We start from the raw sequence: 114,795 nt of genomic DNA on the forward strand, positions 1-114,795 counted from the left end.
AAGGTTCGCCTCGACATCACGCCGATGGAGAACCTGTCGCTGTTCATCATGGCTGGCTACGGCACCGACGACAACTATACGGACGACACTTGGGCCTTCCCCGCAGGCGGCCGTGGCATGTACAAGTTGTGGGACGGCAACTGGGCAGTCTGGGGCGGTGGTACCTACACCATCAACGAGAAGACCTCGTTCAACCTCCAGGCTTCGTATGACGAAGGCGAGAACCTCGGCATCGCTGCCAACATCGCCTACGACGTCGTCCCGGGCCTGACGATCACAGCCGAAGTCGATTACCTCCACGCCGGCAAGTTCGGCGAGGCCGACTTCTCCAACTGGACCGGTGCCGACGACGAAGACAGCATCGGCGGTATCCTCCGCTTCCAGCGCTCGTTCTAATCAGCAGCGTCAGACTGAAACAGAACCCGGCGGGTAACCGCCGGGTTTTTTTCATATCGGCGTGGCTGTGATGCATGGCGCCGCCGGCCACGGTTCTCTGCTAGAGCGGGATGCAGCCGCCAATCTTCAACGCTGGCGATTGGCCATCAGCCACTATGCCTTCGTCATCCTCGGGCGGAGCGACGCGAAGCGGAGCGCAGACCCTGGGATCCATGCCGTTACATCCGCCGAAGAATGCAGCAGTTCGGAATGGCGCTTGTTCGGCAACGGAGAAGACCAATCCAGAGTGGGTTCGAATTTTTCGCGGAACGGGGTGGTAGCGTTCGTTCTGGTCCGCTGGAGTACTGCCGCGAGGTAACGGCATGGGTCCCAGGGTCTCCGCGACGTCGCTTCGCTCCTGCTCCGCCCTGGGATGACGAAGGGAGGGATGCGGTCCAATGTGGACCGCATCCCTCAGTCAAATCTCTGCAAGATCGCCCAGCGACTGGATCAGCGGCTGAATTTCGTTCTCATAATTTTTCCAGCGCTTGACGGACGATTTGTAGATCGGTTGACGAACCTGCCAGCGACTGGGCGTGTTGACCGAACCATCCCTGTCGAAAAAGCGCAGGCAGGCGTCATCCCAGGGAAGCCCGAGATAATCTATGAGGCGGCGCGACTGCGCTTCCTGGTCTTCAACCAGCGTTTCGTAGCGATTCTCGAAGATAAGACCTGGAAAAACCTCGTTCCAATGCCGCATCAGGCGATCATATTCGCGATAGTACAGGCCTAGTGTATTCAGGTCGGTGTTGTAGCTGTGCCCCTCGTTGAAGTTCTGGACAAAGCAGGAGACGCAATTGTCAACGGCATCACGACGGCAATGAATGATGCGTGCGTTGGGAAAGAGAAGGCCGATAAGGCCGATCAGCTCGAAATTGTGCGGCATCTTGTCGACTACGCGAAGCGCGGCAGGCGCCCGCTCCCGCAAATAGGACAGATGCTCTTGGGCCAAGGTTCTGGACAGATCTTCTGTGATCGACATGATCGGCTGGGTCAAATCTCCGGCCGATGAGGTTTTGAGGCCGATCGCATTCGCAACCCGCCTTAATTTGTTAAGCTCCCCTGCCCCATGAATATCGGGATGGCTGGCGCAGATCTGTTCCGTAAGCGTCGTCCCCGAGCGAGGCATGCCAACTACGAACACAGGCACTTCGGAAGGGTTTCCATAGCCGGCCCTGGCAGCCAAGAAATCCGGCGTGAAGGTTTCGATCATCGAGTCGATCCAGCGACGATACACGTCGATATCGAACTTGTAGCCGGAGGCCTGTTTCGCCTTGTTGAAATGGTCGAATGCCTCATCATAGCGCTTGAGGTCGTTCAGCACCTTGCCGGCGGCGTAATGGAGTTGCTGTGCGCCTTCCGAACCAAGCTTCGGATCGCCGAGTTCACGAAGAATGGATTGGAGCTCCTCGGGTTCCTCGGTGAACTTTCGCGTCTGTACAAGCTCGTTGTAGGCGTCCGGCACCCCAATGCGACGTCCGATTGCTTCTTTCAGATAGACGGCTGCCTCATCCATGCGCCCCAGGCTGCTGAGCGCACGGGCCAGCCCGGCCCGTACCTTGGGATGATCGCGGTTGATTTTCAGCGCCTTCTCGTAAAGCGGCAAAGCCATATCGGGCTTGTCAAACGCTATGTAAGTGCGCCCCAATGCACAAAGTGCTTCGATAAGGCCGGGCTGCAGTTCCAAGGCGTACTGCATATGCTTGATTGCCGGCGAATATTCGCTGACCTTCACATAGGCCTCGCCAAGACTCAGGTGGTAGTAGGGGTTTTTAGGCTCCTCGCCGACCGCCCGTGCGAAATATCGCAAGGCCATCTCATCATCGTAACGCAGATATAGAGTCCCCAAGATATACAAGGCGAGCGGATGGTTTGGCGTGCGCGCCAGAACCCGAAGGCATAGATCCTGTGCCTCGTCGAGCCGCTTTGCCTGCTGATGGATATATGCCTGTTTCAGCAGCGCATCGTCGGCCTGCGCGCGCGATTGAGCGGTTCCTTGATTCACCGCCGGTTTCAGTATCGGCACCTTCGCTTTCGGCGTGGGACCGGGGTTGATGTGCTTTGACCAAGCAGGTGGGAGTCGATTGTTCATGATATCTCGCTAGCAAAAACAGCCGAAGGAATCCAGCATGCCGGTTGCAGCCAAGGCGGGAGCTTGCGCGGCCAACTGTGCCGCGCTAGCAAGAAGTCCCTTTCGAACGAGCCCCTTTTCGAACGAGCATTGCCATGCGCCAGCGCCCTGCCCTCACGCCAATCATCGGCGCGCTTCCCTCAACGGTGCCGTTTGTCGGCCCGGAAGCGCAGGAGCGGGACCGCGGCCGCGCGTTTCGCGCCCGCATCGGCGCCAATGAGAGCAGTTTCGGTCCCTCGCCGCGCGTCATCACCCGCATGGCCGGCATCGCCGGCGACATGTGGATGTATTGCGACCCCGACAATCACGATTTGAAGGTGGCTGTCGCCGCGCATCTCGGCGTCGGCGCCGAAAACGTGGTTGTCGGCGAAGGCATAGACGGGTTGCTCAGCCTGGTGGCGCGCATGTATGTGGCGCCTGATGACGCGGTGGCCACCTCGCTCGGCGCCTATCCGACTTTCAATTTCCACATAGCCGGCGTCGGCGGCCGGTTGATCGCGGTTCCTTACGAGGACGACCGGGAAAGCCTGGATGGCCTATTGGCTGCGGTCGTCAAGGAAAATGCGCCGCTGGTCTACCTCTCCAATCCGGACAATCCAATGGGAAGCTGGTGGGAGGCGGCCGAGCTCATCCACTTCATCGAAGCCCTGCCGGAGACCACCATGTTGGTGCTCGACGAGGCCTATGGCGAGTTGGGGCCCGCCTCGGCGCTGCCGCCGATCGATATCTCCAGGCCGAATGTCATCCGCATGCGCACCTTCTCGAAGGCCTACGGGCTGGCCGGCATACGCTGCGGCTATGCAGTGGCCGACGCCCAGGTGATCCGCGACTTCGAAAAAATCCGCAACCATTACGGCGTCAGCCGCATGGCGCAGATTGCCGGCGTCGAGGCGTTGGCCGATCAGAACTATCTCCAAAATGTGGTGACGCGGGTCGCGGCCGGCCGCCGGCGTATAGCTGAGATAGCCGAGGCGAATGGACTGAAGCCGCTGCCCTCGGCGACCAATTTCGTTACCATAGACTGCGGCCGCGACGGCGCCTTCGCGCTGAACGTGCTGCAGGCGCTTTTGTCGCGCGATGTGTTCATCCGCAAGCCAATGGTGCCGGTGCTCGACCGCTGCATCCGGGTCAGCGTCGGCCTCGACCATGAGCTCGACATCCTTGCCGAGGAATTGCCCGGCGCGTTGGCGGCGGCACGGGGGAACTGAAGATCGCTACGCCGTCGTTTTCGGCCTTGCCGCTATCTCCCCGTCACCGAGCAGGCACATGACCCGCTTCAAGCTGTTCGAAAGCTCGGCGGCTTCGTCGTCGGCCAGACCGGTCGTCAGCCGGGTGAGATCGCGATCCGCCGCCGCCTGAAGTGCTGCCAGTTCCGAGTTTCCCAGCGCGGTCAGGGACAGGATGCGCCGACGCCGGTCGTCCGGGACGGCCCGCAATTCGATCAGGCCCATGGCGGCGAATTTTCTGAGGATCCGCGTTACAAAGGCGGGGTCCATCCGGAGCTCGCCGGCAATCCCGGACGCAGCCGGCTCGAGACCGAGATGGAACGCTCGCGCAAGAAACCCTGCCTCGCCGCTCGGGTTGGCAGCGACGGCTCCCGCGCGGCGACCCAGCTCGAATAGCACCCGCGCCTCGGTCAGCGTATAGGTGCTCTGCATCAACGTCTCGTCGAGCAGCCCAATCAAGCTGGTGTAAAACCTGTTGAAATGACGGATCTCAGCGACCATAGCATTCCGCTCATCCGGCATGTCGGGGCTCCGTTTCTGGAGATTCCACACCGCAGGATCATCACTGTATTATTTGACTTAGTCAACTATTTAAAGGTCACAGTCATTCATCAGAAATGCAGCTCTTGAATTAATTAAACGTTCGTTTTATTATTGTCGCTTCACGATGAGGCGATGATGGCCCGCACGACCGGTTCCGACGGCGAAAAGACCGAGGCAGCGATCCGCGAAGCAGCGGTTAACCTGATCGCGCGTCTAGGCTACGAGGCGATGTCGATGCGTCAGCTCGCAGCGGAGGTCGGGGTCCAGGCCGCCGCGCTTTACCGCTATTTCCCGACCAAGGAAGACCTCTTGTCCACGCTGATGCGCGAGCACATGGAAGAGCTGATCGGGGCGTGGAATGCGGCGCGCCCCGCCGCGGCCGATCCGGCGACGCGGCTTGCCGCCTATGTCGAAAACCACATCGCCTTTCACATCGAGCGTCGCCACGCCACCCATGTCTCCAACATGGAGCTGCGCAGCCTGTCGCATGATCGCCTGACGCAGATCCTGCGCATGCGCACAATTTATGAAAAGGAGCTGCGCGCCATCCTGCGCGACGGCGCGGAAGCCGGCGTCTTCAGCGTCGAAGACACAGGGCTGACGGCGATGGCGTTGATCCAGATGATGACCGGCGTCATCGTCTGGTTCCGACCGGGCGAGCGGCTATCGATCTCGGAGGTAACCGCCACATATCTTTCAATGACGATGCGACTGGTGGGAGCAGAGGCCCACGGCGCGACTACGACCTACAGCGCCCGCGCGGCTTCGGCCGCGCAAAGGACGCTGTAGCACTTTGATTTTGCGCACATGATCCTTCCCGGGATCGAATTCGATTTCGGGACCATGCGCCGGGAGGAACGGCATGTACACGCACACACTCAACTTCGGGCTTGACGAAGACATAGAGGCGCTGCGCGACCTAGTGCGGCGCTTCGCCCAGGAAAAGATCGCACCGATCGCCGCCGAGATCGACCGCTCGAATGAATTTCCGGCGCATCTGTGGCGCGAATTCGGAGCCCTCGGCCTGCTCGGCATCACCGCCGACCCGGATTTCGGCGGCACCGGCATGGGCTATCTCGCCCATGTGGTCGCGATGGAGGAGATTTCGCGTGCCTCGGCCTCGGTCGGCCTCTCCTACGGCGCCCATTCCAATCTCTGCGTCAACCAGATCAATCGCTGGGCGACGCCGGCACAGAAGGAAAAATATCTGCCCGCGCTGTGCAGCGGCGAAAAGGTCGGCGCTCTGGCAATGTCGGAAACCGGCGCCGGCTCCGATGTTGTGTCGCTCAAGCTGCGTGCCGAAAAGCGCAACGACCGCTATATGCTCAACGGCACCAAGATGTGGATCACCAATGGCCCGGACGCCGAGACGCTGGTCGTCTATGCCAAGACCGATCCGGAGCTCCATTCGCGTGGCATCACCGCCTTCATCGTCGAGAAATCGATGGCCGGCTTTTCCGTCGCGCAAAAGCTCGACAAGCTCGGCATGCGCGGCTCGAATACCGGCGAGCTGGTCTTTTCGAATGTCGAGGTGCCGTTCGACAATGTGCTGCACGAGGAAGGGCGCGGCGTCGAAGTGCTGATGTCGGGCCTCGACTACGAGCGCACCGTGCTAGCCGGCGGCCCGATCGGGCTGATGGCGGCGTGCCTCGATGTGGCGGTCCCTTATGTGCATGGACGCAAGCAGTTCGGCCAGCCCATCGGCGAGTTCCAGCTGGTGCAAGGCAAGCTCGCCGATATGTACACGACGATGAACGCCGCGCGCGCCTACGTCTATGCTGTCGCCGCCGCCTGCGACCGCGGCCAGGCGAGCCGTAAGGACGCGGCCGCTTGTGTGCTGTTTGCCGCCGAAAAGGCGACACAGATGGCCCTCGACGCCATCCAGCTGCTGGGCGGCAACGGCTACATCAACGATTATCCGACAGGTCGGCTTTTGCGCGACGCCAAGCTCTACGAGATCGGCGCCGGCACCAGCGAAATCCGCCGCTGGTTGATTGGGCGCGAAATCATGGCGGAGAGCATTTAGTGGCGCTGTCTTGAAGTTTGCCATATATAGGAGACAGTGCCATATTTTAGTAATGTGCCATACTCTTGGAACGAGGCAAACCATGGCAGGCGAAACGGAAAAGGCAGGGTTGGGCGAAAATCAGCAAAAACAATTCGAGGCCGGAGCTCGGAAAACTCCGCTCCGGGTTCCAGCTAAACGAGAGCGCGTTAGACTTGGCGAGGGCGGACGCTTCGTTATCCCGGCTGCGATGCGCGAGGAAATGGGCGTCAGGCCTGGTGAAGATTTGATCCTTCATGTCGAGAACGGCGAGTTGCGGGTAAGGTCGTGGCTTCGGAACCTTCGGCGCGTCCAGGCGGAATTGTCGGCGCTGAAAAAGCCTGAGGAAAGTGTCGTCGACGAATTTCTGAAGGAGCGGCGGGAAGAACAGCGCCGAAGCGATAAGCGTTTGGACCGGCTTCATACCGAAGGAACGGCGAGGAAGAGAGCGAAGTGAAACCCTACGTCATGGATAGCTCGGCGGCGCTTGCGATCCTGCTCAACGAGAAAGGCACCGATATCGCCTTGGGTTTTGCGCCGGATGCGCAGTGCAGCTCCGTCAATGCGGCCGAAATCATCGCCAAGCTGATCGACAGGGGACGCAGCATGGAGGAGGCCGCCGACGACCTTGCGAGCCTCGGCATGCCGGTCGCTGCTTTCGACGAAACGATGGGCATCGCCGCCGGTCAGCTTCGCGAACTGACGCGGCATCGCGGCTTATCGCTGGGCGACCGGGCCTGCCTCGCACTAGCAATTCGCGAGAACGCCATTGCCGTCACCGCTGATCGCGATTGGGGTGATCTGGATGTCGGCTGCAAGATCGAATTGATCCGGTAACATCATGACCACCCTCACCTCACAGATCTCGCCCGCCTCCGACACCTTTCGCGCCAATGCCGAGCGTATGCGGGCGCTGGTCGCCGACATTGCGGAAAAGGCGGCAACCGTCGAGCGTGGCGGCTCGGAGGAAGCGCGGGAGCGCCACCAGAGCCGCGGCAAGCTCTTGCCGCGCGAGCGCCTCGCCCAATTGCTTGACGCCGGCTCGCCGTTCCTGGAAATCGGCCAGTTTGCCGCGTGGTCGATGTATGGCGAAGACATCTCGTCGGCCGGTCTCATCGCCGGCATCGGCCGCGTCGAAGGCACGGAAGTCATGGTCGTCGTCAACGACGCCACGGTGAAGGGCGGCACCTATTATCCACTGACGGTAAAGAAGCATCTGCGCGCCCAGGAGATCGCGATGCAGAACAGGCTGCCCTGCGTCTATCTGGTCGACAGCGGCGGCGCCAACCTGCCCAACCAGGACGAGGTGTTTCCCGACCGCGACCATTTCGGCCGCATCTTCTACAATCAAGCCAACATGTCGGCGGCAGGCATTCCGCAGATCGCCTGCGTCATGGGTTCGTGCACGGCTGGCGGCGCCTATGTGCCGGCGATGTCGGACGAGACGATCATGGTGCGCAATCAGGCGACCATCTTCCTCGGCGGCCCGCCGCTGGTGAAGGCCGCTACCGGCGAGGATGTCAGCGCGGAGGAGCTGGGTGGGGCCGATGTGCACACGCGGCTTTCCGGGGTCGCCGACCACTATGCGCTGGACGACGAGCACGCGCTGGCGATCGCCCGCCGCATCGTCAAGAACCTGAATCGAAAGAAAGAGATAGGGCTGGCACTTCGCGATCCGATTCCGCCGCTTCATGCAGCCGATGAGCTCTACGGCATCGTGCCGACGGATCTGCGCCAGCCCTATGACGTGCGCGAAGTGATCGCGCGTCTCGTCGACGGCTCCGAATTCGACGAGTTCAAGCAGAATTACGGCACCACGCTGGTCACCGGCTTTGCCCATCTTCAGGGCATGCCGGTCGGCATCATCGCCAACAACGGCGTGTTGTTTTCGGAAAGCGCGCTGAAGGGCGCGCATTTCATCGAACTGTGCTGCCAGCGCAAGATCCCGCTGATCTTCCTGCAGAATATCACCGGCTTCATGGTGGGACGAAAATACGAGGCCGGCGGCATTGCCAAGGACGGCGCCAAACTGGTGATGGCCGTCGCCACGGCCCGCGTGCCGAAGGTGACCATGATCATCGGTGGCTCGTTCGGCGCCGGCAATTACGGCATGTGCGGACGCGCCTATTCGCCGCGCTTCCTGTGGATGTGGCCGAACGCCCGCATTTCGGTGATGGGCGGCGAACAGGCGGCGACCGTGCTCGCCGTCGTCAAGCGCGAGGGGATCGAGCGCAAGGGCGGGGAATGGAGCGCGGAGGAGGAAGCTAAATTCAAGAAGCCGATCCTGATGAAATACGAGCATGAGGGCCACCCGCTCTATTCCTCCGCCCGGCTGTGGGACGACGGCATCATCGACCCGGCCAAGACGCGCGAGGTGCTGGCGCTCAGCCTTTCAGCCGCGCTGAACGCCGGGATCGAGGAGACAAAGTTCGGCGTGTTCAGGATGTGAAATGAGCGAGATCGACCAAAGAATTCGCGTTCATACCGGCGACATCACCAAGCTGGCGGTCGATGCCATAGTCAACGCCGCCAACAGCTCGCTGTTGGGTGGCGGCGGCGTCGACGGCGCCATTCACCGGACGGCCGGCCCCGAGCTTGAGTTCGAATGCCGGATGCTGAATGGCTGCAAGGTCGGGGACGCTAAGCTCACCAAGGGTTACAGGTTGCCGGCGCGCCACATCATCCACACCGTCGGCCCGGTCTGGCAAGGCGGCGGCAAAGGCGAGGCCGAGTTGCTCGCCTCCTGCTATCGTCGGTCGCTCGAACTCGCCGCCGCCAAGGATTGCCGGACGGTGGCATTTCCGGCGATCTCGACGGGTGTATACCGATATCCGAAGGACCAGGCGACGCAGATCGCCGTTGGCACCGTGGGTGCCTTCATCGGCCAGAATGCGGTTCCGGAAACTGTCATTTTCTGCTGCTTCGACCAGCAGACGGCGGAACTTTACCAGCAGGCGTTGCTGCGCTTGGCGGAGCGTGATCCGCACCGATGAGAAATTCCATGCACACCCTTCAGGCTCAACCATCGAACTGGCCACACGGAAAAATTGCGGCTATTGCTGGTTTGCAATTTCCATGGGGATGGGGCGAAGATGAGACTGCAGCTTTTTCAGAAGACTACTATGTCGATACTTGCAGGGATGCTTATATTTATGGCACCCGGGATCGGCGCGGCGGAATCACTGGCGGGGAACAAAGGCGACGTCCGTTTCTACCCGAGTTTGTCTGGAAACCCGAAGGATCCGTGTACCAAGACATACAACGCCTATGTAGCGGCCGGCGGCCATTCAGCCTATGCGACGACCTTCTATTCGCGCGTCGACGACCTCTATATCATTTGCGGCTCGCGGTTGAACGCACCGTCGCAAAAGGCGGCGGAAGATATGGCGCTACGGAACTGTCAGTCGGGCTTGAAAAAGTGGAAAGTCAGGCTCGGGAGCGGCGGCTGTCAGATCGCGCTTTCCAAATAGTCAGCCGCTTGGCTGACTGGCGTCGCCCGCGGAAAATCCGGGAGGCTCCATGTTCGCCAAGATCCTGATCGCCAATCGTGGTGAGATCGCTTGCCGGGTGATCCGCACCGCTCGCAGGATGGGCGTGCGCACGGTCGCAGTCTATTCCGACGCCGACGCCAGGGCTCTGCATGTCGAGATGGCTGACGAGGCGGTGCATATCGGTGCCTCGCCTGTCGGCGAAAGTTATCTGCGCGGCGACAAGATCGTCGCGGCGGCTTTGGCCACCGGCGCGGAAGCCATTCATCCCGGCTACGGTTTTCTGTCGGAAAACCCTGATTTCGTCGACCAGGTGACGGCGGTGGGGCTCGTCTTCATCGGCCCGTCGGCCGCCTCGATCCGCGCCATGGGGCTGAAAGACGCAGCCAAGCGGCTGATGGAGAAGGCCGGCGTGCCGGTTGTGCCCGGCTATCACGGCGAGGCGCAGGAGATCGTGCTGCTCGCCTCCAAGGCGCGCGAGATCGGTTATCCCGTCCTGATCAAGGCGCGCGCCGGTGGCGGTGGCAAGGGCATGCGGCGCGTGGAGCATCCTGACGACTTTTCCGAGGCGCTGTCGGGTGCGCGGCGCGAGGCCAAGGCCGCTTTCGGCGACGACCGCGTGCTGGTCGAGAAGTATGTCGAGAAGCCGCGCCACATCGAGGTTCAGGTGTTCGGGGATGTCTTCGGCAATGTCGTGCATCTCTACGAGCGCGACTGCTCGGCGCAGCGCCGCCACCAGAAGGTGATCGAGGAAGCCCCCGCCCCCGGCATGACGCCGGCCTTGCGCAAGGCGATGACGGAGGCGGCGGTGAAGGCCGCCAAGGCGATCAACTATTCCGGCGCCGGCACGATCGAGTTTATCGTCGATGCCTCGCAAGGGCTGAAGGCCGATCGCTTCTGGTTCATGGAAATGAACACCCGCCTGCAGGTCGAGCACCCTGTCACCGAAATGGTCACCGGCACCGATCTGGTCGAGTGGCAGTTGCGGGTGGCCTCCGGCGAAAAGCTGCCGAAGACGCAGAGCGAGATCACGCTCTCCGGTCACGCCTTCGAGGCGCGCATCTATGCCGAGGACGCGGCAAAGGGGTTTTTGCCGGCGACAGGCACGCTGCATCACCTGGGATTTCCGGATGCCGCGCCCGAGGGCACCAGCATGCGGATCGAGACCGGCGTGCGGGCCGGCGATACCATATCCCCGTTCTACGACCCAATGATCGCCAAGCTGGTCGTGCACGGCAAGGGCAGGCAGGCGGCGCTCGAAGCGCTGGGCACAGCCCTTTCGCAGACCGAGATCGCCGGCTCGACCGTCAACACAGCCTTCCTCGCTGCTCTTGCCGCTGACGCGGATTTTTCGGCAGGCGATGTCGATACCGGCCTGATCGGCAGGCACCAGCAGGCTCTGACCGCAGTCCCGCCGCCGAGCAGCGAGATCGTCGCCGCAGCCGCATTTGCCGCGTCCGGCGCAGGGGCTCAAGCGCCGTCCCATGACCCATGGTCGTCGCTCGCCGGCTATGCGCATTTCCACACTGTTCCGCGGCGCACGCGGCTGCGCTACGGCGAGGATGAGATCGTCGCACTTGTGTCGGTTCGGCCGGATGGACGGTTCGAAGTTGTTCTGGACCAATTTTCAACGGGCAGTGCTGCCCCTCATCCGCCTGCCGGCACCTTCTCCCCGTATAGTGACGGGGAGAAGGGAGAAGCTTCGCGACAGCGCCCTCGGCTCGCCCGTTGGCCCGGCCACGTCACCGTGTTCGAAGGCGCCCTCGGTTACAGCTTCGCGGTTCCAGACCCGCTGGCGAGAGCCGACGAAATCGCCGCCGGTTCAGACAGCCTGCGCGCGCCGATGCCCGGTCTGGTCAAGCTGGTGCGCGCGGCGAGGGGCGATACGGTCATCAAGGGTCAGCCGCTGTTGATCCTCGAGGCGATGAAGATGGAGCACACCATCGCTGCTACCCATGACGGGATAATCGCCGAAATCGCGGCCGAAGGCGCGCAGGTCACAGACGGGACGGTGCTGGTTCGCTTTGTTGAGGAAGCCCAAGGCTGACCGCTGGTTCCTTATCCGTAAGGCGTTGTTGACGACGCGCGCCACAAACGCATGCCCAAATGAAAATGGCCGGGTCAGACCCGGCCATCTCCGATTGTCGCTAGACGACGCTAGAGCGGTTCATCGTTTCACGGAAACGCCGAACCGCTCTATCTCTTTGTTTTTGCGCAATTCCGGACGGAAAACCGTTTCACACTTTTCCTGGAATTGCTCTAGCCATCACGGCTGGATCGGCGCGTATTTGCCGTCGTGCCACTGGTTGATGTCGTAGCTGGCGTTCTTGAGGTCGCCCTTTTCATCGAAAGTGACAGGGCCGACGACGGTGCTGATCGGCTCGCCGTTCTTCAACGCTTCGGCAACCTTGGCCGGATCGTCGCTGCCGGCGCGCTTGACGCCTTCGGCGAAGGCCTGGATCACGGCATAGGAGAACAGCGTGAACCCCTCGGGCACGAAGCCGCCCGCCTTGATCTTTTCGATGGCTTCCTTGGCTTCGGGCTTCGCCTGCGGATCCGACGGGAAGACAAACATGGTGCCCTCGCCGGCGGGGCCGGCAACCTGCCAGAATTCCGGCGAGGCGATCGAGTCCGGCATGATCAGCTGGAACTTGACGCTCTGCTCCGCCGATTGGCGCAGGATGAGGCCGGCTTCGGGGTGGTAGCCGCCGAAATAGACCACATCGGCTTTCAGCTCCTTGAGCTTGGTGACAAGCGCGGAGTAATCCTTTTCGCCGGCATTGATGCCCTCGTAGAGGATCTCGTTGAGGCCGCTCTGGTTCATCGTTGCCTTGACGGCATCGGCCACGCCCTGACCGTAGGCGCTCTTGTCGTGCATGATGACGACGTTCTTGCCGGCATATTTCTTGGCGATCCATGGACCAATGAAAGCGCCCTGCGCATCGTCGCGCGTATAGAGGCGCATGATCGTCGGCCAGCCGGCCTTCGCAGCCGCGTCGGTCAGCACCGGGTTTGACGAAGCCGGGCTCATCATAAGCGCGCCGGCTTCGGCGTAGACGGCGGAGGCCGGGATGCTCGAGCCCGAGCAGGCATGGCCGTCGATGAACTTGACCCCGTTGGCGACGATGCGGTTGGCGACCGAAACCGCCTGCTTCGGATCGCACTGATCATCCTCGATGTCGAGCTTGATCTGGCGGCCATCGACGCCGCCGGCCGCGTTGATCGCGTCGGCTGCGGCTTGCGCGCCATGCTTGAACTGATCGCCAATGGTGGCAAGCTGTCCGGTCATCGGCCCGACCACCGCAAAGGTGATGTCCTCGGCGAAGGCAATCGGCGCGCTCATCATCAGGCTCAACACGGCCGCGCTCAAAATACCTAACTTTTTCATGGTGATACAACTCCTCCACTCTCGCGCAGCCGCCCCGGCCGCGCCTCTTCCAGAGTGGCGGGAGAATTTCATTCTTCGGCAAGCCTGTCTAGGCGCATTGGCGGCACTCGATTAGGCCTGCAACGTTCTGTTTGACTATGATCTTTCCCAAAACGGTTCCACCTTTTGCGACCATAGCCCGAAAACGCAAAGCCGCGCCGGCCTTGTTTCGGCCGGTCGCGGCTTTGTCGGTCGAAGCATCTCCGGACACTCCCGTGCCCGAAACCGCTCGCCTTCCCTGTCGTGGCGCGGTTCGGCCGTGTCCGGCCTGCCGCATTCTTGTCATTGTTGATGCGACCGTCTTGCGCGGCCTTGCTCTCGCCGGGTCCGGCCGTCTGTGCGGCCTTGACCTAAAGCGTCCCTGTCGGTGATCTCAGTGTGTGATGAACTTAGTGCCTGATGAAATCGAGGGCTGACCTAGTGCATCGTCATCCATTCGCGAGCTTCGCGAAGCGCTCTGGCGATCTCGACCTTCGACATGGCGGCCGACAGTTCCGAGCGCAGTTCCGCGGCGCGGATCGAGCCTTTGATCGCGGCGATGTTGAACCATTTGTGGGCGGCGACAACATCGGTCTCGCAATCGCGGCCGGTCGCATACATCATGCCCAGTTCGAAAAGAATGTCGGCCTGGGCAGTTGCCCCTATGGCGCCGAAGCCGGCTTCAGGCATTTCAAAACGTGCCATTTCAATCCCCTGTTCTAGCCCCTGTCAGGCTCCCGAGAGCTGCCTTCTTCTGTCCCTTGGTATCTGTCGATAACCCTTGGGGTGGCCGCTCTTTCGATGCTTTCGAGAATGAAGCGAAGGCTTGAATCCGTCGTTAAACGGTGTGCTTAATTTGAGGAAAACAAAGCTAAAACAAGAGGTAAACGCGGGAATTCGTTAAGGATGCAAAACCAGCAATTTCGGCGGTTTGGGCTAAATTTGACGAAAATTTGTGAGGCGCAAATCAAGACTCCGCTAACCACGGGAGACAAAGCCGGCATGCCCATCGTTTCATTTCTCGCCGGCGAGACCGCTTCGGACCGCCAGAAAATCCTGAAGTCTTCCGCAGCGGCACCGCTTTTGTTTTGCTGGGAGGTGGATTAGCTTACGTTTGCGTAAACGGCAGACGGAGGCGGAATACCCGGCCGGATGCCTGCAGGGAGGAGAAACATGTTTCGTAAAATCGGCATGGCCCTTGCGGCCACACTGATCACGGCCGGCACGGCTTGGGCCGATCCGATCGAAGGCAACTGGAAAACGCAGGCCGGTGCGACCGCCGCTATCGCGGGCGGCGGCGGTGCATATTCCATTACGCTCAAATCGGGCAAGTTTGCCGGCAAGCGCATCGGTTCGTTCAAGGTGTCCGGCGCCAACAAATATACGGGCACCATAACCGATCCGGAAACCGACAAGACCTATTCGGGCAAGGCCTCGGTCTCGGGCGCCTCGCTCAAGATGAGCGGCTGCGTGCTCGGCGGACTGATCTGCAAGAGCCAGACCTGGCACAAGCTCTGATCGTTTCCGCTGTCACAAATTGAAAAACGGGGCCGCGATGCCCCGTTTTCTGTTACGGCATCTCTTCGCGACAACGGACCGATCGTCAGGCCGCGGCTTCCGCACTACCAGCAATTTTGCGCATCCTTCGTTCGTGTGAGCGACGTCGGGAGTCGGCAGAAAGACTGCTGCGACGCTCGTGACCGGCGACGGCGCCCTGCACGGCGGGCATTCAACACTCCGTTGATTAATTTGAACCGCAGATGAACGCCGGCATCAGAACCGGTTCAGTCGCATCAGGGCATTCTCATGCGTGTTGAAGGAGACGCCACGCAATGTTCGCCCGCCGCTTTACCATCGTCTGCCTGCTGGTGAGCCTGTTCGGCATGTTGTTCGCCATCCTCGTTGCCGAGGCTGGCCGTCCGGCGCGCTCCTGGGACCAGGCTAATTCCTGCCGGTTCGGTTGCCCGAGCCACCTTCGCCACTGACGCCGACAAAGACCTTTAGAGAGAACAACACGCCATGAACCGCATCGTCGCCAACGCCTTCAAGATCCTTCGACTTGTGCCGCGGGCGACGCTCATCCTGATGGTCCTTGCAGCGCCGGTTCTGGCCGTGCCGACGCTGCGCGCCGATGCCGGCTCGACGATCGAAGCGCCGGCGTTAAAGAAGAACGGCGTCGGCTTTGTGCTGTTGGTCAGCCTGCGGCGCGGCTAGGCCCGATCGACCTTCATCGAAACCATTCGAGCAAAAAACGACGCTTTGGCCACGCTCAGGCCGGCATACCCCCTCCCAACCGCCTGACCAAGCCTCTATATTGGGTCATGGAAAAGCGAATCTATCCCCAGGCCATAGACTCAGTCGTGATGCCGGAGCCGTTCGGCCGGCAGAGCTTCAATGATGCTGGAAAGGCCGTCGCGGCCTTGCAGGTGCTTTACGACCGCAACACCAAATTCCTGCGTGATTCGTTCACGGCGCTCGCCGCAGGCGGCGACAACAACAAGCGCTATCGGGCCTTCTATCCGGAAGTCGGCGTCACCACGACGTCGTTCACCCAGATCGACTCGCGGCAGGCCTACGGCCACATGCCGACGCCTGGCCATTTCTCGACGACCATAACCCAGCCTGTCCTTTTCGAACGCTATCTCATCGAACAGCTTCGCCTGATCATGCGCAATCACGGCGTTCCGGTCACGGTTTCGGAATCGACGACGCCCATCCCGCTGCATTTTGCGTTCCTGGAAGGCTCCCATGTCGATGGCGCGGCGGCCGAACGCATCAGGCGGCCGATCCGCGACCTGTTCGACGTGCCGGATCTCGACGGCACCGACGACCAGATCGCCAACGGCACGTTCGAAGTGGCGTTAGGCGAAGCCAGGCCGCTGGCGGCGTTCACGGCGCAACGCATCGACTATTCGCTGCACCGGATGTCGCACTACACGGCGACCAGTCCCCAGCATTTCCAGAATTTCGTGCTGTTCACCAACTACCAGTTCTACATCGACGAATTCGTTGCCCGTGCGCATGAGCTGATGGCGAAGGGCGGCGGCGGATACGTCGAATTCGTCGAACCGGGTAACGTCATCACCAAGGCTGGACAAAGCGCGCCTAGCGCAGGCGTGGCGCCGCCGCGCCTGCCGCAGATGCCGGCCTATCATCTGAAGAAGCCGAACCATGGCGGCATCACCATGGTCAATATCGGCGTCGGCCCCTCCAACGCCAAGACGATCACCGACCACATCGCAGTGCTCAGGCCGCATGCCTGGGTGATGCTCGGCCATTGCGCCGGGCTGCGCAACACCCAGGCGCTGGGCGACTATGTGCTGGCGCATGCCTACGTCAGGGAAGACCATGTCCTGGACGATGATCTTCCGGTCTGGGTGCCGATCCCGCCGCTGGCCGAGATCCAGGTGGCGCTGCAGGAGGCTGTCGCCGAAGTCACAGGCCTTTCCGGCTACGACCTCAAGCGCATCATGCGCACCGGCACCGTCGCCACCATCGACAATCGCAACTGGGAACTGCGCGACCAGCGCGGGCCGGTGCAGCGGCTGTCGCAGTCACGGGCGATCGCGCTCGACATGGAATCGGCGACGATCGCCGCCAATGGTTTCCGTTTCCGCGTGCCCTATGGCACGCTGCTTTGCGTCTCCGACAAGCCCTTGCATGGCGAACTGAAGCTGCCTGGCATGGCGACCGAATTCTACAAGCGGCAAGTGGCACAGCATTTGACCATCGGCATCAGGGCGATGGAAAAGCTGGCCGAGATGCCGATGGAACGGTTGCATTCGCGCAAGCTCAGAAGCTTTTCGGAGACGGCGTTCCAGTAGGACCGATCGGCCTTCATCGGCCGGAGCCTCGTAACAGCGCGCCAGGGCACTTCGTCATCTTGATTGAGCCGCAATTCTACCGAAAAGCAACGAGATGGCACGCGTTCGAAACTTGATAGTATCGGTGGCATTCGTCGCAATGCTCGGCTGCTCGGTCGCGCTGGTGGCCGGGTTCTTCGGAGCGCTGCATCCGGCCTTCGATTCCTTCGCTCATTTCCGCGTTCATCTTGCCGTGCTGATGGCGCTTTGCGCGCTGCCGTTGCTCGCGACCTCGTTTCGCCTGCAGGCAGCCACAGCGCTGCTCTTTGCCGTGGCCGCCTTTGCCACCACGTCGAACGCGTTGCCGCGCCTGTGGCAGGTGCAGGCGGCCTATGTCGCCAAGCCCGGTGACCAGCCGGTCTACCGCCTGCTGCAGATGAATTTGCGCTTCAACAATCCGACGCCGAAGAAAGTGCTGTCGCTGATCGGCCGGACCAATCCGGACGTGATCACTCTCGATGAAGTGTCGGAGATGTGGACGACCGAGCTTGGCTATATCACCAGCGCCTATCCCTACCGCATCCTCTGCCCCTACCCCAATGGCGTGTTCGGCGTCGCGCTGCTGTCCAGACGGCCGTTCACCGCCGGCACGCAACCGCGCTGCGACAGACGTGGAGCGATGGCCATCGCGACGGTCGATTTCGGCGGAACCGATGTCGACGTCGCCGCCCTGCATCTCACCTGGCCATGGCCGCGCAACCAATCACGGCAGATCGGCGGGTTGTCGGAGGAGTTCGCCTCGCTTGGCGAAACATCGATCATGGCTTGCGACTGCAATGCAGTGCCGTGGAGCGCCGCCATCCGGCGCGTCGCAGCTCTTGGCAAGCTGACCGTCGCGCCCTCGCCCGGGCCGACCTGGCTCTATATGAAGCTGCCGGATTTCCTGCGCTTCGCCGGACTGCCGATCGACCAGATTTTTAGCAAGGGCGCGGTTCTCATCCATTCGGTGTCGAGGCTGGAAAACAATGGCTCCGACCATCTTCCGGTGATGGTGGAATTCTCGCTTAGGCGGGAAGAGAAAAAGCCGGCCGACGAGGATGAAACCGCGACCGCATTCGTTACACAGAACCGCAAGACCCGAAGCTGAGAGCCGACTACTTGCGCACCAGAGCACGAACGAGGTGCTCGACATGGCCGCCGTCGCGATGCTCGCGCGCATCGAAGGCGTTCTGTTTCGCCTCGTATTCGGCATAGACGGCTTTGATCCGACGCCTCGCCTCGCGGTGTGTCTTGCTGCAAACCCAGTTGTCGGCGAATTCCAGTCCCGTGATCGATTTCTCGGTGGCCCGCATCATCACCTTGGCGATGCGGCCATGGTTATGCTCATGAGCACGAACGCCCTCGAAAAACCGCTTCCAGCGCTTCTGAAGCTCCGGCGTCGCGGCTGAGGTCATTCGGGGTAAGGTGTAGGTGAGATCGAGTGTCCCATTGGCCTGCCGCAGACGGCAGACACCGCCCTCCCTGCTGACCTCAAGGTCCCAATTTACAGTATAGGCGGTCAGCGCGATGGCGTGCGTCATGAAGCCATGCCTCTTCGGACCCTTACGGTCCATGGCTTCGATCAGTGCGGCGCCCGTGGTTCCTGATATGTCGTAGGTTCGGGTCTTGACCAGCACCTTCGTGTCAGCCGATGCCGACGGTGCGAAGCCGCACAAAGCGCCAATCGCTGCAAGGCACGTCAGAACCGCCAGGCGCATGTCTCATCTCTCCGGGTCAGGAAGGAAAGGAACCACAAGCGCCGCGCCGCTTCAACGTTTTTTAGAGGCCGCAAATATAGCGGCCATCATTTTTGGTCGCCGGTCCCGACGGACTTCACACGCTGACGTTGTGCTCCATTGATCCACGCATGGCGGCGACGTATTCGATCGCATATTGAACAGGCGAGATTCTTCGGCGCGGTCTGATTTGAATCTCAATACACCCGAGTTCCCGATCGTCCGCTTGCTGGAGCAAACGCGGCTTCCCTGAAAATCGAATGAATCCTGTGGGCGCCTTGAGCGCCTGCGGCGACGCGCCATGCGTTCGGCAGGGCGCCACGTTGCGCGCTGATCGCGATCCTTGTGGAATTCCTTAACGCGGCGGGGCCGTCGATCCGCGGACTACCAGTTCAACCGACATGATGATCTGCCTCGGCTGGCCGTTTTCAAACACCATCTGGGCAGCAAGGCGACCCTTCCCGGCGATGTCATGTGTGACAGTGGTGAGTGGGGGCGTGGTGCGTGCCGATTCCGCGGTGCCATCGAAGCCCACAACCGACACGTGATCGGGTATGTTTATGCCGCGACGAACCGCTTCGTCGAGGACAGTAATTGCCTGCCAGTCCGACATGGTCAGGATTGCCGTTGCTTCTGGAAATCGATCGAACACGACAGCCCCGGCCGAAGGCTCCCCAGGGATGGTTTCGATGATCGGGACATCATCGATCGACAGATTGACCTCCCCCAAGCCTTGGGCGAAGCCCTCGAGCCTTTCATAGTCGAGCTGAAAGCCCGCGGTGATCGCGCGCTTGCCCTTGCCCGGCATATGGACAATCGGCGGTCCGGAGGTGCGCCGGATGGAGAGGATCACAAAATGCCGATGCCCGAGAGCAGCCAGATGCCCGACAGCCATAAGTGCTCCGCTCCTGCCGTCTATCCGGATCGAATTGATATCCGGGCCGGCATCGCTTTCGAGGATGACAAAAGGCAGGCGCCGGCGCTGCGCCGAGGTGATCAGATCGATGTCTACGCTATGGCCCAAAATGAAGCCGTCAACCAACGCCTCCCGGATGGTGGAGGTGCGCGTTTCGTCCGTACCGTTGACTAGGCTCAGCGTCGCCCCGGCTTCGTCGCACGCAAGCGAAACGCCAAGCACCAGTTCTCGTCCATATGGGCTTCTGATCACGTCGGCAATGGCATAGGCGCCCGGCGGCATAAATCCGATGGCGTTGAACTTGCCGTCCCGCAGCACTCGTCCTCTGGGGTCGGGACCATCGTAACCAAGCTGCTGCGCCGCAGCCTCGACACGCTCGCGCACATCGGGCCGCACGAGGTCTGGGTGGTTGAAGACATTGGAGACTGTGCCGCGGGAGACCCCGGCGACTCTCCCGACATCCGCGAGGGTCGGCGTTTTGGAATGGTTCATTCCTTCAGTTAAACACTTTTTTGGAGCGCTCCAAGTTATTCTTGACTCGTCACTATAAAAGGCAAACCTTGCATTGGAGCGCTCCAATTAGCAGAAATAGCAGTTTTCAAGCATTCTGTCTCAACGAAGGCTCGTGTGCCCAACTCTGGGCGTGTGAGCGCCAAATCATCCAGGAGAATAAAATGGCTGCGACCAATGGTGGCCCGACATCGCTCGTCGGAAAGACTTTCGACTGTGCATTCGGCCCGTTCGTGCCTCGGCTGACGGTTCTGTCGCCGACAGAATTGCATGTGCGGGCGACGATCGGCGCTACTCAGATCGACGAGGTCGTGAAGAGCGATCTGACAGGCGTCCGCCCTGATCTCTTTATAATGAGCTGGACGGAGCAGAGCGGTAACTTCGTCGTGCAGGTTCAGGATCATGAGAACAAAGTCGTTCATAATTATGCGCGGCTGGCCGACGGGCAACTGTTCTGTGCGCAGGGGATCATTCAGCCGGTACCGGCGGCCTGACAGGCCATCACACCGCGCCGCGGAACTACGCGAACTGTTGTGCGGCCACTTGACGGATACAGGAGTATATTTCCCTCAAAATAGACCCGTTCCCCTTCAGGAGTGTCGTCATGAACACCCTTTCCGAACCAATCTTCGATGTCGCACAGCTGGCGCATGTCGAATTGTTGACGCCCGATCTCGATGGGACGTTACGCTTCTTCATGGATTTCATGGGCATGCAAGAGACCGAGCGGCGCGGCAAGTCGGCCTATCTGCGCGGCTATGAGGAGCAGTATCACCATTCGCTGAAGGTGAGCGAGGCACAGCACGCCGGACTGGGGCACGTCGCTTGGCGGACGCGCAGCCCGCAGGCGCTGGAGCGGCGGGTCGCAGCGATAGAGGCGACCGGCCTCGGGCGAGGCTGGATCGACGGTGACGCCGGCCATGGCCGAGCCTTCAGATTCGAAACGCCCGAGGGGCACCAGATGGAGCTGCTGTGGGACATCGACTATATCAGCATACCGCCGGGACAGGCTACGAAATTGCTTAATCGCCCGCAGAGGCGCCCGCTCAACGGCATTCCGGTTCGCCGCATCGACCACCTGAACCTGATGGCCGCCAACACCGGCGCCTGCCGCGATTTCATGGTTGACGTGCTGGGCTTTCGCGAGCGGGAGCGGGTCGTTGGTGACAACGGGTCGGCGATCGCGAGCTGGCTCAGCGTGACCAATCTTTCGCACGATATTGCGATCGTCCCGGAGCCGACGGAGATGCGTGGACGCTTCCACCACGTCTGTTTCCACTACACTTCGGTGCAGCATCTCTTCGATCTGGCGGAGCTGGCAAGGGAAGCCGGGATTTCGATCGAGCACGGCCCGGGCCGGCACGGCATCGGCGGGGCAACGTTCCTGTACATGCTGGAACCAGGGGGCAATCGCATCGAGGTGATGGGCGATCCCGGCTACATGATCTTCGATCCGGCCTGGAAAACCGTGGTATGGGAAGCGTCCCAGATCGCCGATGGCGTGGTCTGGAGCGGCTCTCCGGTTCCGGATTCCTTCTGGGTCTATGGAACGCCGGTGCCGCAGCCGGTGGAGGATAAGACTATCGCCGCCGTGGCGTAGAATCGGTATTTGCGCCGAGACCAGAACGGCAATTTTCTAGCATTCAATACGCTCGCCAGATCTGTTCTAGTTAGTAATAGCTAATATCTTGCGCTACATGTTCTGGTAAACTGGTCCCTCACCGCCTTGTGGCGGCACCCAGTTGATGTTCTGGTTGGGGTCCTTGATGTCGCACGTCTTGCAGTGGACGCAGTTCTGCGCGTTGATGACGAAGCGCACGTCCTTCGCGGTGGGATCGGCGGCGGCGTTGCCATCCTTATCGACCCATTCGTAGACGCTGGCCGGGCAGTAGCGTGTCGAGGGCCCGGCATAGACATCGTGTTCGGAACGCTGCTGCAGATCCATATCCGTGACGAGCAGGTGGACCGGCTCGTTTTCCTCGTGGTTGGTGTTGGAGAGAAACACCGAGGACAGGCGGTCGAAGGTGAGCACGCCGTCCGGCTTCGGATAGGCGATCTTCTTGTGCTTGGCGGCCGGTTCCAGCGTCGCATAATCGGCCTTGCCGTGCTTCAGCGTGCCGAAGGGCGAAAAGCCGAACAGCGAATTCAGCCACATGTCGAGGCCGCCAATGCCGACGCCGACGACGGTGCCGAAGCGCGACCACAATGGCTTGACGTTGCGCACCTTCTTCAAATCCTTGCCGATGTCGGTCGCCCGCCATGCCGCCTCGTAAGAAGCCAGTTCGTCATTGGCACGGCCGGCGGTAATCGCGTCGCTTACATGCTCGGCCGCCAGCATTCCGGAAAGCACGGCATTGTGCGAACCCTTGATGCGCGGCACGTTGACGAAGCCGGCAGCACACCCGATCAGCGCGCCACCGGGGAAGGACAGTTTCGGCACCGACTGCCAGCCGCCTTCGGTGATGGCGCGGGCGCCATAACCCAGCCGCTTGCCGCCCTCGAACGTGCCTTTGATCGCCGGATGGGTCTTGAAGCGCTGGAATTCATCGAACGGCGACAGATAGGGATTCTTGTAGTTGAGGTGGACGACGAAGCCGACTGCCACCTGGTTGTCCTCCAGATGATAGAGAAAGGAGCCGCCGCCGGTCTTCATGTCGAGCGGCCAGCCGAAGGAATGCTGCACCAGGCCCGGCCTGTGGTTCTCCGGCTTGACCTGCCAGAGCTCCTTGAGGCCGATGCCGTATTTGCCGGGCTCGCGGCCGTCGGAAAGATGGTATTTGGCGACCAGCTGCTTGGCCAATGAGCCGCGCGCGCCCTCTCCGATCAGGACGTATTTGCCCATCAGCGCCATGCCCGGCGCGAAGCCCGGGCCGTGCGTACCGTCCTTCTCGACCCCCATATCGCCGGTGACAACGCCGGTGACCGCGCCGTCGTCACCGTAAATGAGATCCACGGCGGCAAAGCCCGGATAGATCTCGACGCCCAGCGCCTCGGCCTTGGTCGCCAGCCAGCGGCAGACATTGCCGAGCGAAACGATGTAGTTGCCGTGATTGTTCATCAGCGGCGGCATCAGGATGTTGGGCAGCCGGAACGAACCGGCGGGGCCGAGGACCAGGAAATGGTCTGCCGTGACCGGCGTCTTGAACGGATGTCCCTCTTCGTCACGCCAGCCCGGCAACAGCCGGTCGATGCCGATCGGATCGACGACGGCGCCGGACAGGATGTGGGCGCCGACTTCGCCACCCTTTTCCAGGACGACGACGGAAAGCTCGGGATTGACCTGCTTGAGACGAATCGCGGCGGCGAGGCCCGCCGGACCGGCGCCGACGATGACCACGTCGAATTCCATGCTTTCGCGTTCGATATCGCTCATCAACCCCTCACTGCCCAGAGTGCCGCGCGCCCATTGGACGCGCAAAGGACACTCTGGCAACTTTTATTTTCGCATGATCCTTTCCAAAAAGTGATTTCACTTTTTGCGGTCATGCGAGCGCATTTGCGCATCTTGCTGGCTTATCCGCTGCATAGCGCATCAATTCGCGACGCGAAACCGGCGCTGACGTGACAATGGCGTTTTCGTCAAAAAGTCGCGCATTGTACTATAAGATCGCGGGTTGGGGTCCACCAGAACATCGATCCGGGCCCAGGCCATTCCAGCAACTCATTCCAGCAAGCCATTCCAGCAAGCCATTCCAGCAAGCCATTCCAAGCAGAGCCGCCGCCCTCACGTTTTTAATTGTTCGACGGCTTGCTTATCGTCCATACTTCGCGCCATGCGCATATACGGGCCGACCGGCTTTTCATCGACGCGCTTTTTTTCCTCGCCCGGACGGATTTGCCGGGCGCTCGCTTTGATCCTTTGGTCGCTGGCGCCCATTGAGGCCCGCGCCGATCCGCAAAAGGTCTGGGCGACCGGAGCCTACTCCTTTTCCGACGAACTCGGCGGCTTCCGCATCACCAGCGCCTCGGGCATCGGGACAAAGGAGGACCCACTTGTCATCACCGAAGAGCTGAATTCGGCAACACCGGTGACACTGACCATCCGCACGACAAAGCCGATCCAGCCGTTCGGCACCGCGGGCCAATTTGCCAACGGCCTCATGTATATGCGCATCGACGTGCTCAACAACAGCGGCCAGGCCTGGGTCGAGTTCCAGTTCGAACTTCAGGAGATGCTCCACCGGCCGAGTGTGTTCGGCGACGGCCTGTCCTTCGACCAGCGCAACAAGACGCCTGACAACATCTGGTCGAGCAGCTTTGCCGATTTCGATCGCGACTTCGAACCCTATGACCGGCTGCTGTTCAAAAGCGGCAAGATCGACCCACTGAGGACGGCAAGCTTCGATTACCTGATCACCGACTACACGCCGCGCTGGACGTTCTATCTCGTGCAGGATCCGCGTATACCGTCGAGCTGACATACTTCGTCATTCTAGGGCGAAGCAGGAGCGAAGCGACGTCGCGGAGACCCTGGAATCCATGCCGTGGCTGCCGCCGAAGAATGTGACGGCCCAGAATGAAGGCTGTTTTTGGCTCCGCCTCCGCTCACAGGGATCTGCACCGCTGCGGCGCTCCAATGTTACGGCATGGATCCTGGGGTCTTCGCAACGTCGCTTCGCTCCTGCTCCGCCCCAGGATGACGAAATCATGAAGCATCGCGCCAATCACGATGTTGCAAATTCCTGCCGCGCGGCCGAATGTGAAGCATGACTGCCGTTTCCCGAGACAACCGACCTGATATCGCGGACCTGCTGGCCTTCTACGCTAGCGCGGGCGTCGATGAAGCGCTCGAAGAGGAGCCGCTGAACCGGTTTGCCGAGGCTGCGTCAAAGCCGCCTGAGCGGGCGCCAGCGACAGTTAGGCAGCCAACTGGTGAAAACGCCGCACTGCCGCGCTCGACGAGCGTGGCACGCGCCGAAATGGGCGAAAGGCAAGTTGCGGCACCGGTAGCCCGCGCGCCGTCCGGGGCGGCGACCGTGCCCGACGAGCAGCAAGCCGCCTTAGCGCGCCAATTGGCGACGACCGCGGCAACCCTGGACGAGCTTCGCCAGCACATGGCGGCATTCGACGGCTGCAATCTCAAATTCACCGCCAAGAACCTGGTGTTCGCCGACGGCAATCCGAATGCCGCTGTCATGCTGGTCGGTGAGGCGCCCGGCCGCGACGAGGACATCGAGGGATTGCCGTTCGTCGGCCGCTCGGGCCGGCTGCTCGACCGAATGCTGGCCGCGATCGGCCTCGACCGGACGTCGGCCTACATCGCCAATGTCATCCCCTGGCGGCCGCCGGGCAACCGCACCCCGACACCGCACGAGACCGAGATCTGCCGGCCGTTCATCGAACGGCAGATCGAGCTGGTCAATCCGAAGGTGCTGGTCAACCTGGGCGGCCCCTCGGCAAAGACGCTTCTCAACACCAGCGAGGGCATCCTGCGGCTGCGCGGCAATTGGCGCGTCCACACGACCGCCTCCGGCATTGCCATTCCCGCCATGCCGACCCTTCACCCTGCCTATCTGTTGAGAACTCCCGCGCACAAGAAACTGGCCTGGCGGGATTTCCTTGAAGTGAAGGCGAAGTTGCGGGCGCTGGGTTGACGACCAGCGTTTCCTCGCCCCGCAAAGCCGGGAGAAGCGCTATAACCTGCCCGGTAATTGAAAAGCGTCCGCCGCCGACCTAGTCATATCGCCATGACAGCATCCCAGACTTCCGCCGGCAGCCTCATTCGCGAATGGCGCACGCGCCGGCGCATGAGCCAACTCGATCTCGCGATGGAAGCCGAAATCTCGCAGCGGCACCTGAGCTTCGTGGAAAGCGGCCGTGCGGCACCCTCTCGCGACATGGTGCTGCATTTGGCCGAGCAGCTATCGATCCCGCTCAGGCAGCGCAACCAGCTTCTACTGGCGGCGGGCTTTGCGCCTAGCTTCAGCGAGCGTTCGCTCACCGATGCCTCGCTGGCGCCGGCGATGGCGGCCGTCGAGATCGTGCTCAAGGGGCACGAACCCTTCCCGGCGCTGGCCGTCGACCGGCACTGGAACCTGGTATCGGCGAACGCTGCTATCGGCCCATTCTTGGCCAATGTCGCCGAGCCCTCGTTGCTGAAGTCCCCGGTCAACGTGCTGCGCCTCAGCCTGCACCCGGGTGGCGTCGCGCCGCGCATCGTCAACCTCGCCGAATGGCGCGCGCATCTCCTCGACCGGCTGAAACACCAGAACGACGCCTCAGGCGACCCGGTCCTGGTCGAATTGGAACGCGAGCTCCGGACCTATCCGTCCGGCCTGAGCGGCGCGCGGCCGGTGCCGGTCGAGCCTAACGCGATCGTGCACCCGCTGCGGCTTGCCCATGGCGATGCCGTGCTGTCGTTCATCAGCACGATCACCGTATTCGGCACACCTCTCGACGTGACGCTGTCAGAGCTGGCTATCGAGTCCTTTTTCCCCGCCGATGAACAGACAAGGACGGTGCTGGTGCGATTGGCGAAGGAGCGGGCGGAGCCGTCCTGACTATCCTTGCGGCGGGGTCGCCTGGCGGGTGCGGGCACGTTCGAGGCCAAGCTGGCGCTCACGCCAGATGATGAAGATGCCGGCGGCGACGACGATCAGGCCGCCAATGAGCATATGAACCGTCGGGACGTCGCCGAAGGCGAGATAGCCGACGACAATGCCAAGCAGCATCGAGGTATACTCGAACGGCGCTACGACCGAAGCCTCGGCATGGCGATATGCTGCCGTCATCAGAATCTGAGCGACCCCGCCGCAAAAACCTGAAAGAACCAGAAGACCCGCCTGCACCGGCGTCAGCGCCTGCCAGCCGAACGGCAGCGAAAGCAGCGCCAGGACGCTCGCCGTCACCGAAAACCACAGCACGATGGTTGCCGTCGGCTCGCTCTGGACGAGATTGCGCACCAGCAGCATGGCTACGGCCGAGATCGCTGCCGCGACCAGGGCGGCGATGACGCCGAGCACCTCCTGATCGCCGAGTGCTGCACCCGAACTCAGCAGGGTCAGTTCCGGCCATGAGATGACCAGCACGCCGACCAGTCCGACGGCAACCGCGCTCCAGCGATAAACCCGGATCGTTTCGCCCAGAAAGATCGAACTGAACACCACCACCAGCAGCGGCTGTGCGTAGTTCAGCGTGATCGCTTCCGGCAGCGGCAGCCGCGTCAGCGCGAAGAAGCCGAGGCCCATGGCGCAGACGCCGACAACGCCGCGCGCAATGTGGTTGAGCGGGCGTTTGGTCGAAAAGCCGGTGCGGAGCTTTCCCTGGAATGCCAGGAAGACGATGATCGGAAAGATGGCGAAAAAGGAGCGGAAGAAGACGATCTGGCCCGCCGGCACGGTGCCCGCCGCCTTGATGCAGGACGACATGCCGACAAAGACCGCCACCGACACGATCTTGAGCATGATCCCGGTGAGCGTGTTGTGCCCACCGGAGTGATCCGAAAGACTCACTTACCAGCTGCTTCTTCGATTGCTGCCCAGATGCGCGCCGGCGTCGCCGGCATGTCGATGTGTTTGATGCCGTAGGCGCGATAGAGCGCATCCGTCACCGCGTTGAGCGCGGCAGGCGTTGCGCCGATCGTGCCCGCCTCACCTGCCCCTTTGATGCCGAGTGCATTGGTGGTCGAGGGCACGTTGCGGGTTTCGAAATGGAAGAACGGAAAATCGTCGGCGCGCGGCATGGCATAGTCCATGAAGCTCGCTGTCAACAGCTGCCCGTCCTCACCGTAGATCGTGTTCTCGGTCAGCGCCTGGCCGATGCCCTGGACGACCCCGCCATGCACCTGTCCGGCCAGCAGGATCGGGTTCACGGTGACGCCGAAATCGTCGACGATCGTATAGCGGACAATCTCCGTCATACCGGTGTCGGGATCGATCTCGATCTCGCAGATGTGGGTGCCGTTCGGGTAGGTGCATTCGTCCTGGACGAATTCGCCAAAACCCTTGAGATCGTCCGGGTCCTTGGCGGCCTTGGCGATGCTCGAAAAATCGATGGTGCGGTCGGTGCCGACGATGCGGGCAACGCCCTTGGACAATTCGATGTCGCCGGCCGAGGTCTCCAGCTCATCCGCGGCGATGCGCTTGATCTTGTTGGCCAGATCCTCGCCTGCGCGAGACGCCGATACGCCGCCCAGGGGAATGGAGCGCGAGCCGCCTGTGCCGCCGCCGGCCTTCAGCTCGTCAGTGTCGCCTTGGCGGACATGTATCTTGTCGATGTCGAGATGGAGCTTTTCAGAGAGGAATTGCGCATAGGCGGTCGCGTGTCCCTGCCCGTTGGTCTGGGTGCCAATCTTCAGCGTCACCGTGCCGTCGCCGTTCAGTTCGACAAAGGCCGGTTCAGAGCCCGCAAAGGCACAGGCCTCGATATAGGTCGCCATGCCGATGCCGCGGATCTTGCCAGCCGCCTTCGACTGCGCCAGCCGCTCCGGAAACGCCTGCCACTCCGCCTGTTCGATGGCACGGTCCATATGACCTGCGAATTCACCAGTATCGTAGAGGCGGTCTGTCTGTGTGCGATAGGGGAACTGCTCAGGCCTGATAAAATTGCGCCGGCGGATCTCTTCGACGGGAAGGCTGAGATCGTGGGCGCAGGCATCGACGAGCTTTTCCAGCAGGAATGCCGCTTCCGGCCGGCCGGCGCCGCGATAGGCGTCGACCGGGCAGGTGTTGGTGTAGAGGCCGGTCACCGAAACGTCGAGCGCCTGGATGTCGTAGACGCCGGTCGACATTGTGACGCCGATATAGGGGATGAACGGGCCGTATTGAGAGACATAAGCGCCGATATTGGCGAGAAGGTCGACCCTCATGCCGAGAAAGCGGCCGTCCTTGTCCATCGCCATTTCAGCCCTCACGACATTGTCGCGGCCTTGTGCATCGGTGAGGAAGTGCTCGGTGCGGTCGCCGGCCCATTTGACCGGACGGCCAAGCCGCCTGGCTGCCTCGAGCACCAGCGGATACTCGCGATAGACGAAGGTTTTCGGCCCGAAGCCGCCACCGACATCCGGCGTGATGACGCGCAGCTGGTCCTTCTTGATCTTGAACACGCCGGCCAGAATGGATTGCATGGAATGCACGCCTTGCGAACCCGTCGTCAGCACGAAGCGGTTCTCTTGCGTGTTCCACTCGCCGATCGCCGAACGCGGCTCCATGTAATTGCAGACCAACCGGTTGTTGATGAATTCGATCCGGGTGACGTTGGCAGCCTTGGCGAATGCTGCTGCGGTCTTCGCCTTGTCGCCGATGTGATAGCTGAAGGCGCGATTGGAGCCGAGTTCCGGCCAGACCAGCGGCGTGCCTTTATCAAGCGCCGTGGCGGTAACGGACGCGGCATCTTCGCCACCGTAATCGACCTCGATCAGTTCGGCCGCGTCCTGCGCCAGCGCGCGGCTGTCGGCGACGACGAAGGCGACGGCATCGCCGACGTAATTGACGCGGTCGCGGCAAAGGATCGGAATGTCGCGGGTCGGCGCCTTGGTGCCGTCCGGCTGTCTCTGCATGGCGCCGGATTTCAGATTGCCAAGATGAGCAATATCCGCACCGGTCAGCACCAGGTGGACGCCAGGTGCGGCCCTGGCCGCCTCGGTCGAACCGACGGTGAAGCTTGCCTTGGCCGCCGGCGAGCGCAGGACGTAGCCGTGCAGGAGCCCGACGGGCTGGATGTCATCCGTATAACGGCCGAGACCCTTGATGAAGGCCTGGTCCTCGCGACGCAGCACAGAGGCGCCCATGCCGAATTTCGGTGTGACGACGGTCATCGGTACCTCGCGGTGATGATTGGAGAACGAGTGCCTGAAATAGGCATTGCGCCAGTTTTGTCGAGTGACGGTTTCGTGTAAAGAGCGCGGGCTTCAAATTACTTGGACCAGCGGACCCACTTGCCGCTTAGGGAATCGACAGGAAACCCACGGAATGCGCACGGACACCGGCCAGGTCTTCAAGCTCGAAGACTATCGCCCCACCGACTATCTCATTCCGGAAACCAGCCTGACTTTCCGCCTGTCGCCAGAGGCCACCCGCGTCGTTGCCGTGCTGACGGTCGAACGTCGCGGCGGCATAGCGGCGTCGGTGCCTCTGGTGCTGGATGGCGATGGCCTGACGCTCACCCGCGTCGCAATCGACGGCCGCACACTTGCGCCGCCGGATTTTTTTGCCACGCCCGATCAGCTGACGATCACCGCGCCGCCCGCAGCACCCCGCTTCCAGCTCCTGATCGAAACCGAGCTGGCGCCGGTACACAACGAAGCCCTGATGGGCCTCTATCGCTCCAGCAATGTCTATTGCACGCAATGCGAGGCCGAGGGCTTTCGACGCATCACCTATTTTCTCGACCGTCCTGACATCCTGTCCGTCTATACGGTGCGCATCGAGGCGCTGCGGCATGAGGCGCCACTGCTTCTTTCCAACGGCAACCCGGCGGGCAGTGGTGAACTTGCCGACGGCTGGCATTATGCTAGATGGCACGACCCCTTCCCCAAGCCGTCCTATCTGTTCGCGCTGGTGGCAGGCGCGCTCGGCAAGGTCGCTGACAGCTTCGTCACGCTGTCCGGCCGCGAGGTCGAGCTCGGCATTTATGTCGAGCCGGGCAAGGAAGGGCTCGCCGGCTATGCCATGGACGCCCTGAAACGGTCGATGAAATGGGACGAGGAGGCGTTCGGCCGCGAATACGACCTCGACGTCTTCAACATCGTTGCCGTATCCGACTTCAACATGGGCGCGATGGAGAACAAGGGCCTCAATATCTTCAACGACAAATATGTGCTGGCCGACCAGGAGACCGCGACGGACGCCGATTTCGCCAATATCGAGGCGATCATCGCGCATGAGTACTTTCACAATTGGACTGGCAACAGAATCACTTGCCGCGACTGGTTCCAGCTTTGCCTGAAGGAAGGACTGACGGTTTTTCGCGATCACGAGTTTTCCGCCGACCAGCGCTCGCGAGCGGTGAAACGCATTGCCGAAGTGCGCACGCTCAGGGCGCATCAGTTTCCCGAAGATCAGGGACCTCTGGCGCATCCGGTGCGGCCGCGACGCTACCGCGAGATCAACAATTTCTACACCGCGACGGTCTACGAAAAGGGCTCGGAAGTCGTGCGCATGATCCGCACCATTCTCGGCGCCGAGACGTTCCGGGCCGGCCTGGACCTCTATTTCGAGCGCCATGATGGCAAGGCTGCGACGATCGAGGACTTCATCAAAGTGTTCGAGGATGCGTCCGGCCGCGACCTGTCGCAATTTTCGCTTTGGTACCATCAGGCGGGCACGCCCAATCTGACGATCAGTTCGACGCACAATCCGGCAGCCCAGGAATTCACGCTGGAGATCGAGCAGTCGGTGCCGCCAACGCCGTCCGAAAGCCGCAAGCGGCTGATGCATATTCCGTTGGCCTTTAGCCTGGTCGGCGCCGATGGCAAGGCGATAACCTTCAGCAGTGTCGAGGGCGCCAGCGTCGAGGACGGTGTCATCCATATCCGCAAGCGCCGGCACATGGTGCGCTTTTCGGGCGTTGCCGAGCGCCCGGCATTGTCGCTCAACCGAGGCTTCTCGGCGCCGGTGACGCTTTCCGTCGAGCAGAAGCCCGACGATCAGTTCTTTCTTGCCGGCCACGACGACGATACCTTCTCACGCTGGCAGGCGTTCAACACGCTTTTGACCGACGCGCTGATATCAGCCTTCCGCCAGGTCCTCGGCGGCAAGCGGCCTGGTTTCGCATCACGGCTGACCAAGCTCGCCGGCAAAATAGCCGGCGACGGGACACTCGAGCCGGCCTATCGGGCGCTGGCTCTGGCGCTTCCGAGCGAAGCCGACATCGCCCGTGACATCGGCAAGAACATCGACCCCGATGCCATCTTCTCGGCTCGCGAGGCGCTGACGGCCGCGATCGCCGGAGCCAACCGAGAGATATTCTCCGATCTCTACGATCAGCTTGCCGACAAGGACACTTTCAGTCCGGATGCGGCAAGCGCCGGGCGCCGGGCCCTGCGCAACATCCTGCTCGACTATCTTTCGCTGCTGCCGGAAGGTGCTGCGCTTGCGGCTCGGCATTTCCAGTCCGCCACCAACATGACGGACCGCGCCGCTGCATTGACCGTGCTTGCGCTCCGTCACAGCGGTTCGCCCGAGGCGGTCAAGGCACTGGCCGACTTCGAAGTGAAATATGCGACCGATCCGCTGGTGATGGACAAATGGTTCCAGATCCAGGCCAGCGTGCCCGGCCCGAAAACCATCGATGCGGTGCGCGCTTTGACCGGCCATCCGGCGTTCTCGATGACCAATCCGAACCGGGTGCGTTCGCTCGTCGGCACGTTTTCCAGCGCCAACCAGACCGGCTTCCACCGCACCGACGGCGAAGGCTATCGGTTTTTCGTCGAAACGGTCCTGCAGGTCGAAAAGCGCAACCCGCAGTTGGCCGCCAGGCTGGCGACGGCCCTCAGATCATGGCGTTCGCTCGAACCTGCCCGTCAGGCCAAGGCAAGGGAAGCGCTGCTGTCGATTGGCAATGTCGAGAACCTGTCGGCCGATCTGCGGGATATCGTCGAGCGGACCTTGGCGTGAGGGTTCCCCTCCCCCTTGAGGGGAGGGTGGACAGCCGCCGAAGGCGGATGGACGGGTGGGGTCGCTGCGGCAGTGCGCGGCCTCGACCGACCCCACCTGCCTCGACCTTCGATTTAAAGACGGAGCGCTTCGCCGAGGACCCCTCTCGGCAACGGACCACACTCCCCTCAAGAGGGGCGGGATATCGGCGCTTTAGCCATTATTTTAGTCGATTTTTAATCTTTTTTCGCCGCGCCTCTGGACAAGGCGAATCACCTTTGATTCTTTAGCTGAAGATTCGGAAGTGCGGCGTCGCCGGATCGTCAAGCAGATTTGAAATCGGGGAGAGCCATTTATGGCGAAGGCGGACGCGTGGGGCGCGCCCGGAGGGACGGCTTTTGAGCGACGTGAGGCGAGACGAGACGGTCTCGCCGGTAACGCTCGGCTCATCGCCGAACCCGCCTACCGACGGCTCCTGGCAGCCGAGCCGTTGTTGCGCCGATCGATACCGGCCCTGATCATCGTTTTCCTGCTGGTCATCGCTGCGCTGCGGTTCTTGTCGCTGATGAACGAGCGCGACGACGTAGAACGCGACGCCAAGGCGATCCTCTCGCTCGCGGCGGGCCAACTGGCCAGTTCGATTACCGTCAATGCCAACCTGACCTCAACGCCTGGGGCGACGCAAGACCTGTTGGAGGGCATTAGCCGTCTGGGCGCCATGGGCCGCAGCCACGTGCTTGCGGTCACCGACGGCGCGTTCAAGATCGTTGCCGTGACACCGCAATCGACGGGCTGGAAGGGGCGGTCGCTCGACGCCATAGCCCAGGGCGGTCAACCGTTATTCATGTTCGGCGACCGCGCCGGGGTGATGGAGGTCAGCATCGGTGGCCAGGACTGGTATGCGGCGATGAGCCTGGCAAATGCCAGGAACGGTGCTGCCGCAGCGCTCGTTCCGCAGGAAGCGGTCTTCGAGGCGTGGCGAAAGACCGTTTCGCTCAACGTCACCCTGTTTGTGCTGACAGCCGGCGTGCTGATCATCGTCCTCTACGCCTATTTCGGCCAGGCGGCGCGCGCCCAGGCCGCCGACCGCATTTATCTCGAAGCGCACCAGCGCATCGATATGGCGCTGGTGCGCGGTCGCTGCGGCCTGTGGGACTGGGACATGGTGCGTGGCAAGATGTACTGGTCGCGCTCGATGTATGACATGCTGGGCTACGAGCCCTGCGACACGATGCTGTCGTTCGGCGAGGTCGACGAGATCATCCATCCCGAGGATGGCGACCTGTTCCAGCTCGCCAACAGAATCGTCGCACGCGAGATCGATCACATCGACCAGGTGTTCCGGATGCGCCATGCCGACGGACAATGGGTGTGGATGCGCGCAAGGGCGCAGGTCATCGACCCGGAAGCGCCGGAGATCCAGTTGATCGGCATTGCCGTCGACGTCACAGAGCAGCGGCACCTGGCGCTGCGCTCCGAGGCAGCGGATCTTCGCCTGCGAACGGCTATCGAAAACATCAACGAATCCTTCGTGCTCTGGGATTCGACCCAACGTCTGATCATGTGCAATTCCAAGTACCAACAGGACAATGGCCTGTCGGATCGCGATGTGATGCCGGGCGCCTCGCGCACCGTTCTGGAAGAACGCATGCTCGCCTTCGCGTCGGAGCGCCGGCTTGCCAATCTCAACGGGCAGCAAGGCGGCGTGACCTTCGAGCGGCAGCTTGCCGATGGGCGCTGGCTGCAGGTGAACGAGCTTCGGACCAGGGACGGCGGCACCGTCTCGGTCGGCTCGGACATCACCCAGATCAAACTGCACCAGGAGAAGCTGGTCGACAGCGAGCGCCGGCTGATGGCGACGATCCACGACCTCAGCCTTGCCCGCCGGGCGGAAGAAGAGCGGTCGCGCGAGCTGGTCGAGCTCAATCGCAAATACATGAAGGAAACCGAGCGCGCCGAGGCCGCGAACCGGGCCAAATCCGAATTCCTGGCCAACATGTCGCATGAGTTGCGCACGCCGCTCAACGCGATCATCGGCTTCTCGGAGCTGATGGAACAGGCGCTGTTCGGGCCCTTGGGTTCGCCGCGCTACGAGGAATATGCCACCGACATCAACGGCAGCGGCAAATATCTGCTGGGCGTCATCAACGACATCCTCGACATGTCGAAGATCGAGGCCGGCCAGTTTTCGATGGATCAGGAAGAAATCGACCTCTGTCCGCTGATGAGGGAAACGGTGCGCGTCATCTCGCTGCAGGCGGCGGAAAAGTCGATCACCGTCGAAACCCGCATCCCCGATTCACTGACGCTGTTCGCCGATCGCCGGGCGATCAAGCAGATCATCATCAACCTCCTGTCGAACGCGGTGAAATTCACCGGCCAGGGCGGCCGCATCGCGGTAAGGGCCCGCAACACATCCAGCGCGCTGGTGCTGACGATCGAAGACAATGGCTGCGGCATCCCGAAGGAGGCGCTGAGCAAGCTCGGGCGGCCGTTCGAACAGGTGCAGAACCAGTTTTCCAAGAGCCATGCCGGCTCCGGCCTTGGCCTTGCCATTTCACGCTCGCTGGCCGAGCTTCAAGGCGGCGCCCTGAAAATCCGATCCACCGAAGGCGTTGGCACGATCGTGTCGGTGCGCATTCCGATCAAGAGGTCGACGCAGCCGGTCAGGGCCGCCGCCTGACCCTCTGTTGTCGTGAAATGGTTGGAATTTTCGGGAGCACCGGAGGGCCAGCGCCCGGTGCTATTCGAAACAGCCGTTTGGCGTTGTGCCGTCAGGATCACTTCGCACGGAGCAGAAGATCGAAATCCTTTCTGACCTTTTGCGACGTCTCCTTGAGGTGCGCTTCCAGCACACCGAAATCCGGCAGGTCGGTGACCGCCAGAAGCAGATCCGAGAGCCCCGGCGGCACGTCGTCCCGTTCGAATACGCCGGTGAGGCAGAGCCGCGTCATCTGGGTCAGCGCCAGATAGAGCGCATAGGCATTGCAAAGCTCCTGCCTGACCTGGGCGTCGGCGAAATCCGGCGCCAGCCTCGACAGGACTTCCGCTGTCCCGGTAACACGGCGGCCGGCTTCAATCTTTCCCGTGATCGCCGCCACCTGGGCGATGAATTCGAGATCGATGAGACCGCCGGGGATCAGTTTGATGTCCCAGAGATCGCGCGGCGGCTTCTCCTTCTCGATCATCGCACGCATCTCGGACGCCTCGGCCATCACCTTGGCGCTGTCGCGCGGCAGGGCAAGTACCGCTGCCACCTCGGCCTCGACCTCGGCGCACAGCGCTTTATCGCCACCGATCGCGCGAGCCCTGGAGAGCGCCATATGCTCCCATGTCCAGGCGTCCTTGCGCTGGTACTTCTTGAAGGCATCGACATGAGTGGCCACCGGCCCCTTGTTGCCGGACGGCCGAAGACGAAGGTCGAGCTCGTAGAGAACGCCCTCGGCGGTCGGTGCGGACACGGCCGATATCAGCCGCTGCGTCATCCTGGAGTAATAGTGGGACGGGGCGAGCGGCTTGTCGCCGTCGGATTCTTCGGCATCGGTGTCGTGATCATAGAGCAGGATGAGGTCGACGTCGGAGCCGGCCGTCAATTCGCGGCTGCCGAGCTTGCCCATGCCGAGCAGCGCAACAGTGCCGCCGGCGATGCGACCGTGGCGGAGCGCGAACTCGGCGATCACTGCCCGCAGCGCCGCATCGATGGTGAGATCGGCCAGATCGGAAAAGGCGTGGCCGGCGCGGGCCGAATCGATCGAGCCGGCAAGCAGCCTGACGCCGATCAGGAATTTTTGCTCGGACGCAAAGATGCGCAAGCGGTCGAGCACGTCCTCATAGGCCCTGTCGCCTTCGAGGAAGGCAGCGAGACGCGCCGAGAGATAGGCGCGGTCCGGCAGTTCGGTCAAAAGGGCCGGATCCAGAAGACCATCGAACACATGCGGCCGGCGCGTGATGATAGCGGCCAGCCGAGGAGCCGCGCCCATGATCGTGGCCAGCAGCTTCAGCAGGGCTGGATTGGACTGCAGCAGCGAGAACAGCTGGATGCCGGCGGGCAGGCCGGCGAGGAATTCGTCGAAGCGTATCAACGCCTCGTCTGCCCGGCGCGTCTGGCCGAAGGACTGCAGCAGCGCCGGCGTCAGTTCGGTCAGCCGCTCGCGCGCTTCGGCCGACTGGGTGACGCGATAGCGGCCGAAATGCCAGCCGCGGATAACACGGCAGATGTCACTCGCCCGCTGGAATCCCAGGCTTTGCAACGTCCGCAAGGTGTCGGGATCGTCGACATCGCCAGTAAAGACCAGGTTGCCGATGCCCGCCGAAAGCTCGGGCGCGGTTTCAAAAAGTGCGGCGTAGTGGCGTTCAACCTGATGAAGTGCGGCACGGAACGCCTTGGCAAAGGCCGTGGCATCGGCAAAGCCGAGCATACGTGCTATGCGTTCAAGCCCTTCGTCATCTTCCGGCAGTATATGCGTCTGCTCGTCGGCGATCATCTGGATGGCATGCTCGACGCGGCGCAGGAACCAGTATTGCCCTGCGAGCGCGTCGCACGCCTCGGCCGTGATCCAGCCGCGTGCCGCAAGCTGGCCAAGCATCGGCACGGTTTCGCGGCCGCGCAGCTCGGGGAAGCGGCCGCCGGCGATGAGCTGCTGGGTCTGGACGAAGAATTCGATCTCGCGAATGCCACCGCGGCCGAGCTTGACGTTGTGGCCCTTCACCGCGATCTCGCCATGCCCCTTATGGGCGTGGATCTGGCGCTTGATCGAATGAACGTCGGCAATCGCCGCGTAGTCCATGTATTTGCGCCAGATATAGGGCTGGAGCTCCTTCAGGAACGCAGCACCGGCGGCGAGATCGCCGGCCACCGGACGCGCCTTGATCATGGCGGCGCGCTCCCAGTTCTGGCCGCGCGCTTCGTAGTAGCGCAGTGCGGCCTCGACCGGGATCGCCAGCGGCGTCGAACCAGGATCGGGACGAAGCCGGAGGTCGGTGCGGAAAACATAGCCGTGTTCGTTGCGGTCCTGGAGTATGCGGACCAGCCGGCGCGTCAGGCGCGAAAACAGCTCCGTCGCATCGAGCGGATCGATGACGGCAGGCGCCTGCGGGTCGAAGAAAACGACGAGATCGATGTCGGAGGAGAAGTTCAGCTCATGCGCGCCAAGCTTGCCCATGCCGAGCAGTATCCAGCCCGATTGGCGCGCCGGATCCTCGGGATCCGGCAGTTTGAGCTTGCCCTGTTCGTGCGCGTCGCGAAGCAGGAAGTCGACAGCGGCGCGGGTGCAGGCGTCGGCAAGATCGCTCAGCCGCCGCACTGTGATGGCGGTTTCAGCCTCGCCTGCAAGATCGGCCAGCGCGATCAAGACATGGGCTTCCGCTTTCCATTGGCGCAATTCCATCATCAGGCGGCTTTCGGAGATGGCTTCGCCTCGCGAGGCTTTGTCGATCGCTGCGCCGATCGCAATCAGCCGGGCCTCGACCGTCCCATCGAAAAGCGCATCGAGAATCTCAGGGCGGCGGCGCACTGTGTCGCGCAGAAACGGCGACAGGTCGAACACCGCGGCGAGGAAATCCTGGGCGGCGCCCCTGCCGGCCAGGAATTTCGCCAACCGGGTAAGCCCCTCCTCCTGCGCGGTGGAAGCGATCTCAGACAATTCCCGCCGGGCTTGGCTCTGATCCAGGGGCACAAGCTTTGCGACCGGCTTCAAGAGCCGGTTGGTCTGTTCCGCAGCCGCCTTCACTGGCATCAGCGATCCTCCCGTCCGGGAAAGCTCATGACTACCGACAATCCAGGATTGCCCGGCAGAAGATCGAGCCGCCCGTTGTGGAATGTCATAATAGCCTTGGCGAGACTGAGGCCCAGGCCGGAGCCCGGCTGCGAGCGACTTTTTTCCAGCCGCACAAAACGCTCGGTCACCCTGGCGCGATCGGCATCGTCGGGAATGCCCTGGCCATTGTCGGAGACGGAGAGCTTGATCTCGCTGCCGGCGCGTTCAAGCGCAACGCGAACGGTGGGCCTGGCGGTTGAGTCGGTCGAATATTTGATCGCGTTGTCGACAATATTCGACAGTGCCTGGCCGATCAGCTCACGATTGCCTTCGACGACGAAGGCGCCCTGCACCGAAGTATCGAGTGTTACCCCCGCCTCCTCCGCCACCGGCTCGTAAAGCTCGACGACATCGCGCACGGAGGCGGCCAGATCGACCCGGCTGATGCTTTCGGAGGAATAGCCCGCTTCCAGCCTGGAGATCATCAGGATGGCGTTGAAGGTCTTTATCAGCTGGTCGGATTCCGCAATGGTCGCTTCCAGCGCCTGCCGGAAGTCGGTGGTCTTGTGCTTGCCGGAAAGCGTCGCCTCGGCTCGGTTGCGCAGCCTGGTCAGCGGTGTCTTCAGATCGTGGGCGATGTTGTCGGAGACCTGCTTCAGCCCTTCGTTGAGCGTGGCGATCCTAGCCAGCATGGAATTGAGGTTTTCGGAGAGACGATCGAACTCGTCGCCCGCGCCGGTGACCGGCAGCCGGCCGGAGAGATCGCCGCCCATGATGCGGCGGCTCGCTTCCGACACCGAGTCGATACGCTTCAGCGCCGCGCGCCCGACAAAGAACCAGATCAAAAGCCCGCCGAGTCCCATCATGCCCAGCGCCAGCATCAGCGCGCGGCGGATGACGGCGCGGAATCGCTCCGGCTCGCCGAGGTCGCGGCCGACCAGCATGATCATCTGATTGGGCAGGCGCAGCACCAGCGCGATAGCGTTATGTCCCTTCTCGCCTTCCGCCTGGATTTCACTCTCGCCGGATTGCGTCTCATTCTCGTCGGCCACCGGGTTGCGTTGCCGCTCCAGCGCGCCCTCGCCGAAGCGCCGGTAGGAGAACGGACGAGTGGTCCAGCCCTCTGCCTCGAGAACGCCCGGCTCCAGGCTCTGCACGTTTCCGGTCAGGATCTGGCCGTTGGCATCGGCAATCAGGTAGAGATTGGCGCCGGGCTGGCGGGAACGCTGCTCGACCACACGCACCAGAACCGGCAGGCCGCCGCGCTGATAAGCCCGGGCGAGGCCGAGCACTTCGTCGTTGATGGTCTCCTGCGTCTGCGCGGTCAGCATGCGCGCCGACAGAGAGGTCATGTAGAAGACGAGCAGCACCGCGCAGATGGCGAACAAGAGGAGATAGAGCGCCGAAAGCCGCGCTGCCGTCGTCTTCATGATGGCAGGCATGGAAAGAGCCATGCTAGCCGCTCTTGAGCATATAGCCGGCGCCACGAACCGTATGTAGGATCGGCTTGTCGAAGCCCTTCTCGATCTTGCCGCGCAGCCGCGAGACGTGAACGTCGATGACGTTGGTCTGCGGATCGAAATGGTAGTCCCAGACATTTTCCAGCAGCATGGTGCGCGTCACCACCTGGCCGGCATGGCGCATCAGATATTCGAGCAGGCGGAACTCGCGCGGCTGCAGCGTGATCTCGCGCGTTGCGCGTCGCACCGAATGCGAGAGCCTGTCGAGCTCTAGATCGCCGACCCGATAGACAGTTTCGGCTTCCCTGGCGCTGGCCCGGCGGTTCAACACCTCGACCCGGGCCAGAAGCTCGGAAAAGGCATAGGGTTTGGTCAGGTAGTCGTCGCCGCCTGCACGCAAGCCGGTGACCCGGTCGTCGACTTCGCCGAGCGCCGACAGGATCAGCACCGGCGTCGTGTTACCTCTGGAGCGCAGGCCGGCGATGACCGACAGGCCGTCGCGGCGCGGCAACATGCGGTCGACGACCATCACGTCATAGTCGCCGGAATCAGCGAGCGCGAAGCCGGTTTCGCCGTCGCCGGCGACATGGGCGGTGTGTCCGGCCTCGGTGAAGGCTTTCTGGAGGTAATCGGCCGCTTCGCGATCGTCCTCTATGACGAGAATCTTCATGGGACCGTTATACGCGATTTCTCTGGAAGATTGAGTGGCCGGCATATGCATCGTGGCCTCACCTGAGCGTATCGCGAACAAAGTGATTCAAGGATACGCGGTAAGTCTTTGTTTTGGAACGCCGTCGCCGCAATGACACCGGCTCCCTCGGCGCAAGATCGAAGCAGGCTTTCGGGCGGCATGTTCTGTGGTTTGAGCGGCAGCGGGCGATGGGAGCCCGCTGCCGCTGGGGCGGAACACGATGACTGACTGACAAACTATCCGGCCCCGTACTTTCCCGTGCGGCGGCTCGGGATATTTGAAACCGCCGCACCGGAAACGTCTGGGGCGTCAGCCCTTGGCGACAGGCAGCGCGACGAAGCGGTTGCTGTCGTCGCGGCTGATCTGCATCAGCACCGCCTTGCGGCCCGACTTCACCGCATCGGCCATTGCCTTGGCGACGTCGTCGGTGCCATTCACCTCCGTGGAATTGACCGAGGTGATGACGTCGCCGGGCTGGATGCCACGATCGGCGGCATCGCTGTCGGGGTCGACATCGGTCACCACAAGCCCTTTGCCATCGTCGGATCTGGTGACGGTGAGGCCGAGATCGGCCAGCGTGTCGGCCTTTGGCGGAGCGGAAGGCTGCTGGTCGGACGAGGCCTGCTTGTCGCCCGAAGGCAGCGTGCCGAGATCGACCTTGACGGTTTCACTCTTGCCGTCACGCCACACGGTGACGTCGACCGATTTGCCGGGTTGGTAGGCGCCGATCAGACGGGCGAGTTCCTTCGGCGAAGCGACGTCCTTGCCGTCCACCTGAGTGATGACGTCACCGGCTGATATACCGGCCTTCTTGCCGGGACCATCGTTCTGGGCGCTGGAAACGAGCGCGCCCTTGTCGGACTTCAGCCCCAGCGATTCGGCGATTTCGGAGGTGACCGGCTGGATCTCGACGCCGAGCCAGCCGCGCTGGACGGTGCCGCCCTTCATCAGATCCTGCACGACCTGTTTGGCGGTCGAGGCGGGGATGTCGAAGGCGATGCCGACGCTGCCGCCGGACGGGGAGAAGATCGCGGTGTTGATGCCGATGACCTGGCCGTTGAGGTTGAAGGTCGGGCCGCCCGAATTGCCGCGGTTCACCGAGGCGTCGATCTGGATGAAATCGTCATAGGGGCCGGCGCCGATGTCGCGGCCACGGGCCGAGACGATGCCGGCGGTGACAGTGCCGCCGAGGCCGAACGGATTGCCGACGGCCACGACCCAGTCGCCAACGCGAACCTTGGAATCATCGGCGAAGTCGACATAAGTGAACTTGCCGTCGCCTTCGACCTTGAGCACTGCGAGATCGGTGCGCTGATCCGTGCCAACCAGCTTGGCGTCGAGTTCCTTGCCGTCATGCATCACCACCGTGAAGGACGATCCATCTCCGACGACATGGTTGTTGGTGACGAGGTAGCCATCCTCAGAGATGAAAAACCCGGACCCCTGGGCGATCGGCCGCGGCTGGCGGTTGTGGTCACGGCGTCCGAAACGCCGCATTCCATCCTGGCCATCCTGATCGCCAAAACCACGGAACTCCCTGAAGAAACGGCGCAATTGCGGATCGTCGGGAAGGTTGCCGAAACCGTCGAGTGGATCGGAGCCGTCGTCAGCGGTCGATTCGATCTTGGCCTTGACGCGGACACTGACGACCGCCGGCGAAACACGCTCGACGACATCGGCGAAGCTCGGGACCTGCGGCGCCTCGACTCGCACGGCTTCGGCCATAACCGGGGCTGTCCCAGTGGCAACCGCGCCGAAGCCGATCGCGCCGGCAACGGCTACTGAAGCGACGGCGGCGAGCAGGCGTTTGCGGGTGCGGGGATATGAATTGGGGGCAATATTCATGGGTGACGTATCCTCTTTCAAGGGATGCGCTTCGGTCGGCATCCTCAGGCAACAGAAATAGAGAGGCGCACATTACGGCGCCATTTCCGGTGCATGAAACTTTCGTAATGTATTGGCACGAATCCCTTGGTTGCGCCCGCCCGTTGCCTTATGTTGTACACAGTTCAGCACAAGGCTTTCACTATGACCGCAAGCGCCACCATGACGATCCGGGTTTCGTCCGAAACCAAGCTGAAGCTGGAGCGGATCGCTGCCGACACTCGGCGCAGCAAATCCTTCCTCGTGGCCGAGGCGATATCAGCCTATGTCGATCGCGAGCTTGAGATTATCGAAGGCATCAAACGTGGCATGGCCGACCTGGCAGCTGGCCGTGTCGTGCCCCACGACGAAGCTATGGCGGAAATCGACGCCATCATCGAAGCAGCGGAAGCCAAGCGCGCGGACAGGGCGTGAAGCGGTTCGTCACCTGGTCGCGAGAAGCGCTGGACGACATCAAACAGCAAATCGCCTTCATCGCGCGGGACAATCCAGCCGCTGCCAGACGCCTTGCGGGTTGCATTCGCGACACGGGTCGCGGTCTTGGCGACATGGCGACGGGCCGGCCTGGCCGGGTAACAGGCACTTATGAGAAGCCAATCAGCCACCTACCCTACGTCGTTGCCTATGAGCTGCGGCCGATCGCCGGACGTGAGAGCGTCGTTATCTTGCACGTCATTCACACGTCGCGAGACTGGCCGCCGGAGGAATGGCCGAGTTAGTTACCCAGCATCTTGTCCAACGCTGCCTTCTCCTCGGCGGTGAGCACGGCCGCAGGCGCTGAGCGGCGCGAGCGGGCGCCGAGCACGATGAAGGCGCTGCCGACAAGCAGCAGGAACACCGGCGTGCCCCACAACAGCGCATTGCGCAGGCTGAAGCGCGGCTTCAACAGCACGAACTCGCCATAGCGGGAAACGATGTAGTCCATCACCTGCTGGTCGGTATCGCCGACGACGAGGCGCTGGCGCACCAGCACGCGCAGGTCGCGGGCAAGGTCGGCATCGGATTCGTCGATCGACTGGTTCTGGCAAACCATGCAGCGCAGCTCCTCCGAAAGCGTCCGCGCCCGCGCCTCAAGTGCCGGGTCGCCCAGAACCTCGTCGGGCTTCACCGCAAGTGCGGCGCCGGCAAACAACAGCGTCAGCAGAAGGATCAGCGAGGCCAGCGAGAATCTTGCGGTCATGGCAGGCTCGCGGAAGGCACGGCGCCCGTCGACTTGCGGCGGCGCGCCGGTGCCCCGACACGCAGGCGCCGGTCCATGAGCGACATCGCAGCACCTGCCATCATGACAAGGCCGCCGCCCCAGATCAGCGTCACCAGCGGCTTCCACCACAGCCGCACCACAACGGAGCCATCGGCCCCCTCGTCGCCAAGCGAGAGGTAGAGTTGGCTGAACCCCATCGTCTTGATACCGGACTCGGTCGTCGTCATCTGTCGGACTGGATAGGAGCGCTTGGATGAGGTGATTACGGCTCTAGTGTTTCCATCAGCGCCGAGCAGGGCGAAGCGGCCGCGATCCTCGCTGTAATTAGGCCCCTGGGCTGGATAAAGCCCTTCGAAACGCAGCGTATGGCCGGACAATTGCACGGTCGCGCCCGCGTGCATCGACAGGATCTTCTCGGTGCCGAAGCAAAGTGTACCGACGATGCCCAGCGTCGTCAGCCCGAGGCCTAGATGGGCGAGCCCCGTCCCGAAGACCGAGCGCGGCAGGCCGGCGAAGCGCCTGAGCATAATGCCGGGCGCGACAGTGCCAAGGCCGGATTTGACGGCTATATCGGTGAGCGCGCCGCAGATCAGCCAGAAGGCCAGGCCGACGCCAAGCGCCGCGAACACCGAGGCGCCATCGATGAACAAGGCCGTCACCAGCGTGGCCAGAAGCGCTGCGGCGAAGGCCGCCATCAGGCGTTGAGCGACAGCGAAGACGTCGCCGCGCTTCCAGGCCAGAAGCGGCCCGAACGGGACCACGACCAGAAGCGGCACCATCAGCGGGCCGAACGTCAGGTTGAAGAACGGTGCGCCGACCGAAATCTTGTCGGCTGAAACGGCCTCGACCGCCAACGGATACAGCGTGCCGATCAGCACGGTGGCGGTGGCCGTAGTCAGGAACAGATTGTTAAGGACCAATGCCCCTTCGCGCGAGATCGGATGAAACAGGCCGCCGGCCGTCAACCGGGAGGCGCGAAAGGCGAACAACGCCAAAGATCCGCCGATGAACAGCATAAGGATGCAGAGAATGAACACGCCGCGCGTCGGATCGGTGGCGAAGGCGTGGACGGAAGTCAGCACACCCGAGCGCACCAGGAAAGTGCCGAGCAGCGACAGCGAGAAGGTCAGGATCGCCAGCAGCAGCGTCCAGATCTTCAGGGCCGAGCGCTTTTCCATGACAATCGCCGAATGGAGCAGCGCCGTGCCCGCCAGCCATGGCATGAAGGAGGCGTTCTCGACCGGATCCCAGAACCAGAAACCACCCCAGCCAAGTTCGTAATAGGCCCAGTAGGAGCCCATGGCGATGCCGCCGGTCAGGAACATCCAGGCGACCAGCGTCCATGGCCGCACCCAGCGTGCCCAGGACGCGTCGATGCGGCCTTCGATGAGAGCTGCTACCGAGAAGGAAAAGCAGATCGAGAAGCCGACATAGCCGAGATAGAGCAGCGGCGGATGGATGGCGAGGCCGAGATCCTGCAGGATCGGATTGAGATCGCGGCCCTCGATCGGCGCCGGATTCATCCTGGCGAACGGATTGGACGTCGCCAGGATGAACAGGAAGAAGGTGACGCCGATCGCCCCTTGCACGGCCAGCACGTTGGCCCGAAGCGTCGCGGGAAGATTGCTGCCGAAAACGGCGACGAGCGCGCCGAAGAAGGTCAGGATCAGCGCCCAGAGCAGCATCGAGCCCTCGTGATTGCCCCAGGTGCCGGTGATCTTGTAGATCAGCGGCTGCAGCGAATGCGAGTTGTCCCAGACGTTAGCTACCGAAAAATCGGACGTTGCATAGGCTATCGTCAGCGCCGCAAACGACAGCGCGGTCAAGGCAAAGCCCGTCACCGCGACCGGTCCGCCGACGGCCATCATCTTCTGATTGTTCATGCGCGCGCCGAACAACGGCACCAGCGTCTGTACCAAGGCCAGCGCGAACGCCAGGACCAGCGCGAAATGTCCGGTTTCAACCAAGGCCGTTACTCACTTTTGCTCTCCTGCCACACGCCCTTGGCCTTGAGGCCGTCGGCCACCTCCTTGGGCATGTAGTTCTCGTCATGCTTGGCCAGCACGCTGTCGGCGACGAAGACGCCATCCGAACGAAACGTGCCTTCGGTGATGACGCCCTGCTCCTCGCGGAAAAGGTCGGGAAGAATGCCGGTGTAGGTGACCTTGACCTGCTTCTGGTTGTCGGTCACCGAAAAGGCGACGGTGGCTCCCTGGCCGCGCTCGATCGTGCCTTTTTCGACGAGGCCGCCTAGCCTGATGCGCTGGCCGGGCTGCAGGCTGGCGGTGGTCAGATCGGCGGGCATGTAGAAATACGAGGCCTTCTGGCCGAGCGCATAGAAGGTCAGTCCCGTCGCGGCACCGAGAAAGGCCAACCCTCCAGCGATCACCGACACTCTTTTCTGCTTGCGCGTCATGTTCTACTCCGTCGCCGTCAGGCCAAGCGAGACGGCAAAGGCGGTGAATTTCTTCGCTTCGTCACTATCGGAACCAAAAACGGCGATACCGCGATTGAGCGCGTCACGTGCCTGATCGGCCTTGCCCAGCACGGCATATGAACGAATAAGCTGCATCCATCCTTCCGCATCGCGCGGGTTTTGCCGCAGTTTTTCATCAAGTCCCGCGACCATCGTGTTGATCATCGTTTCCCTGTCCTGCGGCGACATCGACGAGGCGGCATCGACATCCCCGGTGCTCGGGCCCTTTGCAGGCTCTCCTGAAGCGACGCTCCGCTTGGCGGATTCGGCAAGCGCCTGCTCGACGGCGCTGCGCCAGGTTGAGTCCTGCGGCAAGGCGCCAAGCATTTTCTGCCAGGCCGCCGTCGCCTCCACAATGCGGCCTTCCTGCGCCATGCCCATCGCGAGATAAAAGCTGGCCTTCGGATTTGCCGGATCGAGCTTCAACGCCGCCTCGAAAGCGGCCTGAGCGTCGGCCGAAACAATGCCGCCCGCCGCATTGGCGATCGCCTCGCCGAGACCGGCACGCCGAGCGGCGCTGTCGCCGTCGAGGCGAATGGCGTTGCGATATGCCGTCACCGCGTCGGAGAACCGCTGCATGCGCAGATAGATCGGCGCCAGAACGTCCCAACCCCTGCCATCGGACGGATTGGCGGCGAGATGGGCCTCGGCACGTGCCACCAGCTCCTCGACGGAACTGTCGGCGGGATTCTTGGCCAGCCGCTCGCTGAGCGGCTGCGAAGGCAGATCGGGCGAGCCAAGCTGGCTGTACAAGCCCCAACTGACCAGCGGAACCACCAGCACGGCTGCGGTCGCAACCAACCTGGTCGCCATCGACGGCTGCCGCGCCGCGGCCTTGTCGGCCGGATCGGAATTGTCCAGGCGCAGGATGCGGCGGGCGATTTCGGCACGCGCTTCTTCGGCCTCGGCCGGCTGGATCAAGCCACGCGCCACATCTCGGTCAAGCTCCGACAGCTGGTCGCGATAGACTTCAAGGTCGTGCTCGCTGCTCGCCGAACCACCCTTTGGGCCGCCGGCCAGCGGCAGCAGAACCGCCAGGCTTGCACCCAGGGTGAGAACGGCAGCTATGACCCAGAACAGCATGCTTCTTCCAATAGCGGCAGAGCCCCGCCCTGCCAACACAGGCATCCTGCGACGCTTTGACGGCAAGCGCGCCGCAAGTCCATGGTTGATATCAACCGAACTATCCGGCCGGTCGCTATGTCAGCGGCGTCCAACTGCCATCGGCGTTGCGGCATGCGGTCCCGCGCGCGGTGGCGCCGGCGGCACCGGTAAAGACCGTGTGGGTGTACTGCCGACAGTCCTGCGAGCCGACACGATAGGGCTGGGCGGGCACGACTTCACCATAATGCGTCGAACGATCGCTCTTCCACGTCACTTTCTGACCGCTCGTGGTGTACTCGAGCGCCTTGTATTCAGCCTCCAGCGCCTTGCGTTTTTCGGGGTCGGTCAAGCCGGTACCAACCGATCCGCTGACGAGGCCTCCCCCCATCGCGGAAATGATCGTCGTCGCGATCTTGCCGCTACTTGGCGGCGTCGCGGCAGGCTGTGGCGCGACCGTGGCGCCCGGGCCTTTGCCCAGCGTCGTGCAGCCGGAAACGGCCAGCAGTACGGAAACGAGCGCGACGCGAATCTTCATGCCAACAACCGGTTTTCTTGAGTTAGAGCTGAGAGCCGCGCAATCGGGGAGGTCGGCGTGGACATAGTGTTGATGTTTGTCGGAAATTTGGCCGCGACCGACGGCTCCGGGACCAATCGACAAGCCGCCATATCACGCATCGCCGATCAATTGTCGATTTGCCCCTGCAGGCATCACTGAAGGCTCCGCAATTGAACCACCGCCTTCAATCCGCCCATGCCCGACCGTTCCAGAGCCAGAACGCCTCCATACTCGTTGACGAGGTCGGCGACAATGGCAAGACCAAGCCCAGTCCCCGGCTTGGTCTCGTCGAGGCGGCGTCCGCGCTTCAGCGCCTCGCGGGCCTTGTCTTCGGGAATGCCTGGGCCGTCATCCTCGATGCTGATCTCGAACAGATTGGCAGCAGCGTCCTTGCCAGCGCCACTCTTCTTGCCTGAGACTGGTGTCACCGACACCGCGACCGCGCTCTTTGCCCATTTCATGGCGTTGTCGAGTAAATTGCCAAGCAATTCTTCCAGATCCTCACGTTCGCCGGCAAAGACGATGTCGACTGCCGGCAACGAAAGCGAGAGAGTGGTCTGCGGGTTGAGTTTTTGCAGCACGCGCACCATGCGCTCGACCAGCGGTGTCACCGGCGTACGATAGACGACGCTGTCGCGCTGCGCCGCGACGCGGGCGCGCTGAAGATAGTGGTCAACCTGCTTCTGCATGGAGGCGGCCTGCTCGGCTATCAGCTTGCCCTTGGCGCCGCCGAGCGCCCGCCCCTCGTTGATCAATACCGCCAGCGGCGTCTTCAGCGAATGGGCGAGGTTGCCGACCTGCGTGCGCGAGCGCTCGACGATACGCTTGTTGTTTTCGATCAGTGCGTTGGTCTCGTTGGCGAGCGGTTCGATCTCAGCCGGGAAGCTGCCGTCCAGCCTTTGCGCGGTTCCTTCGCGCACCATGGCGAGAGCGTTCCTGACCCGGCGCAATGGCTGCAGGCCGAGCAGGATGGCGATGGCGTTGATGGCGATCATGCCGACGCCGAACAGCGAGAGATAGGTCAGCAGGCGACGCTGGAAAGCGTCGATTTCCTGCTCTAGCTCGGTCTGGTTACCCATGACACGGAAGCGTGCTGCGCGATTTTTCGCATCGAGAACGAATTCGCTCTCGAACACCTCCAACTCCTCGCCATTGATGCCTTCGGTGGCATAGCTGCGTTGGAAGCTGGCATTGAAAGGGACCTCGGCAACGCTTGGCGACGGGATCGTCTTCGTCATCGAGGAGGAGTGCAGATCACCTCGCACGCCTTCCGACGCAGGTTCCACCGACCAGTACCAGCCGGAATTCGGCTCCGAGAACCGGAGATCGCCAAGGTCGGGAGCACCGGTCAGCGAACCGCCTTCCGACACGCCGACCGAGCCGATCAGATTGAACAGATGCGCCGACAACAAGCTGTCGAAACCGCGTTCGTTCGCCTGGCGATAGAGCGTCGTGATCAACGTGAAGATGACGATCAGGGTGAGTATGGCCCAGACCGTGGAAAACGCGATCACCCGAAACGCCAGCGAACGCGGCCAGAACCGCAGTGAAAGCGGCGTCCTAGCAGTCTGTTTGAGCGGTTCCGCCTTACGCCTCCGGCTCACGCATTCGATAGCCCATGCCGCGAACGGTTTCTATCATGTCGATGCCCATCTTCTTGCGAAGCCGTCCGACAAAGACCTCGATTGTGTTGGAATCGCGGTCGAAATCCTGATCGTAGAGATGCTCGACCAGTTCGGTCCGGGACACCACCTCGCCCATATGGTGCATCAAATAGGCAAGCAGGCGGAATTCGTGCGACGTCAGCTTCAGCGGCACGCCCTCGACATCGGCCTTGGAGGCCTTGGTGTCGAGCCGCAACGGACCGCAGGTCAACTCCGACGACGCATGGCCGGCCGCGCGCCGGATGAGCGCTCGGACCCTGGCCAGCACCTCTTCGATGTGGAACGGTTTGGTGACATAATCGTCGGCGCCGGCGTCGATGCCAGACACTTTGTCGCTCCAGCGATCGCGCGCCGTCAGGATCAGGACCGGCATCTTGCGGCCGCCGCGCCGCCAGCGCTCGACCACGCTGATGCCGTCCATCTGCGGTAAGCCGATATCGAGCACGACGGCGTCGTAGGGTTCGGTGTCGCCGAGGAAATGCCCCTCCTCGCCGTCAAAAGCGCGGTCGACGACATAGCCTGCGTCGAGCAGCGCGTCCGATATCTGCCGATTGAGATCCTTGTCATCTTCGACGACCAGTACGCGCATGCGGGGATCAACACCTGTTGAAGAATTGGTCAGATATAGGCCGATTCCGGCGCACTGGGAAACGGCGGGATCAATTCTGCGGAACGACGATCTCGGTGCGGCGCGGCCGCTGTCCGTCCTTGCCCGGAACCAGCACGACGATGACGCAGACCGGCTGACCACCGCGGGTCGATTGCGATGCCTTGGCCAGCGTGCCGCCATTCTGCTCGGCAACCTGCTGACCGATCGCGTAGCAGTCGGAGGCAGCCAGGACGACCCGCCGCTTCTGCTCCGGCATGACGACCGGCAGCGCCGTCGCCTGCGACACGAACAGACCGGCCGCAGATAGCGCCAGTATCGCGGTTCGAAAGTGCGAGCGAAGCGTTCTCATGATCAGCGTTCTAACGCATCGGTGCTGAACGTGAAATGAACAGTGAACGCCTGCAGCACATGCCTCTCTTACCCCCTGAAATGCGAGACAACCGACTTCATGATTTCGCCGCTCCAACCCGGCGAATTCATCGACGCCCAGTCTAAACTGTGTTGCAGCCATATTGAAAGCGCGTCAGGCGTTTTCTTCCGTCACGGCGCGAAAGCGCAGCAGCCCGTGACAGGCTGAAACATCCTCGTCGTAACGGGCCTCGGTGAATTCGAGTTTGAGATTGACGCGGTGATGCTCGTCGAGCGCGAGGGCCGCATCATCGAGGCGGGCACTGACCAGGCCCATCGCATCGAGCATTTCTTTCCTCGCCTCGGACTTCGACCAGAAGTGCAGCGTGAAAAGCTGCTCGGCATCGTTCTCGACGCCTGTTGTCCAGTCGTAGACGCTGGTCCGGCCGTAAGCGACATAAGGAAACGGGACATTTTCCGGGGCATGATCGTACAGTTTTGCGCCGCCCAAGGCCGCTGACAGGAAACCGTCACCATTCAGCGCTTCGAACAAGGCCTTCTGCAACGCGGCGGCCGGCGCGGTCATCGTCATCTCCCCTCGCCCGTCACAACTGAACAGGCCTTCGCGCCGCCAGCGATTCCTGCTTACAGCGTAGCCGGGATGAAGTTCTGGCACCAGATCACGGGATCCTTCGATGCGCCGATCGAGCTAACGGTCGGGATTATCGAAAATCGGCTGCAGTCAGCACATACATGCTCTTGCCGGAACGGACATAGGCATTCCTTGCCACGTCATGTATGGGACCGACGGCCGAATCGAAGGCGGCGAGATATGTGGCTTCGGCTGTCACCGCCTCCGGCGGTGCCGTCGAGATCGCGTCTGCATCGACAAGGAAAGAAATCCGGGACATGCCGTCATAGCCGACGAAGCGGATCCGTCGGCTCGCCTGGTCATAGCTTCGGCTGAGGTTTGGAAATGTCAGGCTCATGACTTGACCGCGGTTAGGCGGCCCCCACTCTTTTGACTGCTGCTGGCTTCTTGGCTGCCGCCCGCTTTTTCTTGGGAGCGACGGGATTGAGGGCTTCCGCTGCACGGTCGGCCTCTTCCTTGGCCAGCCGCAGCGCCCGCAATCTTGCCGTCTTGATGTCCCTGGCCTTGGCCTCGGAAACATATTCGGCCGTTGCCTGGTTTCGCTCCGCGGTTTTCTTCTGCTTTTCCATGAACCGCGCTTCAGCTTTCTCCATGATATTGTGATTGAATTCCGCCATCGATAAAATTCTCCTTTTTGGCTGAAATAACGAAAGTAAAGCCTTCTCTTTAAAATAGGGACCCGGAACAGAAAATTCAATTTTCGAGCTGTTTTGATCGACCGGATTCCTGAAACAATTTCCGGAAACAATACTACGATTAGTTTTCAGTCAGCGATAAATATTTTTTGACAATCGTTCCAGCGGGTGACCGGTGTCCCCGACGCGCTTGCGGTAGCCGCATTTCTTTCGAGGCCGATACTGGCCAGATCACGAGACCGGTGCCGCCCCGCCGTCTTCGGTACGCCGCGCTATGAATTCGTCGAGAACGCCTGACGTGGCGGCGGCCGAAGCCGGCGGCCGAAAATCGGCCAGCAGCCGTTTCCAGATGCCGGTGGCGCGCTCCGTGGCGGTTCTTGATCCGGCCTGCGTCCAGTTGCCGAAATTGGACCAGTCGGCGACCAGCGGCTCGTAGAAGGCGGTGCGGTAGCGCGCCATAGTGTGTCCGGCCGAGAAGAAATGCCCGCCCGGCTGCACTTCGGCGATCGCCTCGAAGCCGATCGCGGCCTCGTCGCCGGGCGTCGCCTCGCAGAGTTCGGCCACCGTTTGCAATGCCTCGATGTCGGTGATCAGCTTCTCGAAGGAGACGCTCAAGCCGCCTTCGAGCCAGCCCGCCGCATGGATGCAGACCGTGGCGCCAGCCAGCACCGAGCCCCATAGGGCGAATTGCGTTTCGTGGGCCGCCTGCGCATCCGAAATGTTGGCGGCACTGCCGCCGCCGGAGCGCCAAGGAAGGCCCGTGAAGCGGGCAAGCTGGCCGGCGCCGAGCGTCGCCTTGACGTGCTCCGGCGTGCCGAAGGCCGGCGCCCCGGATTTCATGTCGACGTTAGACGAGAAGGAGCCATAGACGACCGGCGCGCCCGGCCGCACGATCTGGGCCAGCGTCAGCCCGGCCAGCGCTTCGGCATGCTGCAGCGTCAATGCGCCGGCGACGGTGATCGGCGCCATGGCGCCGGCCAGGCAGAAGGGCGTGATGATCAACACCTGCCCTGCCCTGGCGAAATCGATGATGCCTTGCGCCATCGGGATGTCGAGCTGGCGCGGCGAGTTGGTGTTGATGACGGTGTAGCAATGGGCGCCGCTGGCGAATTCGTCCTCCGACAGCCCGCGCGCCAACCTGATCATCGCAAAACCGTCCTCGACCTGCGGCGTACCGCGCGCAAAGACGAACGGGAACTTATCAGAGAGCGTCAGCTGAGCCCGGTTGACGGCATAATGGCGCAAACGATTGTCGATGTCCTGCGGCTCGATGCAGGGCCCAAGCATATGCAGCACGTCGAAATGCTGCACCAGCCGAATGAGATCCTCGAAAGCGGCAAGCGTCCCCGGCCGCCGGCCGCGCTCCAGATCGGTGACGTTGGGCGCCCCGGATCCCGCCAGGAATGTCATCGAGCCGAGCTCGAGCATCAGGTCTCGCGCACGGTCGCCGGCGTGCGCCCGGATCGACTTCGGCGCCGAGGTAAGTGCGGCCGCCACGATGTCGCGACCGATGCGCACCATCTGGCTGTCCTCATCGACCAATGCGCCGGCACGGGCAAGAATGACACGCGCTTCGGGCAACAACACCTTGACGCCAAGTTCCTCAAGCACGCGCAGCGCCGTGTCGTGGATCGCGGCAACTTGGTCGGCTGAAAAGATCGGCTGCGGCAGGAACGGGTTCTTCAGGGAACGATAGTCCGGCCGGCGGCTCGACTCGCTGCCGGCCTCGCCGGTTCGTCCGCGCCTGCGTTCGCGCCTTAAATCACGTGCGGCGTCGTCGACCATGACGGATACTCCTCATTGCCTCATTGCCTTCCCCTGGGGGTCGTAGGGCGAGGCGGGGATGATGCGCGCTGGCCGCTCGACGCCGACAATGTGCACAGACAATGCCGCACCCTCCGCCGCGAAATCGCGTTCGACAAGGGCTAGCGCCAGGCTCTTGCCGACCGTGTAGCCATAGCCGCCGGAGGTGACGAAACCAATGCGCCGGCCGTTGTGCCAGACCGGTTCGAAGCCGCTGGCGTCGGCATCGAGCGCGTCCACCTCAAGCGTCACCAGGCACTGCGTGGTGGCGCCCTTGCGCTCTTTCAATGCAGCCTCGCGGCCGATGAAGCCGTCTTTGCCGAAGGAAATGAAGCGATCGAGGCCGGTCTGGCCTGGCGTATAACCTTGGGTGAATTCGCGCGACCAGATGCCGAAGCTCTTTTCCAGCCTGAGCGCGTTGAGGGCGTAGAAGCCGATCTCGGCAAGGCCGAGATCCTCGCCGGCGGTCAGCAGCGTTTCGCGCAAGGTGGCATGCATGCTGGCCGGGCAGTTGACTTCGAAGCCGAGTTCGCCGGCAATCGACAGACGCGCGACACGCGCACGCACCATGCCGATGTCGAATTCGCCGCATGCCATGAACGGCAAGGCCTCGGCGGAGACATCCTGATGCGTGGTGCGCGCAAGAACCGCCCGTGCCTGCGGCCCGGTGACGAGGAAGCCGGACATTGCATCGGAAATGTCGGTAATGGTCACGCCTTCTGCCGCATGGGCCACGAACCAGCGCATATGGAATTCCCTGAGATAGTAGGAACCCATGATCCAGTAGTTGCCGCAACCCCAGTTGAAAACGGTAAGATCACCTTTCAGCCGGCCATCGTGGCCCAGCATCGGCGCGAGCTTCGCTTGCCCCGGTTTCGGCAGCCTTGAGGCAAACAGCCGGTCGAGCCAGGCTTCCGCGCCCGCGCCGGACACCGCATAGCGCGAAAAGGCCGAGGTGTCGACGAGACCGGCGGCGCGCCGGACCTGCAGCGCCTCGTCGCCAACGATGTCGAAGGCATTGGAGCGTTTCAGCGTGGTGTTCTCGCGAAAGTCCATTGGCGCAAAATAGGCCGGGATTTCCAGCCCCCATGAGGCCGTCCATTCGCATCCTGCCGCCGTCATGCCGTCATAGGCCCCGGGGCGTTTCACCGGCCGGCCGGCCGGGAGGCGCTCATTGGGAAAGGTCATGACGAAGCGGCGCGAATAGAACTGGCGCGTCGTCTGCTTGAGATAACAGCGGTTAGCGGCAAACGCCCCATAGCGGGCGATGTCCATGCCGAAGATATCGGCCCGTGGTTCGCCATGGATCATCCACTCGGCCAACGATTTGCCGACGCCGCCGCCCTGGCTGAAACCGGCCATGACGCCGCAGGCGACCCAATAGTTCCTCAGGCCACGCACCGGGCCGACAATCGGGTTGCCGTCAGGTGTGAAGGTGAAGGCGCCGTTCACCCATTTTTTGATGCCGGCTGTCGCCAGGCAGGGGAAGCGCTCATAAGCCCTGGAGAGTTCCGGGCTGATGCGGTCGATGTCCTCGGGGATCAGTTCGATGCCGTAATCCCACGGCGCGCCGTCCATGTTCCAGTGCTTTGGGTTCTGCTCATATATGCCGAGCAAAACGCCTTTGCGCTCCTGGCGGAGATAGGCAAAGCCGTCGAGATCGACGGCAAGGCCGAGCTCCCTGTCGAGGGCGGCGACTTCCGGAATGTCCTCGGTGACGAAATAGTGGTGCTCCATCGGCGTCACCGGCAGGTCGACGCCGGCCATGCGGCCGAGTTGCTTTGCCCAGAGACCACCGGCATTGACGACATGCTCGGCAACGACCATGCCTTGCTCGGTCAGCACATCCCAACCGCCATCGGCGCGCGGCTTCAGGTCGAGAACGCGGTTGCGCAGAATGACGTCGGCACCGCGCTTTCTTGCCGCCCCGGCATAGGCGTGCGTCGTGCCGTAAGGGTCAAGATGGCCTTCGTTGGAATCGTAGAGGCCGCCGAGCACGTCGCTGACATCGACGATTGGGCAGATTTCCTTGATCTCTTCCGGGCTCACCAGCCGGGCGGTTTCGATGCCGACCGACTGGAACACGGCCCAAGCCGATTTCAGCCACTCCCAGCGGGCGGGATCGCTGGCCATGTTGACGCCGCCGGTCATGTGCAGGCCGGCATCCAGGCCGGATTCGGCCTCGATCTCACGATAGAGCTTGATGGTGTAGTCCTGTAGCGCGGCGACATTGGGATCGGCGTTGAGCGCATGGAAACCGGCCGCCGCATGCCAGGTCGAACCGGCCGTCAGCTCGGCGCGCTCGATCAGTGCCACATCGGTCCAGCCGAACCGCGCCAAATGGTAGAGTACCGATGCTCCGACCACGCCACCCCCGATGACGACTGCACGATAGTGCGACTTCACGGCTTCCTCCGGCTGTTCGACGCTTGCTCAATCCTGGCACCATATACGTACTGTACATATGTGTCTAGAGTGTAGGCATAGCTGTCCAGTCCGCTTGCGCGTCGTTATCCGTCATGCCAATTGTGGGTGCATGATCATGATTGCTCCACAGGACGAGCCGGCGCCCGGCAACATCAAGGTAACGCGCTGGGACTGGATCAATCTTGCGCTCCAGACATTGATTTCAGATGGCATCGAAAGCGTGCGCGTGCTGCCGCTCGGCCAGAAGCTCGGCGTTTCACGCTCAAGCTTCTACTGGTATTTCGAGAGCCGTCAGGATCTGCTCGACCAGTTGCTTGCCCATTGGCGGGACACCAACACCAAGGCGATTGTCGAACGCGCGCAGCGGCCGGCCGAAAGCATCATCATGGGTGTGATGAACGTGTTCGAATGCTGGGCCGATGAGCGCCTGTTCGATCCCAGGCTCGACTTTGCCATCCGGGAATGGGCGCGTCGCTCCGACGACGTGCGCCGGGCCATCGACCAGGCCGACAATGACCGCCTGGGCGCGATCCGCGACATGTATCGCCGCCACGGCTACGATGAAGAGGATGCCTTCATCCGCGCCCGCGTGCTCTATTACATGCAGATCGGCTATTATGTGCTCGACCTCAAGGAACCGGTCGAGGCGAGAGTCAGTCATCTCGCCGCCTATCTGCGCAGTTTTACCGGCCAGGAGCCAAGCGACACCGACGTGGCGCATTTCATGCACTTTATCGCGGCGCGGTAGTATTGAAAGCGGATGCGCGCCGGCAAGGCGGTGGAGGTGGCCCACAAGCCCGACTCCCGTATATAAACTGTACAGCGCAAGTCCTCCTCGCCCTTGTGAGCGGCGCCAAAATGGACGAATAGTCTTGGTGGGCGCGCCGCCCTGAAATTGCCCCCATGCAGTTTCTCAGTGGGAGGCGCAGCCGCAGCCGGATCCTGGAATGGCCAGTCCTTTGAAACCACGCAAGAGAAGAGGTCCGATTGCAGCAAGGCTGCTGGCGGCGGATGCGTGGTTTGATTCCTCGCTCTACGAGATCGGCTTCAAAGCGCGCCGGTTCTGGGAAGCGGCCACTATTTTTTTCCGGCGCTTCCGCGTCTCCGGCTGGCGCCGCGGCATCGTCGAATTGTCGAGCGAGGCCTTCACGCTCGGCGCCGGCGGCATCGTCGTCATGCTGGCGCTCGCCTTGCCGGCGTTCCAGGAGACCGCCGGCGACTGGCGCGCCCAGGGCGATTTCGCCGTCACTTTCCTCGACCGCTACGGCAACGAGATTGGCCAGCGCGGCATCATCCAGCGCGATTCGGTGCCGGTCGACGAGATGCCCGACCAGGTCATCAAAGCGGTGCTGGCCACCGAGGATCGGCGTTTCTTCGATCACCACGGCATCGACGCGCTCGGCCTTTCCAGGGCGATCTTCGAGAATGTACGGGCGAATTCGGTGGTCCAGGGCGGCTCGAGCATCACCCAGCAGTTGGCCAAGAACCTGTTCCTGACCAATGAACGGACGTTGGAGCGCAAGATCAAGGAAGCCTTCCTGTCGCTGTGGCTCGAGGCCAATCTGTCGAAAAAGGAGATCCTGCAACTCTATCTCGACCGCGTCTACATGGGCGGCGGCACCTTCGGCATCGAAGCGGCCGCCGATTTCTATTTCGGCAAGAGCGTCAAGGATCTGAACCTCGCCGAAGCGGCGATGCTGGCCGGCCTGTTCAAGGCCCCCACCAAATACGCGCCGCATATCAACCTGCCTGCGGCCAGGGCGCGGGCCAATGTGGTGCTGTCCAATCTCGTCGACGCCGGTTTCATGAGCGAGGGTCAGGTGCTGCAGGCGCGGCTGCATCCGGCCGAAATCGTCGACCGCGGCGAGCAGAAGAGCCCGGATTACTACCTCGACTGGGCATTCGAAGAGGTCAAGAAGATCGCGGCGAAGTCCGGCCAGCATTCGGTGGTCGCTCACACCACATTCGACGCCAACATCCAGAAGGCGGCGGAAGAATCGATGGAGTTTCATCTCCGTCAGTTCGGCAAGGAATACAACGTCACCGAGGGTGCCATGGTTGTCATCGAAACCAATGGTGCGGTCAGGGCGATCGTCGGCGGCCGCGACTACGGTGCCAGCCAATTCAACCGCGCCACCAAGGCGCTGCGCCAGAGCGGCTCATCGTTCAAACCCTATATCTACGCAACAGCGATGGAGCACGGCTTCACGCCGGACTCCGTCGTTTCCGGCGGGCCGATCTCGTGGGGCAGTTGGTCGCCTCACAATTACAATGGCGGATCGGCCGGCAAGGTCACGCTGATCACGGCGATGGCCAAATCGATCAACACCGTCCCGGTGCGGCTCGCCAAGGATTATCTCGGCATCAAACCGATCAAGGCGATGGCGGAAGCCATGGGCGTCGAATCGCCGCTCGAATCGCACAAGACGATGGTGCTCGGCACATCGGGCATGACCGTGATGGACCAGGCGACTGGCTACAGCGTGTTCGCCCAGAACGGCTTTGTCGGCTCACGGCACGGCATCACCCAACTCGTCACCCGTACCGGCGACGTGGTTTACGATTTCACCAAGGATGCGCCGCCGCCGCACCGAGTGCTCTCGCAGCAGGCGTTGAAATCCATGAACACCATGCTGGCGGCGGTGCCGGTGATGGGCACGGCGCGGCGCGCAGCCCTTCCCAACATCGTATCGGCCGGCAAGACCGGCACCACGCAGTCTTACCGAGACGCCTGGTATGTCGGCTTCACCGGCAACTACACGGCTGCCGTGTGGCTCGGCAATGACGACTTCACACCGACCAACAACATGACCGGCGGCTCGCTGCCGGCGATGGTGTGGCAGCGGCTGATGGTCTATGCGCACCAGAATATCGACCTCAAGCCGATCCCCGGTCTCGATCATCCTTTCGTCGACGAAAAGATCGCCGCCAAGGCCGAGGAAGCGGAAAAGAAGAATGCCGAACAAGCAGCGGCCAATGCCGCCGCCGAGCGCCCGCCGGTGCTGTCCAGCCAAACCACGCGGACCCTAAGGGACATCACAAGGCTGTTCCAGTCGGCGCCGGTCCTCCAGGCACCCACGACGCCGGAGACCCTGTCGGCGCTTTGACGCCGGCACGCGGGCCAGGCCATACCCGCGCCGGCAAATTCCGAGGGTCCGCTTGCCATGGCCCCCTGCCCCGCGATATCCCCGAGCGGCACTCCTCTTTCCCGCGGCTCTTCATGCTCAAGAATGCCTTCCTGACGCTCCTCGCGCTTGCCATAGCCATCGGCGGCGGCGGCGGCAGCGTCTGGTACGCTCTCAAGACGCAGGATGGTATCGGCGCGATCAGGATCGGCCCATGGACGGCGTTTCCCGATATCGGCACGCAGGCGGCGAACCCTTATTCAAGAGCCCGCGTGGCGCGCGAGGGCGTGCTGGCGCTCGGGCGGGCAGAAGGCCTGTCCTTTATCGCCGAACGCGATTCCGGCGGCGAACAATTGAAACGCCAATGCGCCTATGAAATCGAAGGCGGATTTCCCACGGCGCGGTTCTGGACGCTCTATGCCGCCGATCAATCGCTCGGCGTGGTCGAGACCGGCAAGTCGAGGCTTGCGGCACTTCAATCTTACCAGGTGGTGCGCCAGCCCGACAATTCGGTGGTGGTTTCCGTCGACAACCACCCCGCGCCGGGCAACTGGCTGCTTTCGGACGGCTTCGGCCGGATGTATTTCGTGCTGACATTCTACGACACGCCAATTGCCAGCAGCACGGGTCTTTCGGATGTCAAGTTGCCGCAGATCGTGAAGGTCGGCTGCAATGCGTAAGCTGCTGCACGCGATCTTGCTCGGCCTGCTTGGCGCCGGCATCGTACACATTGTTGTGCTGCTGCTCGTCCCGGAATTTTCCGAACGTGACGCCTGGTCGCGGCTGGCCATGGCCTCGGACCTCTATAGGATGACCAGGATGGACGCAGAGGCCGGCGGGACGCCGGTGGTGAAATCCGTCGACCCGCTGTTTTATGCAGCGGCTTGCCGGTTCGATCTGTCCGAAGGAATGGTGCGGGTGAAGGCACCGGGAAACGTCCCGTTCTGGTCCGTATCGGTCTATGACCGCAGCGGCCACAACATCTACTCCTTCAACGACCACAGTGCGACCGGAAGGGTGCTGGACAGTATCGTCCTGACGCCGGCGCAGATGATCGAGATGCGCACGGGTCTTCCCGAGGAACTGCAAGGGGCAATCTTCGTCGAGGTACCCATCGATGAAGGCATGTTCGTCATCCGCGCCTTCGTTCCCGACGACAGCTGGAAGCCAACCGTGTCGCGATTTCTCGATCAGAGCTCCTGTGAGCTGCAGGATTTCTAAGGCGGATCCCGAAACTCAGTGGTGCGGAACAGGCAGCGTCCCTGACGAGCCTGGCATCGAGCCCGGCCTGTCCAGACCGGCGCCTGTCCGGGTCTCGCCCGTCAGTGGCCGTTGCTCATAACGGACGCCGGGGAAAATGATCACCGCCGCCGGCGCTCCGGTGTTTTGTTCTGCTCGATTGGTTGCCGCCGTTCGCGGCACGAAAGACAGTACCATGCCCATGGTTCGCGTATTCCTCTCGGTTGCCCCGGAGCACAACGCAACGCCTCCAATCTTGATTAAGGACGCCAGTAGGTTAACGGAACGCTAACGGATCGCCGCTAATTTGATCTTTGTCTAGAGGTCAGGAAGCCTTGGCCCGCGGCGAATGCGAAACCGACACAGTCCCGGTCGAGCATGGTCTAGATTGTGTCGAGTATCAGGCGTATCTTCGTGTCAGCTTCGGATTTCAGGCAAATCGCTATACGGGCTGAATCGGGAAAGGCCGAAAGGCTGTTCCGCGCGGCGGTGTCGGCGTTCTGTTCGCTCACCCGCCCTTCGCGCCGGGAGATAGCGCAGCTTGAAGACCTGACGCTTCCGCTTTTCGCCAACGTGTCGATCGAATCACGCCGCTACGTCGCTGCCGCCCTTTCCGAGTGCGAATATGCGCCCACCGCGTTGGTCCGGCGGCTTTGCGAGGAGCCGGTCGACGTCGCTGCCCCGCTGCTCATCCGCTCGCGCGCGCTCAGCGATGTCGATCTCATCGCGCTGATCGGGCGGCACGGCCTGCCGCATGCGCGTGCCATCGCGCGTCGCAAGAACCTGAACCCGACCATCGCGGATCTGATCAGGGTGCTTGAAAAGCCGACATTGGTGCGGATGCGACAGCCGGAGGCGATCGCCGAGCCGACGCCCGAAACCGCCGAACCCGCCGCGCCCAATCCCGCCGCGCAACCGGAGCCCGGCGCCGCTGCCGAAAATGCACGGCGCCGGCTGCGGTCGATGATGCATGCCGACACGAAGAGCGCTAGCGTGGCCACCGATCCGTCCAACGGCGCCGAAACCTATGTCAAACTGCGCGAGACGGCGCTGACCGGCAACGCCGCGTTCTTCCAGACAGCACTGGCCGACGCGCTCGAAATCGATTTCTCAACGGCGCGATCGCTTACCGCAAACCAGAATTACACGTCGCTGCTGGCCGCCCTGCGCGCGCTCGATCTTGGCGAAGACAGGGCGTTCCTGATCACCGTCGCCGTTTATCCCACCACGTTTCAGCATCCGCAGGCGATCCGCATCTTCCTCGACCGTTACCGCCTGCTGCACCGCGAGGCAGCGTTGGACAGGCTACGCGGCTGGAAAGCCGAGGCATTGTCGAAGGCCATTCGCTATACCGGACCTGTTGCGGCATACGCCGACACCCGCGAGGCGAACAGCGACAATGCTGCCGCCAACGTCAAGGCGCGTCGTGTCTGAAGAGATTCAAGCGAACGCTTTAAGCTTCTGTTTTCATGAAGATCGTTAGGGCGACTTGACGGAGATCAGTCCCTCGACGGGAACAGAGCCGGCCTCGATCTCGACCACCCAGATGTCGGGGTCGAATTTCTTCTCCCTTTCCAGTCGGGCGTCGAAGACGGCGACATCGTCGCCTGCGCCGAGCAGGCTGAAGAAGCGCTCATCGGGCTTGGCTGAATCATAGCTCGTCTGCGGCGCCGGCCCGAACAGGGCGATCTCGCCCAGTCTGCCACGCGCCAGCACAAAAACGGCGCCGGCCTCGGTCGCGCCGCGCTTGACCACGGCGGCGAAGCCGCCGGCGCCGAAAACCCGGCGCAGCAGGGCCGACACCCACAGATCGGTGGTTACGCGCATGGCAGGATTCTGGACGACATCGGACGGTACTTAGAGCAAAGGGCCGAAAACCGAAATCGGTTTTTGCCCATCCGGTTGGCGAACGCCTCGACCGTCAGGCGTCGATTGTCAGTTGGTCAGGCCGATCTCGCGCATCTTAACGTAGACGACCTCGTCGGGCTCGCCGGTCTCCGGCAATCCGAACAGCGACTGGAACTCCTTGATCGCTGCCTTGGTGCGTGCCCCAACCACGCCATCGAGCTGCATATCGTCATTGCCGAATGCCTTCAGCCCGGCCTGGATCTTGATGATACGGGCGTCGGGTGCTGGCGCTGCCGCATTTGCCTGCGTCGAAACGGAAACGGGAACGGCGGCCGTGTCGCCCGGGCGAGGTGCAGGATGCGGCACCACCGTGGAGGCGGTTGGCGTGGCGCCCAGTTGATCGAGCAGGACGCTGTCGATCTCGCCGGAGGCGTTGAGCCCGACCTTCTGCTGATAGGCTTGGATAGCCTTGCGCGTGTTGGGGCCGGTAATCCCGTCGACCGTACCGGAGTAGAAGTCGAGATCCTTCAATATGCCCTGGACCTGCTCGACGACCGGATCGCTCTTGATCGGTACCGGCCGCACGATGTTGATGGTAGTCTCTGGCTCGTCGACGTCTGCGCGAGGAAAGTTCTCTATGCTCCTAGTCGCGAAGAACGCGCCGGCATGGGGAAAAGGCTGATACCACAGGGCGTTCGCCGAGACGTAGAACAGCGTCACCAGGAAGGCGGTCGAACCGCCGACCAGAACCGGGTTGCGCGAGAGCAGGCTGCCGATGGCGACCGCGCCACCTTGCAAGGCATTGCCGCGGCGCTTGACTGCCTTAGGCCGTTTTGCGGAGCGAGCCATGCCTGTCCCCTTTCGTCTCGCCTTCCGTCTTGGCCGCGGGCATCGGCAGCACGCCGGGCTTGTCCGTCGAACGCCCCCTCGGTCCGTTCACCGGCAAGCTGATCGTCACCGTGGTGCCCTCGCCTGGCATGCTTTCGATCGACATCGTGCCTTCGTGCAGTGCCACCAGCCCCTTTACCAGCGACAGGCCGAGCCCGGATCCCTCGAAGCGGCGCGTATAGTCGTTCTGTATCTGCATGAACGGCTTGCCGAGATTGGCAAAGTCTTCCTCGGCGATGCCGATGCCGGTGTCTCTGACCCAGAAATGCAGCCGCGAGCCGATCCGCTTGGCGCCGACGACGACATCTCCGCCATCGGGCGTGAACTTGATCGCGTTGGAAACGAGATTGATGAGGATCTGCTGCACGGCGCGACGATCGGCATTTATCTCGCCTGCATCCGGTGCGATCTGGGCTTGCAGTTCGATGTCCTTGGCTTGGGCCTGCAAGCGCATCATCGACCGGCACATTTCGACCGCTTCCACAAAGCGGAATGGCTCCGGCTCGGTTGCGTAGGCGCCGGCTTCGATCCTTGACACATCGAGTATCGAGGTGACGACGGCAAGCAAATGCTGGCCGGACTCCTTGACCAGGCCGACATATTCCTTCTGGCGCGGATCTTTGAAGGTGCCGAACATCTCATGCAACAGCATGTCGGAAAAACCGATGATGGCGTTCAACGGCGTGCGAAGCTCGTGGCTGACAACCGCCAGGAAGCGTCCCTTTGCCACTTCGGCAGACGCAGCCGCCTCTTTCGCAGCGGCAAGCTCTTCGCGCAACCCGGTGACTTCGTCGTTTTCACGCAACACAAATGTGAAGACGTCCTCCTGCTCTTTAGCCCGCATCAGCTCGAGGGAAAACGGCCGGTAATTGTCCGCCGTCGGGCCGTTGCCGTTTTGCGGCAGCCGGACGCGAAGATCGAGGCGGCGCGCCGACGCGCCATCGCGCATGTCGGCCAGCGCGCTGAGGTATGCGACGCGATCGGACAGATGGATGCGGTCGAACAGGCCGGTACCGAACAGCAGTTCCGGCTGCAGCTTCAGGATCATGCGCGCTTTTGCCGATGCATCCAGAACCTCGCCATGCCTGCCGACCCGCAGGACAACGGCGTCGATAATGTTCTCGAGCCGTTCGTCGGTCGCCGGATCGAGCTGCGCGCTGGCCGGATTGCCAAGGGCTGCTATACGCGGAATGAGGGTGAGCGCCCAGGCCAGCGGCAGCAGCCAATGCCACGCAACGATTTCTGCCGCGCCGAACGGAAAGACAAAACCGGCAAAGGGCTGCAGCAGGATAGCGACAAATGCGGATACGGTACCCCACAATGCGGCGCGACGAGACGCGCCGATCCACCAGGCTTCGAACGGCAGCGCCACGACAAGCATGGCGACCGGCGAGGCCAGACCTCCCGCTGCAGCAATGACACCGGCGAGAGCGAAACTGCCCATCACCAGGGCGACCTGGCCAGCGAACGCCATCTTGCCCGATGCCGCTACCAGCAAGGCGGCAAACCAGCAGAGACCGAACGTCGTAAGGATCGCGGCCATGGTCACGGTCGCGCCGATGCCCGAGGTCACCAGCGTGACGGCTGCACCTGCGGCAAAAAATGGAGCTGCCAGCATGACACCGATAAATCGGCTCTGGCACCGGCGGTCGTTCTGTCCGAGGATCGACGGATGAACCATACGTTCGCAACCGGCTGCCATGGCGCCGGGCAACTCAACGTATCTGGTTCTTATCGAACTCAACTCAACGCACTCGCATCCGGTCGTGAACATCCCTGCTTCGCAGGTCGCTTTTGTTGATTTGAAACTCGCATCCAGCGTTTAAGGAATGGATAAGGCGGGACCGACCAATGCCCGGCCCGAGGCAAATATCGGGAGGCCGGCGCGGCAAAACCTGGGCAATTGCAGCCATAGTAAATGGAGCGTTATCCGGGCCGACCGCCCTCCCGCCGCTCACAGCTGCCATCCGCACGCCGCTCTTTTGAGAAATAACCATAGAAAACAGTTAGATGGATGGTTAACCTTAAGTGAAGAAAATAGGCTGGATTTGAGGCAAACCCGTTGCAAAATGCTTCGTTTCGAATTTGCCTAAAATTTGAGGAAAATTTTCGCTGACCAGGCAAGCCGTCCTTTGTGCGTCTGTGCCACTATCGCAACCATAAAGAGGTCATGCCGCACGAATGCATGGTCCGGTCACGGACGAGAGGGCATACAGATGGGCTTTCTGATAAGAATGGCTTTCTGGTTTTCGCTGGTGCTTCTGGCGCTGCCGCTGAGTGTCGGCTCCGACGAAGCAGGCCACCAGAGCGTCGGACCGATCCAGGCCTTGTTTGCGGCCCGCGAGGCGGTCGGCGACATTGCCGGCATATGCGAACGCAAGCCCGACGTCTGCGAGACCGGCAAGTCTGCGATGCACACGATCACCGCCCGGGCCAAGGAGACCGCCAAGATCGCGGCCGCCATGTTGGACGACGAGACCGCCGAACCCGACACGGCGACAACGACCGGCAGCGTGCCCGAAGACATCGTCTTGCCCACGAAAGTCGACTTGCCGGCAAAGGGCGACTTGCCGACAAAAAACTAAGATATTTTTCAGCCGCGTCTATCACTGCACCGCAGGCCGATCGCCCTCTCGATGCCTACGGGTGTTTTCCTCTTTTTCCGTGACGCGGCGTCGCCGGATGACTATATCCGGTGCGATGACCACGACGATCCAAACGATCCGCGACGATTTCTCCCTGCTTGACGAGTGGGAAGACCGCTATCGCTATGTGATCGAACTGGGCGAGGCGCTGCCGCCATTTCCCGATGTGGAACGCAATTCCGTCAACAAGGTGCCCGGCTGCGTTAGCCAAGTCTGGCTGACCACGGAATATGGACCGGGCCCCGATCCAGTCGTCACCTTCGCCGGTGATTCGGACGCCCATATCGTGCGCGGCCTCGTCGCCATCATGCTGGCGCTGTTTTCGAAACGACCCGCCAGCGAGATCCAGAAGACCGACGCGGAAGCCACGCTGAAGGCACTCGGCCTCGACGAGCACCTGTCGCCGCAACGCGCCAATGGTCTTCGTTCTATGGTCAAGCGGATCAAGCGCGACGCCGAGGCGGCCTTGAGGCAGACCGCCTGATTAGGTCAACAGTGCGCGATCAACCGGCATGACGGCGCCGATACATGCAACGCATGTCGCACCAGCAATGCTCCAAAAGCAAAACGGCGCCCGGAGGCGCCGTTGATCATCTAACCCAAAGTAGAGAGAGTGCCGGTTATCAGCGCCCCTTGCGCTTGCGACCGAGACCCATCTTCTTGGCAAGTTGGGAACGGGCAGCAGCATAGTTGGGAGCAACCATCGGATAGCTTGCGTCCAGGCCCCATTTTTCACGATATTCGTCAGGCGTCAGACCGTAGTGGGTCATCAAATGGCGCTTCAGCGACTTGAATTTCTTGCCGTCTTCAAGACAGACGATGTAATCGTCATGGACTGAGCGTTTCGGGTTTACTGCCGGCTTCTGCTTGTCGGCAGGCGGCTGTTCACTGGCCCCGCCCACGCGCCCGAGGGCGGCATGGACATCGGCGATAAGGCTCGGCAGTTCGCCGACCGGCACCGGATTGTTGCTGACATAGGCGGCTACGACATCGGCCGTCAATTCGATCAGCGCATCACTATTTCTGGAAGGTGTTTCGACAATATCCATGGCTTCATGGCCCCAACGAAAGGTGTTTCTATCTGCGCCCTATTTTTGACAGGTCGGGCACCGCGCGAAATTTTTGCAGGAAAGAGCCTCTGCGATTCGCGTCGCAGCATCCTAATGAGCCAGTGAACGAAGTAAGTCAATTCGCTTCTTGTGCTATATTCATCGGTGTTAAGAAAATATTCCACGATCAGCTTCAATCTTTCGTGCACTCTGTAACTTTACGATATTTTCTGGTCAGACCAGCAGCGGCTGACGCAACGTCAAGCTGCCGTTACATCCATTACGGCTAGTAAAAATATCTCAATGCTTGGCTATGCTTGGTTGTAGCGCGCGCTAGCTGGTTGTTTAGAGTCCGCGAAACCATAGGTTGCGATTTGTCTCGGCCGCTGCTGCGAATAGCCCAGAGATCAGCCGCGGACCGCCACCGATCCGTCAATGCGGGGTGATGTATTTTCCATAGACCCAACCGGTGACGAAATTGCCGTTCTGTGCCGGATCATGCCAAACTTCGCACCAGCGATAACGGATCTTCTGTTCCTGCTTCCAAGCCGGCTGCTTGGCGATGTCGAGAAGGTTTATGCCGCCGGTACACTTCCCAGTCATCTGCAAAACGGCACCGTTGGGATAGGCGGCCTGCTTCTGGGATGATGCCGCCGGATACTTGCGCACGTTGAGCGTGTCGCCAAACGCAACGTTGGTCACTTGCCAAGCGGCGAACACGGTTGCATGAGATTGGTCGGCAAAGGCCAAAACTGTCGAAGCGGCGACGAAAGCCGCGGCGGCGTGAAAACGGTATTTCATTTGTCTCTCTCCTCCGGCTCATCTTCTGGAGCCCGGCGCAAACATATATTCCGGCTCTTGAACCCGCGCTGATCGGCGTGTTCATTCTCCATTCAAGTAACTTCCACAGCGAGACGCAATGACCCGAACCCCAGCATTTCCGACTGTCACCCCGCCGCAACCGGAGAAGCGACCGGTCTTCGATATACATCATGGAGTGACCCGGACGGACGACTATGCCTGGCTGAGAGCCGATAATTGGCAAGAGATGTTCAGGGACCCGTCCCTGCTCGACGGCCAGATCCGCGCCCATCTCGAAGCCGAGAACGTCTACCAGGCGGCCTTGATGGCCGACACCGCACCGTTGCGGAAGCAGCTCTTCAAGGAGATGAAGGGCCGCATCAAGGAAGACGATTCTTCCGTGCCAATGAAGGACGGACCCTACGCCTATGGGTCATCTTTCAAGCTTGGCGGCGAGCAGCCGCGTTATTTCCGGACACCGCGCGAAGGCGGCGATCAGCAGATTCTGCTCGACGGCGATCTTGAGGCCGAGGGCAAAGCCTATTTTCGCCTCGGCGGCGTCGACCATTCGGCCGATCACGGCAAGCTCCTGTGGGCGTTCGACGACAAGGGCTCCGAATTCTTCACGCTTCGTGTGCGCGATCTTGCCAGCGGCAACGAACTGACGGACCGGATTCCGGACACAGGTGGCGGCGGCGTGTGGGATGCCGGCAATGACGGATTTTTCTACACCCGCCTCGATTCCAACCATCGCCCCTCCAAGGTGCTGTTTCATGTCCTTGGCGACGACCCGCAGAATGACCGGCTGATCTATGAGGAAACCGATCCCGGCTTCTTCATGAATGTCGGCGGCACGCGTTCCAACGAATGGATCATGATCGGCATCAACGATCACGAGACCTCGGAGTACCGGCTGATGAGCGCCAGCGCGCCGTTCGCCGAACCGAAGCTGGTTTGCCCGCGCGAAACCGGCCTGCAATACGACCTCGAAGAAGGCGGCGATATCTTCTTCATTCTCACCAACGCCGACGGCGCCAAGGATTTCAAGGTCATGACGGCGCCGGCGAGCGACCCGGTGCGCGCCAACTGGCAGGAACTGGTGCCGCACGAAGCGGGGCGGCTGATCCTCTCGGTGATCGGCTTTAGGGATCATATGGTCAGGCTTGAACGCAAGGAAGGACTGCCGCGCATCGTCGTGAGCGATCGCAAGAGCGGCGAGGAGCATCTCATCTCTTTCGACGAGGAAGCGTTCTCGCTCGGCCTGTCGGGATCCTACGAATACGACACCGAGATCATGCGCTTTTCCTACTCGTCGATGACGACGCCGGCGCAGGTCTTCGACTACAACATGCGCACCCGCGAGCGCGTGCTGCTGAAGACCCAGGAAGTGCCGTCCGGTCACGACCCGGACCACTATGTGACGCGACGGCTGATGGCGCCCGCCGCCGACGGCGAACTGGTGCCGGTCTCGCTCATCCATCACCGCGAAACGCCGCTCGACGGATCCGCACCTTGCCTGCTCTACGGCTATGGATCCTACGGCATCACAGTGCCGGCCGCCTTCAATACCAACTGCCTTTCATTGGTCGATCGCGGCTTCGTCTATGCCATCGCGCATGTCCGCGGCGGTAAGGACAAGGGTTACGGCTGGTACGACGACGGCAAGCGGGCGCACAAGATGAACACGTTCACCGATTTCATCGCAGTCGCACACCACCTCGTCGCCGAACGCTACACAGCCCATGACCGCATTGTCGCACAGGGTGGCTCGGCCGGCGGCCTGCTGATGGGCGCCGTCGCCAATATGGCGCCGGAATGCTTCGGCGGTATTGTCGCCGAGGTTCCGTTTGTCGACGTGCTCACCACCATGCTCGACGCGACCTTGCCGCTGACGCCGCCGGAATGGCCGGAATGGGGCAATCCGATCACTTCGAGGGACGATTATCAGACCATCGCCGCCTACTCGCCCTATGACAATGTCGCCGCGCTCGACTATCCGCCGATCCTGGCGCTTGCCGGCCTCACCGACCCACGCGTCACCTACTGGGAGCCGGCAAAATGGGTGGCGCGGCTGCGCGACCGCAAGACCGGCGACAATCCGGTGCTGTTCAAGATCAACATGGATTCCGGCCATGCCGGCGCATCCGGCCGGTTTTCCAGGCTTGAGGAGATCGCCTATACATATGCCTTCGCGCTGAAGGTTGCAGGCAAGGCCGACCTTGCCGCACACGAACTTTTGAGCTGATTTTCCGCTCGCAATTGCAACGGCCGCGCGCTACCCAGTGCGCGGCTTTTTCCCAGCCGCAAATCACCCAGTCACGCCAAGGTTTCCGCCATGATGCTCGTCGACGTCTATCTCGACAAATCGCCCATCCAAGGCATCGGAGTTTTTGCCAAGAACCACATTCCCCGTGGCACACTGGTTTGGAAGCTCAACCCCAATTACGACCGGCGCATCCCGGTCGATGTCTATGAAGGCGAAACCGGATCGGTCAAAGCTTATCTCGACCGTTATTCCTATCCCGACCGCCGCGACCCGAACTACATCGTCTTCGAAGCCGACGACGCACGCTACATGAACCATGCCGACGACCCGAATTGCGACGTCGCCTCACCCGAGGAGACATATGCATTGCGCGACATCGCGCCGGGCGAGGAAATGACCTGCGACTACAATCATTTCTTCGACACCGGCTTCGATTTCCTGGGTGATCGATAATCGGTCTTGCGGGCGCTCAACTTGAAGGCGGCTTGCGCGCGGGATAGCCGTCGGGATGCGGCGGGACGGCTTTCAGGTAGGCTGCGATCGCCGCGCGGTCCTCGGGCGTCAGTTCGGCCATATTTCTCTGCACATCGACCATGGCGCCGCCCACGGAATCGAAATCCGGCGTGAAGCCGGTTTCGAGATAGTAGGCGATATCGGCCTCTGACCAGTCACCGAGCCCGCCTTCGCCCGAAGTGATGTTCGGCACGATGCCGCTGCCTTCGGCGGCCGCAGCACCCGCTAGCCACTGGCTTTTTTTGCTGCCGCCGATGAAATCCCGCGGCGTATGACATTCGCCGCAATGGCCAGCCCCTTCGACCAGATAACGACCTGCCAGCACCGGCTGCGGCGTCCCGTCCGGAAAGGAAACCACCGGCTGATCGCCCAAATAGAGACGTTTCCACAGCCCAATGCCGCGACGGATGTTGAACGGAAATCCCAGCGAATTGGCAGGCGCCTTGCCCGCGACAGCCGGAAGCGTCTTCATGAAAGCATGAAGATCGGCAATATCGGCCGGCTTCATCCGCGCGTAGGAAGCATAGGGAAACGCAGGATAAAAATGCTCGCCGGTTGGCGACACGCCCTTCAGCATGGCGTTGGCGAGGTCTTCGACTGACCAGGCGCCGATACCGTCCTTGGCATCCTGCGAAATGTTCGGCGGCACGAAAGTGCCGAACGGTGTCTTGAGTTCGAGACCGCCGGCCAGTTGAAGGCGGGCATCGCCTTGCAAGCCTGGCTTCGCATGGCACGATGTGCAGCCGCCGGCATAAAAAATGCGTTTGCCCCTGGCGGCATCGCCGGGGCCGAGCTGCGCCAGGGTCTCAGCGTCGAGCCTGACCGGCGCCGACAGGAACCAGCCCACAATCGCGCCGGCGACGCCCAGAAGAAGGGCGGCGCCGACGAGTTTTTTCAGCAGGCGCATCGCCCGCTATCAGCCCTTCTTTATCCTGTATGTCTGGTGGCAGGTGCCGCAATCGCCGCCGATAGTGTTGAATTGTGTCTTCAAGGCATCGACGTCCGCGGGGGCAGCAGCGGCAGCAGCCTTGACGTCGGCGAGATACTTCTGTTCAGCCGCCTTGAAGCCGGCCATGTCTTCCCAGATCTTGGGCGCAGCCGTGGTGTCGCCGGTGTCGCTGCCCGCCAGAAAAAGCGTGTCGACGTTGGCATGGAATTTTTCGGCATTGGCCTGCAGCGCCTGCAACGCCGTCAGCACGGCAGCGGCGTCGTAAGGGTCCTCGCCCTTAACCACTTTCGACAATTGGCCGGCGATCTTTCCGCGTTCCTTCATCAGGGCCTGCCGCTCCTGGATCGGATCGGCAGACGCCGCCGAACCGGCGAAGGCGAGCATCGAGATGGCGAGGATAAGCTTTCTCATTCATTGGCTCCATGGTGAAGATATTTAGGACCGGATCCGGCCCTAGCGATAACGGCAAAGGTGGCTTAAAAATTCCGGAAATTCGCCTCACGGTTATGTGAATTTTTGCGATAGTCGTTCTTGCGTGGAAATGAGCAGCCGATCTCGAGCCAAAAGAAAAGCCCCGTTTCCGGGGCTTTTTGCAACTCAACGGGCTTACGCCTTTTCATACATTTCGAGAACGTAGTCCCAGTTGATGAGACTGTCGACGAAAGCTTCAAGGTATTTCGGCCGGGCGTTGCGATAGTCGATGTAATAGGAGTGCTCCCAGACATCGACGCCCAGGATCGGCGTCGCGCCATGAACCAGCGGGTTCTCGCCGTTCGGCGTCTTCGAGATAGCCAGCTTGCCGTCCTTGACCGAAACCCAGGCCCAACCCGAACCGAACTGGGTGGTGCCGGCGGCGATGAAGTCCGCCTTGAATTTGTCGTAGCCGCCAAGATCGCTGTCGAACGCCTTTTGCAGCGCGCCCGGCAATTTGTTGCCGCCGCCGCCCTTCTTCATCCACTTCCAGAAATGGATGTGGTTGTAGTGCTGGGCGGCATTGTTGAAGAGCCCGGCATTCTTGCCGAAGGACTGTTTTACAGCGTCTTCGACCGACAAATCGCCCAGCCCGGCTTCGGCAGCCAGCTTGTTGCCGTTGTCGACATAGGCCTTGTGGTGCTTGTCGTGATGATACTCCAGCGTCTCCTTCGACATGTAAGGCTGCAAGGCCTCGTAGTCATAGGGCAAGGCGGGCAATTCAAAAGCCATCGGTCGTACTCCTCGTGGAAAAATCCGGTGTCGATACCGGACTAACATAGGTCTGGATTGATGTGGAACAACTCCGGAATGAAGCGCCGATTCCCTTTTTATCGGGTCAACCGGCTGAAGTCGAATGTGCCCAATCCCAATAGAGTTCGCGCGCCTTCTTGGCTACGGGCCCGGGCTGGAGATTACGATCCTCGATGCGGGTGACCGGCACGACTTTCGAATGATTTCCGGTCGAGAATATCTCGTCTGCTTCGAGGAATTCGCGCACCGACAGCGCTTTTTCGGTGGTCTTGAACCCATACTCGTCAAGCAGCGTCATCGTTCGCGAGCGAGTGATGCCGGACAGAAACGTGCCGTTCGGCGCCGGCGTCAGGACATGGCCGTCCTTGACCAGGAAAATGTTCGAGGTCCCGGTTTCGGCGACATTGCCCAGCATGTCCAGCACAAGCGCGTTGTCGAAGCCGCGCATCTTGGCTTCTAGGATGGCACGGCCGTTGTTGGGATAGAGGCAGCCGGCCTTGGCGTTGGTCGGCATGGTCTCGACGGTCGGGCGCCGAAACGGCGAGACGGTAACCGAAAAGCCCGCCGGCGAGATCATCGGCGATTCGTAGAGGCAAAGGCAGAAACGGGTCGAGGCCGGATCGGCCGGCACACCCATATAGCCACCATGCTCGGCCCAGTACATCGGCCTTATGTAGACCGCCGTCTTGCCGTCGAACTTCTTCAGCCCGTCCCAGGTCAGCCCGACAATCTTTTCGGCGCTCATGGATGGCTTGAGACCAAGTGCGATCGCCGAGGCGTTCACCCTCGCGGCGTGGCGGTCGAGGTCGGGGGCGACACCCTCGAACCAGCGGGCGCCGTCGAAGACGCTGGTGCCGAGCCACATGGCATGACTGCGTGGCCCCAGAATGGCGACATTGCCTTCGTACCAGTCGCCGTCCACGAAGGTCCATGTCGCGGATTGCGCCGCAGTCGCCAGTGTCATCGCTTGGTTCCGTTTCAGAACTGTCCTGTGTTGCCATTGGAAGATGCTTTGTCATCTGCCGTCAACCGGCATGACCGAGATTTATTGAGGCCAGCGGCATGCGGATTGCAATCTGTGCTTGCGCCTGGCCCTGCCTCGCCGCAAAACTGTTGTCATGCATTTTGCGGCTTATGTTTTCGACGCCTACGGCACGCTGTTCGACGTGCATGCCGCCGTACGCCGCCATGCCGACCAGATCGGACCGGACGGCCAGCTCCTGTCGGAGATATGGCGCGCCAAACAGCTGGAATATTCCTGGGTACGGACGCTGATGGGCGCCTATGTCGATTTCTGGCAACTCACCGAACAGGCGCTCGATTTCGCCTTGCGCAAGGTTCCTTCCGCAGACAAGGGGCTCAGGGCCAAGCTGCTCGACGCTTATTGGCGGCTGGACTGCTACCCGGAGGTGCCGGCCGTGCTCAAGGCGCTCAAGGCATCGGGCGCGAAACTGGCGATCCTCTCCAACGGCTCGCCTGAGATGCTGGAAGCCGCGGTCAAATCCGCCGCGCTCGACCAATTCCTGGACGACATCTATTCCGTCGATACGGTCAGGCGCTTCAAGACCGACCCGTCGGCCTACGACATGGTCGCGACAGGCTGGCGCCTCTATCCTGATGCGGTGTCGTTTCAGTCATCCAATCGCTGGGACGTCGCCGGCGCGACCAAGTTCGGCTTCCGCACAGTCTGGATCAACCGCTCCAACCAGCCTGAAGAATACCGAGACTTTCCGCCGGCCCTGATCCTACCCTCGCTCGAAGGCCTGCTGGCCGGAGGCTAACGCATGATTCCGAAAGTCGGAATGGAACGCGCGGCGCTGTAGGCCTGTTGCCCCGGCGCAACAGCGACGGCGCTGTCACAGCTTTGCCTTTCTTTGTCCACCCTCAGGCCAGAATCGGAACCGCCTATCGCGCCGGGCATTGGTAGGGCTGGCGCCTTACCAATTGGCGTATTCATGTTTTGTTTCGATTTGAGACCTAAAAAAGGCAGCCATGTTCACTACTGAAATCGAATCCTATCGCCTGAGCCGTCGCGGCTTTCTCAACGCCGCTGCGCTCGGTGCCGCCTCGATTGCGGTTTCCGCCTGCACCACGACAGGAGGGCGGCCGGTCGAGCCTCCACCGCCAGCCAGTGTCGAGCCGCCGCTCATGGACTATGCAACAATGTACGCTCCGATCAGCGACGGTGGGTTCGAGGTCCCAGGCGTACCGTTCGAGAAAATCGACGAGCAATTTCTGCGTCAGATCGTTCCCGATCCAACCGGCCAACAGCCTGGCACCATCGTCGTCGATACGGCCGGCCACCACCTCTACCTCGTGCGTCCGGGCGGACAAGCCATCCGTTATGGTGTCGGGCTGGGTCGCGCCGGTTTCGAATGGTCTGGTGACGCCGTCGTCCAGTGGAAGCAGAAATGGCCGAAATGGACCCCGCCGGCCGAAATGATCGCCCGCCAGCCTGAGCTCGCGAAATACAGTGTCGACAATGGCGGCATGCCCGGCGGGCTGACGAATCCGCTCGGCGCTCGGGCGCTGTATCTCTTCCAGGGCAACCAGGACACACTTTACCGCCTGCACGGCTCGCCGGAGTGGTACTCCATAGGCAAATCGGTATCATCTGGCTGCGTTCGCTTGATAAATCAGGACATTATCGACCTGTATGACCGTGTGCCCGGCAAGGCGCCGGTGATCGTTACCTCCGGTGTCGGTCAGGAGCTTGTTGCCACGGCAGACCGCAAGGCCATTCCGATCGATGCGGGCGTCCCGGAAGGATCGATCCTCCTTGGCCCGGTAAGGGCGATCACCGACTCGGTTTTCTGAGCTGGTCGAAAGCGCTGGAGGAGCGGATATCGCTGCTCTCACTGTCGATCCGGGCACGCCAAAGCACTCATGCACCTCGCCGAGTTCGCCGTCACTTGGCGGAATCTCGAAACACGCCGGCGTCCACGTCGCGCATGAAGCGGCTCACAAGAGCCGCACATTCTCTGTGATGGGTTTCCAAAAGCTGGTGTCCGCTTTCGAAGACGTGGATCTCCAGCGCATCAAGGATGCGGTTGTAGGCCATGATCTCGTTGATATCAAAGAAGGGGTCGTGCCTGCCCCAAAGCAGAAGGCATGGCGGCTGATGCTCGCGGTGGTAGGCCCGGATTGTCGGGAAACGCGCAATGTGCGACCCGTAGTCTGAGAAGATCTTGAACTGGATATCGGTGATTCCGGGCCGCGACAGACGCTCCCAGTCGAGGTGCCAGCCCTCGGGAGGATAGAGAGACGCCAGGCGCTGCGGCTGCTCTCCGATATACTGGTATCGGGTCGTCTCGAAATTCATCCAGTCGGGGAGCTTGGTCCTGTTCTCCTCGGTCGGGTCGGCAAAGAACGCCTTCGGGGCTTCCCATCCCTGCCCCAGCCCCTCCTCATGTGCATTACCGTTCTGGACGACAAGGCCAAGGATGCGGTCCGGCCGGCGCGTCGCGAGATGGTAGCCCACGGGCGCGCCGAAATCGTGGATAAACAGGAAGAACCTCTCGAGGTCCAGCACAGCGAGGAACGCGTCGATCGTGTCGGCAATGTTCTCGAACGTGTAGTCGTAAGCATCGGCGGACGGCGCGGAGGAGTAGCCGAAACCAGGCAGATCCGGCGCAACGACATAGGCGGTTTCCGCCAATGGTTCGATGATGTTGCGATACATGTAAGACGACGTCGGGTAGCCGTGCAGCAGCAGGATTGCCGGCCTCTCCGGATCGCCGGCATGCCGGTAGAAGATATCAAGACCTTTGACATGGATGGTCTCGTGGCGGGTCTTGTGGTGATAGTTTTGCATCTCTCATTCCTCCTTCTCGTGCCGGACGTGACATCGCCCTGGTCTCGAAACCGGATTTCCGTATTATAGCGGTTACAGTGCTTGTAACCGGATAACAGGTCAGACGAGGTTGGGTTCCGAGGCGAACGCACATACGCAATGGGTGCCGGAGCACTTCATTGGCGGGCATCCCGCCCTTGATCTCGCGAACGCCGTGTTCAACCGGCGGGTGCCCGAGCAAGATAACGAGCTGCTTAAATCCGCCCAGGACATCGGAAACTGGTTCAAGGCATCGGGGCTTGCCGATGCTCGCCAGGCAGAAGCGGTCGCCAGCATAACGGGCGAACCGTTCGTCGAACGGGTCCACGCGGTGCGGGAGGCGTCGGCCCGGGTCTTCGGGGCGATCGCCGCGGGCAGGCCCCCCGCGATGGAGGCGCTGAGCTTCCTGTTCTCCGGCGCGGCGAGCGGGCTTGCCGCCGGGTCGATCTTATCGAACGGTACGCGACCGGAACTCACTTTGGTCGAGTGGCGGCACCCGGCCGCCGTCACGGCCTTCCTTGCCGTGCTGTCGGTGGAAGCCTTCTTCACCCTGTCGCGCGAAAGGCTGCGCTCCTGTCCGCGCTGCGGCTGGCTTTTCCTGGACACGTCGCGAGGCGGGAAACGCCGCTGGTGCAGCATGCGGACCTGCGGAAACCGCGAGAAGGTGTCGCGCCACAGGGAGCATGCCTAGGCAGGGTCGCCGCCGTCGGCCCCTGCTCAGCATGACAGGCCAAAATCTTGGTCGTCGATGGCAGGGAGACGGCTGTCCAGTCATCCTCCGGCAAGACGCGGCAGCAGGAAAATTTCGGCGCCTTTTGGCAATTCCTTCGACCAGGTGTCGCGATAGATCGTACCGTCGATGGCGACGGCGATGCCGCGGTCGATCAAGGGCTCGAGGCCGGGATACTGTTCAGCCAGCTTCCTGAACAGCTCCCTTATGTCCTTCGCTTCGATCTCGACCTTGTTCTTGCCTCCGGCGGCCGCGCCAAGCGATCCCCAGAGCGTCACTTCAACCATCAGCCTGCCCGTTCGGCCTCGATCGCCGCCAGGATGCGCGGCGGTGACATCGGGATATGCGTCATCCGCACGCCCGCGGCGTTCGACACCGCATTGGCGATCGCCGCCAGCGGCGGCACGATCGATGTCTCGCCAACACCGCGCACCCCGTAAGGATGGTTGGGATTGGGGATCTCGAGGATCTGCGTGTCGATCATCGGCAGGTCCGAGCAGACCGGGATGCGATAGTCGAGGAAGCCGGCATTCTGAAGCCGCCCGTCCTTGCCGTAGATATACTCCTCGTTGAGCGCCCAGCCGATGCCTTGCGCAGCACCCCCCTGGTACTGTCCCTCCACATAGGTCGGGTGCACCGCCTTGCCAGCATCCTGGACGACGGTGTAGCGCAGCACCTTCGTGGCGCCGGTCTCGGGATCGACCTCGATATCGCAGATGTGGGTGGCGAAGGAGACGCCCGCGCCATCGGCGACGAGTTCGCTGTGGCCGGCAATTGGCCCTCCAGTTTTGCCCGACTCGGCCGCGATCTCCTTCAGCGACAGTTTTCCGAGATTGCCGTGCTTCTCGCCCTTGGCGACCGCATGACCCTGTTCCCAGGCCACGTCATCGACGGAAATGTCCCACATCTGCGCGGCGCGTTCCCGCAGGACCTTGATCGCGTTGCGGGCGGCCGAGATCGTCGCCATGGAGGACGAGAAGGTACCTCGGCTTCCGTCCGTCATATCGTTGTAACCGAGGCTGGAAGTGTCGGCGACCACCGCCTTGACCTGCTCATAGGCGATGCCAAGTTCTTCCGCGGCCACCAGCGACAGCGAGGCACGTGAGCCGCCGACGTCGACGGTTCCGACGGCAAGCGAGACCGAGCCGTCCATGCCGATGTTGAGGTCAGTACAGGTCTGGCCGCCGAAGTTGAACCAGAAGCCGCAAGCCATGCCACGGCCTTGGTTCTTGCCAAGCGGAGCCTTCATGTGCGGATGGTTCTTCGCCGCTTCGAGCGTGGGGCCGATGCCGATCGGGCCATATACCGGGCCGTAGGACGATCTGGTGCCTTCCTGCGCGGCATTCCTGATCCGGAATTCGACCGGGTCCATGCCGATCTCCTTGGCCAGTTCGTCGATTGCGCTCTCTACCGCGAAAGCGGCCATCGGCGCTGACGGCGCACGATAGGCGGCGGTCTTCGGCCGGTTGACCAGAACTTCGTAGCCGACCGTCTTGACGTTCTCGAGCCTGTAGCAGGCAAACGCGGTCATGGCGCCGATCTCGGCCCACATGCCCGCATAAGGGCCGCAGGAATAGCGCAAGGTCGCCTCGGCAGCGGTGATCGTGCCATCCTTGCGGGCGCCGATCTTGACGTCGATTGAGGTGGCGCTTGTCGGCCCGGAGGCGCGGAACACCTCGTCGCGCGTCATGACCAGCTTGACTGGCCGGCCTGACTTGCGCGACAGCGCCAGCGCGACCGGCTCGGCCCAGACATGAGTCTTGCCGCCGAAGCCGCCACCGATCTCCGACGAGGTGACGCGCAGCTTGGAAGCTTCCATGCCAAGCAGCTGCGCGCAGTGCTGGCGGTAGACGAAATGGCCCTGCGTGCAGACCCAGAGGTCGGCGGTGCCGTCGGAGCTGACGCTCGCGACGCAGGCATGCGGCTCGATATAGCCCTGGTGCGTTTGCTCGGTCTTGAAGGAGCGCTCGACGATGAAATCGGCCTGACCGAACCCTTCATGGATGTCGCCATGGCCAAACTGAGTGCGTTTGGTGACGTTGGAGGGCTTGACGGGCTTTTCCTCAAGGCCTTCGGTGAAGATGGCTTCGTTGAGCAAGGGCGCGGAGTGCCTCATCGCATCGTCGACATCGATCACATGCGGCAACACCTCATAGTCGACCTCGATCAGCTTCAGCGCTTGCCTGGCTGTGCGGGCGTCGACCGCCGCGACCGCGGCCACCGCATGGCCGTCATAAAGCGCCTTCTTGCGCGCCATGCAGTTGTCGAGGATGTCGTACATGGCGGCATCGCCATCGGTGAGGTCGGGCAAGTCGGCCGCCGTGATCACCGCCTTGACGCCGGCTAGCTTTTCCGCCTTCGACGTGTCGATCCTCCTGATCGTGGCATGCGCGTGGGGGCTTCTGAGAACACGCCCGACCAGTTGCCCGGCCATATTGAAGTCGGCGCCGTAGCGGGCGCGGCCCGTCACCTTGTCGACGCCGTCGGGACGGACGGGGCGCGTACCGACGGAAGAGAAATTGCGTCCCGAATAACGCGGATCGAAATTCATCTCAGGCTTCCTTCATCACACTGGCGGCGTCCTGGACGGCGCGCACGATCTTGTCATAGCCGGTGCAGCGGCAGAGATTCCCGGCGAGGCCGAAGCGGATTTCCTCCTCGGTCGGATCGGGATTCTTGGCCAACAGGTCCTTGGCGGCGATCAGGAAACCCGGCGTGCAGATGCCGCATTGCAGTGCTGCGTGCTCGAGGAACTTTTGCTGCAGCGTATGCAGCCTGTCGCCATGCGCCATGCCCTCGACGGTATCGACGCGCCGGCCTTCAGCCTCCGCGCCGAGCACCAGGCACGAGCACACCAGCCGATCGTCGAGGATGATGCTGCAGGCGCCGCAATCGCCGGTACCGCAGCCTTCCTTGGCGCCCGTCAATCCCAGACGATCGCGCAACACATCGAGCAAAGTCTCGTCCGGCTGGCAAAGGTACTCGAAATTGTCGCCGTTAATCGTCGTTGAAACTGCAATCCCAGCCATCATTTGCCCCCTGCACGTGCATAGGCGGTCGCGGCGGCCCGCTTGGCCAGCACGCCCGCAACTTTTCTTCTGAATTCGACCGTGCCACGCTTGTCGTCGATGGGGCGACACGCCCCCGAGCAGACTTTGGCGAGCCGCTCCAGCGTCGCTTCGTCCAGCTTGGAGCCAATGAGAACCTCAGCCGCCTCTTCGACCAGAAGCACCGTCGCCGCCACAGCGCCGAGCGCCACGCGGGCCGCTTTGACGACGCCGTGCTCGTCGAGCGTCAGGTTCACGCCGGCGCTGACCACCGCGATATCCATCTCCGTACGTGGAATGAAACGCAGATAGGCATCGCCCGAGCGCGGCGCGCGCCCATCCAGCAGGATCGCCTCGATGATCTCTCCCTTGGCCAGCGACGTCTTGCCCGGCGCGGTCGGCACGGCTTCCACTGGGATTGTGCGCTTGCCTCCCGGCCCGACAACCAACGCCTTTGCGCCGGCGGCCACCAGCGCCGGCACGCTGTCTGCGGCCGGCGAGGCGTTGCAGAGATTGCCGACGATGGTGCATCGCCCCTGTACCTGCTTCGAGCCGATCAGGTTCGCGGCTTCGACGACGCCAGGCCAGGCTTTCTTCAGGGCCTTGCTCTCGCCCAGCACGGCGCAGGGGACTGCCGCGCCTATGCTGAAGCCATCAGCCGTTTCCCGGATTTCGCTCAAGCCCTCGATCGCCTTGATGTCGACGATCAGCTCGGGTTCGATAAAACCGCCTTTCATCCTCACCAGCAGGTCGCTGCCTCCGGCGAGAATGGCGGCTGTGCCGGACGAGCCGGTCAACTGGCCAACGGCGTCTTCGATTGAAAGCGGACGTATGTAACGCATCGTCTCCCCTTGGTTATGGCAATCTCATCAACCGTTATAAGGAGTCTCCCTATAATGGCTACCCGGTTCTGCATTTGCGGCAATTCAGCTAGGGTTCTCAGCGGCCTCTTGAGAGGCTGCCGAGAATGCCGCGAACGATCGCTCGTCCCACGGACGAGCCGACCGAACGAACCACCGATTTGATCGCCGCCTCCGCCACCGTCTGGCGATTGGATGCGCGCCGCGCCGGTGGCCGTCCGCCGCCGGTGGTCTGCGGGGGTGGATCATCATTGCCGAAGCCCGGAATAGTCCAGCGCGACCGGCCGCTCTCCTGCTGCTGCGCCTCTGCATCGAGAGCATCCTTGGCTTTTTTCTGCAGCATCTCGAAAGCCGATTCGCGATCGATGGTCTCGTCGTATTGCCCCGCAACCGGGCTCTCGGTGATCAGCTTGCGGCGTTCGTCAGGCGTGATCGGACCAAGGCGGGACGACGGCGGGCGAATCAATGTCCGCTGGACCATGGACGGAGCACCTTTGGCTTCCAGCGTCGAGACCAGCGCCTCGCCAGTGCCGAGCTGCGTGATCACGGTCGCGGAGCTGAAGTCGGGATTGGGCCTGAACGTGTCGGCGGCCGTCTTCACCGCCTTCTGCTCTCGCGGCGTGTAGGCGCGAAGCGCGTGCTGCACCCGGTTGCCGAGCTGGGCCAGCACCGTTTCAGGGATATCCAGCGGATTTTGGGTGACGAAATAAACGCCGACGCCCTTCGAGCGAATCAGGCGGACCACCTGTTCGACCCGGTCGATCAGCACCTTCGGCGCGTCCTCGAACAAAAGGTGCGCCTCATCGAAGAAGAAGACCAGCTTTGGCTTGTCGGGGTCGCCGACTTCGGGAAGCTCCTCGAACAGTTCCGACATCAGCCACAAGAGGAATGTCGCATAGAGGCGGGGATTCATCATCAGCTTGTCGGCGGCAAGCACGCTGATGGCGCCACGGCCGTCGCGGGTGGTGCGCATGATATCGGCGATCCGCAATGCCGGCTCGCCGAAGAAGTTCGTCGCCCCCTGCTGCTCCAGGACCAGCAAGGTGCGCTGGATAGCGCCGACCGAAGGTTTGGTGACATTGCCGTAGCGAGCCCCGATCTCCTGGGCGCGATCGGCAATGTTGGCAAGAAGCGCCTGCAGATCCTTCAAATCCAGCAGCAGCAGGCCTTCTTCGTCGGCAATACGAAAGGCGATGTTCATGATGCCTTCCTGCGCCTCGGAAAGGTTCATCAGGCGCGACAGAAGCAGCGGCCCCATTTCCGAGACGGTGGCGCGGATCGGATGGCCCTGCTCGCCGAACAAATCCCAGAAGATGACCGGGAACTCCTGGAATTCATAAGGATCGAGCTTGACCTGCTTGGCTCGCTTGACCAGAAAATCCTGCGCCGTCCCCATCATGGCGATGCCTGACAGGTCGCCCTTGATGTCGGCGCAGAAGACCGGCACGCCAGCATTGGAAAAACTCTCCGCCAATATCTGCAAGGTCACGGTCTTGCCTGTGCCGGTCGCGCCAGTGATCATGCCGTGACGATTTCCATATTGCAGCAAAAGGCGTTCGGGGCGCTGGTAGCTGTCGTCCGGCTTGCGGCTGGCTCCTATGAAAATGCTGGTGTCGTCGGCCATCTGCCCGGTCTCCGCAAACCTGAAGTGTTGAACGCCCTGACGTATTGAAAGTGATGGGGCTCGCCGCAGGTATAATGACGCCATTGCGCAGCGACAATGGCCATAGTCGAAATTGGGTTTTTGGAGCTTGCGGATTTTGCGCATGTTTGGCAATCGGTTGACGGTTCATCGTCGCAGGCGTGTTGCATTGTGATCTGGGACGGGGAACCATAGACTGACGTTCCAGGCCTGTGGGCCGACAAGCGCATGACCCCGAAAATCGGAATCGATTTTCGCCGGGGATCGTGCGCAGGATCAAAAGTGCTCCAGCGTTCTTTGTTCGTCCAAAGGACGCGCGGCGCTGTAGACGAGGAGAGCGGATGGGCGCCGGTGCCTTGAATCACGATGCCGAGCTTCCGAACCCTGACCGGCTGCGGTGGCTGGCCCTTGCGGAGAAAGCCTTAGCCGGCGGATCCTTCGAGGAAAAGCTCGTGTCCCACACGGACGATGCGATTCGCATCGAACCGCTCTACGAGCGTTCGGCCGCCGCAGAGCCTCTCGCGCGGGCAAATCCCAGGTTGCCGTGGTTCGTCAGCCAGCGTATCGACGACCCGGATATCGGCCGCGCCAAGGCGCAGGCCCTGGAAGACGTCGCACAGGGCGCCACCGGATTGTCGCTCGTCTTCGAAGGCGCGCCGAACGCGTTCGGCTATGGCCTGCCGAGGACTGCCGAGGCGCTCGAGACAGTGCTGGACGGCGTGCCGCTCAACCGCATCCAGATCCGCATCGACGCGCATCCCTGGAGCCGCGCCGTGGCCGACTGGCTGGTTGCGTTCCTGACCAAGCGCCGATCCGACCCGGCAAAGCTCAACCTTTCCTTCGGCATCGATCCGGCGGCGATATTTGCCGGAACCGGCCGGCTGCGCATGTCGATCGAGGCTCTGCAGGCGTCGATGCCGCAATCCCTGGCGCATTTTTTCTCGATGGGCGTGCCCGGGGTTCTGCTGGAGGCGGACGGGCGCGTCTTCCACAATGCCGGCGCCACCGAAGCGCAGGAGCTGGGCACCATGATGGCTTCGGCGGTCTCCTATCTCCGCATGTTCGAGGAGGCGCGCCAGCCGCTTGTCTATGCGGCGCCCCATATCGGCTTTGCGCTGAGCGTCGACCAGGACCAGTTCGTGTCGATGGCCAAGATCAGGGCCCTGCGCAGACTGTGGGCGCGTGTTCAGGAGGCATGCTCGATCTCCGCCTCGACCGCCAGCATCCATGCCGAGACGTCCTTCCGCATGATGACTTCGGCGGACCCGGAGACAAATATCCTGCGCACGGCAATCGCCGGCTTTGCCGCGGCAGCCGGCGGGGCCGATTCGATCTCCATCCTGCCGCACACGATCACGCATGGCTTGCCGGCGGGCTTTGCCCGCCGTGTCGCCCGCAACGCGCAACTGATCATGGCCAGCGAAAGCCATATCGATCACGTCGCCGACCCTGCTTGCGGTTCGGGCGCCGTCGAAGCGCTGACATTGAGCCTCTGCGAAGCGGCTTGGGAAGAATTCCAGCGGATCGAGGCGGAAGGTGGCGTGCTGTCCAGTCTGCAGCATGGACACATCCAGAAACGGGTTCAGGCGGCCTCGGCGCGCCGCAATGCCGCCTATCAGGCGGGCGAGCGGGCCATCATCGGCACGACGCTTCATCCGTTGAAGACCGAACGTCCGGTCGAAACGCTGGCGGCGGAGCGGCGGCCCGCCTTCACCGAAGGCGTGGCGGTGTGCGAGCCGCTGTTTCCGATCCGCATCGATCAGTCGATCGGAGCAGCATCATGATCCCGGATTTCAGCCAGATCGGCTGGTCGGCGCCGCGCCGGGCGCCGATCGAGATCAGGGGCCAGCGGACGACGCCGGAAGGGCTGGCCGTCAAGCATTTGTACAACCAGGGCGACCTCAAGGGGCTGCCGCATCTCGACACTTATCCGGGCCTGCCGCCATTCGTGCGCGGCCCCTACCCGACTATGTATGTCCAGCAGCCCTGGACGATCCGGCAATATGCCGGCTTTTCGACGGCGGAGGAGTCGAACGCCTTTTACCGGCGCAACCTTGCAGCCGGCCAGAAGGGGCTGTCGGTCGCTTTCGACCTCGCCACGCATCGCGGCTACGACAGCGATCATCCGCGCGTTACCGGCGATGTCGGCATGGCCGGCGTCGCCATCGATTCCATCCTCGACATGCGCCAGCTCTTCGACGGCATCCCGCTCGACGAGATGACGGTGTCGATGACCATGAACGGCGCGGTGCTGCCAATCATGGCGCTCTACATCGTGGCGGCGGAAGAACAGGGCGTTGCGCAGAAGGATCTTGCCGGAACCATTCAGAACGACATTCTGAAAGAGTTCATGGTGCGCAACACCTACATCTACCCGCCACAACCTTCGATGCGGATCGTCTCCGACATCTTCTCCTACACCTCGCAGCACATGCCGAAGTTCAATTCGATTTCGATCTCCGGCTATCACATGCAGGAGGCAGGGGCGACCGCCGACCTCGAGCTTGCCTATACGATCGCCGACGGCATCGAATATGCCCGCGCCGGCGTCGCAGCGGGTCTCGATATCGACCGTTTCGCGCCACGCCTTTCGTTCTTCTGGGCAATCGGCATGAATTTCTTCATGGAGGTCGCCAAGCTGAGGGCAGCCCGCCTTTTGTGGTCGAGCCTGATGCTTAAGAATTTTGCGCCGAAGGACGAGCGCTCGCTGTCGCTGCGCACCCATTGCCAGACTTCGGGCTGGTCGCTGACGGCACAGGATCCCTACAACAACATCATCCGCACCATGATCGAGGCGATGGCGGCGACCCAGGGTCATACACAATCGTTGCACACCAACGCCTTTGATGAGGCGATGGCGCTGCCGACGGACCATTCGGCGCGCATTGCCCGCAACACGCAGCTCATCCTGCAAAAGGAATCGGGCACCACCCGCATTATCGACCCGTGGGGAGGCTCTGCCTATGTCGAACGGCTGACGCATGATCTGGCGGCGCGCGCGCTTGCCCATATCGAAGAGATCGAGAGCCTGGGCGGCATGGCCGCCGCGACCGAAAAAGGCATACCCAAGCTGCGCATTGAAGAGGCCGCCGCGCGCACCCAGGCACGGATCGATTCCGGCGAACAGATACTGGTCGGCGTCAATGCCCATCGCCCCGGGACGGACATCGAAGTCGACGTGCTGAAGATCGACAATGCCGAAGTCAGAGCTCGGCAATTGTCGAAGCTGCAAAGATTGAAAGGCACACGCGACGTCGGCGCGGTCGAGAGCGCACTGGATGCGCTGAGCCGTGCTGCGGAGAGCGGCGAAAACCTGCTGGAATTCGCCATCCGCGCCGCACGCGCCAACGCCACGGTCGGCGAGATTTCGCTGGCGCTGGAAAAGGTCTTCGGCCGCCATGTCGCCTCGGTCCAGACGATCTCCGGCATCTATCGCAAGGCACTCGGCGACAATCCGGTGGTCGACCGGCTGCAGGACAAGATCGTGGCGTTCGAGGAGAAGTCCGGCGGCAAGCCGCGCATTCTCGTCGCCAAAATGGGACAGGATGGCCACGACCGCGGCCAAAAGGTCATCGCCACCGCCTTTGCCGATCTCGGCTTCGACGTCACTGTCGGGGCGATGTTTCAGACGCCGGAAGAGATCGCTAGGCTCGCGGTCGAGCACGACGTGCATATCGTCGGCGCTTCCTCGCTCGCAGCGGGGCACCTGACGCTTATTCCCGAACTCAAGGATGCGTTGAAGAAGCTTGGCCGCGATGACATGCTGATCGTCGCTGGCGGCGTCATCCCGCCGCAGGATTACGATGCGGTGCGGCAGGCGGGTGCCGCGGAAATCTTCCCGCCGGGCACCGTCATCCCGGAAGCGGCGGAACGGTTGATCGATTGGCTGCTCCAAGTGGGCTGACCCTGTTGTAATATCCGTTGTAACGGAGAGCGGATCGCGTTATAATTTGCGTTGCAACAAGGGTGCAGCGCCGTGAATACGACTATCCGCAAGATCGGCAATTCCGAAGGCGTGATCCTGCCGAGGGAGCTTCTCGATCGCTTGAACCTGAAGGCTGGCGACCAGCTTCAAATCGTTGAAACAGGTGACGGCCTTGCGCTGAAGCCCGTGGACGATAGCTTCGAGCGGCAAATGAAAGCTGCCCGCGAGGTGATGGACAAATACAAGGTCGCGCTTCAGAAGCTCGCCGAATGAGCTGGCAATTTCTGAGCCGGCGCGCCGTGGAAGCGATGCACGCGGAGCAGCTGCGCCGGCATGGCGGCGCGCAGGGTTTGAGGGACGAGAATGCTCTCGAATCGGCGCTCGCCCGCGCCGAGAACAAGGCGAACTACGTTGATCCATCGATCGAGGATCTGGCTGCGGCATATGTCTTCGGCATCGCCAGAAATCATGCCTTTGTCGACGGCAACAAGCGCACTGCCATCGTCGCCGCCGGCGCATTCCTGATTGTCAACGGCTATACGCTGACGGCCGACAACGGCACGATCTATGAGTTCGTCATGGGCGTCGCCGCTGGCGAGATCGACGAAGCGGGCGCGGCGGCATTCTTCCGCGACCATGTCGTCGAGATCGAGGGACGGAACGTTACGGAACCGCTTTGAGCGTAGGTCAGCTGGCAGTCAGCTTGACGATTTCCCACTCTTTGCCGTTCACTACGGCGATTTCGCCGACCTTTTTGCCGAACAAGGCCATCGCCATGGGTGATACATGGGAAATTGTGCCCTTGGCCGGATCGGCCTCATCCTCGCCGACGATCTTCCAATGTACCTTCCTGCCGTCATCGCCTTCCAGGGTGACACCCATGCCAAAGCGAACCAGGTCGCTGCCGGGTTCCGGCAGGGAAAGCTCGGCGCTTTCGCGACGCGCCGTCCAGTAGCGCAGGTCGCGGGAGATCAACGCGATGCGCTCGCGATCGGCCCTCTTCTCCGCCCTGCCCAAATCATCGCGCAGGGCAGCCAGTTCGGCGTCGATCATCGCCAGGCCGCGTTCCGTCACCAGATTGCGGTGATGGCTGATCGGCCGCTCGCCGATGCCGGCGATGGCGTTTTCGCTGTCCTCTTCGCGGGTGAAGGCTCTGCTCATCAATCAAACTTATGCCTCGCGGGGCGACTGCACAAGCCATTGCCCGCAAACGGGACCGGACCGATCGGCCTGGCACGATTCCTGCGGCGCGACGGGCCGAACGCTGGGAATCTGTGCCGATGTTGAACAGACGAAGATTGCTTACGCAGACCGCCGGCTTTGCCGTCATGGGCCTCTCGCTCGGCAAGGCAGCGGCGGCCGGCCTGCCCGGCATCGACAATGCCTCGATGCGCGGCTCGATCAACGCTGCCGACCTCGGCGTGCGGCCCGGCGCGCTTGACGATCAGAGCAAAGCCTTCGCCCGGCTGCTGCGCGACGCAAACAACCGCGACATGCCGGTGTTCCTGCCGCCGGGAACCTATGTCGTGTCCAATCTGTCGCTGCCCAGCCGTGTCAGGCTTTCCGGGGTGCCGGGTGCATCGCGGTTCGTCTATGGCGGCAACGGCCATCTGCTCATGGCCGAACAGGCCGAGCACATCGAATTCACCGGACTGGTGTTTGACGGCACCAACCGCTGGATTGGCGACTACGCGCAAGGACTGCTCGACCTCCGCCGCGTCACGCACCTCGTCATCGACAATTGCCAGATATCAGGCAGCGGCAAGAGCGGCCTCGCGCTCGAGCACGCCTCGGGCCGCATCGAGCGCTCGGAAATAACGGGCGCCGCCGACGCCGGCATCTATTCGGTCGAAGCCGCCGGCCTGGCGATATCAGGCAACACCGTGTCCGACTGCGCCAATGGCGGCATCCTCGTGCACCGCTGGCAAGCAGCCGAGGACGGCACCATCGTCAGCGGCAACCGTGTCGAGCGCATTCAGGCGCGCAGCGGCGGAACTGGCCAGAACGGCAACGGCATCAATGCTTTCCGCGCCGGCAACGTCGTCATCTCGGGCAACATCGTCTCGGATTGCGCGTTTTCGTCGATCCGCGCCAACAGCGCCAGCAATCTGCACATCACCGGCAACACCTGCTCGCGCTCGGGCGAGACCGCCGTGTATTCCGAATTCTCGTTCGAAGGGGCGATCGTCAGCAACAACATCGTCGATGGCGCCGCCAACGGCATCTCGATCGTCAACTTCAACGAAGGCGGCCGCGTGGGCGTGTGTTCAGGAAACATCGTCCGCAACCTCTCGACCAGCGGCCCCTACCCTGCCGATCCGCCCGGTTTCGGCGTCGGCATCGCCGTCGAGGCGGATACCACGGTCTCCGGCAATGTCGTTGAGAATGCCCCGCTCTACGGGATGAACATCGGCTGGGGGCCATTCATGCGCAATGTAGTCGCGACGGGAAACATCATTCGCAAGGCCGGAACCGGCATCGCCGTGACCGTGGTCGAGGGCGCAGTGGACGGCGGTTATTTCCGACAATGTCATCGACGGCGCCCAAAACGGCGCGATCGTCGGCCACCGCTGGGCCGAGCCGGTTACCGGCGATCTCGCCTCATCAGGCAATGCCGGCTATGCGCATCTGACCGTCGAGCGCAATCATGTGAGCTGAATGCCCGTTCTCAACTCAGCGCGGCGGCAGGCCTGACAGCGCCGACCTTGGCGCCGATCCGGCTTTCGATGGACGGATGCGCCTGTTCGATCAGTTTCGCCGCCAGCGCCTTATCGGCGTGCAGGAGTTTGGCAAGCACGGCGGCGACCATGACTTCCGCCGCACGACCAGCGCCATCATCGCATTTCAGCGCGATGCCAAGGCCAAGCTCGGGAAGTGCCGCGCAATAGACGCCTTCAGCGCCGCCCTTGACAAAAATCCGGCCGGGCGCTGCCTTCATTAGCGCGACATCAGCCCTGCCTGTGCCGGCGACCAGAAAGGGCTCGGCCATGCAGGCGGAAAGCAGCCGCTTTGCTGCCTTGGCGCGTACGGGTTCAAAGCCGACACCGGTCGCCATGCGGGCAAAGCCGAGCGCCAAGCTGCGCAGCGGCACGGCATAGGTTGGGATCGAGCAGCCGTCCGTGCCGCAATGGTCGACATCATGGGCAGCCCCGGTCACCGCTTGCATCACATCGCGCACCATCTCCTGCGAAACATGGCCTGATTTGACGTAGCCGCGATGAGGGATGCCGGCGTGGACGCAGGTGCAGAGAAAGCCCGCATGCTTGCCGGAACAATTATTGTGCAGCGCGTTCGGCAAGGTGCCGGCGCTGGCCAGCGCAACCGTCGCGTCATGGCTCGACGGCCAATGCGCGCCGCACTCAAGTGCGGTCTCGTCCAGCCCGGCCTTCGCCAGCATCGCCCGTGCCAGTTCGACATGCGCGGGCTCGCCGGAATGCGAAGCGCAGGCAAGCGCCAGTTCGCGGGCGCCGAAACCATACGCATCGGCGGCACCGCTTTCGACCAGCGGCAGCGCCTGAATCGCTTTCACTGCCGAGCGCGGGAACACCGGGCGGGCCGTATCACCGATCTCCCAGACCGGCCTGCCGTTGGCATCGAAGACCGCGATGGCGCCACGATGGGCGCTCTCGACCACCGCGCCGCGCAAAACCTCGACCAAAACCGGATTTGTCATGATTTCCCCGTTAACGCATGAGCTGGAAAAATCGGAAATCCTTTTTAGAAGGATCATGCGCAAAATCAAAGTGTTACAGCGTCCTTTGCGCGCCCTAAAGGGCGCGCGGCACTGTAAAGCGGGCCGCTTTTATCTGATCCGGTCGAGAATGGAAACGTAGTTGGCGACAGCGGCACCGCCCATGTTGAAGATGCCGCCGAGCTTGGCGCCCGGCACCTGGATGCCGCCCGCCTCGCCGACGAGCTGCATGGCGCTCAGCACATGCATCGAGACACCGGTGGCGCCGATCGGGTGGCCTTTGGCCTTCAGCCCGCCGGACGGATTGACCGGCAGCCGGCCGTCCTTCGCCGTCTCGCCATCCAGCGCGAGTTTTGCGCCCTCGCCCGGTTTCGCCAGACCCATCGCCTCATATTCGATCAGCTCGGCGATGGTGAAGCAGTCATGCGTCTCGACGAATGACAGGTCGTCGAGCGTCACACCGGCCTTCTTCAGCGCCTGGTTCCACGCATGCTCGCAGCCTTCGAAGGCAAGGATGTCGCGCTTCGACATCGGCAGGAAATCCTGCACATGCTCATTGGCGCGGAAGGCGACCGCGCGGCGCATCTTCAGCGCCGTCGCGGTGTCGGCAAGGACCAGAGCGGCGGCGCCGTCCGAAACCAGCGAACAGTCGGTACGCTTCAGCGGACCGGCAACGAATGGGTTCTTCTCGCTCTCCTGGCGGCAGAACTCATAGCCGAAATCCTTGCGCATCTGCGCATAAGGATTGTCGACGCCGTTCTTGTGGTTCTTGGCGGCGATCATGGCGAGTGCGTCCGACTGGTCGCCATAGCGCTGGAAATAGGCCTGCGCGATCTTGCCGAAGACGCCGGCGAAACCCGCCGGCGTCTCACCATCCTCGGGCAGATAGGAGGCCTTGAGCAGGTTCTTGCCGATTTCGGGACCTGGCGTCGTTGTCATCTGCTCGGCGCCGACCACCAAAACGATGCGGGCGGCATTGGCGTCGATGGCGCGAATGCCTTGCCTGACTGCCGCCGAACCCGTGGCGCAAGCGTTCTCGACGCGCGTCGCCGGCTTGAAGCGCAGCCGGTCGTCGGCCTGCAAGACCAGGCTTGCGGTGAAATCCTGCGCGGAAAAGCCGGCATTGAAGTGGCCAAGCACGATCTCGTCGACCTCGTCAGGACCGATGCCGGCATGTTCGAGCGCCTCGCCAGCTACCTTGGTGATGAGGCTCTCCAACGTCTCGCCTTCGAGCTTGCCGAAGCGCGAATGCGCCCAGCCGACGATGCATGCTGTCATGGCAATCTCCATCCTGCAGGCCGGGCTACGCGATGTCGCGGCGCGCCTCAGCATTGTTCAAGTATGAACCGTTCCGGCGACGTCGTGAAGAGGCCAGAACCACACAATCGCTTGATCTTGATATCTGGTCATAGCGCCTGACTTTGCCATCAAATCACGCTGGATTTTTGTTGATTGATGCGTCAATAAAAAATAATCTCCTCGCAACAACCGGAGCAAAGATGCCGAAAGTCGGAATGGAGCCGTTGCGCCGCAAGGCGCTCATCGACGCGACGATCTCAGCGATCGGCGAGCGTGGCTCGCTTAATGTGACGATGTCGGAAATCGCCGGGCGCGCGGGCGTGTCTTCGGCACTTGCCCATCACTATTTCGGCGCCAAGGACGAGCTTTTGCTGGCAACGATGCGGCACATCCTGGCCGAGCTGACCGCCGATATGCGGCGCGCGCTGCGCTCGGCCACCACGGCACGCGAGCGCGTTTCGGCCGTGGTCGCCGTCAATTTCTCCGATGCCCAATTCCAGCCGGAAACGATCGCCGCCTGGCTCGCCTTCTATGTCGAGGCGCAGAAATCGGCAGCACTTCGCCGCCTGCTCAGGGTCTATGCGCGGCGCCTGCATTCCAATCTGTTGAGCGGGCTCACCGGCATCCTGCCGAGAAGCGCAGCCGACCGCGTCGCCGAGGCGACAGCGGCGCTGATCGACGGCCTCTACATCAGGCGCGCGCTAAAGGACGGCGTGCCCAATGCCGCGACCGCGATCGCAGTGATCGAGGACTATCTCGAAACCAAACTCAACCGGAGCGCGCAGTGACGTCCAAGCGACCCAATTTCCTGATCGTCATGGTCGATCAGCTCAACGGAACATTGTTTCCGGATGGACCGGCGGACTTCCTGCATGCGCCGCATCTGAAGGCGCTGGCAGCGCGTTCGGCGCGCTTCAAAAACAACTACACCGCCTCGCCGCTGTGCGCGCCGGGCCGCGCCGCGTTCATGAGCGGCCAGTTGCCGTCGCGCACCGAGGTCTATGACAATGCCGCCGAATTCGCCTCGTCGATCCCGACCTACGCGCATCATCTGCGCGCCGCCGGCTACTACACCTGCCTCTCCGGCAAGATGCATTTCGTCGGTCCGGACCAGTTGCACGGCTTCGAGGAGCGGCTGACCACCGACATCTATCCCGCCGATTTTGGCTGGACGCCGGACTATCGCAAGCCAGGCGAGCGGATCGACTGGTGGTATCACAATCTCGGTTCTGTCGCCGGCGCCGGTGTCGCTGAAATCACCAACCAGATGGAGTATGACGACGAGGTCGCCTTCCACGCGGTGCAGAAGCTCTATGATTTCGCCCGCGTCTCCGACGATGCTTCGCGCCGGCCGTGGTGCCTGACGGTTTCCTTCACCCACCCACATGACCCCTATGTCGCCCGGCGGCGCTATTGGGATCTCTACGAGAACTGCCCGGCGCTCGAGCCGGAAGTGGGCTTCATTGCCTACGGCGAACAGGATCCGCATTCGCAGCGGCTTTATCGCGCCAGCGATTACGACAGTTTCGACATCACGGGCGACCAGATCCGCCGCGCGCGGCGCGGCTATTTCGCCAACATTTCCTATCTCGACGACAAGGTCGGCGAGTTGCTGTCGGTGCTCGAGCGGACGCGCATGCTCGAGGACACAACCATTCTGTTCTGCTCGGATCACGGCGACATGCTCGGCGAGCGCGGCCTGTGGTTCAAGATGTGCTTTTTCGAAGGCTCGGCGCGGGTGCCGCTGATGATCGCCGGGAAAAACATCCCAGCCGCCCTGATCGCCGCGCCGGTCTCCAATCTCGACGTGACGCCGACGCTTTGCGACCTCGCCGGCATCGACATGAGCGCAATTGCACCATGGATCGACGGTCAGTCGCTGCTGCCGCTGCTCGACGGCAAGACCCGCACCGCACCAGTGCTGATGGAATATGCGGCCGAAGGCTCCAATGCGCCGATGGTAGCGATCCGCGACGGTCGCTTCAAATTCATCCATTGCGAGATCGATCCGCCGCAACTGTTTGATCTTGAATCGGATCCGCGGGAATTGACCAATTTCGCCGCCGACCCGGCTCATGCGGCTTTGGTTGCTGCGTTCACCGACAAGGTCCGGGCGCGCTGGGACATGGCCGCTTTCGACGCCGCCGTGCGCGCCAGCCAGGCGCGCCGCTGGGTGGTCTATCCGGCGTTGCGCAACGGCACTCACTACCCCTGGGAATTCCAGCCGTTGCAGAAGGCTTCGGAACGCTACATGCGCAACCACATGAATCTCGACACGCTCGAAGAGCAGAAACGCTTTCCACGAGGCGAATGATGACACTTGGTCCCTCGCTCGCTGATTTCACGGCGCGTATGACCCATGCTTGAGGCGGATTTCGTCATCATCGGCTCCGGCTCGGCAGGCTCGGCCATGGCCTACCGGCTGTCGGAGAACGGCAAGCATTCGGTGATCGTCATCGAATTTGGCGGCAGCGACGTCGGTCCGCTGATCCAGATGCCGTCGGCGCTGTCGATCCCGCTCAACATGAGCCTCTACGACTGGGGCTTTGCCAGCGAGCCGGAGCCGCATCTCGGCGGGCGGGTGCTGGCGACGCCACGCGGCAAGGTCATTGGCGGCTCGTCCTCGATCAATGGCATGGTCTATGTGCGCGGCCACGCCCGCGACTTCGATCACTGGGCCGAACAGGGCGCGGCCGGTTGGGGGTTTGCCGACGTGCTCCCCTACTTCAAGCGCATGGAGGACGCCAACGGCGGTGAGAATGGCTGGCGCGGCCACGGCGGTCCGCTGACCGTGCAGCGTGGCTCGCGGACCAATCCACTCTACGGCGCTTTCGTCGAAGCGGGCCGTCAGGCCGGCTTCGAGCTGACCGATGATTACAACGGCGCGAAGCAGGAAGGCTTTGGGCCAATGGAGCAGACCATTCGCGGCGGCCGCCGCTGGTCGGCCGCGAGCGCCTATCTCAGGCCAGCGCTGAGGCGGAAAAATGTTAGCCTGGTCAAGGGCTTCGCCCGGCGGGTGATCATCGAGAATCAACGCGCCATCGGCGTCGAGATCGAAACGCGCAAACGGATTCAGGTGGTCAAGGCGCGACGTGAAGTGATCGTTGCCGCCTCCTCGATCAATTCGCCCAAGATCCTGATGCTGTCCGGCATCGGCCCCGCCGAACATCTCAGGGAGTTCGGCATTCCGGTGGTCGCCGACCGGCCCGGCGTCGGCCGCAACCTGCAGGACCATTTGGAGCTCTATATCCAGCAGGAATCGACGCAGCCGATCACGCTGAATTCGGTGCTGAACCCGTTCTCCAAGGCGCTGATCGGCGCGCAATGGCTGTTCTTCAAGTCGGGTCTGGGCGCAACCAATCACTTCGAGGCGGCTGCCTTCGTGCGCTCGCACGCCGGCGTCGACTATCCCGACATCCAGTATCATTTCATCCCGGCGGCGGTTCGCTATGACGGCAAGGCGGCAGCGAAGGCGCACGGATTCCAGGCGCATGTCGGGCCGATGCGATCGAAGTCGCGCGGTTCTGTCACGCTGCGCTCACCCGACCCCAAATCGAAGCCGGTGATCCGCTTCAACTACATGTCGCACCCGGACGACTGGACCGAGTTCCGCCACTGCATCCAGCTGACGCGCGAGATCTTCGGCCAGTCGGCATTCGACCCCTATCGCGGCGAGGAGCTCTCGCCGGGCTCGCATGTGCAGTCGGATGACGATCTCGACGCCTTCATCCGCGATCACGCCGAGAGCGCCTATCATCCTTGCGGTACCTGCAGGATAGGTCGCGCCGATGATCCGATGAGCGTCGTCGATCCGGAATGCCGTGTCATCGGCGTCGAGGGGCTGCGGGTCGCCGATTCCTCGATCTTCCCGCGCGTCACCAACGGCAATCTCAACGCGCCGTCGATCATGACCGGCGAAAAGGCCGCAGACCACATTCTCGGCCGCGCGCCGCTGGCGCCGTCCAACCAGGAACCATGGATCAATCCGCGCTGGCAGGTGTCAGATCGATAGAGCGACGTGCGTCCATTCGGACGCACAAGCGCTCTATCGCTTTTAGTCCTCGCATCGTGCTTTCCGAAAATCGATTCCGATTTTCGGGCCGATGCGATAGACCATGATCCGGCGGACTGTTCGCCTGCTCGTTCCTGGCGAAAGACGATTTGGAGAAGCTCGCATGCGCGCACAGCCAACGGCATCGCACTATGTCAACGGACGCTACATCGACGACGAGCAGGGTGCGCCACTGCCGGTCATCTATCCGGCAACCGGTGAGACCATCGCGATGCTGCGTTCGGCGACGCCGAACGTGCTGGAACTCGCCATCGAAGCAGCGCGCGCAGCACAACCGGCCTGGGCGCGGCTGAAGCCGGTCGAGCGCGGGCGCATCCTGCGCCGTGCCGCCGACATCTTGCGCGCGCGCAATGCCGATCTCGCCCGTATCGAGACGCTGGATACCGGCAAGGCGATCCAGGAGACACTGGTGGCGGATGCGCCGTCGGCAGCCGACTGCCTCGAATATTTCGGCGGCGCGGTCGCTGCCTATAATGGCGAGGCCTTCGATCTCGGCGGACCCTTTGCCTATACGAGGCGCGAGGCGCTGGGCGTCTGCGTCGGCATTGGTGCCTGGAACTATCCGATCCAGATCGCCGGCTGGAAATCGGCACCCGCGCTCGCCATGGGCAACGCCATGGTTTTCAAGCCGTCGGAGAACACGCCGCTGTCGGCGCTGGCGCTCGCCGAAATCTATACCGAGGCCGGCCTGCCCGACGGCCTGTTCAATGTAGTGCAAGGCTATGGCGATGTCGGCGCCGGCCTCGTCGAGCACGATGTCGTCGCCAAGGTCTCGGTGACAGGTTCGGTGCCGACCGGCCGCAAGGTGCTGTCGCTCGCCGGTTCGAAGATGAAGCACGCCACGATGGAGCTTGGTGGCAAGTCGCCGCTGATCGTCTTCGACGATGCCGATCTCGAAAACGCCATTGGCGGCGCCATGCTCGGCAATTTCTATTCGACCGGCCAGATTTGCTCCAACGGCACGCGTGTCTTCGTGCAGAAGGGCATCCACGACCGTTTCGTCGAACGCCTGGTCGAGCGGACCAAGAAGATCCGTATCGGCGATCCACTCGACCAGGAAACACAGATGGGGCCGCTTGTCTCCAAGGCCCAGCACGAGAAGGTGATCGGCTACATCGAGGCCGGCAAGCAGGACGGCGCTGTGCTCGCCTGCGGCGGCAACGTGCCTTCGCTGCAGGGTTTCCAGGGCGGCTTCTTCGTCGAGCCGACGGTCTTCACCGGCGTCACCGACACGATGCGCATCGCGTGCGAGGAAATTTTCGGGCCTGTCATGAGCGTGCTGAAATTCGACGGCGAGGACGAGGTGATCGAGCGCGCCAACGACACCGAGTTCGGCCTTGCCGCGGGTGTGTTCACGCGCGACCTGCCGCGCGCCCACCGCGTTATCGCCGAGCTGCAGGCCGGCACCTGCTGGATCAATGCCTACAATCTGACGCCGGTCGAAATTCCGTTCGGCGGCTTCAAGCAGTCGGGAATCGGGCGGGAAAACTCGCTTGCCGCGCTGGCGCTCTATTCGCAGTTGAAGTCGGTCTATGTCGAGACCGGCGACGTGGCGAGCCCCTACTAAGGCTCGCGGCCCTGCTTGTCAGCCGCGGTATTTGCCCGACTGGAAATCCGGTCGGATGCAAGCTCGATGAATGCCTTGACGAGGGGCGAAAGATGCCGGCTGCTCGGATATAGGACATGCAGCCCGCCGACAGACGTCGTGTGGTCCCGGAGAACGCGGCTCAGCCGCCCCCCATTTATAAAGGGCTCGGCAATGCTGTGCGGCAATTGCGCGATGCCGAAGCCTGCGAGCGTGGCCGCAACGACCGCCTGCATTTCATTGGCGGCGAAGCGCCCGGCCACCGTGACCGTTTCCTGACCGTGTGGCCTGTCCAACACCCAATGGGCGCCCGAGGTCGAAGGGCCAGCGATGACGCATTGGTGGTGCGCGAGATCCGCCAGGCGCTCCGGCATCCCGTGCCTTGCGAGATAGTCCGGGCTGGCGCAGAGCAGCCTGTGCGTGGAGCCGAGTTTGCGGGCAATCAGCGTCGAATCCTGAAGGATGCCGGTTCGGAAAGCGAGATCTATGCCGTCCTCGACCAGGTTGAGCTTGTCGTCGGTCAGCCGAAGCTCGACCTTGGTTTTTGGATACATTGCAAGAAAGTCGACCACGGCCTGGGTGAGGAAATAGCCGCCGAAGCCGACGGGAGCGGAAATGCGGATCGTGCCTGATGGCTCCACTCTTGCTTCGGCGAGGCGCAAATTTGCTTCCTCGAGCGTCCGCAGCGCCTGGCTGCTCTGCTCGTAATAGAGACGCCCGGCATCCGTCACGTTAAGGCTGCGCGTCGTGCGTTGCAGCAGGCGGACCCCAACTTCGCGCTCAAGCGCGGCAACGCGCCGACTGACCGTTGTCTTGGGCATGGCAAGCAGCCGCGCGGCAGCGGTGAAGCTGCCGGCCTCGACGACGCGAGCGAACACGACGATATCGTTGAGGTCAAGCATTGTATCTACTTATGAGACAAAGTTTCCCGACTATAGGCGGTTATGCATCAATGTGACAAACCTTAATTTTGCTCGATCGGAAAAAGAAGGAGCAAACACATGACCACCAAACGAAGCGTACTGGTTACCGGCGCCACAGGCCAGCAAGGCGGCGCTGTCGCGCGTGCCTTGCTGTCGAGAGGACATCGCATCAAGGCATTGACGCGCAGGCCTGACAGCGATGCCGCGCGGCAACTGGCGTCGGCAGGCGCCGAAATCGTGGCCGGCGACCTCGGCGATACGGCTTCCGTTGTGAAGGCGGCAAAAGACGTCGACACCATGTTCTTGATGGGCAACAGCTACGAGGCCGGGATGGAAGAGGAGACCCGCCAGGGGATTCTGGCCGCCGATGCAGCCAAGGCTGCAGGTGTCGGGCATCTGATCTATTCGTCCGTTGCCGACGCCAACAAGAAAACCGGCATCCCGCATTTCGAAAGCAAGTATCTCGTCGAGCAGCATGTCGAACGGCTCGGCATTCCCTATACGATCAGCGCCCCGGTCGCCTTCATGGAGAATTTCGTCGCGCCGTGGTCGATTGGCGCGCTCAGCCAGGGTACGCATGCTTTCGCGGTGCCCGCCAAGCGCCCCCTCCAGCTGGTCGCCGTGGCGGATATCGGAGCTTTCGTTGCCGCCCTGGTCGAGCGGCGCGAGGGCGTGTTCAGCAAGCGTTTCGACTTCGCCGGGGACGAATTGTCAGGCGAAGACCAGGCGAAGATCCTTTCGCAGGCCATCGGCCGCCCGATCACCTATCAGGAAATTCCGATCGAGGTGGCCCGCCAGCAAAGTGAAGACGTAGCGCTGATGTTCGAGTGGTTCGACCGCGTCGGCTACGACGTCGATATCGCGGCTTTGCACCGAGATTTCCCGGAGGTCCGCTGGCACAGTTTTGCTGACTGGGCGCAGAAGTTCGACTGGAACGCTCTTAAGCAGGCATCCTAAGCCTGCCTGAGTTCGCGGTTGGCGATCAAGTGCGGCGGAAGCGGATCAGCGATAAGCTGGACCGCTTCCCTTGCCGGGCTTCTCGCCTGCGAAGCAACCAGACCCTAACCTAGAAGGTCTGGTTATAAGCGCCGACCTCAGGGCTGCGGCGCAACACCGCATCGACGCCCTCGAACATCTGCCGGCGCCGCTCTGATGACACCGGGCTCTCCACCACGACGACGAGCTCCGGCTTGTTCGACGACGCCCGCACCAGGCCCCAGGTGCCGTCCTCTGCAACGACGCGAACGCCGTTGACGGTGATCAGGTCGGCGATCTTCTGGCCAGCGAAGATGGCGCCCTCCTGCTTCATGGCCTGAAAATCGGAAACGACCCGCTCGACCACGCCATATTTCAGATCGTCGGCGCAGTGCGGCGACATGGTCGGCGTGCCGAAGGTCAGCGGCAGCGCGCGGTAGAGATCGGCCATGCTGCTGCTCGGGCTGCGATCCAGCATCTGGCAGATGGCGATGGCTGTGATCAGACCGTCGTCATAACCGCGCCCGATCGGCGGGTTGAAGAAGAAATGACCGGATTTCTCGAAACCGGCGATGGCGTCGAGCTCGGCTACGCGCCGCTTGATGTAGGAGTGACCGGTCTTCCAATAATCGGTGACCGCGCCATCGGCGCGCAAGACGGCGTCGGTGTTGAACAGCCCGGTCGACTTGACGTCGACGACGAAGGTCGAGCCGGGATGCAGTCGCGCGATATCGCGGGCGAGCATGACGCCGACCTTGTCGGCGAAGATCTCGTTGCCTTCATTGTCGACCACGCCGCAGCGGTCGCCATCGCCGTCGAAGCCAAGTCCGACATCGGCTCCTGTCTCCAGCACCTTATCACGGATCGCGTGCAGCATCTTCATGTCTTCGGGATTGGGATTGTAGTTCGGAAACGTATGATCGAGCTCGACATCGAGCGGAACCACTTCGCAGCCGATCCGCTCCAGCGCCTCCGGCGCGAAGGCGCCGGCAGTGCCGTTGCCGCAGGCGGCAACCACTTTGAGCCTTCTCGATATGCGCTTGTCGCGGGTCAGGTCGTCCAGATAGGTTTTGCGGAAATCCGCAACGAAGTCATAGGAGCCGCCGCCGATCAAGTCGAAGTCGCCCGCAAGCACGATCGTCTTCAATGCGCTCATTTCCTCCGGACCGAACGTCAGGGGACGCGCGGCCCCCATCTTGACGCCGCTCCAGCCATTCTCGTTGTGCGAAGCGGTAACCATGGCGACGGACGGCGTGTCGAGCGCGAACTGAGCGAAATAGGCCATCGGCGACAGCGCCAGCCCGATATCCCTAACCCGTGCGCCGGCGGCCATCAGTCCGGAAACCAGCGCCAGCTTGATCGCCAGCGAATAGGAACGGAAATCATGCCCGGTCACGATATCCGGCCCGGCGCCCAAGCGCCGGATCAGCGTGCCAAGCCCCATTCCGAGCGCCTGGACACCGATCAGATTGAGCTCCGGCGGCTCAGCCGACGCCGGGTGGCCGAACCACCAGCGCGCATCATATTCACGAAAGCCGGACGCCTTGATCAGCGCCGAGGTTTCAAACTCGAATGTGTTGGGACGGGCATCACTAACGATCTTCAGGGGCAAGACAGCAACTCCAAGCGGCTGGATTCAGAGTGGTTTCAACTGAGGTGGCCGGTGCCTATAACACGAGCCCTTAAACGGTGTTTACTCCCAGCAAACTGAAACCTGTATGACGTTAAGGCGAAAGCGGAAGAAATGCGACAGAAGCGTTGCCATTGGCGCTTGCAGGAACGAAGTGCGGCGGCTATAAGCCCGCGGTCTGGTCACGGAGTGTAGCGCAGCCTGGTAGCGCACATCGTTCGGGACGATGGGGTCGCAGGTTCAAATCCTGCCACTCCGACCAGAAAAAACAAATATTTAGCGTTTTCCCGAAATTCGCCATTTACCTGAACCCGGCAGAACGCAGCGTCAATGGACGCTGATATCGAGGTTCTGCTTCAGAGCCAGTTTCGGCTATGGTGAGAACACCGATTTCACTGTCGCGATCAACGCGGCCTTCAAGCTCGCCCACCGTGGATTCGCTGATCGCACGGCTCAAACCGGCCCCGGCAATCGGCTTTCCTCATGGCAGTAGATGGCTTCGGCCGCCTGTCGTGACCGGCAATCGGCCTTAGCCGATGTCGTCGCGAATGCACGCCTTCAGATGGCCATCTGATGTTGCCCGCAGCGGCGGGACGATGCCGGCACAAGCGTCCAGGGCAACCGGGCAACGGGTTCGGAAAACACAGCCGGTCGGCGGATTTGCGGGGCTTGGAATGTCGCCCTTCAGCACCTGCCGGCCTTGCTTGGCCAGTGGGTCGAGCGACGGAATGGCCGAGAGCAGCGCGCGCGTATAGGGGTGCTGCGGCCGGGCATAGAGCGCGGCCGCCGGTGCAACTTCCATGATGCGCCCTAGATAGAGAACGATCACCGTGTCGCAGATATATTCGACGACGGCCAGGTCATGCGAAATGAACAGCATGGTCAGACCGAGCCGGACCTGCAGGTCGCGCAGAAGATTGATGATTTGCGCCTGGATGGAAACATCGAGGGCCGAGACTGGCTCGTCGGCGACGATAAATTCAGGCTCGAGCGTAAGCGCCCGGGCGATGCCGATGCGCTGACGCTGCCCGCCCGAAAATTCGTGGGCGTAACGGTCATAGGCATCGACTGGCAGCTCGATCGCAGCAAGTGCCTTCTCCGCCTTCGCCCGCCGCTCGCGCCTGTTGCCGATGCCCTGAATATCCAGGCCTTCGGTGAGGATCTGCCCGATGGTCATGCGCGGCGACAGGCTGGCAAACGGATCCTGGAAAATATACTGCATCTTGCGGCGCTGGCGAGCCAGGGCGCCGGCGTTCAGCTTGGTGATATCGACGCCGTCAAAGCTGATTTCGCCTGACGTCGGCTCGATGAGACGCAGCACCGAGCGGCCGATCGTGGTCTTGCCCGACCCGGATTCGCCGACGAGGCCGACCACCTGGCCGCGCGCAATATCGAAGGAGATACCTTCCAGCGCCCTGACGATGGGACCGCGCGAGAACGCCGTCGGCGCAAAATGCTTGGTCAGGTTCCTGACCGAAAGGAAGGGGGCGTCCACGGTCAGAGATCCTCCCAGCGCAAACAACGGCTTTGCTGGGTCGACGTCGCCGCGAACAATGGCGGTACAGCAGTGCGGCAGGCATCGACAGCCAGGGCGCAGCGCGGCGCGAAAGAGCAGCCCTTGGGCAGCAGCGCCAGCGACGGAACATTGCCGGCGATGGTCGGTAGCGGCGTTCCTGCTGCCTTCAGCATGGTGGCCTGGCCAAGCCGTGGCACGGAACGCATCAGCCCCGCTGTGTAGGGATGGCGCGGACGGGCGAACACCTCGCTCACCGGACCCGATTCCACGATGCGCCCGGCATACATCACCGCGACCCGGTCGGCGATCTCGGCAACGACGCCGAGATTGTGCGTGACGAACAGGATGCCCATGCCGCGTTGCGCCTGCAACTCGGCCAGCAGGTCGAGAATCTGGGCCTGGATGGTGACGTCCAGAGCGGTGGTCGGCTCGTCGGCGATCAGCAAGGTCGGATTGCAGGACAAGGCCATGGCGATGGTGGCGCGCTGGCGCATCCCTCCCGACAGCTCATGCGGGTATTGCCGCGCCCGCCGATCGGGATCGGGAATGCCGACCTGAGCCAGCAGCCGCACCGCGTCGGCGGCGGCATCACGATACGACTTGCCGAGATGGATGCGGATCGGCTCGGCAATCTGTTCGCCGATGGTGTAGACCGGATTGAGGCTGGTCATCGGCTCTTGGAACACCATGCCGATGTCGTTGCCGCGCACCTTGCGCAGCGACTCACGATCGAGGCCGGTCAGCTCGGTGACCGTGCCATCCCTGCGCCGCAGCGCGATCGATCCCTCGGCGATGTGTCCGATCTTCTTCGGCAACAGGCCGATGATCGACAGGCTGGTGACGGACTTGCCTGAACCGGACTCGCCGACGAGCGCGACCGTCTCACCCGAGCCGATCGTCAGATCGACGTCCTGCACGGCGGCGATGTCGCGTCCGGCGATACGGAACACCGCCCGCAGACCGGAAATCGAGAGGATCGGAGCGTCCACGGTCAGCGCAGCAAGCCGACGTCGCGAAGGATGATTTCGACCTTTGCGGTTTCCTCGGCGTTCAAGCTGCGTTGCGGCCGCGCCATGGTGTTGGAGGCGATAATGCCGAGGCTCTTCATCGCGGTCTTGAAGGCGCCGACGCCGGCCGAGCCGGCGCTGGTCCGGCCGAGCGAGATCCAGACGATCTCGAACAGCTTCAGCAGCCGTTCCTGCTCCAGGCGGGCTTCGGCATGCTGACCCGCCTGCATCAGGGTCCACAGCTTGACGTAACCGTGTGGGTCGACATTGGCGAGGCCCGGCACGACGCCATGCGCGCCCATGGCCAGCACGCTGTCGACCAGGATCTCGGACCCGGTCATGCCGAAGAAATTCGGATCGTTGGCCATATCCTTGAGTACGTAGCGCAGATTGCCATCATCGCCGCTGGAATCCTTGATGCCGGCGATAACGCCATCGCTGGCAAGGCCGACGGTGGTCTTACGCTCCAGCTTGACATGCACACAGACCGGAATGTCGTAGGCGATGATCGGGATGTCGACCGCGTCCTTGATATAGCGGAAGTGATCGCCGATCTCGGGCTGACTGGTGCGGGTATAGAATGGCGCGGTGACCACGACGGCGTCGGCGCCGGCCGATCTGGCTACCTTGGCGTGGTTAATGACACGGTCGGTTGTCGGGTCGATCACCCCGGCGAAGATCGGAACGCGGCCGTTGTTGATCTTAACGGCGTGCTCGATGATGGCTCTGCGGCCGGTCTCGTCGTGGAAGACGACCTCGCTGGTCGAACCGAGCACGAAGAGCCCGTGAACGCCGCCGTCAAGCAGGTTCTCGATCGTCCGCGTGAACGACGGGAAGTCGATGGTGAAATCGGAATGGAGCGGAGTGACGACAGGTGGCACGACGCCGGTAAACAGGGGCATTTTGAAAAACCTTCAGGGTCAGTTGAGATCGGAGCGAGGGTCGAATGCATCGCGCAGCCCATCGCCGATGAAGTTGATGGCCAGGACGGTAAGCACGAGCACGGCGCCGGGAAACATCCATTGCCAGGGATATTGTTCGAGCACGACGGTGGAGCGGGCGAGATTGAGCATGTTGCCCCAGCTGGCTTCGGGTGGCGCGATGCCGAGGCCGAGGAAGGAGAGGCCGGCTTCGAGCAGAATGGCGTTGGCGATCTGCAGCGTGGCGTAGACGACAAGAATGTCGATGCAGTTCGGCAGGCCGTGACGGAACAGGAGATGCGGCAGCCCTGCCCCCATGCCTCGGGCGGCGACGACGAAGTCACGCTCGCGCAATTCGAGCAGCCGGGCGCGCACCATGCGCGACAGCACCGGCCAGGAGAGCAGCGAGATCACCAGGATGGTCGGCGCGATGCCGGTGCCGGCAATCGAAGCGAGCACGAGCAGGAAGATCACCGGCGGCAGCGTCATTGCGAGGTCGACGAAGCGCATCACCGTGCCGTCGACAACACGCCCGCCGAAGCTCGCGACGGCGCCGACCAGAAAGCCGATGACGATCGAGATGGCGACCGAGCAGACGGCGACCAGCAACGAAATCCGCCCGCCTTGCAGCAGCCGGGCCATGACGTCGCGGCCGACGCCGTCGCTGCCCAGCCAATGAATGGCGGACGGTCCCTTGTTGATCGCCCTGAGATCGATGGCGTTGGGGCTGAACGGCCACCATAAATGATAGGTCGAAACCGCCAGCAGGATGGGAACGACGATAAGCAGACCGGCGCGCGCCGCACGATTTTCAAAGAAGCGGTCGAACGCGCGGCGAAGCGGTCCTTTGGTTTGCGGCACGGCTGTCGGGCCGACTGTCGGATCAGGCGCGGTGATTGTCATCACGACACCTGAATGCGCGGGTCGACGACGGCATAGACGATATCGGTCAGGAGATTGACCAGAATGACGCAGATGCCGATCACCAGAGTGGCGCCCATGATCACCGGGTAATCCCGTGTGCCTACGGCGTTGACCAGCAGCAGGCCCATGCCCGGCCAGTTGAACACGCTTTCGAGGAAGATGGCGCCGCCGATCGCGATGCCGACTGTTGATCCGATCAGGGTGATGACAGGCAAAAGCGCATTGCGCGTCGCGTGCTTGATGATCACCCAGAATTCGCGCACCCCCTTGGCACGCGCGGTCCTGACATAGTCCTGGTTGAGCACTTCCAGCAGCGATGCGCGCATGTAGCGCATGATCAGAGCAGCGTGTCCGATGGACAGCAGGCAGGCGGGCAGGACGAGGTGCGCGAGCACGTCCGATACGGAAAAAGGTGCGCCGGCGGTCTGCATGCCGCCTGATGGCGCCCAGCGCAGCAACACCGAGAAGAAGTACAGTCCAAGAAGTGCCGTCAGAAAAGCCGGGCTGGAGATGCCGATGAAAGAAACCACCGACAGCGCGATGTCGGGCAGCGCGTTACGACGGACGGCGCTGAAGATGCCGGCGGAAATGCCAAGCACGATGGCGATGGCCAGGCCGGTGCCCATCAGGAGCGCGGTCGGGCCGATGCGCTCCATGACCAGCGGCAGCACGGCAACGCCGCTGCGTTGGATCGAATAGCCGAAGTCGCCGCTGAGTGCGGCGCGAAGCCAGGCGAGGTATTGCACGGGAAGCGGCTGGTCGAGCCCAAGCCGGTCACGCAGGACTTCGAGGTCGGAAGCAGACATCGGGCTCGACGGGTTGATGTATGCATCGATCGGATCGCCGGGCGCCAGTCGCAGAAGGACGAAGATGAGGACGCTCAAGGCGACCAGCATCAACAGTCCTGTAGCGCTGCGGCGGGCAATGAAACTCAGCATTGGCGGTCCGTAGTGATGGTGAGCGGAGCCGGCATCAGGCCGGCTCCTTGCGGGCCTGACCCGCCGAGCGTTTTACTGGATGTCCCAGCGTTCCGGGTGAGCCGCGTAAGGACCGCCGGCCGGCGCCGGGGTCCAGACAAAGTCACGCAGCTTGTTGGAGGCCACGCCATAGCGGTTGGCCACCCACAATGTCGCCCAGGGCACATCCTTGTTCATCACCTTGCAGACTTCCTGCCAGGATTGATCGATCTTGGCCGGATCGGTCTGGCCGAGCGCGGCGTCCAATGCAGCGCTCAGGTCGTCGAACTCGATGCGCATGGTGTTGAAGCCTGCCGGCGGAATCTGGGACTTGTTGAGCCCAGGGCTGATGCCGGCCGGATTCGGACCGTTCTGCAGGCCGGCGTAGACCATCGCAAACGCGTTCCAGTCCGGCGTACCTTCCTTGTAGACGATGCCGTTATAGGTCGGCGTATCGACGACGCGCGGCACCACATTGATCCCGACCTCGGCCAGCATCGACTGGATGGCGGCCATCACATTGGCCGCTTGCGGCGAGCCGTAATAGGTCAGCAAGGTGATCGGCTTGTCGCCGTTGATCTTGTCCCAAGCCGCCTCGGCAAGCAGAGCCTTGGCCTTTGCCGGATCGTAAGCATAGGGTTCGAGGCCTTCGGGAACCAGATGCGGCGCGACGTAGCCGCAATTGGCCGGTTTGGCCGCCCCGCCATAGAGGCTCTCGATGATGGCATTGCGATCGATCGCGTACATGATCGCCTGGCGGACACGAACATCCCTGAAGAGCTCGACCTTCTGGTTGAGGCCGATGTAGTTGACTACATAAGAAGCGCCCTCGATCACCTTGAAATTGCTGTCGCTTTTGAAGGATACCGCGTCGTCGGGTTCGACATAGGTGAACTGGATCTCGCCGGCGCGCAGCGCGGCAACGGCCGCCGCCGGGCTCTCGAAATACCGGTTGATGAGCACGTCGACCTTCGGCTTGCCGCCGCGATAGTCGTCATCCGCGGCAAGTTCGACATATTGATCGCTGACATAGCGATTGAACTTGAAGGGGCCGGTGCCGACGGGAGTGGTGGACCACCAGGTGCTTGTGGCCAGCGTTTCCGGTGGCATTCCGGCCAGGGCATGCTCCGGCAGGATCATCACCTGCGAGAGAATGGACAGGAAGGAACCGTTGGGCTTCGACAGTTTGACGACGACGGTGCGATCATCCGGCGCGTCGACCGAGGCGATATCGCCGAGACGCGCAGCAAACAAACTGCCGGACGCCTTGTTCCTGGCGAGCTCAAGCGTAAACTTGACGTCCTTGGATGTGAACGGCTTGCCGTCATGCCAGGTCTCTTGGACAAGGTTGAACGTATAGGTCAGCTGATCGTCGCTGACCTTGTAGTCCTTGGCCAGATCGCCTTCGAGTTCGGTCAGATCGGCGTTGTAGATGACCAGCGGTTCAAAATAGGTGCTGAGCCAGGTAAAGCCGCCGGTCGCAGCCAGCGGATTGAAGTTCTTGGGAAAGCCGCCGGGGCCGACGTCGAAGCCCCCGGTTATGGTCTTGGCGCCCTGTGCCTGGACGCTGGTGGCCGGGCCGATGCCGCCGAGCAGCAGCCCGGTGACGGCCAGATGACGAGCTATAGTCTTGATGCGCATGGTTTCCTCCCTTGGCATTGTCAGGTAGTTCGGCGTTGGGTCAGGTCGTTCGGTTTTTGGCGATCACTTGCTGAATCCCCCTGTAGTGGTCGTCGAGGCGCTGACGCGCCCGGTCGACATCCTTGGCGGCGACGGCCTCGACGATCTCGTGATGGTCGCGCCATGTCGCCAGCGGCGTCGGATTGTCGAGGCTGGTGAAGTTCGAGGCCTTGTTGAACGCCACCCAGAAGATGTCGATCAGTGCGCTCAGCATGTGATTGTTCTGGCAGCGGAACAGCAGCTGGTGGAATTGCTGGTCCTCTTCGGCAAAGCTCTCCTGGCGCTCGGCGCGCCGCCGCATGCTTTCGGTCAGCTGGCGCAGCGCGGCGATGTCTTCGGCGCTGATCATCTCGATGGTCTTGGCGATGAGGCCGGTTTCAAGGACGCGGCGGATCTCGCGCAGCTCCTCCACATCGCGCAACGAATCCTGCAGGCCATATGCCAAATTATCCAGCAAGGGCTTGAACGAGAATTCCTTGACGAACACGCCGATGCCGCGACGCGTCTCCAGAATGCCGATCGACTCCAGCGCCTTGATCGCTTCGCGTACCGAATTGCGGCCGACGCCGAGCCGCTGCGCCAGGAACGTCTCCGGAGGCAAGGGGTCCCCCGCCTTGAGCTTGTTGCTCTGGATATAGGTCCTGAGGCTCTCCTGCACGCTGACGTGAAGCAGCGGCGGTCTGGTCAGCGGCTCGATCGACTTAGGTTCCGAGATCGACTTGGGTTCCGACATTTTGCTCCCAGCGCCGCTGCAATTTGCGCCCGTTGGCGCACCGCAAAACGGTCGATGCTTGTAGCATAGCGACTTGTAGGATATCCTGCAAGTAAGAGGATTCGTCACTGAAATGAAGATTGTCCTGGCCGGCTCAAGCCATTGGCACGCCGAAATGCATCTCGACGCCGCACACGCTTGTGGTGCCGAGATTGCCGGCATTTGGGATGAGGACGCGGAGCACGCGCGCGCCTTCGCGACGCGTCATCATTTGCCGTTCATCACCGACTTCGCGAAAATCCTCTCCAGCCCGCCTGATGTAATCCTGCTGATGGGACATCCTTCGACGGTGCCCGCGCGGGCGCGTGCCGTTATCGAAGCCGGCATACCGCTGATCCTGGAAAAGCCGGCGGCGAGCAGCACCGGAGCGTTGGCTGCGCTGCGCGAGCTGGCGAGGCAGCACCAGGCCTTTGTCAGTGTTCCCCTGCCCAACCGCTTTGGACCGGCCGTCACTGCCTTTGAGCGGCTGCGCCAGCAGGGCCGCGCCGGTGCGATTGCGCATTGCCAGTTCCGCTTGGTCAATGGCCCGCCGCAGCGCTATGCGGCCGACGGCGTCGCCTGGGTCGTGGATCCGGCGATCGGTGGCGGCGGCGCGCTGAGGAACCTTGGCATCCACGGCGTCGACGCCGCGCTTAGCCTGGCAACCGGCGGGCCTGGGCTGAAAGCCGTTTCGATCGAGAACCGCATTCACCGCGCCGCAGTCGAGGACCATGCGCTGCTTGTGCTGGAAGATGATGCCGGAGCGTTGTTCGTGGTCGAGGCCGGATACACTTTCGCGTCGATGCGCCCCGGCGGTGACTTCGAATGGCGCATCGTCAGTGAGAATGCGACCCTCATCGACTATGGCGAGCGCGCCATCTGTGCGACGCTCGACGATGGCGCTATCGTCGACTTGCCGATCGAATTGCCGGCGACGCGCTATCGGCTATGCATGAGCGACACGCTCGACCGGCTGGCCCGGAAGGCGCCGCCGGCGACTTCCATCGATGACTATGTTGCGGCGATGTCGCTGATCGACGCCGCGTATGAAAAGGCAGGACGATGATTGGAATAGGCATTATCGGCGCGGGCGATTTCGGCGGGGCCCATGCAAGGGCAATCAAGGAAGTGCACGGCCTGCATCTCGTCGCGTCGAGCCGCGGCAATAACGATGCCCTGGCCGGCTTCACCAGCGAGCACGGTGGTCGCGGCTACACCGACTGGCGCAAGCTGCTGGACGACAAGGATGTCGACGCCGTTCTCATCGCCAGCCCTCACCATCTCCATGCCGAAATGGCGATCGGGGCGGCAAAGGCCGGCAAGCACATCATGCTCGAAAAGCCGATGGCGCCGACGGCGGCGGCCTGCGATGCGATCAATGCCGCCGTGGCCGCTGGTGGCGTCAAGCTGATGGTTGCCCATCTCATGCATTTCGCCCTGCCCTGCATGGCGGCCAGGCAGGCGCTTGAGGAAGGAGCGCTCGGCCGGCCGCTCATCGGATCGAGTTGGATCATCAAGCTGTGGATGGAGCACAATCGCCGCGACTGGCATCTGCGCAAGGCAACCGGCGGCGGCATGCTGTTGACGGCCGGCATTCATGCGCTCGACCGCCTGGTCTGGCTGATGGATGACGATGTCGTGTCGGTGAGCGCCATGCTCGGCGCCAAGTTCCATGACCAGGAAGCCGACGATACTGCCCTGCTCGGTCTGCGCTTCGCCGACGGCGGGCTCGGTCAGGTGCAGAGCATCGGCTATCGCAATGGCGCGACCACCTACGCCATGGACCTGGTCTGCGAGCAGGGAACGCTGCGCATCGACATGGACCGCGGCACGATGCTTGGCCGCGATACGGCCTGGACCGACCTGCCAGGCTCGTTCGAGCCGAACTGGATGCACAACGCGCTGGTGCGCGAATGGACGGCGATGCGCGATGCCATTGCCGACGACAAGCCGGTGCCGGTCGACGGTGCCTATGGACGCAAGATCATCGGCATCATCGAGGCCGCTTTTGCGTCGAACGAAACTCGCCGCGAGCACGAGATCGCCGGTGCGCGCTGAACTGGACGGCCATCTGACCCATTTGCCTGCACAGGCGCCGCGCGGCGTCTGGGGCGCGGTGATGCTGGCCATCGACGATCGCGGAGCAATCGACTGGGAGGCGACGGAAGAGACGATCTCGCGGCTCTGCGCGACCGGTGTCGACGGCATCTATTCCAACGGCACGGCCGGCGAATTCCACTGCCAGACCGAACCCGAGTTCGACCGGCTTTGCGACCTGGTGGCCGCGATAGCCGGCCGCTCGCGCCTGCCCTTCCAGATCGGCATCAGCCAGTCCAATCCGCGCGTTGCGCGCGAGCGGCTGATGCGGGTATCGGCGCTCCGCCCGGCGGCGGTGCAATTCACCTTGCCCGACTGGTGGCCGCCCAGCGACGACGAGGGCATGCGCTTCGTTGGTGGTCTGTGCGAGACCGCGCCTGACATGCCGCTGGTGCTCTACAATCCACCGCACGCCAAGCGCCGCCTGACGCTCGAAGGCATTGCCAGCCTGCGCGCAGCCGTGCCGTCGCTGGTCGGCGCCAAGCTGCCGGGCGGCGACACCGACTGGTACGCCGACATGCGCCGCGAGCTGCCGGGATTTTCGGTCTTCGTGCCCGGCCATACGCTGGCGACGGGCTTTGCCCAGGGCGCCCATGGCAGCTATTCCAACGTCGCCTGCCTGAGCCCGAAGGGCGCTGTGACGTGGTGGCATATGATCCGCACCAATGTGGCAGCCGCTGCCGAAATCGAGACGCGTATCCAGGCCTTTCTCGCCACCCACATTCTGCCTTTTCGGGCTCGCTACGATGTCAGCGATGCGGCGCTCGACAAGGCGATGGCGGCGGCCGGCGGCTGGGCGCCGCTTGGCCCGCGACTGCTCTGGCCTTACAGCTCGGTTCCCGACGAGGAGATCGCGACGCTGGCCGAAGCCGCACGCACGGCCTTCCCCGAATGGTGGCAGTGAGCCCCGCTTAATCGACGCCATCGCGTAAACTTTTTCGCCCGACATGCGTTGTTCTTTCTCCAAGCCAAGGAGACAGCCATGCAGATGAAATCGGAAATCGCCGGCGAGGCCGCCAAGCAGCGCCACATCCAGCGCGGCATCGATGCCAAGGACAAATCGAAGGGCAACGGCAAGCAGCAAGGCGCCATGCAGGCCGGAGCACGCAAATATCCCGAGCCGCCCTTTCCAGAACAGCATCAGCCGAAGCCAGGGCACGAATGGGCGATCGAGCCGGCGCCGCTTTACGATGCGCCATTTTATATCGGATCGAAAAAGCTCGACGGCAAAGTGGCTGTCATTACCGGCGGCGATTCCGGCATCGGCCGCGCAGTGGCCGTGCTCTATGCGCGTGAAGGCGCCGACGTGGCGATCGTCTATCTGTCCGAGGACAAGGATGCCGAAAAGACGAAGGCGGCAGTGGAAGCCGAAGGCCGGCGCTGCATGCTGGTCAAGGCGGACGTCAGCGAACGTGATCACTGTCGCAATGCGGTGGCTGAGGTGGTGAAGGAATTTGGCCGGATAGACGTGCTGGTCAACAACGCCGCCTTCCAGATCCATTCCACCGACTTCAGCGAACTCACCGAGGAGCATTTCGACACGACGCTGAAGACCAACCTCTACGGCTATTTCCACATGGCGCAGGAGGCCGTTCCGCATATGAAGCCCGGTTCGGCGATCATCAACAGCGGCTCCATAACCGGCATCGAGGGCTCGAAGCAACTGGTCGACTATTCGATGACCAAGGGTGGCATTCATGCCTTTACGCGTGCGCTTTCGGGCAACCTTATCGAAAAGGGAATTCGGGTGAACGCCGTGGCGCCAGGTCCGGTATGGACGCCGCTCAACCCGTCGGACAAGGAAGCCGGTGACGTTTCGAAGTTTGGCGCAGACACGCCAATGAAACGGCCGGCGCAACCGGAGGAGATTGCGCCGGCCTATGTGTTTCTCGCCTCGCCGCACTGCTCGAGCTACATCACCGGCGAGATACTGCCGATTATCGGCGGCTACTGAGTGGGTGTCCTGCGCCGCCACGATTGTCCGCTCGGCTCGATCACACTGCGGAACGGTATGCCTCGTCGTGCGACCTAGCGTGTGACGGTGGTGGCGGCGATCTCAGACATGAAATGGTCGACAGATGTATTTCATTGCCTTGGCAACAGACTATGACGGCACGCTGGCGCACGAGGGGGTCGTCGCTGAAAAGACGATTGCCGCCCTCGAACGCTTCAAGAAAAGCGGCCGCAAACTCATTCTGGTCACGGGACGAGAACTGCCCGACCTCAAGCGCGTTTTTCCCGAGCTCGGCCTGTTCGACAAGGTCGTCGCCGAAAATGGGGCGTTGATCTACACGCCTGCCAGCGAGGAAGAACGCACGATTTCACCGGCACCGGCGCCCAAATTCGTCGCCAAGCTGAAGAAACACGGCGTCAAGCCGCTTTCAGTCGGACGGTCGATCGTTGCGACCTGGGAACCACACCAGGCAACAGTTCTTGAGGTCATCAAGAACCTAGGGCTGGAGCTGGAAATCATCTTCAACAAGGGCGCGGTGATGGTGCTGCCGAGCGGCATCAACAAGGCAACCGGGCTGGCCGCCGCGCTTGAGGACCTGAAGCTGTCGCCACACAATGTGGTTGGCATTGGCGATGCTGAAAATGATCATGCCTTCCTGCAGGCATGCGGCTGCAGCGTCGCTGTCGACAATGCACTTGCGGCGGTCAAGGACACAGCCGACCTGGTGACGCGCGGCGCCCGTGGAAAAGGCGTCGAGGAACTGATCGAGAAACTGGTGAAGCGTGATCGGGAACTTGTCCGAAAACGCCGCGACGGCATCCTCCTCGGCTCGGTCGGCAGTGACGAAGTCTATCTGACGCCGACCGACACGGTTCTGATCGCTGGAAGCTCCGGCATCGGCAAATCCACCTTGGCCACCGCGCTGACGGAACGCTTCGTCGAGAGCGGCTTTCAGTTCTGCATTTTCGACCCGGAAGGCGACTACGACGGCCTCGAAGGCGCCGTTCGGATAGGCGACGGCTCAAGCGCACCGACAAAGGCACAAGTGCTCGACCTGATCGACAAGCCGGACACCAATGTGGTCGTCAATGGGCTGGCACTGCGGGTCAATGAGCGGCCGGACTTCTTTGCCGATCTGCTGCCCGGTCTTGGCAGTTTCCGCTTCCGTACAGCGAGGCCGCATTGGCTGGTCATCGACGAGGCGCATCACCTTCTGCCCAAAAAGCGCGACGACACACGCGCCGTCCTGTCGTTGGAATTGCCGGGCACTGTCCTGATCACCGTTCATCCGGAAGCGATCTCGACCGATGCCCTGCGTCTGGTCACTGCCGTCATTGCGCTTGGCCCCAAGGCCAAGAATGTCATCAAGGCGTTTTGTCGTGAGACGGACACCAAACCGCCAAAGGATATCCCGTCGCCAAAAGGCGAGCGCGTGTTGTTCTGGCGACCGCAAACCCGCAAGAAAATTGCCGTAGTCAAAGCGATCGAGCCGCGCCAGTCGCTCAAGCGTCACAGCCGCAAATATGCAGAAGGTCAACTCGACGAGGCCGGCAGCTTCTATTTCAGAGGTCCTGACAACGCGATGAACCTGCGGGCCCACAATTTGTTGATCTTCGCGCAGATCGCCGAAGGCATCGATGACGGGACCTGGGAGCATCACCTGCGCGCCGGCGACTATTCCGAATGGTTTCGTCATCAGATCAGGGACAAGGAGTTGGCGCGCGAAACCGCCGAAGCAGAAAAGGACGAAAAGCTCTCGGCGCAAGAAAGCCGCAAGCACGTTCTGGATGCAGTACGTCGCCGCTATACGGCTCCTGCCACCGCCCCGGAGGAATAGAGAGAAAGGGATGATCCATGCATATCATTCTCGGAGGCACCGGCCATGTTGGTTCTGCTGCAGCTATGTCGCTTCTACAGCAGGGCGAAGCGGTCACCATCGTAACTCGCGACCAAGCCAAAGGCGCCGACTGGACCCGGCGTGGCGCCGAAATCGCGGTGGCGGATGCCCACGACAGCGAGGTCCTTCGCCAGGTTTTTCGTCAAGGCGAGCGGCTGTTTCTGCTCAATCCGCCGGCCGACCCATCGACCGACACGGACGTTGAAGAGCGTAAGACCGTCGCCGCCATCACTGCGGCGCTTGAAGGATCTGGATTGC

Annotated in this window: 104 protein-coding genes, 1 tRNA gene and 1 pseudogene (1 of these 106 only partly in view); 53 read left to right on the plus strand and 53 right to left on the minus strand. The window is 62.3% G+C overall.

Annotation, left to right across the window (positions count from 1 at the left end; genetic code table 11):
• A partial coding sequence (locus AC0L26_RS24285; RefSeq protein ID WP_473634864.1) for a porin occupies nt 1–396 on the plus strand: 396 nt, incomplete at its 5' end.
• 457 nt (nt 397–853) lie between these two features.
• Here the strand turns inward: AC0L26_RS24285 and AC0L26_RS24290 are convergent.
• On the minus strand, nt 854–2,527 hold the full coding sequence (locus tag AC0L26_RS24290; protein ID WP_473634865.1) for a tetratricopeptide repeat-containing sulfotransferase family protein: 1,674 nt from the start codon (nt 2,525–2,527) through the stop codon (nt 854–856).
• A gap of 134 nt (nt 2,528–2,661) precedes the next feature.
• On the opposite strand from AC0L26_RS24290, the gene AC0L26_RS24295 reads away from it, so the two are divergent.
• The gene (locus tag AC0L26_RS24295) at nt 2,662–3,774 is read left to right on the plus strand and encodes a pyridoxal phosphate-dependent aminotransferase (protein ID WP_473634866.1); all 1,113 of its coding nucleotides are present in this window, start codon (nt 2,662–2,664) and stop codon (nt 3,772–3,774) included.
• Between the two features lie 6 nt (nt 3,775–3,780).
• On the opposite strand, the gene AC0L26_RS24300 is transcribed toward AC0L26_RS24295, so the two are convergent.
• Nucleotides 3,781–4,314: a MarR family winged helix-turn-helix transcriptional regulator gene (locus AC0L26_RS24300; RefSeq protein WP_473634867.1), complete on the minus strand. Its 534-nt coding sequence runs from the start codon at nt 4,312–4,314 to the stop codon at nt 3,781–3,783.
• A 156-nt stretch (nt 4,315–4,470) separates the two neighbouring features.
• Here AC0L26_RS24300 and AC0L26_RS24305 point away from each other — a divergent pair, with 156 nt between their 5' ends.
• The 8 genes from AC0L26_RS24305 (at nt 4,471) to AC0L26_RS24340 (ending at nt 11,914) form a co-directional block, all read left to right on the plus strand.
• The gene (locus AC0L26_RS24305; protein WP_473634868.1) at nt 4,471–5,124 is read left to right on the plus strand and encodes a TetR/AcrR family transcriptional regulator; all 654 of its coding nucleotides are present in this window, start codon (nt 4,471–4,473) and stop codon (nt 5,122–5,124) included.
• Between the two features lie 73 nt (nt 5,125–5,197).
• Nucleotides 5,198–6,361 (plus strand): isovaleryl-CoA dehydrogenase, encoded by a 1,164-nt coding sequence (locus AC0L26_RS24310; RefSeq protein ID WP_473634869.1) that lies wholly within the window; start codon nt 5,198–5,200, stop codon nt 6,359–6,361.
• Nucleotides 6,362–6,443: 82 nt separating this feature from the next.
• The gene (locus AC0L26_RS24315; protein ID WP_473634870.1) at nt 6,444–6,836 is read left to right on the plus strand and encodes an AbrB/MazE/SpoVT family DNA-binding domain-containing protein; all 393 of its coding nucleotides are present in this window, start codon (nt 6,444–6,446) and stop codon (nt 6,834–6,836) included.
• The gene (locus AC0L26_RS24320) at nt 6,833–7,216 is read left to right on the plus strand and encodes a type II toxin-antitoxin system VapC family toxin (protein ID WP_473634871.1); all 384 of its coding nucleotides are present in this window, start codon (nt 6,833–6,835) and stop codon (nt 7,214–7,216) included. The genes AC0L26_RS24315 and AC0L26_RS24320 overlap by 4 nt, the downstream gene beginning before the upstream one ends.
• A 4-nt stretch (nt 7,217–7,220) precedes the next feature.
• Nucleotides 7,221–8,828 (plus strand): carboxyl transferase domain-containing protein, encoded by a 1,608-nt coding sequence (locus tag AC0L26_RS24325; RefSeq protein ID WP_473634872.1) that lies wholly within the window; start codon nt 7,221–7,223, stop codon nt 8,826–8,828.
• A gap of 1 nt (nt 8,829) precedes the next feature.
• Complete coding sequence (locus tag AC0L26_RS24330; protein WP_473634873.1) at nt 8,830–9,372, plus strand: O-acetyl-ADP-ribose deacetylase; 543 nt, start codon at nt 8,830–8,832, stop codon at nt 9,370–9,372.
• A 99-nt stretch (nt 9,373–9,471) separates the two neighbouring features.
• Complete coding sequence (locus AC0L26_RS24335; RefSeq protein WP_473634874.1) at nt 9,472–9,849, plus strand: hypothetical protein; 378 nt, start codon at nt 9,472–9,474, stop codon at nt 9,847–9,849.
• Between the two features lie 49 nt (nt 9,850–9,898).
• The gene (locus AC0L26_RS24340; protein WP_473634875.1) at nt 9,899–11,914 is read left to right on the plus strand and encodes an acetyl/propionyl/methylcrotonyl-CoA carboxylase subunit alpha; all 2,016 of its coding nucleotides are present in this window, start codon (nt 9,899–9,901) and stop codon (nt 11,912–11,914) included.
• A gap of 219 nt (nt 11,915–12,133) precedes the next feature.
• Here the strand turns inward: AC0L26_RS24340 and AC0L26_RS24345 are convergent, their stop codons facing one another.
• Both AC0L26_RS24345 and AC0L26_RS24350 read right to left on the minus strand, forming a co-directional pair.
• Nucleotides 12,134–13,255 (minus strand): ABC transporter substrate-binding protein, encoded by a 1,122-nt coding sequence (locus AC0L26_RS24345; protein WP_473634876.1) that lies wholly within the window; start codon nt 13,253–13,255, stop codon nt 12,134–12,136.
• A gap of 456 nt (nt 13,256–13,711) precedes the next feature.
• Complete coding sequence (locus tag AC0L26_RS24350) at nt 13,712–13,978, minus strand: SEL1-like repeat protein (RefSeq protein WP_352929038.1); 267 nt, start codon at nt 13,976–13,978, stop codon at nt 13,712–13,714.
• A 468-nt stretch (nt 13,979–14,446) separates the two neighbouring features.
• Between AC0L26_RS24350 and AC0L26_RS24355 the strand changes: the two genes are divergently transcribed.
• The 5 genes from AC0L26_RS24355 to AC0L26_RS24375 all read left to right on the plus strand — a co-directional run bounded on the left by AC0L26_RS24355 (nt 14,447) and on the right by AC0L26_RS24375 (nt 18,223).
• Nucleotides 14,447–14,791, plus strand: coding sequence for a DUF2147 domain-containing protein (locus AC0L26_RS24355; RefSeq protein ID WP_473634877.1), 345 nt, complete (start codon nt 14,447–14,449; stop codon nt 14,789–14,791).
• 314 nt (nt 14,792–15,105) lie between these two features.
• A complete protein-coding gene (locus AC0L26_RS24360; protein WP_473634878.1) occupies nt 15,106–15,258 on the plus strand; it encodes a hypothetical protein in 153 nt (50 codons plus the stop codon).
• A gap of 34 nt (nt 15,259–15,292) precedes the next feature.
• Nucleotides 15,293–15,487, plus strand: a complete 195-nt coding sequence (locus tag AC0L26_RS24365; protein ID WP_473634879.1) for a hypothetical protein — start codon at nt 15,293–15,295, stop codon at nt 15,485–15,487.
• Nucleotides 15,488–15,636: 149 nt separating this feature from the next.
• Nucleotides 15,637–17,097 carry an AMP nucleosidase gene (locus AC0L26_RS24370; RefSeq protein WP_473634880.1) on the plus strand — a complete coding sequence of 487 codons (1,461 nt, stop codon included), beginning with the start codon at nt 15,637–15,639 and terminating at the stop codon, nt 17,095–17,097.
• Nucleotides 17,098–17,191: 94 nt separating this feature from the next.
• On the plus strand, nt 17,192–18,223 hold the full coding sequence (locus AC0L26_RS24375; protein ID WP_473634881.1) for an endonuclease/exonuclease/phosphatase family protein: 1,032 nt from the start codon (nt 17,192–17,194) through the stop codon (nt 18,221–18,223).
• A gap of 7 nt (nt 18,224–18,230) precedes the next feature.
• Here AC0L26_RS24375 and AC0L26_RS24380 read toward each other — a convergent pair whose 3' ends face one another.
• The gene (locus tag AC0L26_RS24380; RefSeq protein WP_473634882.1) at nt 18,231–18,833 is read right to left on the minus strand and encodes a DUF922 domain-containing protein; all 603 of its coding nucleotides are present in this window, start codon (nt 18,831–18,833) and stop codon (nt 18,231–18,233) included.
• A 373-nt stretch (nt 18,834–19,206) separates the two neighbouring features.
• Nucleotides 19,207–20,259: a LacI family DNA-binding transcriptional regulator gene (locus AC0L26_RS24385; protein WP_473634883.1), complete on the minus strand. Its 1,053-nt coding sequence runs from the start codon at nt 20,257–20,259 to the stop codon at nt 19,207–19,209.
• A 182-nt stretch (nt 20,260–20,441) separates the two neighbouring features.
• Between AC0L26_RS24385 and AC0L26_RS24390 the strand changes: the two genes are divergently transcribed.
• Entirely contained in the window at nt 20,442–20,771 is a 330-nt protein-coding gene (locus AC0L26_RS24390) for a MoaF-related domain-containing protein (protein WP_473634884.1), read from the plus strand.
• 110 nt (nt 20,772–20,881) lie between these two features.
• Nucleotides 20,882–21,877, plus strand: coding sequence for a catechol 2,3-dioxygenase (locus AC0L26_RS24395; RefSeq protein WP_473634885.1), 996 nt, complete (start codon nt 20,882–20,884; stop codon nt 21,875–21,877).
• Between the two features lie 93 nt (nt 21,878–21,970).
• Here the strand turns inward: AC0L26_RS24395 and AC0L26_RS24400 are convergent, their stop codons facing one another.
• Nucleotides 21,971–23,650 (minus strand): electron transfer flavoprotein-ubiquinone oxidoreductase, encoded by a 1,680-nt coding sequence (locus AC0L26_RS24400; RefSeq protein ID WP_473634886.1) that lies wholly within the window; start codon nt 23,648–23,650, stop codon nt 21,971–21,973.
• Nucleotides 23,651–24,050: 400 nt separating this feature from the next.
• On the opposite strand from AC0L26_RS24400, the gene AC0L26_RS24405 reads away from it, so the two are divergent.
• The 3 genes from AC0L26_RS24405 to AC0L26_RS24415 all read left to right on the plus strand — a co-directional run bounded on the left by AC0L26_RS24405 (nt 24,051) and on the right by AC0L26_RS24415 (nt 26,777).
• Complete coding sequence (locus AC0L26_RS24405; protein WP_473634887.1) at nt 24,051–24,695, plus strand: hypothetical protein; 645 nt, start codon at nt 24,051–24,053, stop codon at nt 24,693–24,695.
• A gap of 288 nt (nt 24,696–24,983) precedes the next feature.
• The gene (locus AC0L26_RS24410; RefSeq protein ID WP_473634888.1) at nt 24,984–25,871 is read left to right on the plus strand and encodes a uracil-DNA glycosylase; all 888 of its coding nucleotides are present in this window, start codon (nt 24,984–24,986) and stop codon (nt 25,869–25,871) included.
• 93 nt (nt 25,872–25,964) lie between these two features.
• Complete coding sequence (locus tag AC0L26_RS24415; protein WP_473634889.1) at nt 25,965–26,777, plus strand: helix-turn-helix domain-containing protein; 813 nt, start codon at nt 25,965–25,967, stop codon at nt 26,775–26,777.
• Here the strand turns inward: AC0L26_RS24415 and AC0L26_RS24420 are convergent, their stop codons facing one another.
• Complete coding sequence (locus AC0L26_RS24420; RefSeq protein ID WP_352929835.1) at nt 26,778–27,680, minus strand: DMT family transporter; 903 nt, start codon at nt 27,678–27,680, stop codon at nt 26,778–26,780. It abuts the gene before it with no gap.
• 44 nt (nt 27,681–27,724) lie between these two features.
• Nucleotides 27,725–30,031, minus strand: a complete 2,307-nt coding sequence (locus AC0L26_RS24425; RefSeq protein WP_473634890.1) for a xanthine dehydrogenase family protein molybdopterin-binding subunit — start codon at nt 30,029–30,031, stop codon at nt 27,725–27,727.
• Nucleotides 30,032–30,185: 154 nt separating this feature from the next.
• Here AC0L26_RS24425 and pepN point away from each other — a divergent pair, with 154 nt between their 5' ends.
• Together pepN and AC0L26_RS24435 are read left to right on the plus strand one after the other, a co-directional pair.
• Nucleotides 30,186–32,831 (plus strand): aminopeptidase N, encoded by a 2,646-nt coding sequence (gene pepN, locus AC0L26_RS24430; RefSeq protein ID WP_473634891.1) that lies wholly within the window; start codon nt 30,186–30,188, stop codon nt 32,829–32,831.
• Nucleotides 32,832–33,165: 334 nt separating this feature from the next.
• Nucleotides 33,166–35,493, plus strand: coding sequence for a PAS domain-containing sensor histidine kinase (locus AC0L26_RS24435; RefSeq protein WP_473634892.1), 2,328 nt, complete (start codon nt 33,166–33,168; stop codon nt 35,491–35,493).
• 97 nt (nt 35,494–35,590) lie between these two features.
• Here the strand turns inward: AC0L26_RS24435 and AC0L26_RS24440 are convergent, their stop codons facing one another.
• From AC0L26_RS24440 to AC0L26_RS24455, 4 genes are all read right to left on the minus strand, one after another.
• A complete protein-coding gene (locus AC0L26_RS24440) occupies nt 35,591–38,545 on the minus strand; it encodes a bifunctional [glutamine synthetase] adenylyltransferase/[glutamine synthetase]-adenylyl-L-tyrosine phosphorylase (protein ID WP_473634893.1) in 2,955 nt (984 codons plus the stop codon).
• Nucleotides 38,545–40,020 carry a sensor histidine kinase gene (locus AC0L26_RS24445; protein WP_473634894.1) on the minus strand — a complete coding sequence of 492 codons (1,476 nt, stop codon included), beginning with the start codon at nt 40,018–40,020 and terminating at the stop codon, nt 38,545–38,547. The genes AC0L26_RS24440 and AC0L26_RS24445 overlap by 1 nt, the downstream gene beginning before the upstream one ends.
• A 1-nt stretch (nt 40,021) precedes the next feature.
• Nucleotides 40,022–40,696 (minus strand): response regulator transcription factor, encoded by a 675-nt coding sequence (locus AC0L26_RS24450; protein WP_352929073.1) that lies wholly within the window; start codon nt 40,694–40,696, stop codon nt 40,022–40,024.
• Nucleotides 40,697–41,026: 330 nt separating this feature from the next.
• Nucleotides 41,027–42,562 (minus strand): Do family serine endopeptidase, encoded by a 1,536-nt coding sequence (locus AC0L26_RS24455; RefSeq protein WP_473634895.1) that lies wholly within the window; start codon nt 42,560–42,562, stop codon nt 41,027–41,029.
• Between the two features lie 183 nt (nt 42,563–42,745).
• Between AC0L26_RS24455 and AC0L26_RS24460 the strand changes: the two genes are divergently transcribed.
• Both AC0L26_RS24460 and AC0L26_RS24465 read left to right on the plus strand, forming a co-directional pair.
• Entirely contained in the window at nt 42,746–43,015 is a 270-nt protein-coding gene (locus AC0L26_RS24460; RefSeq protein WP_473634896.1) for a CopG family ribbon-helix-helix protein, read from the plus strand.
• Nucleotides 43,012–43,320: a type II toxin-antitoxin system RelE/ParE family toxin gene (locus AC0L26_RS24465; protein ID WP_473634897.1), complete on the plus strand. Its 309-nt coding sequence runs from the start codon at nt 43,012–43,014 to the stop codon at nt 43,318–43,320. Before AC0L26_RS24460 ends, AC0L26_RS24465 begins: the two co-directional genes overlap by 4 nt.
• Here AC0L26_RS24465 and AC0L26_RS24470 read toward each other — a convergent pair.
• The 13 genes from AC0L26_RS24470 to AC0L26_RS24530 all read right to left on the minus strand — a co-directional run bounded on the left by AC0L26_RS24470 (nt 43,317) and on the right by AC0L26_RS24530 (nt 56,056).
• Entirely contained in the window at nt 43,317–43,781 is a 465-nt protein-coding gene (locus AC0L26_RS24470) for a cytochrome c-type biogenesis protein (RefSeq protein ID WP_473634898.1), read from the minus strand. The genes AC0L26_RS24465 and AC0L26_RS24470 overlap by 4 nt on opposite strands.
• On the minus strand, nt 43,778–45,769 hold the full coding sequence (locus AC0L26_RS24475; protein ID WP_473634899.1) for a heme lyase CcmF/NrfE family subunit: 1,992 nt from the start codon (nt 45,767–45,769) through the stop codon (nt 43,778–43,780). The genes AC0L26_RS24470 and AC0L26_RS24475 overlap by 4 nt, the downstream gene beginning before the upstream one ends.
• Before the next feature lie 5 nt (nt 45,770–45,774).
• Nucleotides 45,775–46,218: a cytochrome c maturation protein CcmE gene (gene ccmE, locus AC0L26_RS24480; RefSeq protein ID WP_473634900.1), complete on the minus strand. Its 444-nt coding sequence runs from the start codon at nt 46,216–46,218 to the stop codon at nt 45,775–45,777.
• Nucleotides 46,219–46,221: 3 nt separating this feature from the next.
• Nucleotides 46,222–47,361 (minus strand): c-type cytochrome biogenesis protein CcmI, encoded by a 1,140-nt coding sequence (gene ccmI, locus AC0L26_RS24485; protein WP_473634901.1) that lies wholly within the window; start codon nt 47,359–47,361, stop codon nt 46,222–46,224.
• 115 nt (nt 47,362–47,476) lie between these two features.
• Nucleotides 47,477–47,917 carry a hypothetical protein gene (locus AC0L26_RS24490; RefSeq protein ID WP_352929084.1) on the minus strand — a complete coding sequence of 147 codons (441 nt, stop codon included), beginning with the start codon at nt 47,915–47,917 and terminating at the stop codon, nt 47,477–47,479.
• Nucleotides 47,918–48,090: 173 nt separating this feature from the next.
• Complete coding sequence (locus AC0L26_RS24495; protein WP_473634902.1) at nt 48,091–49,542, minus strand: ATP-binding protein; 1,452 nt, start codon at nt 49,540–49,542, stop codon at nt 48,091–48,093.
• A complete protein-coding gene (locus tag AC0L26_RS24500; RefSeq protein ID WP_473634903.1) occupies nt 49,526–50,191 on the minus strand; it encodes a response regulator transcription factor in 666 nt (221 codons plus the stop codon). Before AC0L26_RS24500 ends, AC0L26_RS24495 begins: the two co-directional genes overlap by 17 nt.
• A gap of 70 nt (nt 50,192–50,261) precedes the next feature.
• Nucleotides 50,262–50,561 carry a hypothetical protein gene (locus tag AC0L26_RS24505; protein ID WP_473634904.1) on the minus strand — a complete coding sequence of 100 codons (300 nt, stop codon included), beginning with the start codon at nt 50,559–50,561 and terminating at the stop codon, nt 50,262–50,264.
• 174 nt (nt 50,562–50,735) lie between these two features.
• Complete coding sequence (locus AC0L26_RS24510) at nt 50,736–51,146, minus strand: DUF3168 domain-containing protein (RefSeq protein ID WP_473634905.1); 411 nt, start codon at nt 51,144–51,146, stop codon at nt 50,736–50,738.
• Between the two features lie 136 nt (nt 51,147–51,282).
• The gene (locus tag AC0L26_RS24515; RefSeq protein WP_473634906.1) at nt 51,283–51,549 is read right to left on the minus strand and encodes a DUF1488 family protein; all 267 of its coding nucleotides are present in this window, start codon (nt 51,547–51,549) and stop codon (nt 51,283–51,285) included.
• A gap of 13 nt (nt 51,550–51,562) precedes the next feature.
• Nucleotides 51,563–51,829, minus strand: a complete 267-nt coding sequence (locus tag AC0L26_RS24520; protein ID WP_473634907.1) for a hypothetical protein — start codon at nt 51,827–51,829, stop codon at nt 51,563–51,565.
• A 249-nt stretch (nt 51,830–52,078) separates the two neighbouring features.
• Nucleotides 52,079–53,632 (minus strand): trimethylamine methyltransferase family protein, encoded by a 1,554-nt coding sequence (locus tag AC0L26_RS24525; RefSeq protein WP_473634908.1) that lies wholly within the window; start codon nt 53,630–53,632, stop codon nt 52,079–52,081.
• Nucleotides 53,633–53,644: 12 nt separating this feature from the next.
• A complete protein-coding gene (locus tag AC0L26_RS24530) occupies nt 53,645–56,056 on the minus strand; it encodes a GcvT family protein (RefSeq protein ID WP_473634909.1) in 2,412 nt (803 codons plus the stop codon).
• 130 nt (nt 56,057–56,186) lie between these two features.
• On the opposite strand from AC0L26_RS24530, the gene AC0L26_RS24535 reads away from it, so the two are divergent.
• The 5 genes from AC0L26_RS24535 to AC0L26_RS24555 all read left to right on the plus strand — a co-directional run bounded on the left by AC0L26_RS24535 (nt 56,187) and on the right by AC0L26_RS24555 (nt 61,875).
• Entirely contained in the window at nt 56,187–56,825 is a 639-nt protein-coding gene (locus AC0L26_RS24535) for a TetR/AcrR family transcriptional regulator (protein ID WP_473634910.1), read from the plus strand.
• 199 nt (nt 56,826–57,024) lie between these two features.
• The gene (locus AC0L26_RS24540; RefSeq protein WP_473634911.1) at nt 57,025–59,184 is read left to right on the plus strand and encodes a transglycosylase domain-containing protein; all 2,160 of its coding nucleotides are present in this window, start codon (nt 57,025–57,027) and stop codon (nt 59,182–59,184) included.
• Between the two features lie 113 nt (nt 59,185–59,297).
• Entirely contained in the window at nt 59,298–59,882 is a 585-nt protein-coding gene (locus AC0L26_RS24545) for a DUF1214 domain-containing protein (protein ID WP_473634912.1), read from the plus strand.
• Nucleotides 59,875–60,423, plus strand: coding sequence for a DUF1254 domain-containing protein (locus AC0L26_RS24550; protein WP_473634913.1), 549 nt, complete (start codon nt 59,875–59,877; stop codon nt 60,421–60,423). Before AC0L26_RS24545 ends, AC0L26_RS24550 begins: the two co-directional genes overlap by 8 nt.
• 432 nt (nt 60,424–60,855) lie before the next feature.
• Entirely contained in the window at nt 60,856–61,875 is a 1,020-nt protein-coding gene (locus AC0L26_RS24555) for a DUF2336 domain-containing protein (protein WP_473634914.1), read from the plus strand.
• A 45-nt stretch (nt 61,876–61,920) separates the two neighbouring features.
• Here the strand turns inward: AC0L26_RS24555 and AC0L26_RS24560 are convergent, their stop codons facing one another.
• The 3 genes from AC0L26_RS24560 to AC0L26_RS24570 form a co-directional block, all read right to left on the minus strand.
• Nucleotides 61,921–62,268, minus strand: a complete 348-nt coding sequence (locus AC0L26_RS24560) for a DUF1491 family protein (RefSeq protein ID WP_473634915.1) — start codon at nt 62,266–62,268, stop codon at nt 61,921–61,923.
• 108 nt (nt 62,269–62,376) lie between these two features.
• Complete coding sequence (locus AC0L26_RS24565; protein WP_473634916.1) at nt 62,377–63,138, minus strand: peptidoglycan-binding domain-containing protein; 762 nt, start codon at nt 63,136–63,138, stop codon at nt 62,377–62,379.
• Nucleotides 63,113–64,858, minus strand: coding sequence for a sensor histidine kinase (locus AC0L26_RS24570; RefSeq protein WP_473635034.1), 1,746 nt, complete (start codon nt 64,856–64,858; stop codon nt 63,113–63,115). Before AC0L26_RS24570 ends, AC0L26_RS24565 begins: the two co-directional genes overlap by 26 nt.
• A 535-nt stretch (nt 64,859–65,393) precedes the next feature.
• Here AC0L26_RS24570 and AC0L26_RS24575 point away from each other — a divergent pair.
• Both AC0L26_RS24575 and AC0L26_RS24580 read left to right on the plus strand, forming a co-directional pair.
• The gene (locus AC0L26_RS24575) at nt 65,394–65,762 is read left to right on the plus strand and encodes a DUF5330 domain-containing protein (protein ID WP_473634917.1); all 369 of its coding nucleotides are present in this window, start codon (nt 65,394–65,396) and stop codon (nt 65,760–65,762) included.
• A 115-nt stretch (nt 65,763–65,877) separates the two neighbouring features.
• On the plus strand, nt 65,878–66,306 hold the full coding sequence (locus tag AC0L26_RS24580) for a SufE family protein (protein ID WP_473635035.1): 429 nt from the start codon (nt 65,878–65,880) through the stop codon (nt 66,304–66,306).
• 139 nt (nt 66,307–66,445) lie between these two features.
• On the opposite strand, the gene AC0L26_RS24585 is transcribed toward AC0L26_RS24580, so the two are convergent.
• Nucleotides 66,446–66,871 carry a Ros/MucR family transcriptional regulator gene (locus AC0L26_RS24585; protein WP_287244296.1) on the minus strand — a complete coding sequence of 142 codons (426 nt, stop codon included), beginning with the start codon at nt 66,869–66,871 and terminating at the stop codon, nt 66,446–66,448.
• Nucleotides 66,872–67,303: 432 nt separating this feature from the next.
• Nucleotides 67,304–67,672 (minus strand): SH3 domain-containing protein, encoded by a 369-nt coding sequence (locus AC0L26_RS24590; RefSeq protein ID WP_473634918.1) that lies wholly within the window; start codon nt 67,670–67,672, stop codon nt 67,304–67,306.
• A gap of 118 nt (nt 67,673–67,790) precedes the next feature.
• On the opposite strand from AC0L26_RS24590, the gene AC0L26_RS24595 reads away from it, so the two are divergent.
• Nucleotides 67,791–69,917, plus strand: a complete 2,127-nt coding sequence (locus AC0L26_RS24595; RefSeq protein WP_473634919.1) for a S9 family peptidase — start codon at nt 67,791–67,793, stop codon at nt 69,915–69,917.
• Nucleotides 69,918–70,007: 90 nt separating this feature from the next.
• Complete coding sequence (locus AC0L26_RS24600; protein WP_473634920.1) at nt 70,008–70,391, plus strand: SET domain-containing protein; 384 nt, start codon at nt 70,008–70,010, stop codon at nt 70,389–70,391.
• A gap of 16 nt (nt 70,392–70,407) precedes the next feature.
• Here AC0L26_RS24600 and AC0L26_RS24605 read toward each other — a convergent pair whose 3' ends face one another.
• From AC0L26_RS24605 to AC0L26_RS24620, 4 genes are all read right to left on the minus strand, one after another.
• Nucleotides 70,408–71,358 carry a cytochrome c gene (locus AC0L26_RS24605; RefSeq protein WP_473634921.1) on the minus strand — a complete coding sequence of 317 codons (951 nt, stop codon included), beginning with the start codon at nt 71,356–71,358 and terminating at the stop codon, nt 70,408–70,410.
• 9 nt (nt 71,359–71,367) lie between these two features.
• Complete coding sequence (locus AC0L26_RS24610; protein ID WP_473634922.1) at nt 71,368–71,811, minus strand: c-type cytochrome; 444 nt, start codon at nt 71,809–71,811, stop codon at nt 71,368–71,370.
• Between the two features lie 195 nt (nt 71,812–72,006).
• Complete coding sequence (locus AC0L26_RS24615; protein ID WP_352929123.1) at nt 72,007–72,603, minus strand: superoxide dismutase; 597 nt, start codon at nt 72,601–72,603, stop codon at nt 72,007–72,009.
• Nucleotides 72,604–72,709: 106 nt separating this feature from the next.
• Entirely contained in the window at nt 72,710–73,588 is an 879-nt protein-coding gene (locus tag AC0L26_RS24620) for a branched-chain amino acid aminotransferase (RefSeq protein ID WP_352929124.1), read from the minus strand.
• Nucleotides 73,589–73,742: 154 nt separating this feature from the next.
• Here AC0L26_RS24620 and AC0L26_RS24625 point away from each other — a divergent pair, with 154 nt between their 5' ends.
• The gene (locus tag AC0L26_RS24625; protein WP_473634923.1) at nt 73,743–74,405 is read left to right on the plus strand and encodes a haloacid dehalogenase type II; all 663 of its coding nucleotides are present in this window, start codon (nt 73,743–73,745) and stop codon (nt 74,403–74,405) included.
• Nucleotides 74,406–74,616: 211 nt separating this feature from the next.
• Nucleotides 74,617–75,441, plus strand: coding sequence for a L,D-transpeptidase (locus AC0L26_RS24630; RefSeq protein ID WP_473634924.1), 825 nt, complete (start codon nt 74,617–74,619; stop codon nt 75,439–75,441).
• A 91-nt stretch (nt 75,442–75,532) separates the two neighbouring features.
• On the opposite strand, the gene AC0L26_RS24635 is transcribed toward AC0L26_RS24630, so the two are convergent.
• The gene (locus tag AC0L26_RS24635) at nt 75,533–76,438 is read right to left on the minus strand and encodes an alpha/beta fold hydrolase (protein WP_473634925.1); all 906 of its coding nucleotides are present in this window, start codon (nt 76,436–76,438) and stop codon (nt 75,533–75,535) included.
• Nucleotides 76,439–76,547: 109 nt separating this feature from the next.
• On the opposite strand from AC0L26_RS24635, the gene AC0L26_RS24640 reads away from it, so the two are divergent.
• A complete protein-coding gene (locus AC0L26_RS24640; RefSeq protein ID WP_473634926.1) occupies nt 76,548–77,147 on the plus strand; it encodes a CGNR zinc finger domain-containing protein in 600 nt (199 codons plus the stop codon).
• A gap of 80 nt (nt 77,148–77,227) precedes the next feature.
• Here the strand turns inward: AC0L26_RS24640 and AC0L26_RS24645 are convergent, their stop codons facing one another.
• The 5 genes from AC0L26_RS24645 to AC0L26_RS24665 all read right to left on the minus strand — a co-directional run bounded on the left by AC0L26_RS24645 (nt 77,228) and on the right by AC0L26_RS24665 (nt 82,717).
• Nucleotides 77,228–77,473 (minus strand): MoaD/ThiS family protein, encoded by a 246-nt coding sequence (locus AC0L26_RS24645; RefSeq protein WP_352526126.1) that lies wholly within the window; start codon nt 77,471–77,473, stop codon nt 77,228–77,230.
• Nucleotides 77,473–79,737 (minus strand): xanthine dehydrogenase family protein molybdopterin-binding subunit, encoded by a 2,265-nt coding sequence (locus AC0L26_RS24650; protein WP_473634927.1) that lies wholly within the window; start codon nt 79,735–79,737, stop codon nt 77,473–77,475. The genes AC0L26_RS24645 and AC0L26_RS24650 overlap by 1 nt, the downstream gene beginning before the upstream one ends.
• Before the next feature lies 1 nt (nt 79,738).
• Nucleotides 79,739–80,215 carry a (2Fe-2S)-binding protein gene (locus tag AC0L26_RS24655; protein ID WP_473634928.1) on the minus strand — a complete coding sequence of 159 codons (477 nt, stop codon included), beginning with the start codon at nt 80,213–80,215 and terminating at the stop codon, nt 79,739–79,741.
• Nucleotides 80,215–81,075 (minus strand): FAD binding domain-containing protein, encoded by an 861-nt coding sequence (locus tag AC0L26_RS24660; RefSeq protein ID WP_473634929.1) that lies wholly within the window; start codon nt 81,073–81,075, stop codon nt 80,215–80,217. Before AC0L26_RS24660 ends, AC0L26_RS24655 begins: the two co-directional genes overlap by 1 nt.
• A gap of 97 nt (nt 81,076–81,172) precedes the next feature.
• Nucleotides 81,173–82,717, minus strand: coding sequence for a helicase HerA-like C-terminal domain-containing protein (locus tag AC0L26_RS24665; protein WP_473634930.1), 1,545 nt, complete (start codon nt 82,715–82,717; stop codon nt 81,173–81,175).
• Between the two features lie 359 nt (nt 82,718–83,076).
• On the opposite strand from AC0L26_RS24665, the gene AC0L26_RS24670 reads away from it, so the two are divergent.
• The 4 genes from AC0L26_RS24670 to AC0L26_RS24685 all read left to right on the plus strand — a co-directional run bounded on the left by AC0L26_RS24670 (nt 83,077) and on the right by AC0L26_RS24685 (nt 87,340).
• Nucleotides 83,077–84,519 carry a methylmalonyl-CoA mutase subunit beta gene (locus tag AC0L26_RS24670; RefSeq protein ID WP_473634931.1) on the plus strand — a complete coding sequence of 481 codons (1,443 nt, stop codon included), beginning with the start codon at nt 83,077–83,079 and terminating at the stop codon, nt 84,517–84,519.
• Nucleotides 84,516–86,639, plus strand: a complete 2,124-nt coding sequence (gene scpA, locus AC0L26_RS24675; protein WP_473634933.1) for a methylmalonyl-CoA mutase — start codon at nt 84,516–84,518, stop codon at nt 86,637–86,639. The genes AC0L26_RS24670 and scpA overlap by 4 nt, the downstream gene beginning before the upstream one ends.
• Before the next feature lie 72 nt (nt 86,640–86,711).
• Nucleotides 86,712–86,933 (plus strand): AbrB/MazE/SpoVT family DNA-binding domain-containing protein, encoded by a 222-nt coding sequence (locus AC0L26_RS24680; protein WP_095496758.1) that lies wholly within the window; start codon nt 86,712–86,714, stop codon nt 86,931–86,933.
• Nucleotides 86,930–87,340, plus strand: coding sequence for a type II toxin-antitoxin system death-on-curing family toxin (locus AC0L26_RS24685; protein WP_473634934.1), 411 nt, complete (start codon nt 86,930–86,932; stop codon nt 87,338–87,340). Before AC0L26_RS24680 ends, AC0L26_RS24685 begins: the two co-directional genes overlap by 4 nt.
• 7 nt (nt 87,341–87,347) lie before the next feature.
• On the opposite strand, the gene greA is transcribed toward AC0L26_RS24685, so the two are convergent.
• On the minus strand, nt 87,348–87,821 hold the full coding sequence (gene greA, locus AC0L26_RS24690) for a transcription elongation factor GreA (protein WP_352929152.1): 474 nt from the start codon (nt 87,819–87,821) through the stop codon (nt 87,348–87,350).
• A 119-nt stretch (nt 87,822–87,940) separates the two neighbouring features.
• On the opposite strand from greA, the pseudogene AC0L26_RS24695 reads away from it, so the two are divergent.
• Nucleotides 87,941–89,318 (plus strand): annotated as a pseudogene (locus AC0L26_RS24695) (TIGR03808 family TAT-translocated repetitive protein).
• Nucleotides 89,319–89,328: 10 nt separating this feature from the next.
• Here AC0L26_RS24695 and AC0L26_RS24700 read toward each other — a convergent pair.
• Together AC0L26_RS24700 and AC0L26_RS24705 are read right to left on the minus strand one after the other, a co-directional pair.
• Nucleotides 89,329–90,333, minus strand: coding sequence for an asparaginase (locus tag AC0L26_RS24700; protein ID WP_473634935.1), 1,005 nt, complete (start codon nt 90,331–90,333; stop codon nt 89,329–89,331).
• A 129-nt stretch (nt 90,334–90,462) separates the two neighbouring features.
• On the minus strand, nt 90,463–91,629 hold the full coding sequence (locus AC0L26_RS24705) for an acetyl-CoA acetyltransferase (RefSeq protein WP_473634936.1): 1,167 nt from the start codon (nt 91,627–91,629) through the stop codon (nt 90,463–90,465).
• Between the two features lie 221 nt (nt 91,630–91,850).
• Between AC0L26_RS24705 and betI the strand changes: the two genes are divergently transcribed.
• The 4 genes from betI (at nt 91,851) to betB (ending at nt 97,289) form a co-directional block, all read left to right on the plus strand.
• The gene (gene betI, locus AC0L26_RS24710) at nt 91,851–92,438 is read left to right on the plus strand and encodes a choline-binding transcriptional repressor BetI (RefSeq protein WP_473634937.1); all 588 of its coding nucleotides are present in this window, start codon (nt 91,851–91,853) and stop codon (nt 92,436–92,438) included.
• Nucleotides 92,435–93,964: a choline-sulfatase gene (betC, locus tag AC0L26_RS24715; protein ID WP_473634938.1), complete on the plus strand. Its 1,530-nt coding sequence runs from the start codon at nt 92,435–92,437 to the stop codon at nt 93,962–93,964. Before betI ends, betC begins: the two co-directional genes overlap by 4 nt.
• Before the next feature lie 45 nt (nt 93,965–94,009).
• Nucleotides 94,010–95,662: a choline dehydrogenase gene (gene betA, locus AC0L26_RS24720; protein WP_473634939.1), complete on the plus strand. Its 1,653-nt coding sequence runs from the start codon at nt 94,010–94,012 to the stop codon at nt 95,660–95,662.
• 163 nt (nt 95,663–95,825) lie between these two features.
• Nucleotides 95,826–97,289: a betaine-aldehyde dehydrogenase gene (gene betB / locus AC0L26_RS24725; protein WP_473634940.1), complete on the plus strand. Its 1,464-nt coding sequence runs from the start codon at nt 95,826–95,828 to the stop codon at nt 97,287–97,289.
• Here the strand turns inward: betB and AC0L26_RS24730 are convergent.
• On the minus strand, nt 97,286–98,209 hold the full coding sequence (locus AC0L26_RS24730) for a LysR family transcriptional regulator (RefSeq protein WP_473634941.1): 924 nt from the start codon (nt 98,207–98,209) through the stop codon (nt 97,286–97,288). The two genes, betB and AC0L26_RS24730, sit on opposite strands and share 4 nt — an antisense overlap.
• A gap of 99 nt (nt 98,210–98,308) precedes the next feature.
• Here AC0L26_RS24730 and AC0L26_RS24735 point away from each other — a divergent pair, with 99 nt between their 5' ends.
• On the plus strand, nt 98,309–99,187 hold the full coding sequence (locus AC0L26_RS24735) for an NmrA/HSCARG family protein (protein ID WP_473634942.1): 879 nt from the start codon (nt 98,309–98,311) through the stop codon (nt 99,185–99,187).
• A 109-nt stretch (nt 99,188–99,296) separates the two neighbouring features.
• Here AC0L26_RS24735 and AC0L26_RS24740 read toward each other — a convergent pair whose 3' ends face one another.
• Complete coding sequence (locus AC0L26_RS24740; protein WP_473634943.1) at nt 99,297–100,817, minus strand: phosphomannomutase/phosphoglucomutase; 1,521 nt, start codon at nt 100,815–100,817, stop codon at nt 99,297–99,299.
• Nucleotides 100,818–101,020: 203 nt separating this feature from the next.
• On the opposite strand from AC0L26_RS24740, the gene AC0L26_RS24745 reads away from it, so the two are divergent.
• Nucleotides 101,021–101,097: transfer RNA gene (locus tag AC0L26_RS24745), tRNA-Pro, on the plus strand.
• A gap of 267 nt (nt 101,098–101,364) precedes the next feature.
• Here AC0L26_RS24745 and AC0L26_RS24750 read toward each other — a convergent pair.
• The 7 genes from AC0L26_RS24750 to AC0L26_RS24780 form a co-directional block, all read right to left on the minus strand.
• Nucleotides 101,365–102,330, minus strand: a complete 966-nt coding sequence (locus tag AC0L26_RS24750) for an ABC transporter ATP-binding protein (RefSeq protein ID WP_473634944.1) — start codon at nt 102,328–102,330, stop codon at nt 101,365–101,367.
• Nucleotides 102,331–102,332: 2 nt separating this feature from the next.
• On the minus strand, nt 102,333–103,340 hold the full coding sequence (locus AC0L26_RS24755; protein ID WP_473634945.1) for an ABC transporter ATP-binding protein: 1,008 nt from the start codon (nt 103,338–103,340) through the stop codon (nt 102,333–102,335).
• Nucleotides 103,341–103,342: 2 nt separating this feature from the next.
• Nucleotides 103,343–104,260 (minus strand): dihydrodipicolinate synthase family protein, encoded by a 918-nt coding sequence (locus AC0L26_RS24760; RefSeq protein WP_473634946.1) that lies wholly within the window; start codon nt 104,258–104,260, stop codon nt 103,343–103,345.
• 18 nt (nt 104,261–104,278) lie between these two features.
• The gene (locus AC0L26_RS24765; RefSeq protein WP_473634947.1) at nt 104,279–105,181 is read right to left on the minus strand and encodes an ABC transporter permease; all 903 of its coding nucleotides are present in this window, start codon (nt 105,179–105,181) and stop codon (nt 104,279–104,281) included.
• Nucleotides 105,181–106,140 (minus strand): ABC transporter permease, encoded by a 960-nt coding sequence (locus tag AC0L26_RS24770; RefSeq protein WP_352929186.1) that lies wholly within the window; start codon nt 106,138–106,140, stop codon nt 105,181–105,183. Before AC0L26_RS24770 ends, AC0L26_RS24765 begins: the two co-directional genes overlap by 1 nt.
• 72 nt (nt 106,141–106,212) lie before the next feature.
• Nucleotides 106,213–107,799 (minus strand): ABC transporter substrate-binding protein, encoded by a 1,587-nt coding sequence (locus tag AC0L26_RS24775; protein ID WP_473634948.1) that lies wholly within the window; start codon nt 107,797–107,799, stop codon nt 106,213–106,215.
• 40 nt (nt 107,800–107,839) lie between these two features.
• A complete protein-coding gene (locus tag AC0L26_RS24780; RefSeq protein ID WP_473634949.1) occupies nt 107,840–108,571 on the minus strand; it encodes a FadR/GntR family transcriptional regulator in 732 nt (243 codons plus the stop codon).
• 112 nt (nt 108,572–108,683) lie between these two features.
• Between AC0L26_RS24780 and AC0L26_RS24785 the strand changes: the two genes are divergently transcribed.
• The 6 genes from AC0L26_RS24785 to AC0L26_RS24810 all read left to right on the plus strand — a co-directional run.
• Entirely contained in the window at nt 108,684–109,655 is a 972-nt protein-coding gene (locus AC0L26_RS24785; protein WP_473634950.1) for a Gfo/Idh/MocA family protein, read from the plus strand.
• The gene (locus AC0L26_RS24790) at nt 109,652–110,647 is read left to right on the plus strand and encodes a Gfo/Idh/MocA family protein (RefSeq protein WP_473634951.1); all 996 of its coding nucleotides are present in this window, start codon (nt 109,652–109,654) and stop codon (nt 110,645–110,647) included. Before AC0L26_RS24785 ends, AC0L26_RS24790 begins: the two co-directional genes overlap by 4 nt.
• Nucleotides 110,637–111,590, plus strand: a complete 954-nt coding sequence (locus tag AC0L26_RS24795) for a dihydrodipicolinate synthase family protein (RefSeq protein ID WP_473634952.1) — start codon at nt 110,637–110,639, stop codon at nt 111,588–111,590. The genes AC0L26_RS24790 and AC0L26_RS24795 overlap by 11 nt, the downstream gene beginning before the upstream one ends.
• A gap of 78 nt (nt 111,591–111,668) precedes the next feature.
• A complete protein-coding gene (locus tag AC0L26_RS24800) occupies nt 111,669–112,640 on the plus strand; it encodes an SDR family oxidoreductase (RefSeq protein ID WP_473634953.1) in 972 nt (323 codons plus the stop codon).
• 124 nt (nt 112,641–112,764) lie between these two features.
• Nucleotides 112,765–114,477: an HAD family hydrolase gene (locus AC0L26_RS24805; protein ID WP_473634954.1), complete on the plus strand. Its 1,713-nt coding sequence runs from the start codon at nt 112,765–112,767 to the stop codon at nt 114,475–114,477.
• A 17-nt stretch (nt 114,478–114,494) separates the two neighbouring features.
• A protein-coding gene (locus tag AC0L26_RS24810; RefSeq protein ID WP_352929202.1) for an NmrA family NAD(P)-binding protein crosses the window boundary here: on the plus strand, nt 114,495–114,795 show its 5' end (the start). Its footprint extends 560 nt past the window's final position; 301 of the gene's 861 nt are visible here — the first part of the coding sequence; its start codon is at nt 114,495–114,497; the stop codon falls past the right edge of the window.

This window comes from Mesorhizobium sp. WSM4823, assembly GCF_055811195.1.

Coding starts and splice junctions, on each gene's coding strand:
- AC0L26_RS24805 (WP_473634954.1), top strand. CDS start 112,765: ATGTATTTCATTGCCTTGGCAACAGACTATGACGGCACGCTGGCGCAC.
- AC0L26_RS24535 (WP_473634910.1), top strand. CDS start 56,187: ATGATCATGATTGCTCCACAGGACGAGCCGGCGCCCGGCAACATCAAG.
- AC0L26_RS24590 (WP_473634918.1), bottom strand. CDS start 67,672: ATGAAATACCGTTTTCACGCCGCCGCGGCTTTCGTCGCCGCTTCGACA.
- AC0L26_RS24730 (WP_473634941.1), bottom strand. CDS start 98,209: ATGCTTGACCTCAACGATATCGTCGTGTTCGCTCGCGTCGTCGAGGCC.
- AC0L26_RS24670 (WP_473634931.1), top strand. CDS start 83,077: ATGGGCGCCGGTGCCTTGAATCACGATGCCGAGCTTCCGAACCCTGAC.
- AC0L26_RS24450 (WP_352929073.1), bottom strand. CDS start 40,696: ATGAAGATTCTCGTCATAGAGGACGATCGCGAAGCGGCCGATTACCTC.
- AC0L26_RS24440 (WP_473634893.1), bottom strand. CDS start 38,545: ATGCCAGTGAAGGCGGCTGCGGAACAGACCAACCGGCTCTTGAAGCCG.
- AC0L26_RS24435 (WP_473634892.1), top strand. CDS start 33,166: ATGGCGAAGGCGGACGCGTGGGGCGCGCCCGGAGGGACGGCTTTTGAG.
- AC0L26_RS24295 (WP_473634866.1), top strand. CDS start 2,662: ATGCGCCAGCGCCCTGCCCTCACGCCAATCATCGGCGCGCTTCCCTCA.
- AC0L26_RS24410 (WP_473634888.1), top strand. CDS start 24,984: ATGACTGCCGTTTCCCGAGACAACCGACCTGATATCGCGGACCTGCTG.
- AC0L26_RS24340 (WP_473634875.1), top strand. CDS start 9,899: ATGTTCGCCAAGATCCTGATCGCCAATCGTGGTGAGATCGCTTGCCGG.
- AC0L26_RS24635 (WP_473634925.1), bottom strand. CDS start 76,438: ATGCAAAACTATCACCACAAGACCCGCCACGAGACCATCCATGTCAAA.
- AC0L26_RS24525 (WP_473634908.1), bottom strand. CDS start 53,632: ATGGTCGACGACGCCGCACGTGATTTAAGGCGCGAACGCAGGCGCGGA.
- AC0L26_RS24625 (WP_473634923.1), top strand. CDS start 73,743: ATGCATTTTGCGGCTTATGTTTTCGACGCCTACGGCACGCTGTTCGAC.
- AC0L26_RS24345 (WP_473634876.1), bottom strand. CDS start 13,255: ATGAAAAAGTTAGGTATTTTGAGCGCGGCCGTGTTGAGCCTGATGATG.
- AC0L26_RS24370 (WP_473634880.1), top strand. CDS start 15,637: ATGCCGGAGCCGTTCGGCCGGCAGAGCTTCAATGATGCTGGAAAGGCC.
- AC0L26_RS24455 (WP_473634895.1), bottom strand. CDS start 42,562: ATGAATATTGCCCCCAATTCATATCCCCGCACCCGCAAACGCCTGCTC.
- AC0L26_RS24775 (WP_473634948.1), bottom strand. CDS start 107,799: ATGCGCATCAAGACTATAGCTCGTCATCTGGCCGTCACCGGGCTGCTG.
- AC0L26_RS24390 (WP_473634884.1), top strand. CDS start 20,442: ATGGCTGCGACCAATGGTGGCCCGACATCGCTCGTCGGAAAGACTTTC.
- AC0L26_RS24765 (WP_473634947.1), bottom strand. CDS start 105,181: ATGACAATCACCGCGCCTGATCCGACAGTCGGCCCGACAGCCGTGCCG.
- AC0L26_RS24565 (WP_473634916.1), bottom strand. CDS start 63,138: ATGGCTCGCTCCGCAAAACGGCCTAAGGCAGTCAAGCGCCGCGGCAAT.
- AC0L26_RS24610 (WP_473634922.1), bottom strand. CDS start 71,811: ATGAGAAAGCTTATCCTCGCCATCTCGATGCTCGCCTTCGCCGGTTCG.
- AC0L26_RS24420 (WP_352929835.1), bottom strand. CDS start 27,680: ATGCTCAAGATCGTGTCGGTGGCGGTCTTTGTCGGCATGTCGTCCTGC.
- AC0L26_RS24570 (WP_473635034.1), bottom strand. CDS start 64,858: ATGGTTCATCCGTCGATCCTCGGACAGAACGACCGCCGGTGCCAGAGC.
- AC0L26_RS24360 (WP_473634878.1), top strand. CDS start 15,106: ATGTTCGCCCGCCGCTTTACCATCGTCTGCCTGCTGGTGAGCCTGTTC.
- AC0L26_RS24550 (WP_473634913.1), top strand. CDS start 59,875: ATGCGTAAGCTGCTGCACGCGATCTTGCTCGGCCTGCTTGGCGCCGGC.
- AC0L26_RS24510 (WP_473634905.1), bottom strand. CDS start 51,146: ATGACCGCGCCGGCCGCCGCGTTGCAGAAGGCCTTGTTCGAAGCGCTG.
- scpA (WP_473634933.1), top strand. CDS start 84,516: ATGATCCCGGATTTCAGCCAGATCGGCTGGTCGGCGCCGCGCCGGGCG.
- AC0L26_RS24290 (WP_473634865.1), bottom strand. CDS start 2,527: ATGAACAATCGACTCCCACCTGCTTGGTCAAAGCACATCAACCCCGGT.
- AC0L26_RS24505 (WP_473634904.1), bottom strand. CDS start 50,561: ATGAGAACGCTTCGCTCGCACTTTCGAACCGCGATACTGGCGCTATCT.
- AC0L26_RS24375 (WP_473634881.1), top strand. CDS start 17,192: ATGGCACGCGTTCGAAACTTGATAGTATCGGTGGCATTCGTCGCAATG.
- AC0L26_RS24650 (WP_473634927.1), bottom strand. CDS start 79,737: ATGAATTTCGATCCGCGTTATTCGGGACGCAATTTCTCTTCCGTCGGT.
- betI (WP_473634937.1), top strand. CDS start 91,851: ATGCCGAAAGTCGGAATGGAGCCGTTGCGCCGCAAGGCGCTCATCGAC.
- AC0L26_RS24560 (WP_473634915.1), bottom strand. CDS start 62,268: ATGCGCGTAACCACCGATCTGTGGGTGTCGGCCCTGCTGCGCCGGGTT.
- AC0L26_RS24305 (WP_473634868.1), top strand. CDS start 4,471: ATGGCCCGCACGACCGGTTCCGACGGCGAAAAGACCGAGGCAGCGATC.
- AC0L26_RS24605 (WP_473634921.1), bottom strand. CDS start 71,358: ATGCGCCTGCTGAAAAAACTCGTCGGCGCCGCCCTTCTTCTGGGCGTC.
- AC0L26_RS24585 (WP_287244296.1), bottom strand. CDS start 66,871: ATGGATATTGTCGAAACACCTTCCAGAAATAGTGATGCGCTGATCGAA.
- AC0L26_RS24365 (WP_473634879.1), top strand. CDS start 15,293: ATGAACCGCATCGTCGCCAACGCCTTCAAGATCCTTCGACTTGTGCCG.
- AC0L26_RS24330 (WP_473634873.1), top strand. CDS start 8,830: ATGAGCGAGATCGACCAAAGAATTCGCGTTCATACCGGCGACATCACC.
- AC0L26_RS24595 (WP_473634919.1), top strand. CDS start 67,791: ATGACCCGAACCCCAGCATTTCCGACTGTCACCCCGCCGCAACCGGAG.
- AC0L26_RS24335 (WP_473634874.1), top strand. CDS start 9,472: ATGAGACTGCAGCTTTTTCAGAAGACTACTATGTCGATACTTGCAGGG.
- AC0L26_RS24770 (WP_352929186.1), bottom strand. CDS start 106,140: ATGCTGAGTTTCATTGCCCGCCGCAGCGCTACAGGACTGTTGATGCTG.
- AC0L26_RS24660 (WP_473634929.1), bottom strand. CDS start 81,075: ATGCGTTACATACGTCCGCTTTCAATCGAAGACGCCGTTGGCCAGTTG.
- AC0L26_RS24580 (WP_473635035.1), top strand. CDS start 65,878: ATGACCACGACGATCCAAACGATCCGCGACGATTTCTCCCTGCTTGAC.
- AC0L26_RS24630 (WP_473634924.1), top strand. CDS start 74,617: ATGTTCACTACTGAAATCGAATCCTATCGCCTGAGCCGTCGCGGCTTT.
- ccmE (WP_473634900.1), bottom strand. CDS start 46,218: ATGACGCGCAAGCAGAAAAGAGTGTCGGTGATCGCTGGAGGGTTGGCC.
- AC0L26_RS24800 (WP_473634953.1), top strand. CDS start 111,669: ATGCAGATGAAATCGGAAATCGCCGGCGAGGCCGCCAAGCAGCGCCAC.
- AC0L26_RS24685 (WP_473634934.1), top strand. CDS start 86,930: ATGAGCTGGCAATTTCTGAGCCGGCGCGCCGTGGAAGCGATGCACGCG.
- AC0L26_RS24665 (WP_473634930.1), bottom strand. CDS start 82,717: ATGGCCGACGACACCAGCATTTTCATAGGAGCCAGCCGCAAGCCGGAC.
- AC0L26_RS24700 (WP_473634935.1), bottom strand. CDS start 90,333: ATGACAAATCCGGTTTTGGTCGAGGTTTTGCGCGGCGCGGTGGTCGAG.
- betB (WP_473634940.1), top strand. CDS start 95,826: ATGCGCGCACAGCCAACGGCATCGCACTATGTCAACGGACGCTACATC.
- AC0L26_RS24300 (WP_473634867.1), bottom strand. CDS start 4,314: ATGCCGGATGAGCGGAATGCTATGGTCGCTGAGATCCGTCATTTCAAC.
- AC0L26_RS24385 (WP_473634883.1), bottom strand. CDS start 20,259: ATGAACCATTCCAAAACGCCGACCCTCGCGGATGTCGGGAGAGTCGCC.
- AC0L26_RS24515 (WP_473634906.1), bottom strand. CDS start 51,549: ATGAGCCTGACATTTCCAAACCTCAGCCGAAGCTATGACCAGGCGAGC.
- ccmI (WP_473634901.1), bottom strand. CDS start 47,361: ATGCTGTTCTGGGTCATAGCTGCCGTTCTCACCCTGGGTGCAAGCCTG.
- AC0L26_RS24705 (WP_473634936.1), bottom strand. CDS start 91,629: ATGACAGCATGCATCGTCGGCTGGGCGCATTCGCGCTTCGGCAAGCTC.
- AC0L26_RS24380 (WP_473634882.1), bottom strand. CDS start 18,833: ATGCGCCTGGCGGTTCTGACGTGCCTTGCAGCGATTGGCGCTTTGTGC.
- AC0L26_RS24315 (WP_473634870.1), top strand. CDS start 6,444: ATGGCAGGCGAAACGGAAAAGGCAGGGTTGGGCGAAAATCAGCAAAAA.
- AC0L26_RS24355 (WP_473634877.1), top strand. CDS start 14,447: ATGTTTCGTAAAATCGGCATGGCCCTTGCGGCCACACTGATCACGGCC.
- AC0L26_RS24735 (WP_473634942.1), top strand. CDS start 98,309: ATGACCACCAAACGAAGCGTACTGGTTACCGGCGCCACAGGCCAGCAA.
- AC0L26_RS24310 (WP_473634869.1), top strand. CDS start 5,198: ATGTACACGCACACACTCAACTTCGGGCTTGACGAAGACATAGAGGCG.
- AC0L26_RS24790 (WP_473634951.1), top strand. CDS start 109,652: ATGATTGGAATAGGCATTATCGGCGCGGGCGATTTCGGCGGGGCCCAT.
- AC0L26_RS24500 (WP_473634903.1), bottom strand. CDS start 50,191: ATGCGCGTACTGGTCGTCGAAGATGACAAGGATCTCAATCGGCAGATA.
- AC0L26_RS24760 (WP_473634946.1), bottom strand. CDS start 104,260: ATGCCCCTGTTTACCGGCGTCGTGCCACCTGTCGTCACTCCGCTCCAT.
- AC0L26_RS24540 (WP_473634911.1), top strand. CDS start 57,025: ATGGCCAGTCCTTTGAAACCACGCAAGAGAAGAGGTCCGATTGCAGCA.
- AC0L26_RS24325 (WP_473634872.1), top strand. CDS start 7,221: ATGACCACCCTCACCTCACAGATCTCGCCCGCCTCCGACACCTTTCGC.
- AC0L26_RS24350 (WP_352929038.1), bottom strand. CDS start 13,978: ATGGCACGTTTTGAAATGCCTGAAGCCGGCTTCGGCGCCATAGGGGCA.
- AC0L26_RS24425 (WP_473634890.1), bottom strand. CDS start 30,031: ATGACCGTCGTCACACCGAAATTCGGCATGGGCGCCTCTGTGCTGCGT.
- AC0L26_RS24655 (WP_473634928.1), bottom strand. CDS start 80,215: ATGGCTGGGATTGCAGTTTCAACGACGATTAACGGCGACAATTTCGAG.
- AC0L26_RS24415 (WP_473634889.1), top strand. CDS start 25,965: ATGACAGCATCCCAGACTTCCGCCGGCAGCCTCATTCGCGAATGGCGC.
- AC0L26_RS24405 (WP_473634887.1), top strand. CDS start 24,051: ATGCGCATATACGGGCCGACCGGCTTTTCATCGACGCGCTTTTTTTCC.
- AC0L26_RS24780 (WP_473634949.1), bottom strand. CDS start 108,571: ATGTCGGAACCCAAGTCGATCTCGGAACCTAAGTCGATCGAGCCGCTG.
- AC0L26_RS24620 (WP_352929124.1), bottom strand. CDS start 73,588: ATGACACTGGCGACTGCGGCGCAATCCGCGACATGGACCTTCGTGGAC.
- AC0L26_RS24400 (WP_473634886.1), bottom strand. CDS start 23,650: ATGAGCGATATCGAACGCGAAAGCATGGAATTCGACGTGGTCATCGTC.
- AC0L26_RS24470 (WP_473634898.1), bottom strand. CDS start 43,781: ATGACCGCAAGATTCTCGCTGGCCTCGCTGATCCTTCTGCTGACGCTG.
- AC0L26_RS24545 (WP_473634912.1), top strand. CDS start 59,298: ATGCTCAAGAATGCCTTCCTGACGCTCCTCGCGCTTGCCATAGCCATC.
- AC0L26_RS24600 (WP_473634920.1), top strand. CDS start 70,008: ATGATGCTCGTCGACGTCTATCTCGACAAATCGCCCATCCAAGGCATC.
- AC0L26_RS24460 (WP_473634896.1), top strand. CDS start 42,746: ATGACCGCAAGCGCCACCATGACGATCCGGGTTTCGTCCGAAACCAAG.
- AC0L26_RS24645 (WP_352526126.1), bottom strand. CDS start 77,473: ATGGTTGAAGTGACGCTCTGGGGATCGCTTGGCGCGGCCGCCGGAGGC.
- greA (WP_352929152.1), bottom strand. CDS start 87,821: ATGAGCAGAGCCTTCACCCGCGAAGAGGACAGCGAAAACGCCATCGCC.
- pepN (WP_473634891.1), top strand. CDS start 30,186: ATGCGCACGGACACCGGCCAGGTCTTCAAGCTCGAAGACTATCGCCCC.
- betA (WP_473634939.1), top strand. CDS start 94,010: ATGCTTGAGGCGGATTTCGTCATCATCGGCTCCGGCTCGGCAGGCTCG.
- AC0L26_RS24490 (WP_352929084.1), bottom strand. CDS start 47,917: ATGAAGATTCGCGTCGCGCTCGTTTCCGTACTGCTGGCCGTTTCCGGC.
- AC0L26_RS24785 (WP_473634950.1), top strand. CDS start 108,684: ATGAAGATTGTCCTGGCCGGCTCAAGCCATTGGCACGCCGAAATGCAT.
- AC0L26_RS24575 (WP_473634917.1), top strand. CDS start 65,394: ATGGGCTTTCTGATAAGAATGGCTTTCTGGTTTTCGCTGGTGCTTCTG.
- AC0L26_RS24395 (WP_473634885.1), top strand. CDS start 20,882: ATGAACACCCTTTCCGAACCAATCTTCGATGTCGCACAGCTGGCGCAT.
- AC0L26_RS24520 (WP_473634907.1), bottom strand. CDS start 51,829: ATGGCGGAATTCAATCACAATATCATGGAGAAAGCTGAAGCGCGGTTC.
- AC0L26_RS24615 (WP_352929123.1), bottom strand. CDS start 72,603: ATGGCTTTTGAATTGCCCGCCTTGCCCTATGACTACGAGGCCTTGCAG.
- AC0L26_RS24445 (WP_473634894.1), bottom strand. CDS start 40,020: ATGGCTCTTTCCATGCCTGCCATCATGAAGACGACGGCAGCGCGGCTT.